Origin of the sequence: Lacihabitans sp. CS3-21, assembly GCF_024343675.1 — a bacterium.
GTDB lineage: Bacteria > Bacteroidota > Bacteroidia > Cytophagales > Spirosomataceae > Leadbetterella.
The window spans coordinates 115,343-230,685 of record NZ_RJUD01000003.1; the positions used below are offsets into that span (position 1 = coordinate 115,343).

Annotated in this window: 98 protein-coding genes and 1 tRNA gene (2 of these 99 running past the window's edge); 72 read left to right on the plus strand and 27 right to left on the minus strand. The window is 36.8% G+C overall.

Annotation, left to right across the window (positions count from 1 at the left end; translation table 11 throughout):
* Positions 1-35, plus strand: partial view of a hypothetical protein gene (locus EGI24_RS03055; protein ID WP_255046808.1) — the final stretch only. The gene continues 865 nt to the left of window position 1, outside the view; 35 of the gene's 900 nt are visible here — the last part of the coding sequence; its start codon lies beyond the left edge, outside the window; its stop codon occupies positions 33-35.
* 66 nt (positions 36-101) lie between these two features.
* Positions 102-1,760 (plus strand): FAD-dependent oxidoreductase, encoded by a 1,659-nt coding sequence (locus tag EGI24_RS03060; protein WP_255046809.1) that lies wholly within the window; start codon positions 102-104, stop codon positions 1,758-1,760.
* 81 nt (positions 1,761-1,841) lie between these two features.
* Here the strand turns inward: EGI24_RS03060 and EGI24_RS03065 are convergent, their stop codons facing one another.
* The 4 genes from EGI24_RS03065 to EGI24_RS03080 form a co-directional block, all read right to left on the minus strand.
* Positions 1,842-2,996, minus strand: a complete 1,155-nt coding sequence (locus tag EGI24_RS03065) for a VCBS repeat-containing protein (RefSeq protein WP_255046810.1) — start codon at positions 2,994-2,996, stop codon at positions 1,842-1,844.
* Between the two features lie 58 nt (positions 2,997-3,054).
* On the minus strand, positions 3,055-5,922 hold the full coding sequence (locus EGI24_RS03070) for a PVC-type heme-binding CxxCH protein (protein ID WP_255046811.1): 2,868 nt from the start codon (positions 5,920-5,922) through the stop codon (positions 3,055-3,057).
* Positions 5,923-6,016: 94 nt separating this feature from the next.
* Positions 6,017-6,646 (minus strand): DUF1080 domain-containing protein, encoded by a 630-nt coding sequence (locus tag EGI24_RS03075; RefSeq protein ID WP_255046813.1) that lies wholly within the window; start codon positions 6,644-6,646, stop codon positions 6,017-6,019.
* A 128-nt stretch (positions 6,647-6,774) separates the two neighbouring features.
* Positions 6,775-8,514 carry a hypothetical protein gene (locus tag EGI24_RS03080; protein WP_310586069.1) on the minus strand — a complete coding sequence of 580 codons (1,740 nt, stop codon included), beginning with the start codon at positions 8,512-8,514 and terminating at the stop codon, positions 6,775-6,777.
* A 181-nt stretch (positions 8,515-8,695) separates the two neighbouring features.
* Here EGI24_RS03080 and EGI24_RS03085 point away from each other — a divergent pair, with 181 nt between their 5' ends.
* From EGI24_RS03085 to can, 6 genes are all read left to right on the plus strand, one after another.
* The gene (locus EGI24_RS03085) at positions 8,696-9,463 is read left to right on the plus strand and encodes a hypothetical protein (RefSeq protein WP_255046814.1); all 768 of its coding nucleotides are present in this window, start codon (positions 8,696-8,698) and stop codon (positions 9,461-9,463) included.
* A 207-nt stretch (positions 9,464-9,670) separates the two neighbouring features.
* The gene (locus EGI24_RS03090; RefSeq protein ID WP_255046815.1) at positions 9,671-10,936 is read left to right on the plus strand and encodes an Hsp70 family protein; all 1,266 of its coding nucleotides are present in this window, start codon (positions 9,671-9,673) and stop codon (positions 10,934-10,936) included.
* 176 nt (positions 10,937-11,112) lie between these two features.
* A complete protein-coding gene (locus tag EGI24_RS03095; protein ID WP_255046820.1) occupies positions 11,113-11,793 on the plus strand; it encodes a response regulator transcription factor in 681 nt (226 codons plus the stop codon).
* A gap of 21 nt (positions 11,794-11,814) precedes the next feature.
* On the plus strand, positions 11,815-13,182 hold the full coding sequence (locus EGI24_RS03100) for a HAMP domain-containing sensor histidine kinase (RefSeq protein ID WP_255046821.1): 1,368 nt from the start codon (positions 11,815-11,817) through the stop codon (positions 13,180-13,182).
* A gap of 139 nt (positions 13,183-13,321) precedes the next feature.
* Positions 13,322-14,890: a SulP family inorganic anion transporter gene (locus EGI24_RS03105; protein ID WP_255046822.1), complete on the plus strand. Its 1,569-nt coding sequence runs from the start codon at positions 13,322-13,324 to the stop codon at positions 14,888-14,890.
* Positions 14,891-14,905: 15 nt separating this feature from the next.
* Entirely contained in the window at positions 14,906-15,553 is a 648-nt protein-coding gene (can, locus tag EGI24_RS03110) for a carbonate dehydratase (protein WP_262926167.1), read from the plus strand.
* A 40-nt stretch (positions 15,554-15,593) separates the two neighbouring features.
* On the opposite strand, the gene EGI24_RS03115 is transcribed toward can, so the two are convergent.
* From EGI24_RS03115 to EGI24_RS03125, 3 genes are all read right to left on the minus strand, one after another.
* The gene (locus EGI24_RS03115) at positions 15,594-17,132 is read right to left on the minus strand and encodes a peptidase (RefSeq protein ID WP_255046823.1); all 1,539 of its coding nucleotides are present in this window, start codon (positions 17,130-17,132) and stop codon (positions 15,594-15,596) included.
* Positions 17,133-17,216: 84 nt separating this feature from the next.
* The gene (locus EGI24_RS03120) at positions 17,217-18,320 is read right to left on the minus strand and encodes a C1 family peptidase (protein ID WP_255046824.1); all 1,104 of its coding nucleotides are present in this window, start codon (positions 18,318-18,320) and stop codon (positions 17,217-17,219) included.
* A gap of 12 nt (positions 18,321-18,332) precedes the next feature.
* Positions 18,333-18,596 carry a hypothetical protein gene (locus EGI24_RS03125; RefSeq protein WP_255046825.1) on the minus strand — a complete coding sequence of 88 codons (264 nt, stop codon included), beginning with the start codon at positions 18,594-18,596 and terminating at the stop codon, positions 18,333-18,335.
* 130 nt (positions 18,597-18,726) lie between these two features.
* Here EGI24_RS03125 and EGI24_RS03130 point away from each other — a divergent pair, with 130 nt between their 5' ends.
* Complete coding sequence (locus EGI24_RS03130; RefSeq protein WP_255046826.1) at positions 18,727-18,951, plus strand: PLD nuclease N-terminal domain-containing protein; 225 nt, start codon at positions 18,727-18,729, stop codon at positions 18,949-18,951.
* A gap of 18 nt (positions 18,952-18,969) precedes the next feature.
* On the opposite strand, the gene EGI24_RS03135 is transcribed toward EGI24_RS03130, so the two are convergent.
* The 3 genes from EGI24_RS03135 to EGI24_RS03145 form a co-directional block, all read right to left on the minus strand.
* Complete coding sequence (locus EGI24_RS03135; protein WP_255046828.1) at positions 18,970-19,755, minus strand: 5'-methylthioadenosine/adenosylhomocysteine nucleosidase; 786 nt, start codon at positions 19,753-19,755, stop codon at positions 18,970-18,972.
* Complete coding sequence (locus EGI24_RS03140; protein ID WP_255046829.1) at positions 19,746-21,038, minus strand: NCS2 family permease; 1,293 nt, start codon at positions 21,036-21,038, stop codon at positions 19,746-19,748. The genes EGI24_RS03135 and EGI24_RS03140 overlap by 10 nt, the downstream gene beginning before the upstream one ends.
* A 208-nt stretch (positions 21,039-21,246) precedes the next feature.
* A complete protein-coding gene (locus tag EGI24_RS03145; protein WP_255046830.1) occupies positions 21,247-22,086 on the minus strand; it encodes a RimK family alpha-L-glutamate ligase in 840 nt (279 codons plus the stop codon).
* 201 nt (positions 22,087-22,287) lie between these two features.
* On the opposite strand from EGI24_RS03145, the gene EGI24_RS03150 reads away from it, so the two are divergent.
* The 11 genes from EGI24_RS03150 to EGI24_RS03200 all read left to right on the plus strand — a co-directional run bounded on the left by EGI24_RS03150 (position 22,288) and on the right by EGI24_RS03200 (position 36,865).
* A complete protein-coding gene (locus tag EGI24_RS03150) occupies positions 22,288-24,300 on the plus strand; it encodes a glycoside hydrolase family 127 protein (RefSeq protein WP_255046831.1) in 2,013 nt (670 codons plus the stop codon).
* 59 nt (positions 24,301-24,359) lie between these two features.
* Positions 24,360-25,052, plus strand: a complete 693-nt coding sequence (locus EGI24_RS03155) for an NUDIX hydrolase (protein WP_255046832.1) — start codon at positions 24,360-24,362, stop codon at positions 25,050-25,052.
* Between the two features lie 49 nt (positions 25,053-25,101).
* Positions 25,102-26,130: an LLM class flavin-dependent oxidoreductase gene (locus EGI24_RS03160; protein ID WP_255046833.1), complete on the plus strand. Its 1,029-nt coding sequence runs from the start codon at positions 25,102-25,104 to the stop codon at positions 26,128-26,130.
* A gap of 122 nt (positions 26,131-26,252) precedes the next feature.
* Positions 26,253-27,602, plus strand: coding sequence for a CotH kinase family protein (locus tag EGI24_RS03165; protein ID WP_255046834.1), 1,350 nt, complete (start codon positions 26,253-26,255; stop codon positions 27,600-27,602).
* A gap of 205 nt (positions 27,603-27,807) precedes the next feature.
* Positions 27,808-29,346, plus strand: a complete 1,539-nt coding sequence (locus tag EGI24_RS03170) for an alpha-N-arabinofuranosidase (RefSeq protein WP_255046835.1) — start codon at positions 27,808-27,810, stop codon at positions 29,344-29,346.
* A 73-nt stretch (positions 29,347-29,419) separates the two neighbouring features.
* Positions 29,420-31,057 (plus strand): ribulokinase, encoded by a 1,638-nt coding sequence (locus EGI24_RS03175; protein ID WP_255046836.1) that lies wholly within the window; start codon positions 29,420-29,422, stop codon positions 31,055-31,057.
* Positions 31,058-31,204: 147 nt separating this feature from the next.
* A complete protein-coding gene (araA, locus tag EGI24_RS03180) occupies positions 31,205-32,677 on the plus strand; it encodes an L-arabinose isomerase (protein WP_255046837.1) in 1,473 nt (490 codons plus the stop codon).
* A gap of 101 nt (positions 32,678-32,778) precedes the next feature.
* Positions 32,779-33,153: a four helix bundle protein gene (locus tag EGI24_RS03185; RefSeq protein ID WP_255046838.1), complete on the plus strand. Its 375-nt coding sequence runs from the start codon at positions 32,779-32,781 to the stop codon at positions 33,151-33,153.
* A gap of 43 nt (positions 33,154-33,196) precedes the next feature.
* A complete protein-coding gene (locus EGI24_RS03190; protein WP_255046839.1) occupies positions 33,197-33,895 on the plus strand; it encodes an L-ribulose-5-phosphate 4-epimerase in 699 nt (232 codons plus the stop codon).
* A 127-nt stretch (positions 33,896-34,022) separates the two neighbouring features.
* The gene (locus EGI24_RS03195) at positions 34,023-35,678 is read left to right on the plus strand and encodes a sodium/sugar symporter (protein ID WP_255046840.1); all 1,656 of its coding nucleotides are present in this window, start codon (positions 34,023-34,025) and stop codon (positions 35,676-35,678) included.
* Positions 35,679-35,722: 44 nt separating this feature from the next.
* On the plus strand, positions 35,723-36,865 hold the full coding sequence (locus tag EGI24_RS03200; RefSeq protein WP_262926168.1) for an aldose epimerase family protein: 1,143 nt from the start codon (positions 35,723-35,725) through the stop codon (positions 36,863-36,865).
* Between the two features lie 376 nt (positions 36,866-37,241).
* Here EGI24_RS03200 and EGI24_RS03205 read toward each other — a convergent pair whose 3' ends face one another.
* Positions 37,242-38,672, minus strand: a complete 1,431-nt coding sequence (locus tag EGI24_RS03205) for an MFS transporter (protein ID WP_255046841.1) — start codon at positions 38,670-38,672, stop codon at positions 37,242-37,244.
* A 24-nt stretch (positions 38,673-38,696) separates the two neighbouring features.
* Positions 38,697-39,944 (minus strand): GTPase HflX, encoded by a 1,248-nt coding sequence (hflX, locus tag EGI24_RS03210; RefSeq protein ID WP_255046842.1) that lies wholly within the window; start codon positions 39,942-39,944, stop codon positions 38,697-38,699.
* 658 nt (positions 39,945-40,602) lie between these two features.
* On the opposite strand from hflX, the gene smpB reads away from it, so the two are divergent.
* From smpB to EGI24_RS03335, 25 genes are all read left to right on the plus strand, one after another.
* Entirely contained in the window at positions 40,603-41,052 is a 450-nt protein-coding gene (smpB, locus tag EGI24_RS03215) for an SsrA-binding protein SmpB (RefSeq protein WP_255046845.1), read from the plus strand.
* 153 nt (positions 41,053-41,205) lie between these two features.
* Positions 41,206-41,709 carry an HNH endonuclease gene (locus tag EGI24_RS03220; protein WP_255046846.1) on the plus strand — a complete coding sequence of 168 codons (504 nt, stop codon included), beginning with the start codon at positions 41,206-41,208 and terminating at the stop codon, positions 41,707-41,709.
* 524 nt (positions 41,710-42,233) lie between these two features.
* Positions 42,234-44,057, plus strand: coding sequence for a 30S ribosomal protein S1 (gene rpsA / locus EGI24_RS03225; RefSeq protein WP_255046848.1), 1,824 nt, complete (start codon positions 42,234-42,236; stop codon positions 44,055-44,057).
* 148 nt (positions 44,058-44,205) lie between these two features.
* Positions 44,206-44,276: transfer RNA gene (locus EGI24_RS03230), tRNA-Cys, on the plus strand.
* A gap of 232 nt (positions 44,277-44,508) precedes the next feature.
* Positions 44,509-45,708 carry a c-type cytochrome gene (locus tag EGI24_RS03235; protein WP_255046849.1) on the plus strand — a complete coding sequence of 400 codons (1,200 nt, stop codon included), beginning with the start codon at positions 44,509-44,511 and terminating at the stop codon, positions 45,706-45,708.
* Positions 45,709-45,749: 41 nt separating this feature from the next.
* Complete coding sequence (locus EGI24_RS03240) at positions 45,750-48,809, plus strand: TAT-variant-translocated molybdopterin oxidoreductase (protein WP_255046851.1); 3,060 nt, start codon at positions 45,750-45,752, stop codon at positions 48,807-48,809.
* Between the two features lie 65 nt (positions 48,810-48,874).
* Entirely contained in the window at positions 48,875-50,239 is a 1,365-nt protein-coding gene (gene nrfD, locus EGI24_RS03245; RefSeq protein WP_255046852.1) for an NrfD/PsrC family molybdoenzyme membrane anchor subunit, read from the plus strand.
* 31 nt (positions 50,240-50,270) lie between these two features.
* Complete coding sequence (locus EGI24_RS03250) at positions 50,271-50,792, plus strand: DUF3341 domain-containing protein (protein ID WP_255046853.1); 522 nt, start codon at positions 50,271-50,273, stop codon at positions 50,790-50,792.
* A gap of 12 nt (positions 50,793-50,804) precedes the next feature.
* Positions 50,805-51,410, plus strand: a complete 606-nt coding sequence (locus EGI24_RS03255; RefSeq protein WP_255046855.1) for a cytochrome c — start codon at positions 50,805-50,807, stop codon at positions 51,408-51,410.
* 36 nt (positions 51,411-51,446) lie between these two features.
* Complete coding sequence (locus tag EGI24_RS03260; protein ID WP_255046857.1) at positions 51,447-52,769, plus strand: quinol:cytochrome C oxidoreductase; 1,323 nt, start codon at positions 51,447-51,449, stop codon at positions 52,767-52,769.
* 28 nt (positions 52,770-52,797) lie between these two features.
* Positions 52,798-53,931: a cytochrome c oxidase subunit II gene (locus EGI24_RS03265; protein WP_255046858.1), complete on the plus strand. Its 1,134-nt coding sequence runs from the start codon at positions 52,798-52,800 to the stop codon at positions 53,929-53,931.
* 7 nt (positions 53,932-53,938) lie between these two features.
* Positions 53,939-55,825: a cbb3-type cytochrome c oxidase subunit I gene (locus EGI24_RS03270; protein ID WP_255046862.1), complete on the plus strand. Its 1,887-nt coding sequence runs from the start codon at positions 53,939-53,941 to the stop codon at positions 55,823-55,825.
* Positions 55,826-55,888: 63 nt separating this feature from the next.
* Positions 55,889-56,836 (plus strand): heme A synthase, encoded by a 948-nt coding sequence (locus EGI24_RS03275; protein ID WP_255046951.1) that lies wholly within the window; start codon positions 55,889-55,891, stop codon positions 56,834-56,836.
* A 2-nt stretch (positions 56,837-56,838) separates the two neighbouring features.
* Positions 56,839-57,717, plus strand: coding sequence for a heme o synthase (gene cyoE, locus EGI24_RS03280; RefSeq protein WP_255046865.1), 879 nt, complete (start codon positions 56,839-56,841; stop codon positions 57,715-57,717).
* Positions 57,717-58,289 (plus strand): cytochrome c oxidase subunit 3, encoded by a 573-nt coding sequence (locus tag EGI24_RS03285; RefSeq protein WP_255046866.1) that lies wholly within the window; start codon positions 57,717-57,719, stop codon positions 58,287-58,289. The genes cyoE and EGI24_RS03285 overlap by 1 nt, the downstream gene beginning before the upstream one ends.
* A gap of 84 nt (positions 58,290-58,373) precedes the next feature.
* Complete coding sequence (locus EGI24_RS03290) at positions 58,374-59,135, plus strand: cytochrome c oxidase subunit 3 (RefSeq protein ID WP_255046869.1); 762 nt, start codon at positions 58,374-58,376, stop codon at positions 59,133-59,135.
* A 20-nt stretch (positions 59,136-59,155) separates the two neighbouring features.
* On the plus strand, positions 59,156-59,488 hold the full coding sequence (locus tag EGI24_RS03295) for a cytochrome C oxidase subunit IV family protein (protein ID WP_255046871.1): 333 nt from the start codon (positions 59,156-59,158) through the stop codon (positions 59,486-59,488).
* A complete protein-coding gene (locus EGI24_RS03300) occupies positions 59,489-60,166 on the plus strand; it encodes an SCO family protein (RefSeq protein ID WP_255046873.1) in 678 nt (225 codons plus the stop codon).
* Between the two features lie 2 nt (positions 60,167-60,168).
* Positions 60,169-60,693, plus strand: a complete 525-nt coding sequence (locus EGI24_RS03305) for a DUF420 domain-containing protein (protein ID WP_255046874.1) — start codon at positions 60,169-60,171, stop codon at positions 60,691-60,693.
* Between the two features lies 1 nt (position 60,694).
* On the plus strand, positions 60,695-60,970 hold the full coding sequence (locus EGI24_RS03310; RefSeq protein WP_255046875.1) for a hypothetical protein: 276 nt from the start codon (positions 60,695-60,697) through the stop codon (positions 60,968-60,970).
* A gap of 313 nt (positions 60,971-61,283) precedes the next feature.
* Positions 61,284-61,976, plus strand: coding sequence for an orotidine 5'-phosphate decarboxylase / HUMPS family protein (locus EGI24_RS03315; RefSeq protein WP_255046876.1), 693 nt, complete (start codon positions 61,284-61,286; stop codon positions 61,974-61,976).
* Between the two features lie 13 nt (positions 61,977-61,989).
* A complete protein-coding gene (locus tag EGI24_RS03320; RefSeq protein ID WP_255046877.1) occupies positions 61,990-63,015 on the plus strand; it encodes a zinc-binding dehydrogenase in 1,026 nt (341 codons plus the stop codon).
* A gap of 1 nt (position 63,016) precedes the next feature.
* A complete protein-coding gene (locus tag EGI24_RS03325; protein WP_255046878.1) occupies positions 63,017-63,808 on the plus strand; it encodes an SDR family NAD(P)-dependent oxidoreductase in 792 nt (263 codons plus the stop codon).
* 14 nt (positions 63,809-63,822) lie between these two features.
* Positions 63,823-64,713, plus strand: a complete 891-nt coding sequence (locus tag EGI24_RS03330) for a sugar phosphate isomerase/epimerase (protein ID WP_255046879.1) — start codon at positions 63,823-63,825, stop codon at positions 64,711-64,713.
* Positions 64,714-64,829: 116 nt separating this feature from the next.
* Positions 64,830-66,287: a Gfo/Idh/MocA family protein gene (locus EGI24_RS03335; RefSeq protein ID WP_255046880.1), complete on the plus strand. Its 1,458-nt coding sequence runs from the start codon at positions 64,830-64,832 to the stop codon at positions 66,285-66,287.
* A gap of 146 nt (positions 66,288-66,433) precedes the next feature.
* Here the strand turns inward: EGI24_RS03335 and EGI24_RS03340 are convergent, their stop codons facing one another.
* Complete coding sequence (locus EGI24_RS03340; RefSeq protein ID WP_255046881.1) at positions 66,434-68,155, minus strand: DUF6089 family protein; 1,722 nt, start codon at positions 68,153-68,155, stop codon at positions 66,434-66,436.
* 141 nt (positions 68,156-68,296) lie between these two features.
* Complete coding sequence (locus EGI24_RS03345) at positions 68,297-70,366, minus strand: S9 family peptidase (protein WP_255046882.1); 2,070 nt, start codon at positions 70,364-70,366, stop codon at positions 68,297-68,299.
* A gap of 182 nt (positions 70,367-70,548) precedes the next feature.
* Here EGI24_RS03345 and EGI24_RS03350 point away from each other — a divergent pair, with 182 nt between their 5' ends.
* From EGI24_RS03350 to EGI24_RS03360, 3 genes are all read left to right on the plus strand, one after another.
* Positions 70,549-72,024, plus strand: a complete 1,476-nt coding sequence (locus EGI24_RS03350) for a M28 family peptidase (protein WP_255046883.1) — start codon at positions 70,549-70,551, stop codon at positions 72,022-72,024.
* Positions 72,025-72,031: 7 nt separating this feature from the next.
* Entirely contained in the window at positions 72,032-73,585 is a 1,554-nt protein-coding gene (locus tag EGI24_RS03355; protein WP_409035465.1) for a YifB family Mg chelatase-like AAA ATPase, read from the plus strand.
* Positions 73,586-73,668: 83 nt separating this feature from the next.
* A complete protein-coding gene (locus EGI24_RS03360; RefSeq protein ID WP_255046885.1) occupies positions 73,669-74,898 on the plus strand; it encodes an MFS transporter in 1,230 nt (409 codons plus the stop codon).
* A gap of 36 nt (positions 74,899-74,934) precedes the next feature.
* Here the strand turns inward: EGI24_RS03360 and EGI24_RS03365 are convergent, their stop codons facing one another.
* The gene (locus EGI24_RS03365) at positions 74,935-76,902 is read right to left on the minus strand and encodes a thioredoxin family protein (protein WP_255046886.1); all 1,968 of its coding nucleotides are present in this window, start codon (positions 76,900-76,902) and stop codon (positions 74,935-74,937) included.
* Between the two features lie 118 nt (positions 76,903-77,020).
* Entirely contained in the window at positions 77,021-78,082 is a 1,062-nt protein-coding gene (locus EGI24_RS03370) for a type IX secretion system membrane protein PorP/SprF (RefSeq protein WP_255046888.1), read from the minus strand.
* A 304-nt stretch (positions 78,083-78,386) separates the two neighbouring features.
* On the opposite strand from EGI24_RS03370, the gene EGI24_RS03375 reads away from it, so the two are divergent.
* The 4 genes from EGI24_RS03375 to plsY all read left to right on the plus strand — a co-directional run bounded on the left by EGI24_RS03375 (position 78,387) and on the right by plsY (position 84,807).
* Entirely contained in the window at positions 78,387-80,999 is a 2,613-nt protein-coding gene (locus EGI24_RS03375; RefSeq protein WP_255046890.1) for a PKD domain-containing protein, read from the plus strand.
* An 81-nt stretch (positions 81,000-81,080) separates the two neighbouring features.
* On the plus strand, positions 81,081-82,106 hold the full coding sequence (gene ruvB, locus EGI24_RS03380; protein WP_255046891.1) for a Holliday junction branch migration DNA helicase RuvB: 1,026 nt from the start codon (positions 81,081-81,083) through the stop codon (positions 82,104-82,106).
* 132 nt (positions 82,107-82,238) lie between these two features.
* Positions 82,239-84,098 (plus strand): glycogen synthase, encoded by a 1,860-nt coding sequence (locus EGI24_RS03385; RefSeq protein WP_255046892.1) that lies wholly within the window; start codon positions 82,239-82,241, stop codon positions 84,096-84,098.
* Positions 84,099-84,210: 112 nt separating this feature from the next.
* Positions 84,211-84,807 carry a glycerol-3-phosphate 1-O-acyltransferase PlsY gene (gene plsY / locus EGI24_RS03390; RefSeq protein ID WP_255046893.1) on the plus strand — a complete coding sequence of 199 codons (597 nt, stop codon included), beginning with the start codon at positions 84,211-84,213 and terminating at the stop codon, positions 84,805-84,807.
* A 1-nt stretch (position 84,808) separates the two neighbouring features.
* Here the strand turns inward: plsY and recO are convergent, their stop codons facing one another.
* Both recO and EGI24_RS03400 read right to left on the minus strand, forming a co-directional pair.
* On the minus strand, positions 84,809-85,492 hold the full coding sequence (gene recO, locus EGI24_RS03395; protein ID WP_255046896.1) for a DNA repair protein RecO: 684 nt from the start codon (positions 85,490-85,492) through the stop codon (positions 84,809-84,811).
* A complete protein-coding gene (locus EGI24_RS03400) occupies positions 85,482-86,072 on the minus strand; it encodes a cytochrome c oxidase subunit 3 (RefSeq protein ID WP_255046897.1) in 591 nt (196 codons plus the stop codon). Before EGI24_RS03400 ends, recO begins: the two co-directional genes overlap by 11 nt.
* 225 nt (positions 86,073-86,297) lie before the next feature.
* On the opposite strand from EGI24_RS03400, the gene rimO reads away from it, so the two are divergent.
* Positions 86,298-87,608: a 30S ribosomal protein S12 methylthiotransferase RimO gene (rimO, locus tag EGI24_RS03405; protein WP_255046898.1), complete on the plus strand. Its 1,311-nt coding sequence runs from the start codon at positions 86,298-86,300 to the stop codon at positions 87,606-87,608.
* 24 nt (positions 87,609-87,632) lie between these two features.
* Here the strand turns inward: rimO and EGI24_RS03410 are convergent, their stop codons facing one another.
* Positions 87,633-88,889 carry a hypothetical protein gene (locus EGI24_RS03410; RefSeq protein ID WP_255046899.1) on the minus strand — a complete coding sequence of 419 codons (1,257 nt, stop codon included), beginning with the start codon at positions 88,887-88,889 and terminating at the stop codon, positions 87,633-87,635.
* 431 nt (positions 88,890-89,320) lie between these two features.
* On the opposite strand from EGI24_RS03410, the gene EGI24_RS03415 reads away from it, so the two are divergent.
* Together EGI24_RS03415 and EGI24_RS03420 are read left to right on the plus strand one after the other, a co-directional pair.
* On the plus strand, positions 89,321-89,926 hold the full coding sequence (locus EGI24_RS03415; protein WP_255046900.1) for an RNA polymerase sigma factor: 606 nt from the start codon (positions 89,321-89,323) through the stop codon (positions 89,924-89,926).
* Positions 89,895-90,131 (plus strand): hypothetical protein, encoded by a 237-nt coding sequence (locus EGI24_RS03420; protein ID WP_255035665.1) that lies wholly within the window; start codon positions 89,895-89,897, stop codon positions 90,129-90,131. Before EGI24_RS03415 ends, EGI24_RS03420 begins: the two co-directional genes overlap by 32 nt.
* A 15-nt stretch (positions 90,132-90,146) precedes the next feature.
* Here the strand turns inward: EGI24_RS03420 and EGI24_RS03425 are convergent, their stop codons facing one another.
* Positions 90,147-91,841: a capsule assembly Wzi family protein gene (locus EGI24_RS03425; RefSeq protein WP_255046901.1), complete on the minus strand. Its 1,695-nt coding sequence runs from the start codon at positions 91,839-91,841 to the stop codon at positions 90,147-90,149.
* 127 nt (positions 91,842-91,968) lie between these two features.
* Between EGI24_RS03425 and EGI24_RS03430 the strand changes: the two genes are divergently transcribed.
* Both EGI24_RS03430 and EGI24_RS03435 read left to right on the plus strand, forming a co-directional pair.
* The gene (locus EGI24_RS03430) at positions 91,969-93,192 is read left to right on the plus strand and encodes a 4-hydroxy-3-methylbut-2-enyl diphosphate reductase (RefSeq protein WP_255046903.1); all 1,224 of its coding nucleotides are present in this window, start codon (positions 91,969-91,971) and stop codon (positions 93,190-93,192) included.
* Between the two features lie 93 nt (positions 93,193-93,285).
* Positions 93,286-93,486 (plus strand): hypothetical protein, encoded by a 201-nt coding sequence (locus EGI24_RS03435; RefSeq protein WP_310586070.1) that lies wholly within the window; start codon positions 93,286-93,288, stop codon positions 93,484-93,486.
* Positions 93,487-93,525: 39 nt separating this feature from the next.
* Here the strand turns inward: EGI24_RS03435 and EGI24_RS03440 are convergent, their stop codons facing one another.
* The 3 genes from EGI24_RS03440 to EGI24_RS03450 all read right to left on the minus strand — a co-directional run bounded on the left by EGI24_RS03440 (position 93,526) and on the right by EGI24_RS03450 (position 96,692).
* On the minus strand, positions 93,526-94,863 hold the full coding sequence (locus tag EGI24_RS03440) for a dihydroorotase (RefSeq protein WP_255046904.1): 1,338 nt from the start codon (positions 94,861-94,863) through the stop codon (positions 93,526-93,528).
* 10 nt (positions 94,864-94,873) lie between these two features.
* Positions 94,874-95,992 (minus strand): ABC transporter substrate-binding protein, encoded by a 1,119-nt coding sequence (locus EGI24_RS03445; protein ID WP_255046906.1) that lies wholly within the window; start codon positions 95,990-95,992, stop codon positions 94,874-94,876.
* Positions 95,993-96,053: 61 nt separating this feature from the next.
* Entirely contained in the window at positions 96,054-96,692 is a 639-nt protein-coding gene (locus tag EGI24_RS03450) for a hypothetical protein (RefSeq protein WP_255046907.1), read from the minus strand.
* Positions 96,693-96,827: 135 nt separating this feature from the next.
* Between EGI24_RS03450 and EGI24_RS03455 the strand changes: the two genes are divergently transcribed.
* The 4 genes from EGI24_RS03455 to EGI24_RS03470 all read left to right on the plus strand — a co-directional run bounded on the left by EGI24_RS03455 (position 96,828) and on the right by EGI24_RS03470 (position 99,679).
* Positions 96,828-97,295 carry a nucleoside triphosphate pyrophosphohydrolase family protein gene (locus tag EGI24_RS03455; RefSeq protein ID WP_255046908.1) on the plus strand — a complete coding sequence of 156 codons (468 nt, stop codon included), beginning with the start codon at positions 96,828-96,830 and terminating at the stop codon, positions 97,293-97,295.
* Complete coding sequence (gene pepT / locus EGI24_RS03460; RefSeq protein ID WP_255046954.1) at positions 97,295-98,542, plus strand: peptidase T; 1,248 nt, start codon at positions 97,295-97,297, stop codon at positions 98,540-98,542. Before EGI24_RS03455 ends, pepT begins: the two co-directional genes overlap by 1 nt.
* Positions 98,539-99,204 carry a YggS family pyridoxal phosphate-dependent enzyme gene (locus tag EGI24_RS03465; RefSeq protein WP_255046910.1) on the plus strand — a complete coding sequence of 222 codons (666 nt, stop codon included), beginning with the start codon at positions 98,539-98,541 and terminating at the stop codon, positions 99,202-99,204. Before pepT ends, EGI24_RS03465 begins: the two co-directional genes overlap by 4 nt.
* Before the next feature lie 103 nt (positions 99,205-99,307).
* Positions 99,308-99,679, plus strand: a complete 372-nt coding sequence (locus EGI24_RS03470; RefSeq protein ID WP_255046911.1) for a DUF423 domain-containing protein — start codon at positions 99,308-99,310, stop codon at positions 99,677-99,679.
* Between the two features lie 2 nt (positions 99,680-99,681).
* Here EGI24_RS03470 and EGI24_RS03475 read toward each other — a convergent pair whose 3' ends face one another.
* A complete protein-coding gene (locus EGI24_RS03475; protein ID WP_255046912.1) occupies positions 99,682-101,508 on the minus strand; it encodes an ABC transporter ATP-binding protein in 1,827 nt (608 codons plus the stop codon).
* Between the two features lie 291 nt (positions 101,509-101,799).
* Between EGI24_RS03475 and EGI24_RS03480 the strand changes: the two genes are divergently transcribed.
* The 6 genes from EGI24_RS03480 (at position 101,800) to purU (ending at position 108,771) form a co-directional block, all read left to right on the plus strand.
* Positions 101,800-102,639, plus strand: a complete 840-nt coding sequence (locus EGI24_RS03480) for a hypothetical protein (protein WP_255046913.1) — start codon at positions 101,800-101,802, stop codon at positions 102,637-102,639.
* On the plus strand, positions 102,578-104,956 hold the full coding sequence (locus EGI24_RS03485; protein WP_255046914.1) for a hypothetical protein: 2,379 nt from the start codon (positions 102,578-102,580) through the stop codon (positions 104,954-104,956). Before EGI24_RS03480 ends, EGI24_RS03485 begins: the two co-directional genes overlap by 62 nt.
* Positions 104,957-104,959: 3 nt before the next feature.
* Positions 104,960-105,856 (plus strand): DMT family transporter, encoded by an 897-nt coding sequence (locus EGI24_RS03490; RefSeq protein ID WP_255046915.1) that lies wholly within the window; start codon positions 104,960-104,962, stop codon positions 105,854-105,856.
* 173 nt (positions 105,857-106,029) lie between these two features.
* Positions 106,030-107,343 (plus strand): ribosome biogenesis GTPase Der, encoded by a 1,314-nt coding sequence (gene der, locus EGI24_RS03495; protein ID WP_255046918.1) that lies wholly within the window; start codon positions 106,030-106,032, stop codon positions 107,341-107,343.
* A gap of 100 nt (positions 107,344-107,443) precedes the next feature.
* Positions 107,444-107,806, plus strand: coding sequence for a four helix bundle protein (locus EGI24_RS03500; protein ID WP_255046919.1), 363 nt, complete (start codon positions 107,444-107,446; stop codon positions 107,804-107,806).
* A gap of 125 nt (positions 107,807-107,931) precedes the next feature.
* Positions 107,932-108,771, plus strand: a complete 840-nt coding sequence (gene purU, locus EGI24_RS03505) for a formyltetrahydrofolate deformylase (RefSeq protein ID WP_255046923.1) — start codon at positions 107,932-107,934, stop codon at positions 108,769-108,771.
* Here the strand turns inward: purU and EGI24_RS03510 are convergent.
* Both EGI24_RS03510 and EGI24_RS03515 read right to left on the minus strand, forming a co-directional pair.
* Positions 108,768-109,397 carry a hypothetical protein gene (locus tag EGI24_RS03510; RefSeq protein ID WP_255046924.1) on the minus strand — a complete coding sequence of 210 codons (630 nt, stop codon included), beginning with the start codon at positions 109,395-109,397 and terminating at the stop codon, positions 108,768-108,770. The genes purU and EGI24_RS03510 overlap by 4 nt on opposite strands.
* Positions 109,390-109,860, minus strand: a complete 471-nt coding sequence (locus EGI24_RS03515; RefSeq protein ID WP_255046926.1) for a hypothetical protein — start codon at positions 109,858-109,860, stop codon at positions 109,390-109,392. The genes EGI24_RS03510 and EGI24_RS03515 overlap by 8 nt, the downstream gene beginning before the upstream one ends.
* A 119-nt stretch (positions 109,861-109,979) precedes the next feature.
* Between EGI24_RS03515 and EGI24_RS03520 the strand changes: the two genes are divergently transcribed.
* The 5 genes from EGI24_RS03520 to EGI24_RS03540 all read left to right on the plus strand — a co-directional run bounded on the left by EGI24_RS03520 (position 109,980) and on the right by EGI24_RS03540 (position 113,984).
* Positions 109,980-110,540, plus strand: a complete 561-nt coding sequence (locus tag EGI24_RS03520; protein ID WP_255046927.1) for a fasciclin domain-containing protein — start codon at positions 109,980-109,982, stop codon at positions 110,538-110,540.
* Between the two features lie 177 nt (positions 110,541-110,717).
* Positions 110,718-111,251, plus strand: a complete 534-nt coding sequence (locus tag EGI24_RS03525; protein WP_255046928.1) for an RNA polymerase sigma factor — start codon at positions 110,718-110,720, stop codon at positions 111,249-111,251.
* Positions 111,248-112,048 carry an anti-sigma factor domain-containing protein gene (locus EGI24_RS03530; protein ID WP_255046929.1) on the plus strand — a complete coding sequence of 267 codons (801 nt, stop codon included), beginning with the start codon at positions 111,248-111,250 and terminating at the stop codon, positions 112,046-112,048. The genes EGI24_RS03525 and EGI24_RS03530 overlap by 4 nt, the downstream gene beginning before the upstream one ends.
* Positions 112,049-112,208: 160 nt before the next feature.
* The gene (locus tag EGI24_RS03535) at positions 112,209-112,907 is read left to right on the plus strand and encodes a hypothetical protein (RefSeq protein ID WP_255046931.1); all 699 of its coding nucleotides are present in this window, start codon (positions 112,209-112,211) and stop codon (positions 112,905-112,907) included.
* Between the two features lie 81 nt (positions 112,908-112,988).
* A complete protein-coding gene (locus EGI24_RS03540; protein ID WP_255046933.1) occupies positions 112,989-113,984 on the plus strand; it encodes an alcohol dehydrogenase catalytic domain-containing protein in 996 nt (331 codons plus the stop codon).
* A gap of 126 nt (positions 113,985-114,110) precedes the next feature.
* Here the strand turns inward: EGI24_RS03540 and EGI24_RS03545 are convergent, their stop codons facing one another.
* Positions 114,111-115,343: the 3' portion of a hypothetical protein gene (locus EGI24_RS03545; protein WP_255046934.1), read on the minus strand. Its footprint extends 147 nt past the window's final position; only the last 1,233 of its 1,380 coding nucleotides appear in the window; its start codon lies beyond the right edge, outside the window; the stop codon is at positions 114,111-114,113.

Sequence of the window (115,343 nt, forward strand, 5' to 3'; positions counted from 1 at the left end):
TTTTCACTTATTCTGAAGCAGTTTTGGCTCGTTGAAAGTTAAGCATTGTTGAATATGTTCAAAAACCGCGTATCTTAGGACACAATTTATTCAATTCCTATATGAAAAAAATGCTTGTGCTTATCTTATGCACGATTTCTTTGTCTTTTCCCAGTTTTAAAACCTCCAGTTCAATAAAAGCCAATGTTCGTACTGCTGATGTAATCATTTATGGCGGCACATCGGCAGCAATTACTGCGGCTGTTCAAGTTAAAAAAATGGGGAAATCTGTCATAATTGTTTCACCAGATTCACATTTAGGCGGGCTTTCCTCTGGCGGGCTGGGTTTTACTGATACTGGTAATAAGGAAGTAATTGGAGGACTTTCTCGTGAGTTTTATCAAAGGCTGTATGCTCATTACCAAGATCCAGAGGCTTGGAATTGGCAGAAAAAAGAAGAATATGGCAACAAAGGACAAGGTACTCCGGCAATTGATGGGGCTAACCGTACGATGTGGATATTTGAGCCACATGCTGCCGAAAAGGTGTTTGAAGACTTTGTTAAAGAATATAAATTGGTGGTTTTTCGTAATGAATGGTTGGATAGATCAAGTAACGGAATAGTCAAAACCAATGGAAGTATTGGTTCAATAAAGACTTTATCCGGTAATGTTTATAAAGGTAAAATGTTTATAGATGCCACATATGAAGGCGATTTGATGGCTCTTGCTGGTGTAAGTTATCATGTTGGGCGTGAAGCAAATAGTGTTTATAATGAAAAATGGAACGGAATACAAGCAGGAATTTTTCATCATGGCCATCATTTCAAATCCAAAATTAGCCCTTACAAAATAGTTGGTAATACCTCTAGTGGTTTGTTACCTGAAATATCATCAGAGAAACTGAGATCAAACGGAACGGGAGATAATAAAATTCAAGCTTATTGTTTCAGAATGTGCTTGAGCAATCATCCTGAAAATCGAATTTCTTTTCCAAAACCCGTTGGTTATGATGCTGCAAGATATGAATTGGTGGCTAGGGTTTTTGATGCTGGTTGGAGAGAACTTTTTGACAAATACGATGCAATTCCAAACCGGAAAACAGACACAAACAATCATGGGCCATTTAGTACAGATTACATTGGCAAAAATTATGATTATCCAGAAGCCAGCTATGAGCGACGTCAACAAATCATAAAAGACCATGAATTGTATCAGAAAGGTTTACTTTATTTCTTGCAAAACGACCCAAGTGTGCCAGCGGATGTTCACGAACAAATGCAAAAATGGGGTCTTCCCAAGGACGAATTTAAAGACAACGGCAACTGGCCTCATCAATTATACATTCGGGAGGCTCGCCGTATGATTGGAGATTTTGTGATGACAGAGGCTGATGCTCTTGGTAAGACGGTTGTTCCGAAACCTATCGGAATGGGTTCTTATACACTAGATTCTCACAATATTCAACGCTATGTGACCGAAGATGGTTATGTGCAAAACGAAGGAGATATTGGAGTGCATCCTGACAAACCCTATTCGATAGCCTATGGATCGATATTGCCGAAAGAATCAGAATGTAACAATTTGCTTGTGCCCGTTTGCGTATCAAGCTCGCACATTGCTTATGGTTCTATCAGAATGGAGCCCGTTTTTATGATACTTGGTCAATCGGCTGCCACGGCGGCGGTTTTGTCTATTGAGAAAAAAATTGCCCCACAAAGACTTTCATATACTGATTTGGAGGCTACTTTGATAAAGTTTGGACAAAAATTGACCCTCTAAAGGTGGGGATTAAATTTGTCTTTTTTAACCACCTCGACCGGTCGAGGTGGTTAATATATCTTTAATTCATTTCTTACAAAATCATTTCCCACCATTCTCTAGCAAAAACACTCCATTTTTATTAGCAATGATGATATCGAGTTTTTTGTCTTTGTTCATGTCTTTTACAGATATGTTGAGGCCCGCACCAGAGTCGGAGTCTATTATGTGTTCGGTGTAGTAAGGAGCTTTTTTGGGATGAAGGTCAAACCACATCAGTATAGGTGTATCGCCATCACCAGCATCGTTTCCGTTATGGGCTAGGAATCTTTTACCTGTGATATAATCTTTCCTGCCGTCGCCGTTGATATCTGCCATTATAGAAGAGTGAGTTTGGGCGGTAGTACGACTAATTTCATGCATTTTGAAGTTGATTTGTCCATTTTCATTTATTTGTTCATACCACCAAACGCCTAACTTATGGGCAGAAGCCGTCAGAACATCGTTTTTGCCATCACCGTTCATATCCAAAACTTGCATGTGAGAGCATGCGTCGCCCAGATTAGCTGCATGAAATGTCCAATCTCCCGAACTTTGGTTTTTTTTGCCTTCAAACCAGCCTTCTTTAATTACAACATCCTTTATACCGTCCATATTTATATCGCCAAAGCCTATACCGTGCGAAAATCTCTCCGTTCCGTTCACATTTTCTTTACTGATATTATGTCTTTTCCATTCGGTTTCACCTTTTTTTGTAGGTGCCTGTAGCCAAACTATCTGTTTTTTCTTTACATCGCCACACAAGAGGTCTAAACGTCCGTCACCATCAATATCTATAAATCCAGGAGATTCGTTGGCAATGCCCATGGAGTCGGCCATAATGTGTTTTTGCCATTGGCCGGGTTTGTTTTTCGGATTTTCGAACCAAAATGCAGGTTTACCTGGGTAATCAATGATAATTACATCTTCCCAGCCATCAAGGTTTACGTCCATAGCGTGGTTCAGGAACGACTCGCAGTATTCTTTTCTTGGGTCGAATGTCCTTGAAGGTGCCATTTCGTGGCGTATCCATTTGGGTGCTTCGAACCAATAATAACCTGCAATGATGTCTGTTTTGCCATCTTTGTTGAGGTCAGCTACGGCTACTCCTTCAGAAACGAAGTCTCTTGTTAAGACCGTTTTTTTGAATGTTGGGACTTGACCAATCGCAATTGATACAATTAGGCAGAAAATGGATAGAATTGTTATTTTTTTCATTGGGTTGAATTTTTGACACCTAGTGAACGGAGTTTTATAAAAAGTTAATAGACAATTTTTAGTGGTTCGTTTCTAATATTTTCTCTATCAACATCATGTTTTCGTGATTCTCGTGAGAATGTCCAAGACGCAAGTTTAGAGCTTTCAGGGCTTTTTTTGACTCTTCGTTTTGAATTGCTCCAATTCGTTGAATCATATAATTTAGCATTTTAGGCATTTTAGATTTTTCGGCTAAAATAATTGCTCTATTGGGGTCAAGTTCGGCTAATGGTTCAGAGGCATACCATAGCATCAAAGGCATGTTTTGATCTGATGCATCCATTTCATTTTTTGTCAATATTTCCAACACATTCCAGCGGTTTGAAGCTTCCAAGCGTAACATTCCTGAAGTTAAATATAATCGAACCAAAGGCGATTTTTCTGACCTTGCCAATGTTTCAAAACTTGTTAAAGTTTCTTCAGAAACAGTTTTTTTCTCGGTTAAAAATTGTATCGCCCAACTTCTGATGTTTTCATCAGCATGTGTTAGTAAATCTCTCAATTCTTTCTCTGAAATACCTTTAACTACTTGCAAAGTCCACAATGCACGCAATTTTCGTGTTACATCTGGATTTTTGTTTAGTATATCTTTCAAAGCTGCGTTAACTGCATTATTTCCACCTCTTTCTTGCAAAATGGTCCTAGCTTGACGCACAAAATATTCGTTTCTATGTAATTGATAATTGACCAATTCCATGTCTGTGGCTTTCCACAAATCCACTTTTGTAAACTTGTCATTTTCGTGGGTGATTTTGAAAATCCTCCCCATGGTTTTATCATGAACGTCAGGATTTGAACTATGGCATTGGTTTTTATCGTACCAGTCAATGGCGTAAACTGAGCCGTTTTGGTCGTATTTCATGTTGAGCCACTGACTCCAAGAGTCATTCATGGCTAAGAAATCTTTTCGGTGTGATGCTACATATCCAGAGCCTTTTCGGGCGAGTAGGTCGTTGTTGAGTTTTGCACCATTTATGTTGTTCATAAATATGGTGTTTCGATATTCTTTTGGCCAAGTGTCGCCTCCCAAATATATCATTGCTCCTGCGTGTGCATGCCCACCACCAGCAGAACCAGATCTAAAATTTCCAGCGTGTGGGCCTCTTTCGCCTACATAGTGTTTATGGTCGGCTATTGTCTTGATTTCATCGAAGGTATAAGGGTTGAAACTTTTGCCTGCCTGTCGCTGATAACGAGCACCTTGAATAACGTGATACATGTGCGGAATCACACATACCGTAATAAATGGATGGCCATAATCATTAAAATCTATACCCCAAGGATTGCTAGTTCCTTCCGCAAAAACCTCAAATTTGTGTTCTATTGGATGAAATCGCCACACCCCTGCATTAATTTTGGTACGCTCGCTATCCGGTGCACCTGGTTTTCCGACGTTGGAATGCGTAAAAACACCATGTACACCATAAAGCCAACCGTCAGGGCCCCAACGAAGATTGTTGAGTACTTCATGTGTGTCTTGTGTTCCCCAACCGTCGAGGAGTTTTTGTGGTGGACCAAGTGGTTTGTCATTTTGGAGGTCAGCCGGAATAAACAGAAGGTATGGAGCAGCACCAAGCCAAACCCCGCCCATCCCAACTTCTATACCACTGACCAAATTAAGATTTTCCATAAAAACCTTTCTAGAGTCAAGCGTGCCATCGCCATTGGTGTCTTCGAAAATTAAAATTCTATCTTTGCCTTCGCCTTCTTTTGCAGGAGTTGGATAGGTGTGTCCCTCCACTACCCAAAGTCTTCCACGGGCATCAATAGTAAAGCTTATGGGTCTTACGATATCTGGCTCCGCTGCAGCCAAAGTTATTTTAAATCCCTTGGGCAATGTCATGACTTTGGCGGCCTCTGTACCTGAAAGACCGGCATTCAAAACTCTGTCAAGTGGTGGTAAAATGATGATGTCTTTTTGAAATAATTCATTTTCAAATTCTGGCCGTTCAGAATAAAAAAGGAAATTGTCGAAGTTTATGTGAGCCCATTTGTCGTTTGATATATAAGGAATTTGTGAAATGCCAGTTTCGTTGTCTATGATTCTAATGAAAATGTTTTTGCCCAAATAAGGCTTCAAATTAGCCACAACGGGCTGCAATGTAGCTCTTCCTTGTCCTGTGGATTGAAAAATAACTTTGTTGGTTTCGGCTAGAACCAATTCTACTCTTGTATCTACTAAAGCTCCACCAGAAACCAAGAAACTGGCAAAAGGATGTGTAATTTTAAAGGTAGTAGATTTCAAAGTTCCTGTCAGTTTATAATTGATATTACCGCCACTGCTGAGGAAATTTTTCCCCTCAGCTCCAATCTTCATTTCTTTTTCATGGAGCGGCGAAGTGTTTTCGCCAACAATTGGATTTTTGAAAGCATCGCCAGTGGCTGTCCAATCTTGAATATTTCCGTACTCGAAATTGAGATTAAGCGGTTTCCCATTTTTTATTGGGACTTTCCCAATCACAACTTTTGGGGCTAAAGAACCTTCAACTACTTCAAATTTCCCCACCATCCCAGCTGCTCGGTGTCCTGGAACAGTGCAAAAATAGGTGTCGCTATTTTCTGCTATAAAAGTGATGCTGGTAGTAGCTCCTTTTTCAAAAATAGTTTTGCTTTTTACGCCCAGTTTTTCCATCGAAATATCGTGTGTCATAACTTCGCCATTGGTAATAGTGATGCGAACTCTCATGCCTTTATTGGCTTTTAAAACAGGATTGCGAGTGCCGTTTTTCGCAAAATAGCCTAACATAGTGGCTTCTAGGAAGTATTCTTTGTCGATTTTAGTGGTATCTTCTAAAATAGATTTTTGCTGAAAAGAAGATGCTGTTTTGCTAAATATCCAAAAACTTGTAAAACAAATTAGTGCAATAGAGATACGTAGTAAAGTCATTTTTTATATGATGATTGAATATTGTCTTTTTGTAAATGATATGAAATTAAACACAGAAGTATGAAAAAATCAAAGTCATTCCATAATCAAAAAATTATAGCTCGGTTATGTAAATATCTTTGAAAGCTACTTGAGCCTTTCCACCACCATGAATTTGTAAACCTATAAGACCAGTTTGGGGAATGTTGGCATCTAACTCGGTGTAATCTACTGTTTGGTGACCATTGATGTACAATCTGATTCTACTTCCTTCCGCTTTTACTTCGTAGTCGTTCCAGTCGTTAATTTTTATCCATTTCAGTACTTGTGCAGAATCTGGCTTGGCAATGGTTTTGTTTCGTCTGGATTCGTCATAAAGGCTTGCCCAATAATTTTTGCCCCAATCTGCCTGATAACCAATCATTTCGTTTGCTGGATCGCTGGATCTTATGCTACGAAATTGTATACCTGAGTTAATAAATCCATCTGAGCCCGTTAATTTTACTTTAAGTTTTAGTATAAAATTATCGTAGGTTCTAGCCGTACAAAGGAAGTCGTTTTGCGGAACAGTTTTTTCCAAAGAACCACCTACAATGGCTGCATTTTCTATTTTCCACGTATTTTTGATATCTCCTTGCCAGCCATTGAAGGTTTTTCCATCGAAAAGTGGAGTAGATTTTTGAGAAGTATGTACCACAAAACCGCACAGCCCAAAGACTATTGCCGCCAGAATAAGTTTTTTCATTTATGGTTGAATTTTAAAAGGTGATTGTAAATCACTTTTGTCTTGCTAAATTAATAAAAATTCTTAGAAAAACAAAGATTTTTATCTTGCAGAATGTGATGTTTTAGCCATAATGAATCAAAATATTTTTAATAAATGTTTATCACATGATTAAATGGCGTAAATCCCGTAATATAAATTGTTGGAGCATCCATGGCGGGTAATGCCCCTCGTAATTGGAGGCCTTTATGCTCAATTTTTCCGGGTCCAAAACTGATTTTATCTTCGCCCACTACGTATTCTCCCTGTTGACTAGAAAATAGGTAAGAATTTGATATTTGCTCAACACCCTTAAAAATACCGCCTGGTCTGAAAATTAGTTCTAATGAAACTGGCACATTGTCGGTGCCTTTCATTTCGATTTCTACTTCTATGCCTTGCTGTTTTTCTACAATTTTGACTGTAGTTTCTAATTTCTGAATTTCGCTTTGTTTTCTCAGATTCCTTGGCATTTTCTCAAAATCTCCATCAGGCGAAATTTGGTCTTTTTCAAATGGCTGATAATATGGTCCTTCCAAAGTTTTATTAAGTATCCAAGTGTCGCCCAATAGTTCTATTTTTTCTGAATCAAACTGACCTTTACCAAAAAACGAACAAGCCACTCGCATGGCTTGCAATACTGCATTTCCTTTGTGAAATGTGAGCCAACTGGTATTTTTCGATAATATAGTACAATCCCAATTTTCTCGTCTGATACGAACTAAGCCTGAATAAGGAAATGCTTTTAAATAGTTTGTTGGCAGAGCTTGACTGGCTGGTAATTCTCGCCAAAGTTGTGGGTTTTCAAGAAAATAAGCCAAATATCCTGAAAGTGCCTGGGGTGAATTGGTCTTTTCAATCAATCGGCATGCGGCGGCCATTTGTCCATTATTATCCATCAAGCCCATATAGCGGTAGTTCCCGTAATAAACAGACATTTTACCTATTACTCCACGGTCTTGTCTGCTCGAAGCTTCTGTCACCACTTCACCATTTGGATGTATATAATAGAGCGTCATTAAAAGGTTTTTACGGACATGCTCGAGCAATTCAGGTTTATTTAGCCCCTTTGCAATGTCTATTAATGCCCTGTTTACGATGGGTGAATAAACATGTGTGCTTTTTTCGGTGTATTGTCCATCTGTATCGATGTCGATATGTTCTGCCAACCACTGTTCTGCTCTATTTACCAGTCTTTTGTCTGGGAAAACCTCATTTATTTTTACCAAAGCCGCAGAAACTACCCAACGGTGGTTTGGGGTGTGAATTCCGCCAACTATCAGTGCTTCTGCGGCATTTTTTATAAATTTTTCTAGAAAAGCCAATGTTTTTCCCGAACCAGTAATTTTGGTTTCTTTCAGAAATTTATAAGCTGGAATGATGTTTTCTAGGACAAATGCAGTGTCAGGTGTAGAGTGGAAATTCGTAGATAGCAAATCTATAGTTCCGTCTGAATATTGAAATCTCAACAACGCCTCGGCAGCCTGTTCGACAGTTATTAATGTTTCATTTGATTGATAAAAATGCGATTCTGCACAAAACATTAACATACAAGCTCTGCCAATATATCCTGCTGTAGAATGTGGATTCGGCATTTCGGTGGCATCCATAAACGCCCCATAATGTTTTTTCGACGTGTCACTCACTCTTGATTTTTTAAAACTAGGCATCTGTTCATCAAGGATTTTTATCCATTCTAATAGCCAAACAGGTTTTGATTCGTACGTATTTGACAAAGCGGTAAATCCTAAAAAAGGCACTGCACAGAGTGTTCCTATGCTTGATTGAATGAATGAGCGTCTTTGCATTGCATTGTAGGTTGAATAGGTATCTTCAAAAATAATAGCCACACAATTTTACTGAATTATTGCTTTAAATTATTAATTGTCAAGAAGTTTTAAGGATAATTTATGTTGATTTTTGGACATTAAAATAAATCAGTGAATTGTTTAAACTTTTCAATACCTATTACTTTTAGTAGTTTCTGGTTTTAAGGTATTGGTCTACCTTTGTCTCAAACTTAATTAATAGATGAAAACAGCTCTTTCTATAATTTTATTTTTGATTTCTATGAATTCATATTCCCAAGAATTTCAAGGAAAATGGACTGGGACGGTGAGCGGAAACAATGGTACTTTGGACTCAGAGATGAATCTAAAATATAATACTACAAAAACTCAAATTTTGGGAGAAATGATAGTGACCAATTCTGGAGTAAAAGACTTTTATACCATAAATACCGACGTCTCTCAAAGTTCGGCAAAAGGCACATTGAAATACAAAGACGGCACAATTTTCAATATTGAAATGACGCTTTCGGGTGGAGGTTTATCACAGAAAATAGCCTATAACAATCAGGTGATTTTACAGGGAACTTATCAAAAAGGAGCCCCAAAACCAAGCATTGAAGCTGTAAAAAATGACGGATTGTATAGAGATCCTGCTCTCGTGGGGCATTGGACGCATCATGAAAATTATTCTAGCAGTGGAGGCTTTTATGGTGGATCAAGTAGCAGCATTGTGCTTTTTGCTGATGGAAGGATTGGGGATGGAGGTTCAAAAAGTTATGTAAGTGGCCCAAATAGTTCAGGGAGTTCTAGCGGTGGTGGAAATTCAACTATAGACAAAGTTAGTGCCTCAGGTGCAAGGTGGTTTACCAAAGGAAATATATTCTACTGGCGAGTAAATCTAAATGGACAAACTAAGGATATTCCTAACTCAAAGTATTTTATAAAAGACGGAGCATTGTTGTTGACTGATATTCAGACTGGGAAAAAGATGTTGTATTATAGGAAGTGATGGGTAGAAATGTTTAATCATAAGAAAGTTTGTTACAATTCTAAACATCCAATAATGGTAGTGGTGGTTATTTTTAATTATTTACCACAATAAACTTTCCCACAAACCCAATAAACACAAACTATTCCCCCTATTTTCTCCCTATATTTGCAGCCCTTTTGTGTGATTTACTCGGCAGGATGGGTTCTTTTACTTCAATAGTTTTACATGCAAAAATACATCTACGGTATAGATTTCGGCACTTCCAATTCAGCTTTGGCCATTTTAGATATTGAGACTAGACAGGCTGTTAAGCTTTTTACAGTACCCTCGCTTTTATTTTTCCAGGAACCTAAGGAGCGTGGAGAGTTTACCAGAGTGGCGGTGGGTCAAGATGCCATTGACCAGTACGTTCAAAATCGCATGAATGGCCGTTTTATGAAGTCTATCAAAAAGGTATTGCCTAACAAAAGTTTTGTAGATACCCGAATTGGTAACCGCATGTACAAGGCTGAAGACTTGGTGGCGTTTATTTTGAGCCATCTAAAATCCATGGCGGACGAGTTTCTTGGCGAGGATATAAAAACGGCGGTTATTGGCCGGCCAGTAGTGTTCGACGAAGACTCCGAAAAAGATGCATTGGCTCAAACGAGGTTAGAAAAAGCCGCTAAAATCGCAGGTTTTGAAAAGATCTATTTTCAGTTAGAACCGATAGGGGCGGCATATACTTATGAAAGACAAATAGAGAAATCAGAACTCGTACTTGTGGCAGATTTTGGCGGCGGTACTTCTGATTTTTCCTTGATGCGACTAGACCCTGAAGCAAAAAATTTGGCGAATCGCAAGAGCGACATCATAGGTCAGGGTGGTATTTATATTGGAGGTGACAATTTCGATTCCGATATCATGTGGCACAAAGGCACCCCGCATTTTGGTAGGGGAGTGAAGGAGGAATTTACGCCTGGTAAACCGCTCGATTTACCGCTTTCTTATTTTCAAAATATCTGTTCTTGGGAAAAAATGAACTTTTTGGATACGCTTCGAATGAAGCTGAGCATTGAGAAATCATACCAATATTCAGGTAAAGACCATAGGGTAAAAAACCTTCAAATTTTGATTTCCGAAAACTTGGGTTATTCTTTTTTTAAGGAAATTGAAAAAGCCAAAATCACGCTGACCCATGAAGAAAAGGCCGAGTTGAGCTTTCAGAATCATGGAATAGAAATAGAGGAAGAAGTAAGTTTGACTGAATTTAAAGACGAAATTATAGCTCAAAATTTATCAAAGATCGAAGAATACTTGGACCGGTTCTTAGAAGAAAAAGGCATTGCCAAAGAATCAATAGATGTGGTGTTTATGACTGGGGGCACTTCACTTATAAAGCCTTTGAATCAGATATTTAAAGACAAATTTGGAGAAGATAAACTCAAATCGGGCGACAATTTCAATAGTGTAGCCATGGGCTTGGCCTATAGTTATTTAAACATAAATTGAGGTTTTCTGCTATTTTTTTGGCAACTAAAGGGTTTAAAATGCTTGAGAAAATGCTCTAAATGCATTATATGGGTCTTTTGGTCATATTCAAATAATTTCCGAATTAACCGCATTGCTTTGCTTTTTTTTGAATTCCTGCCACATATTTTACTATTTTTACAAGAAACATTAGCGGCTTGAAAAAAATATTGCTCGTAGAAGACGACCTCCAGGTTTGTGCCATTGTCAAGAAAGGTTTGGAAGAGGAGAACTTTCAAGTTGACGAAGCCAATGATGGCGAAAAAGGATACTTTTTGTCCAATTCTAATGCCTATGACCTGGTGATTTTAGATATAATGTTGCCCAAAATGAATGGTTTGGAGCTCTGTCAAAAGATAAGAACAAATAGCAATGTGCCGATTTTGCTTCTAACAGCACTGGGTACAGCCGAGAATGTGGCCATGGGACTCAACCAAGGTGCGGATGATTATCTGGTGAAGCCATTTAAGTTTATTGAACTCATTGCCCGCATAAACTCATTATTGCGAAGATCTACTTTGGCGGTTGCTGAACCAGCAAAACTCATTTTTAGGTTTTCGGCTATAGAAATAAATGATACTTCGAAACTCGTAGCCGTAAATGGTAAAGAAGTACAGCTTACAAGTACCGAATATAAGCTTTTGCTCCTTTTGTTGAAAAGTCCCAATAAGGTTTTTTCAAGACAGGAGATTTTAGAGGAAGTTTGGGGAATCAATTTTGATTTGGGTACAAACGTGGTGGACGTTTATGTAAATTATCTACGCAAAAAACTGGATAAGCAAAACTGCCCAAAAATCATTCAAACCGTTGTTGGAATGGGCTATGTGATGCGAGATTGAGGATTTGAAAACTACTGACTTATGAAAACTCAAAACAAGATAATACTTTTACTGTCAAGCATATTGCTGAGCTTTATTTTGGTATTTGGAGGTTTCATTTATTATACTTTTACTCAATATTCGTATCAGGATTTTCACGAAAGGCTACATATACGAGCCGTTACAACTGCTAAAATTCAACTAGAATATCATAGAGAAGGTAGTTATTTGAAGTCTTTTAAGGCTGAGTATCTCGAAAAACTGGCTAATGAAAAGGATTATATATTTGCATTGGATACCCTAAAGGATTTTTCAGCATTATCTAAAAGTCTCAATGTAAGTAGTACTTTTTTAAATGATGCAATCAAGCTGAAGGAGTCTTATTTTAACAAGAATGGTGTTTTTTTTACTGGAATAAGTTACACAGTTGAAGGCAAAAATTATTTGGTGATTGTATCTGCTGAAAATTATTATAATACCCACCATGTGGTTTTTTTAAGGCAGCTCCTTTTTGGGGCATTTATTATATCGCTGCTTTTAATATTTTTTGTTTCTTATTGGTTCTCGCTCAAAATCACCAAGCCACTTAAAGAAATAATGGGTGATATCAATAAAATCGGAACTGATAATTTGTATTTGAGACTTGAAGGCAATAATCAAAATCATGAATTAGGGAGTTTAATTCTTACCTTCAATCAAATGTTAGATAGACTCGAGACATCATTTGAGGCTCAGAATAATTTTGTGTCAAATGCCTCTCACGAATTACGAACTCCTCTCACTACAATTATAGCCGAGGCAGACTTGTCTTTGAGTAGAAAGCGAGACACAAAACACTATGAAGATTCGTTAAAGGTAATTCTGACAGAAGCTGAAAAGCTAAATACAAAAACCCAAGCTTTGTTGTTCTTGGCTCAAACGGGTTTCAAAGGTAAAGAGCTCCACTTCGAGACTGTAAGAATTGACGAACTTTTGTTGGAATGTAAATCAACAATCGATAAAATTCATCCAAATAACTATGTGGCCCTTAATTTCTCTTCCCTACCTGAGAATCCAGAAAGTTTATTGATAACAGCTAATCCACAACTCTTGCTTTTAGCCATTTCGAATATCATTAGCAATGGCATAAAGTACTCTAACAATCAGCCCGTTACGGTTAAGGTTGAGTCTGTAGATGAGACTATCAAGCTCACGGTCAGCGATTTGGGTATCGGTATCCCTAACAAAGAGCTTCCTTATATTTATGATCCCTTTTTCAGAGCATCTAACACTTCAAATTTCGAAGGTTATGGCATTGGTTTACCTTTAGCTCGAAACATCATCCGAATTCATAAAGGTGAATTACATGTTTTTTCTAATATTCCTATGGGCGTTATTGTGGAAATTAGAATCCCGTTAAAACAAGATTAGAATCCGATTAAAATCCTACATTGGGCTTTTTCGCTACAACCTTTCTCCAATTATTGGCGTTATTTTTACAATTCTTGAAGTAGAAAATATCAAAAAATTGTGAATATTAGTTCGATAACTGTAAAAAAGGAAGATATTAATGGATAAAGTTTTTCAAAACTTAAAGTATGATTTGCCCTCTGGCTTGGTGGTATTTTTAGTTGCACTTCCGCTCTGTTTGGGTATTTCATTGGCTTCTGGAGCACCGTTTTTTAGTGGAATAATTGCTGGAATTATTGGGGGGATGGTAATAGGAGCAATCAGTAACAGCCAGCTCAGTGTAAGTGGACCCGCCGCTGGACTTGTGGCTGTGGTTTTAGAAGCAATAAGTAGTCTCGGTTCTTTTGAGGCTTTTTTAGTGGCAGTTGTTCTTTCTGGAATGATGCAAATTGCCTTGGGTTTTTTGAAAGCAGGTGTAATAGCCAACTATTTCCCAAGCAATGTGATTAAAGGGATGCTTTCTGGTATTGGTATTATTATCATTTTAAAGCAAATTCCTCATGCATTGGGCTATGATAGAGACAATGAAGGCGATTTTGCGTTTTTGCAACTGGATGGCGAAAACTCCATCACCAGTTTATTTTCAGCTATTCATCATGTTGATATTGGTGCTACGCTCATTGCTATTATTGGAATGGCTGTCATATTGTTGTTCGAAACTTCAGCCTTAAAAAAGGTTTCTAAAATTGTACCTGGTGGCTTGGCAGCGGTTATCGTTTGTGTTTTGGTAAGTGAACTTATTTTCAAAAACTTCCCATTATTGGCAATATCTTCAGCTCACTTGGTGAATATTCCTGTTCCTACCACCACTGAAGAGTTTAAGGCTCTCATTACGTTTCCTGATTTCTCCAACATCTCAAGCACTCCAGTATGGATTGTGGCCTTAACTATCACTGCTGTGGCCTCGATAGAAACGCTGTTGTGTATAGAGGCAGTGGACAAATTAGACCCAGAAAAGAGAATTACCAGCACCAATAGGGAGCTCATAGCACAAGGTATCGGAAATACATTATCGGGCTTGATTGGCGGCTTGCCTATTACAAGCGTGATTGTGCGTAGCAGTGCAAACCTAAATGCCAATGCCAAAACAAAGCTTTCAACTATCTTTCATGGCTTTTTGTTGCTTGCCAGTGTATTACTAATTCCAGGTTTACTTAACAAGATTCCATTGGCCGCTTTGGCTGCCATTTTGTTGTTTACCGGATATAAATTGGCGAAGCCAGGCATTTTTGTGGCCATGTTCAAGAACGGAAAATACCAATGGATTCCTTTTGTGGTGACAGTTTTGGCGGTAGTCTTTCTTGATTTGCTCAAAGGCGTAGGTATAGGTCTTATGGTCAGCATCGTGTATATTTTGTTAGGAAACCTTAAAAACTCTTACTACTTCCACAAAGAAGGGTACGAAAAGGGAGAAACCATAAAAATCAGACTCCCGGAGGAAGTTTCTTTTTTAAACAAAGCCGCTTTACGTGAAACCCTAGACCATTTACCTGCAGAAAGCAAAGTAATTATAGACGCTACTAACACCACTTATATTGATTTTGATGTCATAGAGCTCATCAAGGAATTTAAGGAAATAAAAGCCCCGCTCAAAGACATTGATTGTGAGCTGGTAAACTTTAAAGACATTTATCAAATCAATAGCAATTTTGTTTCTTCAACACATTAATATATTTTAAATTGTATGAAAATCCCAAAAATAAAGCCTATCGATAAACTTATCGAAAACAATAGAAAATGGGCTGCAGACGTAGTTAAAGATGATCCTGAGTTTTTTTCTAGATTGTCTAATACGCAGAAGCCTGACTTTTTATGGATAGGATGCAGCGACAGTAGGGTTCCTGCCGATAGAATTACTGGTACTCAACCAGGTGAAATTTTTGTACATAGGAATATTGCCAATATGGTAATTCATACTGACATGAATTTACTGGCAGTTTTAGAATATGCCGTAGATCACCTCAACGTTAGTCATATTATAGTTTGTGGCCATTATGGATGTGGTGGTGTGAAGGCAGCTATGACCAGGCATAATTATGATTTAATCAACAAATGGATTCGAAATATCAAGGATGTCTACAGAATGCACCGCGACAAAATTGATTATCAAACCAAACCTGAGGAAAGGCTAAACAAATTGATAGAATTAAATGTGGAGGAGCAAGTGATGAATCTAGCGAAGACTAGCATTGTTCAGAGAGCTTGGAAAGCAAAGAAGGCACCTGAAATACATGGATGGGTATATAGCCTAGAAGATGGACTTATAAAGGAGTTATGTACTGTTACCCACAAGGATCACCTAGATCCGCTTTACGAATTTGATGATTTATAAGAAAAATCTCGCAACCAAAAATTGCGAGATTTTTTAGCTTTTAGTCAACTTTCATATTTACACTCCAAGCTTCAAATAGCTTCTTTTGGGCTTCGCTTGGATTTTCAATTTTGTTTATTTCTACCTTTTGTTTTGCTAGTCTTTTGTAACTTAATCCAATTTTTGACAAATACTCTTCGTGAGGAAAAGGCTCGTTGTTTACAATATATTTGTTCGTAAAATCTTTGATTTCAGGAAAAGTCATGGCCGCCAAATCGTCAAAGAATGTTTTTTCGTTAAAAGGATTTCCTTTTCCATATTTCTTGATAAGGTTAAGTAACACTTCTCTTAGGCCAAATTTTCCCTTCGAAAGCTCCAAAATTCTAATGTCTAAATAACTGGCCGTTAATGCTCCTTTGTAATAAATATTACCATACTGCTGGGCACCATCGCCGCCATTAAATGATTCATCAGCGATTTTCTTCAAACTCCAGTCTGGCTTAAAGTAGTTTTCACTCACAATGATTTTTTGTTTCAAACCATTTGTAAGGTATTCTTCTAAAGTGGTTACTCCGCCTCTAAATAGTTGCACATGAGATGCCCACTCAGTAACGCCTTCATATAACCAAAGATGCTGCGAGGGAGTGGGTTTTTCAAAATTGAAAGACTCGATAATTTCTGAGTGAATATTAAGCGGGGTAATCACATGAAAAAACTCATGAGAAGCGATATCAACTACAGATTTTAAAAATGCTGGTGATGGCTCTTCCTCTGCTATAACGTACTCTGAGCTATAAGAATGCTCCCAAGCACCCGTAACACCACTTGGATTTTGCAAGAAATAAAATAGAAAAGTATAATTGTCAACAGGCAATTTCACCAAGAATTTCTCAGCAGCTTTAAGCATTTGTGTCATTTCTTTCAACAACATTTCTGAATTCACCTTCCCATTTTCCGAAAAGGTATAGATTCTGATAGGTGTATCTGCTATTTTGGTTTCTGCAAATGAAAGCTTTCCCGACATAATGGGCGAATCCACCAAATGGTCAAAATCATCCGCCATAAAATATCCATTTTGTTCTTTGAGGGCTGTTCCGGTTTTCCAGCCTTCTCTTCCATTTATTCTGATGCCTAAAGGGTGGTTCTGCATGCCCTTAAAATACCCACTCAATGTATGGGCATTAACAAGCACATTCTCTTTTTCAATAGAACTACCCGCCATCATATAAATTGGCATTTCCTTTAGATCGGTATCGAAAGTTTCCGCCACCTTATAGTGCAAACTTTTGACTTTTTCTGGTTTGGTTATTATATATTGGTTAGGGGCTTTAAACTCAGTTTTTAAAAGCTTGCCTTTTTTATCATAGGCTTCAAAGTCGCTCACCAATCTACCAATGTTCATGGTTTGGTAAGTACCTGGTGCCGTAGCCGGAAACTGGAAAACATTATTGCTTTTTGAAAGCTTTTGTGGAACTTGAAGTTTCACAAAAAAAGTGTCGGCATTCAGTTTTACATCCACATCGATAAGTATGGGCTGTTGTGCAAAAGCCGCTACACTGAGTATGGAAAGTATTGTAGTACATTTAAGTTTGTTGAGCATTGATTTTGATTTTTAAAATGAAAAACATCCACAAAACTAAAAAAAATATAGTTTAATGGATGTTAATTGTGTTTTTTAAGCTATTTATTCTTCTTCCTCTCTATCTGCTCTGTTTACAGTGTAGTCATAGCCGTCTTCTCCTCCATATACTATGCAGAGTTCGTCAAGGGCATTCCAAAAACCCAATTCTTCTTCCGTCAATAGATAAAATTCTTTGAGCGAAATATACACACCACCGTCGTCTTCTAAGGTTTCCCAGTCGAAAAAGAAGTCTTGTTCGCTTTCTACATATTCAAGAATCAGTTCTTCCAACTCGTCCGCAAAATCTTCGGACTGTTCAGTGTAAACATAGAAATCTTTGAAAATCAGGTAGTCGCTATCATAAAACATCGATTCCTCATCGTCCACCTGCACGCCTTCGCTATAGTCAAGGTTTTCTACTGCTTTTATAATCCAGCTATCGTGCGAGTTGTAGTCTGGGTGAATCATATAATCATAAGGAATGTAACAATAACCTTTGTCACCCCATTCTTCGCTCCACGAGTTTCTAACAATAAAAACCCTGTCAATATCAGAATATCCCACACACAGCATGGCATGCCAGCCGTGTGTTTCACGGGTGTTATCTGTGGCTTTTGGCATAGGAACTCGGCCTTTGTTGTTGCAGGCCTCGTCGAAGGAGTCGAAAGTATTTATGGCAAAAGCTATCGGATATCCTTCTGCTAAAGTTTCTCTCCAGAGATCCAAATCGGTATCGATATATTCTTTTTCAACTACTTTGAAAGATGCTCCCTGTTCGTAAGCTTCTGCAGCAGGTTCTTCATTTATTTTATCCTCTTCGTTGGGCCAAAGTTCCTCTGAGCAGGCACCGTATTCTATCAGACCATCAATGGCACATTGCATATATGAGCCTGAGTCTTCATCTTGGCTACCATCCACATACCTGGCATTGTAATAAATATATAACCTACTCACATCAGAGGCTTCTCCAAGTTCTCTTTTAGCCAAATATTCATATGCACCAGCCATTGCGTTGGCTACACAACTATTGCCCACTTGGTACTCTACTGAGGTTAGAAATTTGCGTAAATCTACTTTTTGAGGAAGGCTTTCAGTGTTTTTCAGAGCTTTCATGGCTGCTCCGGCGGGTTTGCGGCCAATTTTATAGCCACCAATTCGGTTGTTCATTTTTTGAAGAAATCAGATGTTGATTAAAATAAGACCAATAATAAAAAGTACTGAAGGCCCTGCTGCCCAATAAAGCGATTGTTGTGACCAAGTTTTAAAAATACAGAGAATCACAAAAATGGGATAAAGAATCATAGCTCCGATAATCAAATACGGCCAAATAGATTTTGTAGAATCAGGAGCGTCAAAGGCCATTATAGACATCGGTGCCGAAATCGCCCACGGAATAAGCGTGCCTGCATTCAGAATAGTTAAGAGTATCAATAATATTTTCATGGTTGAAAATATAACAATGGTTAGGTTTCTGGGAGCAATATTAACGAAAATATTTATGACCAAGTTCTTGAAAGTAAATTTTTTGGAAATGCGGAAGAGAATTTAGTAATTGCCGTAAAAACAAGCTAATATGTCACTGTTATTTTTGGGAAATCTCGGAGCAACTGAAATTGTTGTCATTCTTCTATTTTTTTTATTGCCTGTAGTATTATGGATTTTTGCCATTGTTGATTTGATTCAAAGACAATTTCAAGACCAAACCAATAAAATAGTTTGGGCATTGGTTATATTATTAGTGCCATTCTTTGGCTCAATTTTGTATTTTTTAGTGGGGAGAAAAGGTGGGGTTATTTAAATTTCAAGAAACATTAATTCATTCCTTTAAAATAGCCAGAACCAATCGAATAGCATTTTCGGCTGCGGGCTTCATGAATATTTGAAAATCTAAGTGAGCATCGTTATTAGCATTGTCTGAGCAGCTCCGGATAATTATAAAAGGCACTTTTTGTTGAAAGGCTATTTGAGCTACGGCTGCACCTTCCATTTCGGTAGCCAAAGCACCAAAAGAGTTGTAGAGCCATTTTGCTTTTATAGAATTGCTCAAGAATACATCGCCTGTAGCTATTTTACCTATAAATATTTTGGGATTATGCTCCCCAACTTTTATGGTTTTCAGATTCGGGATTACTTTTTTGGCTTTTTCAAGAAGTGTTTTGTCAGAGACAAAATACAGAGGGTTCTTCTGATTATTTTCAATGTGCTGTGTAGGTCGTACTATGTATTCATCGTTGGCTAAATGTCTGGCATAATCATGGTGAAATATTGAATCGCCTACAACAATATCTCCGGGTAAAGCCTCTGGATGCAGTCCTCCAGCTACCCCAGTAAATATTATTTCACTGATTTGATATTTTTCCAATAGCAATGTGGTCGAGTAAGCAGCATTTACTTTGCCGATTCCTGCTTTCATTATTACCACATTTTTGTTTTCCAATCGACCTTCATAAAAAGTCAAGTCTTTATATTTTACTATCTTTTTGTCTTCCAAATTTTCAGTCAATATCCTTATTTCCTCGGGCATAGCACCAATTATACCAATTCTTTGGCCAAAAAGTGATACGGATGAAATCCAAAAAAAGAAGATAAAGCTTAAACGCATAAGGCTAAAATGGATAATATATTTATGATAATTAAAGTCAATGAAATGTCTTCTTTTTTCCCTACAAAAAACTTTAAAATTGTCCATGTCAAAAGGCCAAAGACAATGCCTTGCGTAATACTGTAGGAAAAAGGAATTAAAGTTAAAGCTAAAAATGCTGGGATACCTTCATCCATTTGGTTCCATTTAATTAGTTTGATAGGTTCTAACATAAAGGCCCCAACCAATACCAATGCAACAGAACTAGCCACGGCAGGCACCATAGAAACCAAAGGAGAAAGGAACATCAATGGCAAAAACAAAAAAGCAGCTACTATGGCAGTTTGTCCTGTTCTTCCACCCTGCGAAATTCCAACTGCAGACTCTATGAAAGCTGTACCAGGGCTACTACCAGAGACACCAGCCACCAAAGTTGACATGGCATCCGTTAGAAGTGATTTCCTCATATTTTTAGGTTCACCGTTTTCTTCTTTTAATCCAGAGGCTTCAGATAAGCCAACCAAAGTCGAAATGCCATCAAACAAGTCGGTAAACGCAAAAACAAAAATAACAGGTAAGAATGCGAATTTGAAGCTTCCTAAAATATCTAAAGAAAATAAAAGGCTGAAGTCTGGTGCTGAAAACAAACCTGAGTAATTTACAACGGTTGATACACCAAAATTATAAGCCGAGGCATCGCCCCACCATCTTCCTATGGGAATGGCCAAAATTGTTGTTACAATAATTCCGTAAATAATAGCACCCGAAGTTTTTTTAATCAGGAGTATTGATGTAAAAAATAATCCAGCGAAAAACGTAATCGTATTAGGGTCTTTTAAAGAATTTAAACCAACCAAAGTAGCAGGATTGTCTATTATTATATGGGCGTTTTGCAATCCAACAAAACAAATAAACAAGCCAATACCCGCCGAAACTGCATGTCTGATGGCTTTTGGAATAGCCCTCAAAACATTTTCTCTTACATTGAAAAATGAAATCAACATAAAAAAAACGCCAGCCCAAAATACCGCACCAAGTGCTTGAGGATAGGTTAAGCCCAGATGTTTAACAGCTGTGAAAGTAAAAAATGCATTCATTCCCATGCCTGGAGCAACAATAATGGGGTTTTTAGCATACCAGCCCATCATTAAACTCCCAAAAAATGCCACTAATATTGTAGAAGTAACGACTGCATTAAAAGGCATCCCAGCTTGTGATAAAATAGCAGGGTTAACAATTACGATATAGACAGTGGCTAAAAACGAAGAAATACCAGCAAATACCTCTGTTTTATTTAATTTCATTTTTTAGGGTTTTGGATAGTCAAAACTACAATTTCCTTTCAGAATTTGTGTATGACTTCTGAAGTTTGTTAAAAGTAGATTAGTAAAGAAACTACTTCAATTGGTATTTTTTAAAATACATCTGAGCAAAATCTTGCCTTAAGTTTTATTCGGGTATATTTTTTTGGATTATTGTTTTGGAAAAAGAATAGATTTTGTAGTATTCAAATTAAAGTTCCTTCAACACCGCCTCCACAAATCTATTCGGTCCATCAAGAGTATGTTCAAAAAACAAGTCAGGCTCTATCATTTCTACTTCCATAAGTAGAAAGCCATTTTGTGTTATTACGCCATCTATTCGGGCGTAAACGGATTCTTTTCCGGCAATTTCCACAATATTTTTTGCTATTGAAAGTAGCGTGGTTGATGGCTCAAATTTGAGATATTGGGCTCCAAATTGTTTCTGAACTCTGAAGTCGCCAGACTTCGGGACTTTCTGTATTGCATGCGAAAAATTGCCTCCGAAAAACAACATGGATATTTCGCCTGCATCTTTTATTTCCTCAAGAAAAGGTTGGACGAGCCAATCTCCAGTCCTTGTTTTATTATCAAGAACTTCTTGTGTAAGCATGTTTACTTCAAATATTTCCGTCTCATGTGAGCCTGCGGATACTGCGGGTTTTATCACTATCTTTTCCCACATTTTGAGCTTTTCTAATTCTATTTTTTCTGAAGAAAATATAGTTGGGATAATGCTAACACCTTTGTTTGCAAGTTCTTTTAAATAGAATTTATGTGAATTCTTTAAAACCATCTCAGCAGAATTTATGAGCCTGGTTTTTGAATTTATGAATTGAGAAATCCAATTTTTAAATTCCACAGGTTTTAAGTAATAATCCCAGGTACTTCTAATTAAAACAATATCGAAGCTACTCCAATCAACTTCTGAATCATCCCATATTTCTGGACTTACGGTGTAACCATTCTCTCTAAATATCGGAATAAGTAATTGGTCGTTGAAGGTTAAATCGGGTAGTTTGTCGTAGGTAGCAATAGCGATTTTGGGCATTTTTAGGTTTTTTGAGCCACAAAGATATTGTTTTTATTATAGATGAAATTTGTTTTCACAATAGATTTTTGGTCGTTTTTAGGTAGTAGGGTTCTAATTCGGCGATTTCCCATTTCCCACTTTTATTTGTTAAAAGCACCTCAATTATTCAGTTTTTATTAAAATATAGCTAAGTTTATGACATCTATTTTACCCCAAACCATGAGAAAAGTACTTACACTTGGTCTTTTATTTTATTCTAGTCTTTTATTTGCACAAAGTTATTACCCTTATCAAGGTATTACTTTTAACAAAGTGCATCTTAATGATAATTTTTGGTTACCTAAAATCGAGATTAACCGTACCGAAACCATTCCTTGGTCGTTTCATCAATCCAAAATTACGGGTCGTATTAAAAACTTCGAGCAAGCCGCAGCTAGGTCTGGGAAACTCTGCGGAGTGTATGTATTCGACGATTCTGATGTGTACAAAATCATCGAAGGAGCTTCTTACTCACTCCAAATTAAGTATGATAAAAAGCTCGATGACTATGTGGACTCGCTCATAACAGTTATTGGTGCGGCACAAGAACCCGATGGATATTTGTACACTACCCGAACTATGGGCGATCAACACGAATGGATGGGAACCGAACGCTACGAAAAAGAACATGAGCTGAGCCATGAATTATACAACATGGGACATTTTTATGAGTCGGCAACGGCACATTTTTTGGCTACCGGCAAAAGAAACATGTTAGATTTGGCCATTAAAAACGCTAATCATCTTTTAACCGTTTTTGGGCCAGGAAAAAAGTCGGTAGCACCTGGTCATCAAGTTATAGAGATAGGCTTGGTTAAAATGTATTTGGTCACAGGCGATAAACGTTATCTGGATTTGTCGCAGTTTTTTATAGAATGTCGTGGAAAAAGAATTTATGCCAAAACCGCTGGAGACAAAGAGGCCACGGTTTGGGAGACGGGTGAATATTGGCAAGACCACAAACCTGCAATTGAACAAACTGAGGCGATTGGTCACGCCGTAAGAGCGACTTATTTGTACTCAGGGATGGCCGATGTGGCAGCTTTAACCCAAAACCAGGCCTATATAAATGCCATCAATAAAATTTGGGAAAACGCTGCAGGAAAGAAAACTTATATCACGGGTGGAATCGGCTCCTCTGGTGGTTGGGAAGGTTTTGGACCAGATTATCAATTGCCAAACGAATCGGCTTATTGCGAAACTTGTGCAGGGATAGGCAATGTATATTGGAACCACCGTATGTTTATGCTTACCGGGGAATCGAAATATATGGATATGGTAGAGAGAACCCTCTATAATGGTATTTTGGGTGGAATTGGCCTTGACGGAAAGACCTTTTATTATGCCAATCCTATGGAATACACGACCATCAACGGCAAACTAAGTGGAGAAAACAAACGCTCGCCTTGGTTTAAATGCTCATGCTGTCCATCAAATATTTGTCGATTTATGCCTTCTATTCCGGGTTATATATATGCACAAAAAGGAACTGATGTGTTTGTAAATCTTTATATCGGAAGTGAAACAACCTACGCCATAGACTCAAAAAATAATGTTACCATCAAACAAACTTCCAATATGCCTTGGGAAGGAAATGTGAAGATTCAAGTGGGCACAAACAATAAAAAAGGTATAAACTTTACTTTAAATTTGAGAGTTCCAGGTTGGATTGAAGGACAAGTTTTCCCGACGGATTTATACACTGCAAAGGAGAAGTCTCAAATTGGAGAAATACTTAAAGTTAATGGGCTTGTTGTGGCCGCGTCAAAAACCAAAAATGGATATTTCACCATAAATAGGTTATGGAAAAACGGCGATGTTGTTGAACTGAATTTGCCCATGAACACGCAAGAAATTCTTTCTCATGAAAAAATAGAAACCAACCGTAACCTCGTAGCTGTGCAACGTGGGCCGCTCATGTATTGTGCGGAATTTGCTGATAATGATGGAAAAACCTCCAATATAATTTTTAACAAGAGCAATAATTTTTCAAGTAATTTTGAGCCAAATTTGCTAAATGGAGTAATTACTTTGTCAACAAATGCAAAAACATTCAATTTTACAGATCAAGAGATTAATACAAGTCTTAAAACCATAAAATTGATACCTTACTATGCCAGATCAAATAGAGGAATCGGAGAAATGAGGCTCTGGTTTCCAACTAAGATTCTGGGCGTGAGGATTGAGAATTGAGTGCTGTTATTTTTTAATTATAAATTTGTTAATCTCTAAAATTGTTTAAACCTGTATAAATGCTCAATCAATACCTTCAAGCCGATAAGATAAACCTAGCCATTGACTGCTGTATATTTGGTTTTGACGGCGAAAACCTTAAGCTTTTACTTATCAAACGTAATTTTGAACCTGAACTTGGCAGGTGGTCTTTGATGGGAGGTTTTTTGAAAAGAGACGAAGATTTAGAAAACGGTGCTAAGCGAATTCTGAACGAACTTACTGGTCTTGACAATGTTTACCTTGAGCAACTTCAGAGTTATGGAAAAGTTAACCGTGATCCCGTGGAACGCACGGTTTCGGTTTGTTTTTATGCTTTAATCAATATCAATAATCACGATTCAGAGCTCGCAAAATCTAAAAACGGTTCATGGTTTTCTTTGGAAAATAAACCAGATTTAATTTTTGATCACAACGAAATGGTGGAGAAGGCTATTGCCGAAGTTAGGTATAAAGCAGCTTTGCATCCAATCGGATTTGAGTTATTGCCCGATAAATTCACCATTCCGCAATTACAAAGACTTTATGAGGCCATTTATGGTTATCAATTAGACAGAAGAAACTTTAGTCGCAAAATTTTGTCTACAAAACTCTTGATTGATACTGGCGAGAAGGACAATAATTCTACCACAAAAAAAGCTTCCTTGTTTAGGTTAGATATTGAGAAATACACCTCTCAGTTCAATGCATTTCATTATTTTATGAATTTATAACTGAACCATCTGGAGAATATTTGTGTAGAAATGGTATAAATCATAAAATATGGAAATAGGAATAGATAGTTTTGCCGCAAAAGATAGCTCTAAAGAAGATACCAAACAAAATAGCCAAATTGCGATAAGCGAATTGATCGAAAGAATAGCATTTGCTGATAAATGCGGCTTAGATTTTTTTGGAATTGGCGAACACCACCGCAAAGAATTTTTGGATTCAGCCCCAACCATGATTTTGGCAGCCGCAGCTGCAAAAACTAATAAAATAAAGCTCGGAAGTGCAGTAACAGTACTCAGTGCCACTGACCCAGTGAGGGTTTTTCAAAATTTTGCTACGCTCGATCTAATCTCAAATGGTAGAGCTGAAATGGTAGTAGGCCGTGGTTCTTTTACTGAAGCCTACCCTCTTTTTGGATTAAATCTTCACCATTACGATGAGCTTTTTGCCGAAAAACTCGATTTATTGTTGAAAATCAAAAACTCAGAAACCATAACTTGGTCGGGAAAATTCCGCCCCGCTCTTAACAATCAAGCCATTTATCCACGACCAATCCAAGAGGATATTCCAATTTGGCTCGGTGTGGGCGGTACGCCTCAATCGTTTGTTCGTGCTGGAGTTTTAGGTTTGCCTTTGATGGTGGCCATTATTGGTGGTGACACACATAGATTCAGACCTCTGATAGATTTGTATAGAGAAGCTGGCCGGAAAGCGGGGCATGCACCCGAAAAATTGAAAGTGGGCTTACATTCCTTAGGTTATGTTGCTAAAGATTTGGATACTGCAATCGAAGAATATTATCCAGGCTATGCCGAAATGTTTACCAGAATCGGTAAAGAAAGAGGTTGGCCACCAGTAACTAAATATCATTTTATGTCTCAAATTGGACCATTAGGAGCATTTTTAGTGGGAAGCCCAGAAGAAGTTGCTGCCAAAATACTGCGACACAGCGAAGCATTAGGCGGTATATCAAGGGTAACTTTTCAAATGGATAATGCTGGGCTTTCTCATGAAAAGTTATTGAATGCCATCGAATTGATTGGAACTAAAGTGTCGCCTTTGGTGAATGCTAGTTCGTAATTTACTAGATTAAATTCTGATTTAATTTCTAAAGAATTTATCATTGTATTTTCTTTTGTTATATTTTCTAGGTTTAGGTTTTAATTTAAATTTTGAATAAATATTAATTTTTATTAACCATAATGCGTTTTTCTCTTGTTCTTGGAATTTCTTTATTGTTTATTTTTTCGTGTGAAAAAAACATAGACCCAAAATTTCAAAGGGCTTTTGGAAGCATACCTGACTATTCTTGGGTATTTCCTGAAGAGGAAATCAGAATTATAAGAATAAAAATAGGAATAGAAAATTGGGAGAAAATTCAACGCGATATGGAAATGCGTATTGCTCGAAAATTCGGTAGTCAAACAGCTATACCTGGTGTCACACCGCTAAAAGCATCTGTTTTGGATGCTGTTCCTGGAGATCCTATTTATGTAAAGGCAGAAGTAACCCAAGGTGATTTTACTTGGAAAAATGTTGGATTTCGTCTAAAAGGCAATGCTTCACTAAATTCAAGTTGGCGAAGTGGTATTTATAAATTGCCATTTAAAATTCAGTTTGATGAGTTCGAAGACCAACATAAAGAAATTAAGAATCAGCGTTTTTTTGGTTTCCGAGAATTATCATTTTCACCAAGTTTTGGAGATAATACTTTTATGAAAGAAAAACTTTTGACTAGTCTTTTTAGGAAAAATGGAGTATTAGCATGTAAAGTTGCCAATTACAAGGTTTATATAGACTTTGGTCAAGGTTCAAAATATTGTGGCGTATATCAGGTAATTGAGTCAGTGGTCGAACATTTAGTTAATAATCAAATTGGTAAAGAAGTTGGAAATGTTTACAAACCTGAATCAAGTTTTCAATCTTTTAATTTAGCTGAATTTGAAAAACAAAATAATAAAACCTTAGCTGATTATGAAGATGTTAAACAATTTGTGTCGGTGTTAAATAGTAACCTAAGGCTCTCAAATAAAGCTCAATGGAAAAAAGATTTAGAATTGATATTTGATGTTAAAAGTTTTTTGAGGTACTTGGCCGTAAACAATACTGTGGGCAATTGGGACGGGTATGGACAAATAACGCATAATTATTTTTTATTAAATGTTGATCAAAAGCTTAATTACCTACCTTATGACATGAATTTGTCGTTTCAAATGAAAGGGGGAAATAACCGAACGGCCCTAACTTTTGAAATGAAGGAGGTAGCAAATCAATGGCCGCTAATTAGATATTTAATTGATGATCCTGAATATTATTCATTTTATAAGGCAGCTGTCAAAGACTTTATTGATAGAGATTTTAATCCTTCAAATTTGAGTGAATATCTTCGAAAGCAAAAAGCTATTTTACAACCTAATTTTGAAGGTTCAGAAGCAGAAAAACCACCGTATAGCCATTTATCAGCAGTATCGAATTTTTCTAAGTCAATTGTTGATTTGGAAAAATATATAAATGAAAGATATGTCGCTACATTAGATTTTGTAAAACAGTGATAAATCACAAAATACTAAATTCGAAATAAATATATTTTTTAGTAAAGTTTATTTGGGTGCTTTATAGTTATTCCATTTTTTAGTAGTTATTTGATTTTTTCATTATTATTATGTTTAATTTATATAATAATTTCAATAATTATTTGTTCAAAAACTCATATTGTGTTAATTTCACACAATTTATATTTCAATCAAAATATATTGCATGAAAAAGTTTTATTTATTATCCTTAATTCTATTATCATTAACTGGGTTTTCTCAGACTAAAATCACTTTAAATTCAGACTTAGCTAAAACCAAAATTAACAAACATATATATGGGCACTTTGCTGAACACTTGGGAAGGTGCATATATGAAGGTATTTATGTGGGAGAAGGAAATACCAAAATCCCCAATACTTCGGGGGTAAGAAATGATATCATAACTGCCTTGAAAGACCTCAAAGTGCCCAATCTTCGTTGGCCTGGAGGTTGCTTTGCAGATGCTTACCAATGGAAAGACGGTATAGGTCCTAAAGCCAATCGCCCGAAAATGGTGAATGTTTGGTGGGGTGGAGTTACAGAAGACAATAGTTTTGGAACACATGATTTCCTCGATTTGTGCGAGAAAATTGGAGCAGAACCTTATTTAGCTGGTAATGTGGGTAGTGGAACCGTTAAAGATTTGGCCGACTGGGTAAGCTATGTAAATCAGCCAACGGGAAGTCCAATGTCTGATCTTCGAATTCAGAATGGACGTAAAGAGCCTTGGAACGTAAAAATATGGGGGGTTGGCAACGAAGCATGGGGATGCGGAGGCAATATGACTGCGGATTATTATGCCAATATTTACCGTCAGTATGCTACTTTCATGAAAGACATTACGCCAGAATCTAAACTTTACAAAGTGGCTTCAGGTGCAAGTAGCGATGATTTTAACTGGACCGAAACCTTGATGAAAAACATTCCTCACAATATGATGTCAGCATTGGCATTGCACCATTATTCGGTATTGAGTTGGGTAGAAACCAAAGGTCCTTCAATGGGTTTTTCTGAGGCAACTTATTTCAAAACTATGCAAGAAGCTTGGAAAATGGAAGAGTTCGTAACCAAGCACAGCACTATCATGGACAAATATGACCCAGAAAAGAAAATCGACTTGATAGTGGACGAATGGGGCGGTTGGTACGATACCGATGCAGAAGGCAAAGGTGCCTTGTACCAACAAAATACCATGCGTGATGCCATGATAGCCGGTTTAACACTTAATATTTTCAACAATCACGCAGATAGAGTTCGTGGAGCAAACTTAGCTCAAATTGTAAACGTGCTTCAAGCCGTTATTTTGACCAAAGAAGAAAAAATGATCCTTACGCCAACTTACCATGTTATGAAAATGTACAATGTACATCAAGATGCCACACTGGTGCCATTGCACATTGAGTCTCCTAATTACCAGTTTGGCGATAAAAAACTTACCGCTGTGTCAGCATCTGCTTCAAAAGATGCTTCAGGTGCGTTGAATATTTCCTTGACAAATATTGATTTCAAGAAATCACATGAAGTAATTATAAATTTAAGAGGAGAAGATTTTTCTAAACTTTCAGGCCAAATTCTTGCCTCTTCAAACATCAGTGACCACAATTCTTTTGAGGAACCCAACAAGGTTACTAGTAAAGATTTTTCGGGTGCTAAACTAGACAAAGGTGTTCTAAAATTGACCATTCCAGCATATTCTGTTTTAGTTTTGAATTTGAAGAAATAATTTCTGCATTCTTAAATGGAGAGATTTCCTGCAAATTATTCAGGTTGACTTTTGAAATAAATATTATTTTTAAATGAGCATAAAATATACAATTGGCCTAGACTACGGTACAGACTCAGTGAGGGCACTTTTGGTAGATACTGATGGAAACGAAATTTCATCTCACGTACATTATTACGAGCGTTGGAAAAAAGGGATGTATTGTGATCCTTCCAATTCGCAGTTTCGTCAGCATCCAATGGATTATCTGGAGGGTTTAGAGAATGCCATTAAAGGTGCTTTGCAAAATCAAAGTCAAGAGCTCATACAAAATATTGTTGGTATTTCGGTTGACACAACTGGCTCAACACCAGTGGCTGTAGATATAAATGGAACGCCTTTGGCAATGTTGCCGGAATTTTCCGAAAATCCGAATGGGATGTTTATTCTTTGGAAAGACCACACAGGAAACGACGAAGCTGAGCAAATAAATACGCTTGCACATAGCTGGAAAGTAGACTACACAAAATACGTTGGCGGTATTTATTCATCAGAATGGTTTTGGGCAAAAATCTTGAGAACACTTAGAGTCGATGCAAGTATTCGTCAAAAAGCCTTTTCATGGGTAGAACATTGTGATTGGATTTCTGCAGTATTGACCGGAAATACCAATCCGTTAACTTTGAAAAGAAGCAGATGTGCAGCTGGACACAAAGCCATGTGGCATCCTGAATTTGATGGTTTGCCTTCTGAAGAGTTTTTAACTACCCTCGACCCACTTCTGGCAGGATTAAGAGATAGGATGTTTTCAGAAACTTACACTTCTGACCAAGCCATGGGAGCCATCTCAGCCGAATGGGCGGCAAAACTAGGATTACCTGAAAGCGTAATCATAGGCGTAGGTGCTTTTGATGCTCACATGGGTGGTGTAGGTGCTGAGATTGAGCCATACTCGCTTGTCAGAGTAATGGGAACTTCTACTTGTGATATGCTGATAGCTCCTAACGAGGAGGTTGGTCATTTGTTGATAAAAGGAATATGTGGGCAAGTTGACGGTTCAATCGTGCCTGGTATGTTGGGCATGGAGGCAGGACAGTCTGCCTTTGGAGATGTATATGCTTGGTTTCAAAAAATGCTATTAGGCCCAGTTTTTGATTTGATAGATAGTCAGGATGAAAAAGATAAATTATCAGAAAAGCTGATTCCTCATTTATCAGAAAAAGCGGCTCAAATAATGCTTACCGAAAATGACCCAATCGCCTTGGATTGGTTTAATGGACGACGCACTCCAGATGCAAATCATACTTTGAAGGGAGCTATATATGGTCTGAATTTAGGTTCAGATGCTGCTCAGATTTTTAAAGCTTTGGTGGAAGCTACTGCCTATGGGTCAAAAGCCATTGTCGATAGATTTATCAATGAAGGTGTACCTATCAAGCAAGTTATTTCGATTGGTGGTGTTGCCAAAAAGTCAGCTTTTGTGATGCAAACATTGGCTAATGTGTTGGACGTGCCCATAAAAGTTGCAAGTTCTGACCAAGCATGTGCCTTAGGTGCTGCCATGAATGCAGCTACGGCTGCAGGAGTTTTCACAAACATCAACGAAGCCCAAAAAGCCATGGGTTCTGGTTTCGACACGACCTATTTTCCTGAAAAAGATAAGGTGGAAGTTTATAAGAAATTGTATGCGAAGTATTTGTCTTTTGGAGCGTTTATTGAAAGTAAGGCTTGATTTTTTTTTAAATATATAAGAAAATAACAAATATAGATTTTAAATGAATCTATAATCCGAAATAATTATTTTAACTAAAATAAATTGACATAAAAGAAGATGGTAGTCTATGTAAACTATGATTCTATGTGTTGATCAAAACAAAAAATGATAGATTTAAAACAATACGAAGTTTGGTTTGTGACGGGTAGCCAACACCTTTATGGGGAAGAGACGCTTCGTCAAGTCGATGAGCATTCAAAGATTATTGCGGAGGCATTAAATGCTTCAGTTGAGATACCGGTAAAAGTGGTATTTAAGCCAGTGGTTAAAACTCCAGAAGAGATTTTGACGATTTGCAATGAGGCCAATTATGCCAAGAACTGCATCGGTATCATTACTTGGATGCACACTTTTTCTCCCTCAAAAATGTGGATAAAAGGCTTGACGGCTCTGCAAAAACCATTGCTGCACTTGCATACACAATTTAACCGTGAAATTCCATATGCGGAGATAGACATGGATTTTATGAATCTCAATCAGTCGGCACATGGAGATAGAGAGCATGGATTTATATTGACAAAAATGAAAATCAACCGCAAAACAGTGGTAGGTCATTGGGATTCGGCAAGTGTAAAAGCAAAAATTGGCGTTTGGGCCAGAGTATGTTTGGGTAGAAACGAAATGAAAAACCTGAAAGTGGCTCGTTTTGGTGATAATATGCGTCAAGTTGCAGTAACCGATGGCAACAAAGTATCGGCAGAAGAGAAATTTGGAATGGCCGTAAATACGTATGCGGTTGGAGATTTGGTACAGGTAATTAATCAAATTTCGGATGCTGAAATCCAGAAATTGATTAAGGAATATGAGGCTAGCTATCATATAATGTCCTCTTTGAAATCAGAAGGAGCTATGCGTTCTTCTTTGATAGAAGCTGCAAGAATTGAGTTAGGGATCAAGGCATTTATGGAAGATGGCGGATTTGGAGCCTATACCAATACTTTTGAAGATTTGCACGGCATGCGACAATTGTCGGGTATAGGCTCTCAGCGTATGATGGCAGCTGGCTATGGTTTCGGTGGCGAAGGCGACTGGAAAACCTCTGCTATGGTGCGTGTTATGAAAGTGATGGCAACTGGATTGAAAGGCGGCACATCGTTTATGGAGGATTATACTTATCATTTTGATCCGGCCAATCCTATGGTTTTGGGTTCGCACATGTTGGAGATTTGCCCAAGCATTGCCGATGGTACTGTAAACTGTGAAGTGCATCCATTGGGAATTGGTGGAAAAGAAGATCCAGTAAGATTGGTTTTTAATGCCTGTGCTGGACCGTCGATTAATGTAAGTTTAATAGATTTGGGTAGTAAATTTAGATTGTTAGTAAATGAAGTGGAGGCAGTAGAAGTTACAGAGAAATTCCCGAAATTGCCAACGGCTCGTGCTTTGTGGAAACCACTTCCAAATATGGAAATTGGCTTACAAGCATGGCTGATGGCAGGTGGTGCACACCACACAGTTTTCAGCCAAAGCTTAACAACTGAATACCTAGAAGATTTTGCAGAAATGTTTAATTTGGATTTGGTGGTGATAGATGCTGATACTAGGATTAGGGAATTGAAGAATCAGTTGAGGTTTTAAGTTGGAAAGGTGGTAAGTTGGTAAGTTGGAAAGTTTGGAGTTATGCTTATTTTTTGGGAATTTGGTTTTTAAAATTTTCAAAACTTAAAACACAAAAAATTATGGAGACTTCTAAAATTAAATCCTACAGAGAACTTATTATTTGGCAAAAATCTATTCAACTTGTTACTAATATTTATAGACTAACAAGGGATTTTCCAAAGGAAGAGCTATTTGGATTAACTTCTCAAATGCGAAGGTGTGCCATTTCTATTCCTTCGAACATTGCAGAGGGATTTGGTAGGAATTCCCAAGGAGACTTTAAAAGGTTTTTGAATATTGCCTTAGGTTCAACTTATGAATTGCAAACTCAAATAGAAATATCCTTAAACTTGGAATATCTAAATATTGAAAATTATAAAAATCTTATGGAGAGCTGTGTAGAGTTAGAAATAATGACGAATTCTTTGGTAAGTAAAATAAAAGCGAAAAGCTGAATACTTTCCAACTTTCTAACTTTCCACCTTACCAACTAAATATATGTATAAAGAACTTAGACAAGAATGCTTTGAAGCGAATATGCAATTGCCCAAGTTGGGTTTGGTGCTTTTTACTTTTGGTAATGTAAGTGCAGTAGATAGAGCCAATGGCGTGTTTGCTATAAAACCCAGTGGAGTGCCTTATGAAGAATTGAAATGGGAAGATATCGTAATTATGGATTATGATGCCAAGGTGGTGAATGGAAAAATGAGACCCTCTTCCGATACCAAAACCCATGCTTTGTTGTATAAAACTTGGGATGATATTGGTGGCATTACGCACACGCACAGCACACATGCTGTGGCTTGGGCACAGGCAGGTATGGATATTCCGATATTTGGAACTACCCATGCTGACCACACACACCAAGACATTCCGTGTGCACCAGCATTATCAGATGAAATGATTAAAGGTGACTATGAACACGAGACTGGCAACCAAATTTTTGGTATATTTGAGCAAAAAGGCTTGAGCCATAAAGAAGTGGAAATGGTCCTTTTGCAAAACCACGGACCTTTTACCTGGGGAAAAGACGCTGCAAAGTCGGTTTACAATGCGGCAGTACTCGAAGAGGTAGCGAAAATGGCGATGTTGACACTTCAAATTAATCCAAATACACTTAAACTAAAGGATTCTTTGAGAATAAAACATTATGAACGCAAACACGGGAAGGATGCTTATTATGGACAAGGATGCTAATGAATTTGCAAAGTTTGAGTAATTAGTTTTAAAAACAACTCTATACTTAATTTCAAAGGTTTTCACTCGCAACTTATTACGCACAACTCACAACTAAAAAACAAATCAACCCTTAATAAAAAACGATATGAAACTCGGATTGGAGACGCTCGATTATTTAATTTTTCTGGTATACTTTGTTATAGTTGCCACTTATGGTTATTGGGTTTATAAAAATAAAGGTAAACAAACTGCCGACTCAAAAGACTTCTTTTTGGCCGAGGGTTCACTAACTTGGTGGGCAATTGGAGCGTCGCTGATTGCTTCGAATATCTCTGCCGAGCAGTTTATCGGTATGTCAGGACAAGCTTTTCAGCTAGGTTTGGCTATTTCGGTTTATGAACTCCTGGGCGGTGTTTCGTTGATAATTGTGGCCGTATATTTTTTGCCCATGTATCTAAACAATAAGATTTTTACTATGCCTCAATTCTTAGCAAAACGCTATGATACCCGTTTGGCTACAATTATGGCCGTATTTTGGTTGTTTTTATACATCACAGTTAACCTTACATCTATCATTTATTTAGGTGCATTGAGTTTAGAAAAAATGACGGGTTTTGGTTTTATGCCGTGTGCGTTTTTCTTAACTATTTTTGCTATTGTCATTACACTTGGAGGTATGAAGGTAATTGGCTATACCGACGTGATTCAAGTTGTTTGTTTAGTTATTGGTGGTTTGGCCACAACGTATTTAGCTTTAGATTTACTATCAAATAGAGTTGGATCGGGTTCGGGTGTATTAGAAGGATTGAGTTTAATAAAAGAAAAAGCCGATAGTCATCTACACATGATGTTTAGTCCTGGGCAATACTCGGTACATGACGGTAAGGGAGGTTTTATAGATGCATACCAACAGCTACCCGGGATAATGATGTTTGTTATTGGCGGCCAGTGGGTAAATAACCTAAATTACTTTGGTTGCAATCAATATATTACACAGAGAGCATTGGGTGCCGATTTGAAAACGGCTCGAAACGGTTTATTATTCGCCTCAGGATTAAAGATGTTGATGCCTTTCATAGTGGTTTTACCAGGTTTGGCAGCTTATGTTTTGTTTCAAGAAAATGCCGACCCTGCAATAGTTAATGGAATAACTCAGAATGGTATCGTAAAACCTGATAATGCATATCCAGTTTTGTTAAATATCTTACCAACTGGTTTAAAAGGGCTTGCATTTGCTGCACTTACAGCGGCCATTGTGGCCAGTTTGGCGGGTAAGGCAAACAGTATTTCTACCATTTATGTGTTGGATATTCATCAAAAGTTTTTCAACAAAAACATGAGCGAAAAACAAACGGTCCGCACTGGAAGAATCGCCATATTAGTTTCTTTTGCTTTAGCACTTTTGATAAGCCCACTTTTGGCCAACTTCGGACAAGCATTTGAATATATTCAGGTATACACGGGTTACATCTCCCCTGGTATATTGTCAATTTTCTTATTAGGGTTTTTCTGGAAAAAAACTACGGCCAACTCAGCTTTGGTTTCAGCCATATTGAGTATAGTTTTAAGTAGTTTGATAGCTTATGTTTGGCCAGAGTTTCCTTTTATGAATCGTATGGGTGTAGTTTTCTGGATTTGTGCCTTGGTTATGATTGCTATAAGTTTGATTGAATCAAAGGGCAAAGAAAGCAGCAATGCATTTGTGGTAAACAAAGATTGGTTCAAAGTCACACCTGAATTTCGTTACGGAACTATCGCCATTATCGCAGTCTTTTGTATTATTTATTATATATTTTGGTAAGAAACTTTTAAAATTTTCAATCAATTTCAACCTCAATTAAAACAATGAAAAAATTATTAATCGCAATAACTGCTCTAGCAGCATTTGCATGTAACAACAATAAAACAAACGACAAAACAATGGCAGAAAGTAATATTTCAGAGGCACCATTCGGTGTTTTAGCATCAGGAGATAGTGTAAAACTTTACACTTTAAAAAATGCCAACGGCATGGAAGTTGCCATCTCTGACTTAGGGGGGACAATCATAAAATGGACTGCTCCTGATAAAGACGGCAAATTTGAAGACATCACTTTGGGTTCTAACAATCCAGAAGATTATCTTTCAAATACAAAATATCTCGGGGCTTTAATTGGCAGATTTGGAAACAGAATTGCAAAGGGAAAATTTTCATTGGATGGTAAAGAATACACTTTGGCAATAAACAACGGCCCAAATTCACTACATGGAGGTTTAAATGGCTTCAATGCAGCTATTTGGACAGCCACCCCGCTTGAAGGTGCTGAACCAGGATTAAAGCTTACCTATCTTTCAAAAGACGGAGAGGAAGGATATCCAGGGAATTTGAATGTGGAGGTGGTTTATACTTTGAAAAATGACAATTCCCTAACTATAGATTATAAAGCCACAACAGACAAAAGTACAGTGGTTAATTTAACCAACCATGCTTATTTTAATCTAAAAGGTGAAGGTAATGGAGACATCACTGACCATGAAATCACCATCAATGCCGATAAGTTTTTGCCTACCGATGCGGGTTTAATACCTACTGGTGAACTTAAACCTGTTAAAGGAACGCCATTTGATTTTACAACAGCTCATTTGATTGGGGAAAGAATAAACGATACTACAGACAATGACATTAAGTTGGGAGGGGGCTATGATCATTGCTGGGTGTTTACAGACCAAAGCAATAAGTTAAAATCTATTGCGAAAGTGTTAGAACCAGTTTCGGGCCGTACGATGGAAGTGTTTACCACAGAGCCTGCTGTACAGTTTTATACAGGAAATTTCTTGAACGGTAAAGCAACAGGCAAATCTGGGAAAAAGTATGAATTCAGATATGGATTTTGTCTCGAAACCCAGCATTTTCCAGATGCACCAAACCAGTCGGCATTTCCAACCACAGTTTTAAAACCAGGAGAAACGTACACATCTACAACAGTTTACAAGTTTGGATTAAAATAATAGTGCGGTCAGATGTAAATCGGACCTGAAATTTCAAAAGCAATTATTCGCCACGAATTCACCAATTCAATTTGTGCATTCGTGGCATTTAGTTAATATATGAGCCATAGTCAGACCTGCAAACATAAGCACAAGAAATATTGAATAGGTTTGGTGTACAGAATAAATTGGTACAGTCAGACACCAATCGGTTATTAAAGTAGGTATGACAGGTTACACTGTCTTTTGCAGGAAGCGTTCAGACACAAGTCAGACTTGAAAATAAGTTTTTCAATCAGATTAAACCCAAACCCAAAGCTTTCCAACTAATTTTTCATACAAAAAAGCAGCAGAAATAAAAATCTCTGCTGCTTTCAAATAAACTATATCCAATAAATTAATGGCCGCCTTTCACATTGGCAACTTCTTTGTCAAAATCAATATTTTGTTTTCTAAGCACTTGCTGAACTCTGATTCCAAACCAGAAAAGGTATGCAAAACAAGCCACCGCCAATAAATATGAGGTTTGAATACCTACGGTATCAGCAATAACCCCTTGCAATACTGGAATAATCGCTCCTCCCAAAATCATCATAATCATAAATGCCGAGCCTTGATTCGTGTATTTTCCTAACCCCGCAGTTCCCAATGAAAATATACTTGGCCACAAAATAGAACAGAAAAGGCCACCACTTATTAAACTAAACAAAGCGATTTTACCAGTTGTAAAAACACCTATTAGAGTCATGATCGCACCTACTCCTGTATAAATCAACAAAGTCCTTACTGGTTTTTCTTTTGCCATAAAAAATGACACTATCATTACAATTACGCAGAATCCGTAAGGGTATAAATCGCTCACGTCACCACTCATAATAGAATTTACATATAATACTATACCAAAAGCAACAAAAGGAACTACCACCCAAAGGATTTTTTTCAAACTATCTGACAGTCCAAAGTTACCTACAGAAGCCGTCCAACGACCCACCATCATACTTCCCCAGAAAAGTGATACATATTTCGAAACTTGAGATGAAACCAAGCCTTGTGTCTCTTTCAAATATTCTGGCAAGTTACTACCAATTGTTACCTCTACGCCTACATATACAAATATGGCTGTCATTCCCAATATCAATTGTGGATATTTCAAAGCCCCTAATCCAGCTTCTACGTGTTCGTCGTTTGTAATCCTTGGTAATTTTGAGATCCAAAAGAACACCGCCACCAAAACAAACAATCCCCCAAGTAGGAGATACGGCACCTTTACAGATTCAATAGTTGCACTCAATGCCGCTTCAGGAGAAATGGATCCAAAAATTGCATAAGAAACAATCAATGGCCCAATAGTACCACCGAAGTTGTTTACAGCACCGCCAAGGTTAATTCTTGTTGCTCCTGTTTCTGGTGGTCCCAAGGCTATCATAAAAGGTTGAGTGGCGGTTTGTTGTAATGAAAAACCTAGCCCAACCACAAATAAGGCAGTTAAGAGTAAAAAGTAAGATTTAGTCTCAGCCGCTGGATAAAAAATTAGTGAACCGACAGCAGAAATTATCAAACCATAAATAATACCATTTTTATAACCGATTTTGTTCAAAATATCAGTTTTCATAATGCTAGAAAGCAACAAATACAGCACTGAACCAACAAAATATGCGGCATAAAATGCAAAATCTACTAATTGTGCTTGCCATTGTTGTAATTCAAATTTTTCTTTAAAAAGCGGAATCAATATTCCGTTTGATGCTGCAACAAAACTCCAAAAAAACCAGACGGTCATTAAGGTATAAAGTGCAGGTAAATTTGTAGAGGTGTTTTTGTTTTCCATTATTTAGGGTTATTTGTTTTAAATCTAGTTTACTTCGGTTTCATCTTGCCATTCGTAGAATACATTCTTGGCGGCGTCCCAATTGGGATATATTAAGAAATGTTTCTCTTTAACGAGTTTAAAAATTACATCTCTCAATTCTGTAATGTTTTCATTTTTTGTTGCAGAAATAAAGACCACATTTTCTGCATTTTTTTGTAAATAGCCAGTTTTCAGTCTTTCTAAGTTTATTTTCAGATCCTCCTCTGTGGCCAAATGTCTATCCAGGCCTTCCACTGAAAGGGGTCTGTATTGATCCAATTTATTGAAAATTATAACAGTAGGTTTGTCTTTGGCGTTTATGTCAGCTAGCGTAGCATTCACTACATCTATTTGTTCTTCAAAAGAATCGTGTGAAATATCTACCACATGTAACAAGATGTCTGCATCTCTTATCTCGTCCAAAGTAGATTTGAAAGATTCAATAAGCGTAGTTGGGAGCTTTCTAATAAATCCAACCGTATCGGTTATCAGAAAAGGAATATTGCCAAGAACCATTTTTCTGACTGTAGAATCTATGGTAGCAAACAATTTATTTTCAGCAAAAACCTCTGTTTTGGCAAGTTTTTGCATTAACGTTGATTTACCCACATTGGTATATCCCACCAAAGCTACCCTCACCAACTGGTTTCTTTCTTTACGACGGGTGGCCGATTGTTTGTCTATTTTCTCTAATTTCTCTTTTAGCAAAGCTATTCTGTCCTGCACAATTCGTTTGTCGGTTTCAAGTTCTTTTTCTCCAGGACCTCTCATGCCAATTCCACCCTTTTGCTTACTCAAGTGCGACCACATTCTTGTCAGTCTAGGTAGTAAATATTTGTACTGTGCCAATTCTACTTGCCTTTTGGCTTGGTCAGATTGAGCTCTTTGAGAGAATATATTTAAAATCAGTAAACTTCTATCCAGTACTTTGATATTTTCAAAAGCTTTTTCCAAGTTTCTTACTTGAGATGGACTAAGTTCATCGTCAAAAATGATGGTATCAACTGGATTTATCGTTATCCAAGTCTGTATTTCTTCCAATTTTCCCTTGCCTACAAAAGTCTTTTGGTCGGCATAGTTAAGTCTTTGTACAAACACCTTCATGGTTTTTACACCAGAAGTTTCAGCTAAAAATGCCAACTCGTCGAGATACTCCTTGGTTTTTTCGGCGTTTTGTTTTTGTGATATCAAGCCCACTAAGATAGCTGTTTCTTGGGGTTTGGTAGTAGACAAAAGAGGTTTATTCTGCAATTCTTGAGTTTTAATGTTTCTTAAATGCTATCTAATTAAATAGCCTTCGATGCAATTTCGTCATTCCATTTTCCAAACTATACATGGATAAATGACAAGGTTTTTTATCAAAATTAGCCAATGCTAAATGAACTTTGGTTTTATTTTAAATACAAAGTAAAACAATATTAACGATTTTTTCTGTTGGTTATGCAATACTTCGTTTTCAAAGATTTGATTTTCAAGGCCAAAAAATCTTAGAAATTTATGAGGTTATTTAAAAAAATGAGACAAAATACTTAATATCAATACTTTATTTATTTTAAAAAAAATTATTTTGTTTTTTTTAACTAGTGTTCCAAAAATTGGCACAGTATTGGTAAAGCATTATAGCATAACACAAAGTTATTAAGCGGATAGAAAATTCCTTACTAAATACCCGAAATGTTAAAAATCATGGATTTGATTGGAATTTTATTTTTCGCTTTTTACATTTGCTATCTAGAATCAAACACGATCAAAAATATTAGAGCTTAGCTCTTAAAGATTTAATCCCTCGTAAAGGCCTATGGCCAGCACATGGATTATTAGGAAAGCACGTAAGTCGGAATCCCTGTCACTATCATTGAGGCAGGGATTTTTTTTGTTACTTTTGTGTCCCAATTATATTCCTTGTAACATGAAATTTGTCAAAACTACTGATATATCCAATAAAAAGGCCAGATTCGAATTTTTCTTTCTTGAAGAATATTCTGCTGGAATGGTACTTACAGGCACCGAGATAAAGTCTATCAGAGAAGGCAAAGTGAGTATGTCAGATGCTTATTGTTTTTTTCAAAAGAATGAATTGTATGTTAAAAATCTAAATATCTCTAAATACGATAACGGCACTTATAATAACCACGAGCCACTCCGCGAGCGTAAACTATTGCTTAACCGAAAAGAGATAAAGAAACTGATTAATAAACTAACTGACAAAGGCCTGACCATCATACCCACCCGAATCTATATAAACGAAGGCGGGCTTGCCAAACTCGACATTGCCTTAGCCAAAGGTAAAAAACTCTATGACAAACGAGAAAGTATCAAAGAAAAAGACGTTTCAAGAGACAGAAGTAGAGATGAATAGGTTTTTAGTATGTATCTACCTAACCGCCTAATATTTAAAGATTTGACCACTCAATATTATTTTCTGATTAATTTCATTTTATAGGTTTATATTTCAGAAAGAATTCATTAAATTGCCTGACAATTAGTCTATTGTTCAAAAATCTAATTGTTTATGGGGCGGAAAGTGTTAATCCTAAATGCCGACTACAGAGCCATCAGTATTTGTACTGTTCCAAAGGCTTTTTTATTGGTCTATCTCAATAAGGCCGAACTCGTTGCTGAAAATCCCAAAGATAAAATCAGAACCATTAACAGAAACTATCCCCTTCCTTCTATTATTCGTCTAAACTCTTATGTTTCTGTGCCATTTCGAAATGTGGTGATGACTCGCCAAAATATTTTTAAGCGAGACAACAATACCTGTGCATATTGCGGTAAACAAAGCGATTTGACATTGGATCACGTAATGCCAAAATCTCGAGGTGGCAAAACCCACTGGGAAAACTTGGTAACGGCTTGCAAACGTTGTAACTCAGAAAAAGGGAGCTACACCCCCGAAGAAGCAAAAATGAATCTTAAAGTGAAGCCATTCAAACCAACCTTTCTAATGTTTGTTAGGGATTGCTCGGGTAACCTTGAAGAAAACTGGCTGCCATTTTTGAGTAAGAGCAGGTAGGGTTTCAATTGTTATTCCTATTCAGTATATTTAACAAATTTATATTTCCTGTTGATAATCAGGCAGTTCGCTGGGTAAATCTTTGTGTCTTTTGTTAAATACCTTTTTCAATTCATGCTAATCTTACGTATTTTCACGATTACCGAGCTCAAGGACTTCGGTTACTTAGCGGAGCCATAGGCGGCCGAGCGGAGTCGAATGTGGCTGAGCGGAGTCGAATGTGGCAGAGCGGAGTCGAATGTGGCTGAGCGGAGTCGAATGTGGCTGAGCGGAGTCGAATGTGGCTAAGCGGAGTCTAAGGTGGCTGAGCGGAGCCAAAGGTGGCTTAGCGGAGCCAAAGGTGGCTTAGCGGAGCCGAAGCCTGATTTTTAACCATTTACCTAAAAAATCTCTACACTTTTCTTGCATATTTTCTCAAATTCCCTACCTTTGCACTCCTTTTTAACGAGGAATTATCAATTTTTAATCAATTTCAGTAGAAAAGCTCGGTCTATTGATGTAATAATGAGCAGTTTAATTCATATATGACAAATCAAACATTTCCTGATTTCGATTGGGAGAAAGTAACAAAAAAAGGCATTGGTGGAGGATACACCGCTGCCGAGAAAGCAGATTTAGAAGCAGTTTACGGTGAAACTTTCGCCGCAATCGAAGAAAAAGACGTAGTAGATGCCCTTGTGGTAGGTATTACAGACAGAGAAGTTTTATTAAACATCGGATTCAAATCAGATGGAATAGTTTCTCGTTCAGAATTCCGCGACTTGCCAGACCTTAAAGTGGGTGACAAAGTTGAGGTTTTCATCGAAAAACAAGAAGATGCTTTAGGACAATTGGTTATTTCTCGTAAAAAAGCCAGAATCCTTACAGCTTGGTCTAAAATTGAAGGTGCTCTTGAGACTGACATTATTGTTGATGCTCTAATTAAGCGTCGCACAAAAGGTGGTCTTATTGTAGATATTTTTGGTATTGAGGCTTTCTTGCCAGGTTCACAAATCGACGTTAAACCTATCAGAGACTTTGATGTGTTTGTAGGAAAACGTATGGAAGTGAAAGTGGTTAAGATCAACCATACCAACGACAACGTAGTAGTATCGCACAAGGTATTGATCGAGAAAGACCTTGAGTCGCAACGTCAGCAAATCCTTACTAACCTTGAGAAAGGACAAGTATTGGAAGGTGTGGTTAAAAACATTACCAACTTCGGTGTATTCATCGACCTTGGTGGCGTAGATGGATTACTACACATCACGGATATCTCGTGGGGTAGAGTAAACCACCCTAACGAAGTATTGAATCTTGACGATAAAATCAAAGTTGTGGTTCTTGACTTTGATGATGACAAGAAGCGTATCTCATTGGGTATGAAACAATTGGAGGCTCATCCTTGGGATTCATTAGCTGAAGGCCTAGAAGTAGGTTCTAAAGTGAGCGGAAAAATCGTAAACATTGCAGATTACGGTGCATTCCTTGAATTGAAGCCAGGTGTGGAGGGTCTTATCCACGTTTCAGAAATGTCTTGGTCACAACACTTGAGAAACCCGTCTGATTTCTTGCAAATCGGTGACGATATCTCAGCTGTTGTATTGACTATGGATAAAGACGAAAGAAAAATGTCATTGGGTATCAAGCAAATGACAGAAGATCCATGGACAAAACAAGATCTTTTGGCTAAATACGCTATTGGCACTAAACATAAAGGAACAGTTCGTAACCTTACCAACTTCGGTTTATTCTTAGAGCTAGAAGAAGGTATAGACGGTCTGGTTCACGTTTCTGACCTTTCTTGGACTAAGAAAATCAAGCACCCATCTGATTTCGTTAAAATCGGAGAGGAGCTTGAAGTAATCGTACTTGAATTGGACGTTGACAACAGAAGATTGGCTCTTAGCCACAAGCACTTGGAAGAAAATCCTTGGGATACTTTCGAAACAGTATTCGAAGTAGGAACGGTACACGAGTGTAACATCGTTGGTAAAAACGAAAAACAAGTTACATTAGAACTTCCTTACGGTATCGAAGGACAAGCTGGTCTAAAAGCTATCGCTAAAGAAGACGGAACAATGGGCGAAATGGGCGAGAAACTTTCTTTTGAAGTAATTGAGTTTAATAAAGAAGAAAAGAAAATCGTTCTTTCTCATTCAAAAACTTGGGAAGTTCAAAAAGAAGAGCCTAAAGTAGAGAAGAAAAAAGCTCCAGTAAAAGCAACTGATAAAGTAAAAATGCCTGAAATGGAGAAATCTACATTGGGTGACTTGTCAGCTCTTTCGGCTTTGAGAGATCAACTTGAAAGCGAAGAAGCTTCTCCAAAAAAGAAAGTAGTTAAAAAGAAAACATCTGATGAGGCTTAATCTCAGTTTTTCTTAAAAATAATTTTTCTTCAGAAATGGCTGTCTATAAGGCAGCCATTTCATTTTTTAAGAAAAATTTAAGAATATTCTAAAATAATTTTGGCAAAACAGCTATTTGGTCATAAATTTGCATTCCTTTAAATAAGAGGGTCCTGTGGCCGAGCGGCTAGGCAGAGCTCTGCAAAAGCTTCTACAGCGGTTCGAATCCGCTCGGGACCTCAAAAATTTTGATAAAAGTCAAAATCTAAAATTAATACCATTTGATAGGTTAGTTAAAACTACTTTTCAAATGGTATTTTTTGTTTCAAATAATTCATTTTCAATTAGTTGCATTATTATTTAAAATGATTCTAAATTTATTTTATTCAAAAAAAATCACATTACATATTTTGATAAAAAGCATTCCTACCTTAGCTTTGTACTCTCAAAAATTGCAATATTATAATTTAAAATGATAAATAATATTTCGAAAAAATTACTAACTCTTGTAGCCCTCGTTTTTGTACTAACATTAAACACATTCGCCCAAGATGGTGATGCTGCTGCCGGAGAAACTCTTTTCAAAAATAACTGTGCTCAATGTCACGCGGTTGACGCTTCTGTGGTTGTAGGTCCAGGTTTAGCTGGTATCGAAGACAGAAGAGATTACGCTTGGCTAAAAAAATGGATTAATAATCCAGCCGCTGTTATTTCAAGTGGAGATAAATATGCAGTTGAATTGTATGAAAAATTCAACAAAACACAAATGACGGCTTTTCCCGCTTATGGAGACGCCGAAATTAAAAACATCCTTGCTTATGTTAAAACAGCAAACGCTGCTCCTGCAGCCGCCGCTCCTGGTGCTGCAACAGCCGCTCCAGCCCAAGAAACATCTGGAGGTAAGTTCTTCAACATAGTTTTAGTGGCTTTGTTGGTGATTATGGGTCTGGTACTTGTTGCACTGCTCGCTGTTCTTAAGTTGTTGTCTACATTAGCTAAAGGGGAGTCTCTTGAAGGTATGCCATCAGCAATGGACAATTTGAAATCTACTTTTAAAGGCTTGTCCGCCAACAAAACTATAGTAACTGCGGTTATTTGGATGTTTGTATTGTTAGGCACCAAGGCTACTTTAGATGGATTATTTAAAATTGGTGTTCACCAAGGATACGCTCCTACACAACCAATCAATTTCTCTCACAAGCTTCATGCTGGAGATATGGAAATCAATTGTGCTTATTGTCATACTGGAGTTTATAAAGGAAAACAATCGGGTATCCCTTCTTCTAGTATTTGTATGAATTGCCACAATACCATTAAGAGAGAATCTCCTGAAATTCAGAAAATATATACTGCGATAGAGAAAAATCAGCCAATTGAGTGGGTAAGAGTACACAACCTTCCTGATTTGGCATATTTTAATCATGCTCAGCACACCAACGTGGCTGGCTTAGATTGTGAAAACTGTCATGGCGATATCAAAAACATGGAGGTAGTACAGCAACGCCACACGCTTACTATGGGCTGGTGTATTGATTGTCATAGAAAAACGGATGTGAACTCAAAAGGAAATGCATATTATGATGCTTTGCTTACAGCTCACAATAGCACCTCTAAAGAGGCCATGAAAGTGGAAGACATAGGCGGTTTGGAGTGTGCCAAATGCCACTATTAATTTTTTTCAAGTAATAAAGAGAATTTTATATATACATACTCATGGAGAATACTAATAAAAGGTATTGGAAAGGTATTGAAGAGTTGAAAAACGATATCAGCGTTGTCAAAAATGCCGATAAAGAATTTAATTTAGAGGGATTAGAGGGCGGCACTTACCGACGCGATTTCTTGAAAATGTTGGGATTTGGAGTTGCTGCTGTTTCTTTGGCGGCTTGTAATGCACCAGTTAGACATACAATTCCATATTTAAATAAACCTGAAGACATCGAGCCTGGTATTCCTAACTATTATGCTTCAACTTTTGCTCAAGCAGGCAGCTATTGTAGTATTTTAGTAAAAACCAGAGAAGGAAGACCTGTTAAAATAGAAGGAAATAAGCTTTCAGGGGTAACCAAAGGCGGTGTAGCTGCTCATGTACACGCTTCGTTATTGTCTTTATATGATAACGAAAGATCAAAAGAGCCTACAAAAGGGGGTAAGAAAACAACTTGGGCTGAATTAGACAAGGAAGTTTCGGCAGCTTTGGCTTCTTCTACAAATATTAGAGTGGTTTCTAATACCATTCTTTCACCAAGTACCAAATCAGTATTAGCAGATTTTGCCTCAAAGTATCCTTCTGCAAAACATGTGACATACGATTCTAACTCAGCTTCAGCTTTGATTGAAGCCAATGGAACGAGTTTTGGTAAGGCTGTTATCCCTTCATATTTGTTTAATAAAGCTAATGTAATTGTAGGTATCAACTGCGATTTCCTTGGAACTTGGCTTTCACCAATCGAGCATTCAGCTCAATGGGCAGAAACAAGAAGATTGAGCAGTGCGAAAGGAGGCAAAAAAACCATGTCGAGACATTACCAGTTTGAAACTGGCATGAGCATGACTGGAGCAAATGCTGACTACAGAGGTATGTTCAAGCCTTCGCAAGAAGGAGCATTTGTAGCAAATCTTTATAACAGAATTGCAGCTATCATGGGAGTTGGTTCTCAACTTTCTGTAGCTAAGGCTGATTTCGAAAACATTGATAAATGTGCCAAAGACTTAGTTGCCGCTAAAGGAGCTAGTTTAGTGGTATCTGGTTCAAATAATGTAGCAGTTCAGACCATTGTAAATGGTATCAACAGTCTTTTAGGAAACCTTGGAAACACAATAGATTTCGGAACAACTGTTAATTACAAACAAGGCAACGATGCTGCCATGAATCAATTCGTTGCTGAATTGAAATCAGGAGCTGTAGATGCAGTTATATTTTTAGATTCAAATCCTGTTTATGACCACCTATTAGGTGCTGATATTGCAGAAGGTTTGAAAAAGTCAAAATTAAGTGTAGCCATTGCTGATAGAGCTAATGAGACTGCTTCATTGTGTACATATTTGGCTCTTAATACACATTACTTAGAGTCGTGGGGTGATGCTTCACCAAAGGCAGGATATTATTCACTTACTCAGCCAGTAATTTCTAATATTTTTAATTCTCGTCAGGGTGAGTCAAGCTTATTAGCGTGGGCTGGTAAGTCTTCTGACTATCAGGCTTATGTTAAAAATGTTTGGACTTCAAGTATATTAAATGGTAAAACTTGGATTCAGGCTCTTCACGATGGTGTTTATGAGTCCCCAAATGCTACTGTTTTAGGTGCTTCCTTTTCAGGAAATTTGGCCGAGGCAGCTGCAAAAGTATCTTCAGTTAAATCTTCAGGAATTGAATTACTTGTTTTCGAAAATGTAACAATTGGTACAGGTATTCAAGCAAACAACCCTTGGTTGCAAGAAACGCCAGATCCAGTTTCAAAAGTTACTTGGGAAAATACAGCTGCGTTTTCACAAAAAACTGCTGCTGACCTTGGTTTAGAAGTTGGAGATTGGGTAAATCTTACTATTGGAGCCAACACCGTTGAGCTACCAATATTAATACAACCGGGCCAGGCAAACGACACGGTAACAGTAGCTATGGGTTACGGTCGTACAGCTGCTGGAAAGGCAGGTAATGTAGGAGTTGCTATGTTGCCATTGCTAAAAGGTTCTGCCACAGCAAGTAATCTATGGGTGGGAGGAGCAAAAATTGAAAAAACAAAGAGTGGTTATACTTTAGCACAGACACAAACACACGAGACTTACATGGGCCGTGAGGCAGTGGTTCAAGAGTCAGTGTTGAGTGAATATGTTAAAAATTCAAAGGCTGGAAGATTCGAGCCAATGATTGCAACTTCTGATGGTCTGAAAAAACCTTATTCAATCACATTGTGGAACGGACACGAGAAGAAAAACCACAGCTGGGGAATGGTAATCGACCTTAACACTTGTACAGGTTGTGCAGCGTGTGTGGTTAGTTGTCAAGCAGAAAACAACGTTTCGGTTGTTGGTAAAGCTGAGGTTGCTCGTGCAAGAGAAATGCATTGGATTAGAATAGATAGATATTATAGTTCAGACGCTCCAGAAGAAGAAGGTTACAGTGTTGCTGGTTACAAAGCTATGGAAACCGCTTCGGCCAATCCTGAGGTTGTATTTCAGCCATTGATGTGTCAGCACTGTTCAAATGCTCCATGTGAGACTGTTTGTCCAGTTTTGGCTACAACACATAGTTCTGAAGGATTGAATCAAATGACTTATAACAGATGTGTAGGTACAAGATATTGTGCAAATAACTGTCCTTATAAAGTAAGAAGATTCAACTGGTTTAAATATTTTGAGAACGATAACTTTGATTTCCATTTCAACAATGAGTTGGGACGTATGGTAATCAACCCTGATGTAACTGTAAGGTCAAGAGGTGTTATTGAGAAATGCTCAATGTGTGTTCAGAGAATTCAGGCTGGTAAACTTACAGCCAAAAAAGAAAAGCGTCGTCCGGTGGATGGAGAGATAGAAACAGCATGTTCTCAATCTTGTCCTACAAATGCCATAACTTTTGGCGATATGTTGGATCCGGAATCAAGAGTTTCAAAACTTTTGGTGCAAGAAGAAGAAGGAAGAAGATTCCAATTGTTAGAAGAAATCAACGTAATACCTCAAGTAAACTATCTTGTTAAAATTAGAAACAAAGATGGTGTTAAGAAAGCAGAGGCTGTAGCACATACAGATCATTCTGAGCATGCAGGTCATTGATTTTTGTATTTTTTGTAATTAATTTTTAAATAAATAAAGTTCCTAAATATTTCTAGGATATAATTATGTCAGTAGTTTCACCAATAAGAGAACATCTAGTAACCGGAGGCAAAACCTACCACGATGTTACTGAGGATATTTGCAGACATGTAGAAGCCAAGCCTACTAAAGAATGGAAAATAGCGTTTGCTATTTCTGTCCTGGTATTATTATACGGTGGTGGTTGGGTTTTGTGGACATGGTGGGAAGGCCTCGGTGTATGGGGTTTGAACAAAACAGTAGGTTGGGCATGGGACATCACTAACTTCGTATGGTGGGTGGGTATCGGTCACGCTGGTACACTTATTTCTGCCATTCTTTTGTTGTTCCGCCAAAAATGGAGAACATCAATCAACCGTGCTGCTGAAGCAATGACCATCTTTGCGGTTCTTTGTGCGGCTTCATTCATTTTAATGCACATGGGTCGTCCTTGGTTAGCTTATTGGGCATTGCCGCTTCCAAACACTTTTGGTTCTTTGTGGGTAAACTTTAATTCTCCTTTAGTTTGGGACGTTTTTGCCATATCTACATATTTCTCTGTTTCTTGTTTGTTCTGGTTCATTGGTTTAATTCCTGATTTGGCCACAATAAGAGATAGAGCTACTGGTGTTCGTAAAACTATTTATGGGGCACTTTCATTAGGCTGGACAGGTGGTGCAAGAACTTGGGCTCGTTATGAAGATGTATCTTTAATTCTTGCAGGTTTATCTACACCACTTGTACTCTCAGTACACACTATTGTATCCTTTGACTTTGCTACTTCGGTTATTCCAGGATGGCACACCACCATCTTTCCTCCATATTTCGTTGCAGGGGCTATTTTCTCTGGCTTTGCAATGGTTCAAAACCTGATGTTGGTTACCAGAGTAGTTTACAAACTAGAGGACTACATTACTTTGGAACACATTTCTTTGATGAATAAAATCATCACCTTGACGGGTTCGATTGTAGGTGTTGCCTATATAACTGAGTTTTTCATTGCTGCCTATTCAGGTGTTGAGTACGAAAAATATGCTTTTATCAATAGAGCAACTGGTCCATTATGGTGGTCATATTTTGGTATGATGTTTTGTAATGTAATGTCACCACAAGTTTTTTGGTTTAAAAAATTAAGAGAGAATATAGTAGTTTCATTTGTAATTGCTGTTGTAGTAAACATAGGTATGTGGTTTGAGCGTTTTGTAATTATTGTAACTTCATTACATAGAGATTACTTGCCTTCTAGTTGGACATACTTCACTCCTAGAATGGGTGATATTGGAGACTATTTGTTCTCATTTGGATTCTTCTTTACCTGTTTCTTCTTATTCTCTAAGTTTTTACCGGTAATAAATATGGCAGAGGTGAAATCAGTTTTAAAATCATCATCTGAAAAGAAATCCAACCATTAATTAATTCCGAATAAGATTAATTGTTCTTAAAATGACAGATAAAAAATATATAGTAGGCATTTTTAACGACGAAGACGTGGTTATGGATGCGGTTCAGAAAATCAGAAGCAAAGGAATTAAAATCCATGAGGTTTTTTGTCCTTATCCTGTCCATGGTCTTGATCATGCTTTAGGTTACGAAAGACCAAGAATGGGTATCCCTGCCTTTTTATTTGGAATAACAGGAACTTGCTTAGCATTTTTGCTTACTTTTTGGACTTTGGGTGTAGATTGGCCAATGAATATTGGTGGTAAGAATTTCTTCCCTTTCCCTACCAATATTCCAATTGTATTTGAATTAACGGTTTTATTAGCAGCATTTGGTATGTCATTTACCTTCTTTTTTATGGAAGGATTAGGGCCAAGTGTAAAGCCAATTATATTCGATATCAGAAGCACAGATGATAAATTTGCAATGGCTATTGATTTGAACAAAAACACTGTTTCTGATTCGGAAATTACAGCGTTTTTAAGCGAAATTGGTGCTGAGGAAGTAAATGTTAAGGAAGTTTAATAAAATCTTAAAATGAAAAACAGTAAATTATATTTTAAACTTGTTTTAAGCGGAATTTTAGGTCTTTCCTTGGTTTCATGCGATTCTAAAAATGATACAGGCTGGGAATTTGCTCCCAATATGTACAACTCTTTGGGTTATGAGGCTCAAACACAGATTGAACCAAACGCTATCAATCCAAACGGAATGAATATGCGTTATCCAGTGGCTGGAACTATTTCACGAAGAAATTACAAGACTTCTTTTGTTCAGGATGATAGTACGGTAGTAAACGATCTTATGATTTATGGTTTAGGTAAGGATGATTTGGCATTGGCTGAAACTCTGAAGAACCCTATACCTTGGTCAGAAGCCGTTGAGGAAGAAGGTAAGGTATTGTATGAAAAAAATTGTCAGCATTGCCATGGTGCTGGTGGAGCAGGTGATGGAAAAGTTGCTGCTAAATATAAGGGTGTTCCAAATTATGCTGCGGATGCCTATAAAAATATGACAATGGGTCATGTATTCCATGTTATTACACATGGAAAAGGAAGAATGTGGGCTCATGGTGCTCAAGTTTTACCTGAAGAAAGATGGAAAATAGCCCATTATGTACAGAGATTACAAATTGGTGGTTAATTTAGATAAGTTTTAATTGTAAATAATAATAATATAATGGCTCACAAGCACGAAACACCTTCACTAGACGAATCATTTGATTTTAGTCCTGAATTGAGGAAAAAGCTTATTATTTCAGCAATCATTGGTATAGCTATGGTTGCTTTGGGTGCCTTTTTGATACAAAATCATTGGAGTATAGGAGTTTGGGATTCAGGTCATGGTGCTGAACATGCCGGCGGTGCTGAGCATGGTGGCGGTGATCATCATGGAACAACGCTTTTCTCAAGAATTGTTGCAAATGTTTGGATGAATAGCGTTTATTTCTTAGGTATTTCTGTTGTTGGGGTTTTCTTTTTGTCTTATAATTATGTTGCAAAGGCAGGTTGGTATACTTCATTCAAAAGAGTTCCTGAAGCTTTCCCATCATTCATCATAGTGCCTGCTATTATAATGTTGGCCTTGTTCTTGTATCCTGATACAAGGCATATTATATTCCACTGGACGCATCATGGCATTATGGAAGTGGGTAGTGAGAACTACGATAAGATTATTGCGGGTAAGTCGTGGTATCTTAATTTTCCTTTCTTTTTGGTTAGAATGATCGCTTATTTTGCTATATGGTATTATCTATGGACCCAAATAAGAAAATATTCATTGTTAGAGGACGAAACCAACGATTTGGCTTACTATTACAAAAGCAGAAATTTTGCAAAAATGTTCTTAATATTCTTTGCTGTTACTTCTTCTACTGCTGCTTGGGATTTTTCTATGTCTATTGATACACACTGGTTTTCTACTATGTTTGGTTGGTATCATCTGGCTTCATGGCATGTGGCTGGTTTAGCAGCTATGATGTTGGCAATTCTTTTGTTGAAAGATAAAGGTTACTTAAAAGCAGTTACCTTTAGTTCGATACACGATTTGGGCAAATTGATGTTCGGTTTTTCTGTATTTTGGACATATGTTTGGTTCAGCCAATTCCTTTTAATTTTCTATGCCAATCTTCCTGAAGAAACAATTTACTTCCGTGAGAGGTTTACTGGACATGGAGGCAGATATTTTGCTCCATTTATTATAAACCTTTTGTTGAATTTTGTGTTTCCATTTTTGATACTAATGGCTCGTGATTCAAAAAGAAATAGGATGTTTTTAAAGTTGGCTTGTGGTTCTATATTGATTGGTCATTGGTTTGATTTTTATCAAATTCAAATGCCAGGTATAGCCAAAGATCAGGGCGGAATTGGTATAATTGAATGGGGTACTACTTTAACTTTTGCTTCGCTGTTTATTTACTTTGTAGCAAATCAGCTTTCTAAGGCCAATTTGATTGCCAAGAATCATCCATTCATCGAGGAAAGTTTACATCACGACATTTAATTTTTTTTAAAAGATAATTATTTAAAAAATGACTTTATTAATAGCTATTCTTTCGATACTGTTTATTGTTTTAACCTTCATGGTTGTTTCAAAAACACAGGCTATATTAAAAGGATTAACCAAATCGGAGGTAGAAGAATCTGAGTACTTGGGAGCTCCTGACAAATTTAATTCCGCTAATGGAGTTGGATTGTTTGCTTTTTGGATTATCAGTATCGTAGGCATTATTTGGTCTTTTATTGTTTACAAAAAAGATTTTTTGCCAGAGGCCTCTTCTGTTCATGGAAAAGAAACTGATTACTGGTTTTGGGTATCTATGATTGTTATAATGATAGGTTTCTTCATTGTTAATACATTTTTGTTTTTGTTTAGTTACTTATATCGTCACAACAAAAATAGAAAGGTTACATTCTATACGCACAATAACAATTTAGAGATTATCTGGACGACAGTTCCAGCTATTGTAATGGCTGGTTTGGTGTTCTCAGGATTAAGAGTTTGGACTAAAATTACATCTGAGGCTCCCGCAAATGCAGAGCAAATTGATATAATGGGTAAGCAATTTGGATGGACAGTAAGATATGCTGGTGTAGATGATAATCAATTTGGTAAGTATAATTACAAACTAATGGATGACGCTGGTGGAAATCCGATGGGAGTAGATTTCTCTGATCCAAATTCGTTTGATGATTTTTCTAATGCAAGTGAGATGCACATTCCAAAAGGTAAACCAGTTTTATTAAAAATAAGAGCTCGTGATGTATTGCACAGTGTGTTTATTCCTCATATGAGGGTGAAAATGGATGCCGTACCTGGAATGCCTACCAAGTTTTGGTTTGTTGCTGATAAATCTACTGCTGATATGCGAGCAGAACTTGGTAAACCTGAGTTCAATTATGAAATAGCATGTACCGAGATATGTGGAAGATCGCATTTTGGTATGAAACTGCTTTTGGTAGTTGATGAGCCTGCTGATTATGAAAAGTGGAAGAAAAGCCAGAAGCCTTTGTTGACTGAGAATCCTGATTTGCTAAATAAGGTTCCTGACAATTTAAAAGCCAAAGCTCAGAAATACGTTGCTTCAGATGAACCTGCTGTGGAGGTTGTTCCTGAAGTTGTTGCAAGTAGAGTATTAGGAAATTCAAGTAAAGTTTTAAAATAAATAAAATATGTCAGCTGTTTCTCAAGTAGAAGTACACGAACATAGTGAGCATGCTCACGAAGAACATCATGAATTGGGATTTATCAGAAAGTATATTTTTTCTGAAGATCACAAGGTTATCGCTAAGCAATATTTGATATCTGGTATTGTTTGGGCTCTTCTTGGAGCTTTCATGTCGTTGGTTTTTCGTTTACAGTTAGGTTTTCCAGATATGGATATGGCTTGGATGAAACCTTTTCTAGGTGACTGGATTAGTCTTGATGACAAAGGCTTAGGCAAGTTAGACCCAAATTTTTATCTGGCTTTAGTTACTATGCACGGTACTATTATGGTATTTTTTGTACTTACAGCTGGTCTTAGTGGAACATTCTCTAATTTTCTTATTCCTCTTCAGATTGGTGCCCGTGATATGGCTTCAGGATTTATGAATATGCTCTCTTATTGGATATTCTTTATCTCGAGTGTAATCATGTTTGTTTCATTGTTTATAAAAACTGGTCCTGCAGGTGGTAGTTGGGTTATTTACCCACCATTGAGTGCTTTGAAAGAGGCAAATCCAGGGTCAGGAGATGGCATGACGCTTTGGCTTGTTTCAATGGCACTATTTATTGTTTCAAGTTTATTAGGTGGTATTAACTACGTAACAACGGTTATTAACCTTAGAACTAAAGGTATGTCAATGGACAAGCTGCCATTGACCATTTGGGCGTTCACATTCACAGCTGTATTGGGTATTTTATCGTTCCCGGTATTATTATCAGCGGCTTTATTGTTGATTTTTGATAGAAGTTTTGGTACAAGTTTTTATTTGTCTGATATCTACATTAATGGTCAAGCTCTTCCTAATCAGGGTGGTAGTCCTATTTTGTTCCAACATTTATTTTGGTTCTTAGGTCATCCAGAGGTTTATATTGTAATCCTACCTGCGTTGGGTTTAACTTCAGAAATCATTGCAACAAACTCTAGAAAGCCGATATTTGGATACAAAGCCATGATATTCTCTATGGCTGGTATAATGTTTCTAGCATTTATTGTTTGGGCTCACCACATGTTTGTAACAGGTATGAATCCTTTCTTAGGATCAGTATTTATGTTATTGACCTTGATTATTGCAGTTCCATCTGCAGTTAAGGGCTTCAACTATATTACAACATTGTGGAAAGGTAACATCATATTTACACCTGCTATGTTGTTTGCAATTGGCTTGGTATCATTCTTTATATCTGGTGGATTAACGGGTATCATTCTTGGAAATTCAGCCTTGGATATTCAATTGCATGATACTTATTTTGTAGTGGCTCACTTTCACTTAGTTATGGGTTCTGCTGCGATATTCGGTATGTTAGCTGGTGTTTATCATTGGTTTCCTAAAATGTTTGGAAGGATGATGAACAATGCGATGGGTTATGTTCACTTTTGGATAACATTCATTGGCGTTTACTTGGTGTTTTTCCCAATGCATTACATCGGTATTGCTGGTTTTCCTAGAAGATATTACCAATGGTCAGGTTTTGAAACATTTAATACCTACATGGATTTGAATGCTTTTATTACCATTGCTGCAATCATAACTGTTTTTGCTCAGATAGTATTTATTTTCAATTTTGTGTATTCAATTTTCTGGGGCAAGAAAGCAACTGCCAACCCATGGAAATCTAATACTTTAGAGTGGACTACACCTATTAATCCAGGACATGGAAACTGGCCTGGTGAGATTCCAACTGTTTACAGATGGCCTTATGATTATTCTAAGCCTGGTGCACCTGATGATTTCATTCCTCAAAATGTTCCTTTTTCTGCAACTCCTGAATCTAATTTGCCAGAGGAGAATGAATTGATAGAGAAAGAAAAGGAAATCAACAGCATAAAGTTCGATACTTCTATACACGATTAATATTAAATTTTTTTAATGAAGTACAATGAGGAAGGTTTCCCCATTGTACTTTTTTTGCATAAAGTGGTTCAATTATTTAGAAAATTTGGTGTATTGACAATATTATCCGTTATTGGTTTAATATTTGTTGGTGGCTTTGTAAGAGCTTCAGGTGCAGGAATGGGTTGCCCTGATTGGCCAAAGTGTTTTGGAATGTGGATTCCACCTACTTCTATCAACCAATTGCCAGTTAATTATCAAGAGATTTTTGGAGCTAAGCTTAAAGGGGAAGTAGAATTTAATGTTGTCAAGACGTGGATTGAATATGTGAATCGTCTTTTAGGTGTTCTTGTAGGGTTCTTTATTTTTTTAACCTTAATTTTTTCATACAAGGCTTATTATAAATTACAACGTTCTATCTTTTTTCTCAGTTTAGCGGCTTTTGTATTAGTACTTTTTGAGGGTTGGTTAGGAGCTAAAGTGGTTTCTTCTGAATTAAAGCCTGGTATGATAACAGTACACATGTTTGGTGCTATAGCAATTTTGGGAGTTTTGGTTTTGGCAATTTTGAAAACCTATTTTATTGAAGGCTTTATAAGTACTTTAAACAATACGCAGGATATACGCTTTTTGATAATTATTGCCATATTACTAAGTATTGGCCAAATTGTATTCGGCACCCAAATTAGAGAAGGAATTGATTTGGCACAGCAATCCTTGGGTTATGGTAGTCGACATTTATGGATTGATTCTGTTATCGGTAAGGTGAATTTTCATGCATTGCTGGGCCTAATAATTCTATTTTTACATGTCTTTATTAATTTAAAAATAAGATCTCGGTTTTTAGGTAAACCAATTTTATCTTTTGCCAATTTTACATCATTTTTCATTGTTTTGAGTATTCTAACTGGGGTTATTTTGAGATATTTTGGTTTTCCAGCTTTCGCACAACCTTTGCATTTAACTTTAGGTGTTATTATTTTGACGTTTCAGTTTGTGATTTTATTTTTAACTAAACCTCAAATTGCGTAGATATGGACAGTATTTTTAAAATATCATTTGGTAAAAAATCCAGAGCTTACTTTGACTTGACTAAGTTTAGGTTATCCATAACTGTGGTTTTTTCAAGCTGTTTTGGTTATAGTTTGTATGCTAATGATTTGAATTTTGTTGAATTATTGATTTTTGGATTTGCAGCTTTTTGCATCACTGCTTCTGCCAATATTATCAATCAAATCAAGGAAATTGAATTGGACAAGCTCATGTCTAGAACTGTTAATAGACCATTGCCATCTGGTAGACTCAGTATAGCAGAAGCTAGTGTTTTTGGTTTCATTATGGGCATCTTGGGACTTTCTATTTTGGTTTTTAAATATAATGTTTCTGCTGCCTCATTGGCTTTATTGTCTTTGATTCTTTATGGCTTTGTTTATACACCTTTGAAGAGAGTTGGGCCAATTGCTGTTGCAGTTGGTGCTCTGCCTGGGGCGTTTCCACCTATGATTGGTTGGGTAGCAGCTTCGGGACATTTTGGATTGGAACCTGGAATATTATTTGCTATACAATTTTTTTGGCAATTTCCTCATTTTTGGGCTATTGCCTGGGTTTTGGACGATGATTATAAAAAGGCGGGATTTAAATTATTACCATCAAAGGGCGGAAAAGACTTAAATTCAGCCATACAGATTGTAATTTATACCTTGTTTTTGTTGCCTTTGTGTTGGGTGCCTTATTACTTACAGATGACTAAAATTGATTCTGCGGTTATTGCACTACTTTGTGGGATATTGTTTTTAGCTCAAACGCTTTATTTGATGAAAGAAAGAAGTAAAAAGGCTGCCATGGGATTAATGTTCGGCTCTTTTTTGTACCTTCCGATTGTTCAAATTGCATATTTAATGAATAAATTCTAATGGGTAAAAGTATAGAAATTTCTAAGCCAATATTAACAGTAAATAAATGGAAGTTTATTGTTTGGCTATTTATTATTACTATAATTATGTTTTTTGCCGCTTTTACCAGTGCATATTTGGTAAGAAGAGCTGAGGGAAATTGGACAGAATTTGAAATCCCATCAATATTTTATTACAGTACCGCTGTTTTGTTGATCAGTAGCATATTTATGCACTTAGGTTTCAAAGCTGCTCAAAAAGATAACTTTGGAAAATTGAAATTATACATTTCTTTTACCTTTGTGGCGGGCTTAATATTTTTGGTTATGCAATATATCGGTTGGACTATTTTACAGAAGGAAGGTGTCTTTCTAAAGGGTAATCCCGCTGAATCTTTTTATTACATACTTACTGGTTTGCATGGTTTTCACTTAATAACTGGTTTGGTTGTGCTATTTTTCTCTTTTCTTTCTGCTTTTAAAATGAGTATTCATTCTAAGAACTTAATCAGAATAGAGGTTTGTGCAACGTACTGGCATTTTTTGGATGTTCTCTGGGTCTATTTGTTATTGTTTCTAATCTTTTTTAGATAAAAATTTCAAGCAGATTCAATTTTTATAAGACTTTTACGAAATCATTTTTTAAATTTGTTCGATAATTTAAACTAATTTGTTTTTATGGCTGTTGCGAAGGCTCCTCTGAATCCTGATCATCTTACATGGCAAGGTGGTACTCAACCAATGAAAGTTGGCTATGGAAAATTAATGATGTGGATATTCTTATTATCCGACACGTTTACTTTTTCGGCATTACTTATCTCTTATGGCTTAGTTAGGTTCAGTTTTCCTACTTTTAAAGATGTCATTCCCGACATGACCTACAAAACTTTTGAATTGTCTCAGCAATACTGGCCAATTCCAGAAAAGGTTTTTGAAGCTGTACCATTTTTACATGGTATTTCTCTTCCGCTGGTATTCGTTGGTTTGATGACTTTTATTTTGATATTTAGTTCTGTTACAATGGTATTGGCTGTAGAAGCTGGCCATAGAAGAGACAAAGCTGACGTTGAGAAGTGGATGCTATGGACAATATTAGGTGGATTTACATTTCTTGGTTCTCAGGCTTGGGAGTGGGCTCACTTTATACATGGATCTGAAGAGGGATCTATTTTAGCAAATGGTGCAAAGGTTTTCGGGGCAAATTTGGTGCAAAATGAATATGGACCAGCTGCTTTTGCAGACTTTTTCTTCTTCATTACTGGTTTCCATGGAACACACGTACTTTCGGGTGTAGTTTTGAATATAATAATTTTCTATAATGCTTCTAATGGCGTCTATGAGAAACGAGGACATTATGAAATGGTAGAGAAGGTAGGTTTATATTGGCACTTTGTAGACTTGGTTTGGGTGTTTGTATTTACGTTTTTTTATTTGGTTTAAATTTTTAAAAGATATTTAAGATGGGACATTCAGTAGAAAACTCAACAGAAAAACAAAAACCACAAACAAAGGAGTTGTGGAAAGTATTCTGGATTCTTTTAGCGATAACAGCAGTAGAATTTATCATTGCATTTCAAATTAGTTCAGACAACAATTTTGGTAAATGGCTTAAGATTACTTTATTTATTCTTTTGACTTTTGTTAAATCATTCTATATAGTAGGAAACTTTATGCACCTACGTCATGAAGTGAAGTCTATGATTTGGACAATAGTCATACCAGTGGTATTTGTTGTATGGCTTTTAGCAGCTTTGGTATATTTTGAAGGTGGATACATTGGTAGTGTAAGATAAATGTTAAAAAAATATATTAAGACCGGAATACTCCTTATTGTTTTGGGTGTTCCGGTTTTTGTTTTTCTTTTTTTGAAGTTTTTCGGAGAAAACAAATTCGATTTGCCGCATTATTTTCCAGAACTGGATGCTTCTGGCGAAGTAAAGGTTGTTAAAGGTGACACAGTATTCATTAAGGCACCTGATTTTCAATTAAAGGACAAAAATGGTGAAGTTTACTCCTATAAAAAAGGCGAGATATCTGTAGTGAGCTTCTTTTTTAGTAGATGTGGCACTATATGCCCCATCACCAACAAAAACCTACTAAGAGTAGCTGAAAACTTCAAATCTGACAGTTTAATTAGAATTCTTTCTTTGACAGTTGACCCCTTATTCGATACTCCCCAAGTATTGAATAAATACGCACTTGAATTGGGAGCTAATTATGAGAACTGGGTATTTTTGACTGGTGATAAAAAGTATATTTATGATTTGGCAATTAAAGGATTTAAGCTTCCAGTTTCAGATGCATCAGACTATGACAAAAATATTGTAGATATTGACCAAACTTTTATTCACTCCGACAAGTTATTATTGATAGATAAATTTGGGCATATTCGAGGTATATACGAAGGCACAAACAAATCTGAAATTGAAAGATTAGTAGTGGAAATTAAAGTTTTATTAAAAGATAAGTAGAGGTGAAAAAGAAAAGTTTATTCAGTACGATTAATATAATTTCAGTAGTTATTCCTGTTGTTGTTGCTGTTTTGTTAGGTTTAAGAACAAAGTTGGATTTAGGGTCATGGACGCAAAATTTGCCGTTTATTAATGCAATTATTAATTCTACTACAGCGGTTTTCTTGGTTCTAGGTCTTGTTTTTATAAAAAGTAAAAGAATCGGTGCTCATAAAACCATGATGTCCTTGGCATTTGGACTGGGGGGTTTGTTTCTGGTTTTTTACGTGTTATATCATATTAGCAATACATCTACACCTTTTGGCGGACAAGGAACCATAAGGTATTTTTATTATTTCAACTTAATTACGCATATAGGTGCTTCACTGATTGTTTTACCTTTTGTGCTAAGGGCATATTATTTTGGTTGGAATAGAATGGATTTGGAGCATAGGAAAGTTGTAAAAATTGCTTTTCCGATTTGGCTTTATGTTTCTATTACTGGAGTTATAGCTTATATTATGATTTCACCCTATTATACCTTCTAAAATGAAAAAAGCATTTTTATTAACCGTAATTATTCTTTCTTTTCTATCAATAGATGGTTTCTCCCAGTGTGCAATGTGTAGGGCTACTGTAGAAAGCAACCTTAGTGAGGGAAGAGGCACTATCGGTACGGGATTGAATTTCGGTATATTGTATTTGCTCTCGGCTCCCTACTTACTAGTCGGGGCTATAATTTTTCTTTGGTTTAAAGTTGGAAAAAAGGAATTGAAAGAGCGTCAAGAGCTCGATAAACGTTTGTCAGAGATTTACAAAAATTAAGGACAATTTTAGCTCTTTTAAGTTTTCTGCAGTATGCTTGTTTTCTAAATTCATCAAATTTTAGTTTGGTTTTATTTTTTATACACAGAACCTAAATGTAGGTTTTCTAATTTTCCCCTTTTATTTTGTTCTATTTAAATATTTTTCAATAATTATTAAAAAATATTATTAATTTTAGAGGTCTTTTTTTTGTATTTATTAAAGAAGAAATTGTACGGTTCGATTTCTTAATTAATTGCCACAATAATTAATGGTACGTTTAATTATTGGGATTTTACAGAAAAGATATTTATTCAACCTTTAAAATTTTTCTGTGAAACCAATAGTTCAAATTTCACTTGACCTTACCAATATTGACGAGGCACTTGAGACTGCAGAAATGGCTATAAGAGCTGGTGTTGATTGGCTAGAAGCTGGAACACCTCTTATCTTAGCTGAAGGATTGCATGGTGTTAGAAAACTCCGTGAAGCTTTCCCCAAAATTCCAATTGTTGCAGATTTAAAAACCATGGATGGAGGCTATCTAGAAGCCGAAATGATGGCTAAAGCTGGTGCTACACACGTAGTTGTAATGGCTCGTGCTCATGAAGAAACCATTAAGGTTGTCGTTCAAGCAGGAAAAGATTATGGGATTAAGGTTATGGGAGATAATTTAGGCTGTCCAGACATGGTTGCAGGTGCGAAATGGCTGGAAGATTTAGGCTGTGATTTCGTAATCCACCACATTGGATATGATGAAAGGAGGGGAATTGCTGCTCAAGGACACAGAATGCCCAGCCCAATGGATCAACTTAGGGAAGTTGTGAATGCAGTAAAAGTGCCTGTTCAGGCCGTTGGCGGACTAAGTTTAGAACAGGCCATTCAGTGTCCATCTTACGGTGCCCCTTTGGTGGTTTTGGGAGCCCCACTTACCATAGATGCTGATTCTTTCAAAACTGCAGGCGGAGATTTAGAAAGTTCGCTGAGACTTATTTGTGAGAAAATTCATGCCTACGGAGATATTTAAAATAAAATCTAATATGAAAAATGCTGCAGTAGTTAATTTTTCTAAAGAAAAGGGAAGTGTTGAAATACGTGAAATAGAAAAGCCAGTCATTGGAGACGACGATATTTTGTTAGAAGTAGTCAATGTAGGTGTTTGTGGCAGCGATTTACATCAGTGGACTTCTGACCACAGTTGGCCTGTAAATTATCCTGTTGTTTTAGGACACGAATTTGGTGGTAACATTGTAGAGCTTGGTAAAAACGTGAAGTCTTGGCAAGAGGGAGACCGCGTTGTTAGTGAAACTGCAGCAATTATAAATCCGTTTAGTCCGATGTCAAGACAAGGGCTTTATAATCTTGATCCCAGTCGTAAAGGTTTTGGATATGGAGTTGACGGTGCAATGACCCGTTATGTCAAAGTTCCTTCAAGGTGTTTGCACAAAGTGCCAAACAATTTATCCTTTGAGCAAGCTTGCCTAACAGAACCATGTTCGGTTGCTTATAATGCAGTAGTTGTGAATTCAAATATTCGACCAGGAGATAGGGTAATCGTTTTGGGACCCGGAACAATAGGGATTTTGTGTGCTGCAATGGCTCGTTTATGTGGGGCTCAAGTGGCCGTTGTTGGCTTAGAAAACGATAGGTCAAGACTTGAAATTGCGAAAATATATGGTTGTGAAGGAATCATTGGAGACGCTTCAGAGTGGGCGTTTAGACAAGATGGACTGGGAGCCGATACCATTATTGATGCCGCTGGGGCAAGTATTACACTAAAAATGGCCTTAGATTTAGTGAGACCAAATGGACAAATAACAAAAGTAGGTTGGGGTCCTCAACCGCTAGGATTCTCTTTGGATCAATTGGTGCAAAAAAATGTAAGGCTACAGGGTAGTTTTAGCCATAATTGGCCAATATGGGAAAAGGTTATTGCATTAATGACAAGCAATCAATTAGATGTCAAACCTATTATTGGTGGTGTTTGGGCCATAACAGATTGGAAAGAGGCCTTTGAACAAATGCATTCAGGTAAAGTAGTAAAGAGCGTTTTAAAACCAGTTTAAAATGCAATTAAAAGATAAAGTTATAATTATAACAGGAGCTTGTACTGGAATAGGCAAATCTATTGCCACAAGATGCGTTGAAGAGGGTGCCAAAGTGGTTATCAACGGTTTGGAGGAAAATATAGGACTTGAATTAATAGAAAAATTAGGTCCAAAAAATGCCACATTGTTTATAGCGGACATTACTTTAGAAGAAACCCCAAAAAAGTTGGTTGATTTTTCTATTAAGTCATTTGGAAAATTGGATGCAGTAGTAAATAATGCAGCATTTATTGCCACCTCAAATATTGATGATACAGATAGGACATTCTTTCAAAAAATGCTAAGCGTAAACACCATTGCTCCCTTTTCAATAATTCAAGCCGCTACCGATGAACTTTCAAAAACTAAAGGTAATGTGCTCAATATTGGCTCCATTAACGCTTGGGGAGGAGAACCACATTTATTGGCTTATAGTGTTTCCAAAGGAGCTTTAATGACTTTAACTAGGAATCTCGGGGACTCACTTTTTCGCCAAAAAGGTATTAGAGTGAATCAGATAAACCCAGGCTGGGTGTTAACAGAGAAAGAAAAACTGAATAAAAAAGAACAAGGTATGAAGCCAAATTGGTATGAAGATATTTCAGATTATTTTGCTCCAGCCGGCCGAATATTTAAACCTGAGGAGATTGCAAACATGGCAGCATTCCTTTTGAGTGATCAGTGTGGCCCCATTAGTAGTCAGGTCTATGATATGGAGCAGTTTCCTATAATTGGTCGAAATATGCCAAAAGATATAATTATCACTAAGTAAATACGATTTAAATAATGCCCAAGTTAGCCGCATTTCCTAAAGCTTTTATGCAAGAATTATGTAAAACTGGTACGATGAAGGTGTCAGAGTGGATAGATCTTGCTTCAAAGTTGGATATTGAAGGTTTGGAGTGGTATGCTGGCTTTATAGAAATGCAGGATGTCAATAATTGGCAAAAGTTTAAGGATGAGGTGGCCGAAAAAGGTAAACAAATCCCTATGCTCTGTTGTTCGCCTGATTTTACTCATCCAGACCTTGCATTCAGGCAAAAAGAAGTAGAGAAACAAAAAAACTGGATAAGGATGTGCCAGATACTTGGTGGAAAGTACTGCAGGGTGTTATCAGGGCAGCGAAGGCCAGAACTTAGTATTGAGGAAGGTATTCAATACGCAGTAGACTGTATAGAAGAATGTTTGCCTTTGGCATTCGATTGTGGCATCACACTAATAATTGAAAATCACTACAAAGACGATTTTTGGGAATTTCCTGAATTTGCCCAAAAAATGGATGTTTTTTGTGAATTGGTAGGTAGAATTAATCATCCAAATTTCGGAGTAAATTATGACCCAAGCAATACTTTTTTGGCAGGGGAGGATCCACTTGAGCTTTTGTACAGGGTTTCGCACAGAGTAGTAACCATGCATGCCAGTGACCGTTATCTCATTGAAGGCACCATCGAGGATTTACGCAAGGAGGAAGGTGGATCGCTCGGGTATGCCAAAAGGCTTCGCCATGGTGAAATAGGTAAAGGCCTAAACGATTACGATGCTATTTTTAGTGAACTGAAAAGAGTTGGTTTCGATGGCTGGATTAGTATAGAAGATGGGGTAGAAGGAATGGAGCAGCTTGAAAGAAGTGTTACTTTTCTAAAAAACAAGATGGCTATTCATTGGCCCAAAAATTGAATTTTTAGTCTAGTATATTTCAGGTATTAGTCAGCTGTAAGCTTTATTTCTCACTAATCTTTGTAAATTGTATTCAAAAAACAGAACATTTAATATTTATTCAATCTTAAAATAAAATGAGCAAAAAAGAAAAAGAAAATTCTAGAAGGTCATTTATAAAAAACGGAGCTATAGCTTCTTCGTTTTTTATAGTTCCCCGAAATGTACTTGGAGGGATAGGGTTTATTTCTCCAAGTGACCAGCTAAATCTCGCAGCTATTGGTGCTGGAGGAAAAGGTAGGAGCGATATCAAGAATGCCTCAGTAAATGGTCGTGAAAGAGTAACTGCACTTTGTGATGTTGACTTTTCGGGATCGGCAGCAGATAGTGTAAAGTTGTTTCCAAATGCAAAACGTTTTGCAGACTATCGAGAGATGTTGGATACCATGAAAGACATTGATGCAGTTACCATTTCTACGCCAGACCATGTTCATGGGCCAGCTGCAAAATATGCGATGGAAAGAGGTAAACATGTATATGTTCAAAAACCAATGACGCATAACATCAGAGAAGCGAGATTACTTACCGAAATGGCTAGAACCAATAAAATTGTCAGCCAAATGGGTAATCAAGGAGCTTCTAATCCACTTTTGAAAACAGTTCAAAAATGGGTTGATTCTGGAAAACTTGGCAAGATTAGCAAAGTTCAGATTTGGACAAACCGTCCTGTATGGCCTCAAGGCAATGCTATGCCAAGCCCAGATGATAGTTTAAAACCAAAAGATTTAGATTGGAATTTGTGGTTGGGCCCAGCTAGTTTTAAACCATATACGCCTAATATGCATCCATTCAATTGGAGAGGGTGGTGGGATTATGGCACAGGAGCTTTAGGTGATGTAGGCTGCCATTTAATTGATATTCCATTTAGAACACTTGGATTGAAATATCCAACAGATGCAGAATGTAGTGTGGCATCGGTATATTCTAAAATGTGGACGGCTGACTATAATCCTGAGGGTTGTCCAGCCTCATCATTTATCACACTTCACTTTGGCGAAACAGTCAAAAGTAAGTCTAAAATAGAAATGACTTGGAGTGATGGCGGTATTCGACCATCTCATCCAGATATTATTCCAGCAAATGAGGATATTGGTGGCACTAATAGTGCGAATGGTGTGATGATAATTGGAGAAAAAGGTATAATTACTACAAACATCAACGATAGCTCACCTATGATGCCGAAGCTGTTCTTGAATGATGGAACAAGAGAATTAGGGCCAGATTTACCTAAAGATATGGAGTCAGAATATGGTCACCAAAGATTATGGGTAGATGCTTGTAAAGCGGGTTTTAAAAGCAAAGAACATTTGGCATTAACATCTTCATTTGATTATGCTGGGCCAATGACAGAAACAGTACTCATGGGTAATTTGGCCATCAGAAGTTATATGCTTAGGAAAGAAGATAGTAAAGGGAAATTGGAGTTTTTTGCTCGTAAAAAATTATTATGGGATGGTGAAAATACAAGAATAACCAATCTTGAAGAAGCGAACCAATTTGTTGGAAGAACTTACCGCAAAGGTTGGGAAGTATAGTTTCAGCACCATTTTTCAAAATCAAAAGCGTCTCGAAGAAATTTAAGACGCTTTTTTTGTTAGCTTGATTTTATTTTTCGAGGGGATATTTGGGCATAAAAAAAGCGACTCAAAAGTCGCTTTTTTTTATATGTTTCAAGAGAAAATTATTTCAATAAGAATTCAGTTCTTGAACCTGATTTTGCTCCAGTAGCATTGGTATAAGAAGCATTAGGATCTTCATCACCAAAACCTTCATAAGACATTCTAGCTTTAGATACACATTTCTTCTTCATAAAGTAAGTGTATATCGCACAAGCTCTCAATTTTGCAAGTCTTACATTCTGTGAGCTACTTCCACCATCGTTATAAGTATTGATTGTTAGGTTGGCATCTTTACATCTTCCTAATACATCACAAACTCTTTGAAGGGATTTGTATGAAGAAGGCTTCAATTTGTTTGTTCCAGGATAGAATTCTATTCCTTGTGCAGCAAAACTCAATTGCTCCAATTCGTTAGAAGTAATTATACAGCCACTAGCTGATTTGTAACCCAACATTGGGGCAACACCATTTACATATCCTTCTGGACAACCTTGATTACTCATCAAACCAGGGATAGAAGGACATAAATCTTTATTGTCAGGCACACCGTCACCATCACTATCTGGACAGCCATTAGCAGAAGCCAAGCCTTTTACATTAATACAATCATCATTTGTGTCAGCTATACCATCACCATCGCTGTCTGGACAGCCATTAAGGGCAGCTGGGCCAGCAGCATTAGGACATGCATCATCTTTATCTGCAATACCATCGCCGTCGGTGTCTGGGCAACCTTTAAGTTCTTTTACACCAGCTACATCAGGACAAGCATCATCTTTATCTGCCACGCCATCAAAATCTTTATCAGGACATCCTTTAAGATAGGCTGGACCTACAACTGTAGGACAAGCATCATCTTTGTCAGCAATCCCATCTCCATCGCTATCTGGACAACCTTTAAGACCTATTGGGCCAGCAACAGTTGGACACTCATCGTCTTTGTCAGGAACACCGTCGCCGTCAGTATCGGGACAACCTTGGAATTTCGGAAGACCTGGTTCGTTTACACAAACATCGCATTTATCCACAACTCCGTCTTTGTCTGTATCTTTGTCACCGAATCTATAAGATCCCAAAACATTTGCCAAGAAATAACCGTCTTTTCTATCGGCGTTTCCTGCTAAACTTAAACCATCTAAGTAGTCAGAAGTTGAAAAACGGTAGCCTGCTTCAGCTCCTATTGTGAATCTTCTAGCAATATTATATTTCAAACCCAAACCTACAGGAATAACTGCGGCTATGCGATTGCCAAAAGTAGAAGTATGTGCTCTGTCAGCATCCAGATCTCTTTGAAGAACTGGGAATTGAGCACCCGGCTCTTGGTAAATAGTCGGATTACTGTAAGTTGCACCTATTCCAGCAAAGATGTAAGGCGAAAGATTTTTCTTCATAAAACCATCGCAAGTAAATTTCCTTTCCTTGAGTGGATAGAACTCACCTAAAACAGCGGCTTCAATAAATGGCGTAGAAGAAAACTTTAATCTTCTGTAATCCCAAAGTTTATCTGGATTGTCTAGATCTCTACCTGCGAGTTTACCTACTAATACTTGGGGTCTAATTGCGAAATAATCGCTGATGTGCCTTCTGACAAATAATCCACCCATCAGATTGTTTTGTGAGGCATAAGGTTTACTGCAGTGCATATCACCGAAGTATTGATTTATACCTAAAGGGATTCCTATTTCCCATGGATAAGGCTTACAGACAGTACAAGAATCTTGTGCCTTTGTTGTAATGGAGCCAAAAGCAAAGAGGGCTAAAATTAAAAATGTTACCTTCTTCATTTGATTTAAGTAATATTATAAAAAAAATTTGAATGAATTTACTACAAAAAATATTGTTACACAATCATTCAATGCATATTGTTACACAAAAATATGATAAAATACATTTAAATAAAACATTTTGTGGGTTTATTAAAAGTATTAATTCAATTTCTGAGATAAGTCCAAGAGAAAGGTATACATCAACGCTGTATTTTTAAGTGCCGAAAACCTTCCTGAGGCACCTCCATGGCCAGAGGTCATGTCGGTATGAAGGAGCAAAATATTGTTATCAGTTTTATAATCTCTTAACTTTGAAACCCATTTTGCAGGTTCCCAATACTGTACCTGACTGTCATGTAATCCTGTTGTTACCAGCATGTTAGGGTATTTTTTTTTTGAAACATTGTCATAGGGGGAATATGACAGCATATAGTCATAAGATTTCTGGTTTTTTGGATTGCCCCATTCTTCAAACTCTCCAGTTGTAAGTGGAATAGATTCATCGAGCATCGTGGTTACTACATCCACAAACGGCACGGCGGCTATTACGCCTTTATAAAGTTCAGGGGCTTGATTAATGATAGCCCCCATCAGAAGGCCACCAGCACTACCGCCCATGGCAAATAGATTATCCTTGGATGTGTATTTTTTCTCAATTAATATTTTAGAGCAATCAACAAAGTCATTGAAAGTGTTAATTTTTTTAAACATTTTACCTTCTTCATACCATTGTCTACCCATTTCTTGTCCACCTCTTATATGACAGATTGCATAAACAAACCCTCTATCCAATAAGCTCAATCTTGTAGAACTAAAAGAGGCATCCATGGAGGCACCGTATGATCCATAAGCATATTGTAAGAGCGGAGAAGTGCCATCCAACTTGGTATTTCTGTGATAAACTATAGATATGGGTACTTTTACGCCATCTCTCGAAATCGCATATATTCTTTCCGTTTTGTAATTTGTTTTATCAAATCCACCTAATACTTCCTGTTCTTTTTTTAGAATTTTAGTTTTATTAGCCATGTCATAGTCGTAGGTGGAGTTTGGAGTTGTCATGGAATTGTATCCAAATCTGAGTATTTCCGTGTCAAATTCCGAATTTGTGCCTATGTAGGCATCATAAGTAGGTTCGCCAAAATCTAAAAAATGCTCCTCATTTGTTTTTTGATGGATGATTCTTAATTGAATAAGGCCTTCTTTTCTTTCTTGAAGTACCAAATGATTTTTGAAAATTTCCAATCCTTCCAAATAAACATCTGGTCTGTGTGGGATTTTGGTCTTCCAGTTTTTTGGATTTCCGCCCATGCTTTCTTCTACTTCCATTAACTGATAGTTGTAGGAGTTAGCGAGGTTTGTTCTTATAAAAAATTTGTTTTCAAAATGTTCTATATAATATTCAAGTCCATTTTTTCTTTTCAAAAAAGTCTTGGGGTTTTCGTTAGGTTGAGAGGCTTTAATGAGTTGATATTCAGTTGCTATACCGTTTTGTTCGGAGAATATGGCAATGTATTTTTTCGATTTCATACGGCCAATTCCCATGTAATATTGATTGTTTTTTTCTTCGAAAACCAAAACATCTGATTTTGGGTCGGTGCCTAAAATATGCCTATAAACTTTATTGCCTAAAAGTGTTTGTTGATCACGGATTACATAAAAAAATGTCTTATTGTCATCAGCCCACGCATAGCTTCCTCCTTCAGTGTTCTCTATGCTCTCGGGGTATATTTGGCCAGTTTTCAGATTTTTAAATTTTAAAACATAATTTCTTCTGCTGATGGTATCCTCTCCATAAGCTAAAATATCTTCGTTATCTGAAACTTCAAAGCCGCCGATTTGAAAATAAGTTTTACCTTTCGCCATTTCGTTTCCGTCGAGCATTATTTCTTCGGGAGCGTCAAGTGTTTTGTGCTTTCTGCAATAAACTGGGTATTCTCCACCTTCTACATATTTAGAATAATAAAAGTAGGAGCCGTCTTTATACGGTACCGATTCGTCTTTTTCTTTTATTCGGGCTTTCATTTCTTCAAAAAGACTCTCCTTTTGACTAGCAATAGGAGCCATCACTTTTTCTGTGTAGGTGTTTTCTGCGTTTAAATAATCAATTACTTCCGGGTTTTCTCTGTTGTTTAACCAATAATAATCATCTATCCGCGTGTGATTGTGAATAGTCATGGGGAAAGGTTTCTTTTTTGCAAGGGGTGCTACCAATCCGTTAGTTGTCATTTTTTGTGCCATTACTGCTTTTATTGCAATTAAATTTAGAAAGAGTAAAATTGTTTTTTTCATCCTATTGAAGATTTAAAAACCGAAATAAAAAAAAATATTTATATTTATGGTTTGATTTATTAAACACTTAGCAAATCTAAGCTTCAAACCATTATACTTCCTATAAACAGGCAATCATTATGAAAAATTATTTTCTAGTATTTCTATTTTTAACAATAGGAATCACAGCTTTTACTATCAAAGACAGCGAGTTGAAAACTATCTTTTCGAAAATAAACCAAGACGTTCTAAATAATGGTAAAGTTTATGAAACCCTAGGAGATGCAACTTCTACCATTGGCCATAGACTTACTGGTAGCCCCAACGGTAAAAAAGCGGAAGAATATGCATTTAATCTGTTCAAAAAATATGGATTTTCAAATACCAAGTACCAGCCGTTTGTGGTGGAGTCATGGTCAAGAGATACAGTTAGTCTGACTTTAGTGCCAGAAAAAAGCGACAACTATGTTGATTATGAAGTAGTTGCATTGGCTCATTCACCAGTGTCGTCTCACATAACTGGTAAAATTGTAGATTGTGGAGATGGTTTGGAAGAAGATTTTGAGAAAGTCAAAGAAGAAGTTAAAGGGAAGATAGCCTTATTTAACATTAACCTTCAATCAGAGGCTAACAAAGGCAAAAAGAATCTTCATCGCTCTGAGAAAACAGCATTGGCTATTCAGTTCGGGGCAAGTGGGGTAATAATTGCTAACGCTGTTGAAGGTGGTGTTTTGTTGACAGGCACTGCATCTGTCACAGGTGAACTTATTCCAATTCCAGCGGTTTGCGTATCAGTGGAATCGGGCAAAAGTATGAGGAGATGGATAAGAGATGAAAAAAACATTTTGGCAGTAATAGATATGCGAAATTTTAGCCGTCCAATAAATGCCAGAAACGTTATTGCTACTTTGCCTGGCACTTCAAAAAAATATAAAAATGAGAAAATAGTTATCGGAGGTCACCTTGATTCTTGGGATTTGGCAACTGGTGCTATGGATAATGGTATTGGTTCTTTTACTATTTTAGACGTTGCGAGAGTTTTCAAAAGTCTTAATTTAAAGACCAAACGTACCATTGAATTTACCATGTTTATGGGCGAAGAACAAGGCTTGTTAGGCTCAAGGTACATGGTGAAAAAATATATGGAAACCAATCAGCTCAAAAATGTAAAACTCATGATGAACCTCGATATGGTGAACAACACCATGGGCTTTAATGCTGGCGGAAATGATGCTTTGAAAACCAAAATGGATGAAATTGGCGAAATTATAAAGCAAATTGACCCAGAATATAAAAACACAAATAGGAATTCAGCTGGGTTGCACAGTGATAACCAGCCGTTTATGCTTAGAGGTGTTTCTACTTGTTCTCCATCTGGCAATTTTCCAGTTAAAGCTTACAATTGCTACCATGCCAACTGCGATAGGTTTGACTTGATTAATAAGGACCAAATTAACAACAATGTGCGGTTTACGGCTATGATGCTTTACGCACTCGCAAACTTAGATGACCTGCCCGCCAAAAATAAAACTGATGAGGAAACTAAAGAATTTTTAACAAAACAAAATCTAAAAAAAGAGCTAATTATAGGAAAGGATTGGCGTTGGGAACAATAAATGCAATATAAATAATATGTTATCCACAACATTTGGTGCTGCTGTTTACGGTGTAAGTGCAGCCTTAATAACAGTAGAAGTCAGTGTTTTGAAAGGAGGGTTTGGAGTGAGTGTAGTTGGTTTGCCCGACAACGCAGTAAGAGAGAGCCTTCAAAGAATCGATGCCGCATTAAAGAACGGTGGCTTCGAACTTTCAAGATATAAAACCATTATCAATTTGGCACCTGCCGATATAAGAAAGGAGGGCTCAGCATACGATTTACCCATTGCAGTGTGTATGCTTACTTCTGGAGGAAAACTAGAATATGAAAAAGACCTCAAAGAATATGTGATTCTTGGTGAATTGTCTTTGGATGGTAAACTGAGGCCAATAAAAGGAGTTTTGCCCATTGCCATAGAAGCTCGAACAAACAAACTCAAGGGTTTTATTTTGCCTAAAGAAAATGCTCTTGAGGCTTCTATTGTAAATAATCTGGACGTAATTCCAGTCGAAACCTTGCAAGAAGCAGTAGGTTTTTTGACAGGTGAAATAGACATAAAACCACTCATTACTGATACCAGAGATATTTTCTACCATACGATTAATGAGTATGAAGCTGATTTTTCTCATGTTCAAGGGCAAGAAAACATCAAAAGAGCTTTAGAAATAGCAGCAGCGGGTGGTCATAATGCCATCATGATAGGCCCTCCAGGTGCTGGTAAAACCATGTTAGCCAAGCGGCTGCCCTCCATTCTGCCACCTCTTACTTTGATGGAGGCTTTGGAAACTACCAAAATTCATTCTGTTGCGGGTAAATTAGATTCTTCCTCCTCTTTAATTTCAAGGAGGCCATTTAGGAATCCACACCATACCATTTCAGACGCGGCTTTGGTCGGTGGAGGGAGTTTTCCTCAGCCAGGAGAAATATCTTTGGCCCATAACGGTGTTTTGTTTTTGGACGAATTACCAGAATTCAAACGAACCGTACTGGAAGTAATGCGTCAACCATTGGAAGAACGTAAGGTCGTAATTTCAAGGACCCGTTTGGCCGTAGAATTTCCGTCTAGTTTTATGCTTATTGCCAGCATGAATCCTTGCCCATGTGGATATTATAATCATCCAGAAAAGGATTGTACTTGTCCGCCAGGAGCCGTGGAAAAGTATTTGAACAAGATATCAGGTCCGCTTTTGGATAGAATTGATCTGCACGTAGAGGTTACGCCAGTAAGTTTTGATGAAATATCTTCAACCCGTAAAAATGAGACCTCGTCAGAAATTAGGGAGCGAGTGGTAAAAGCCAGAGAAATCCAGATCGAGCGATTTAAATCGTTTGAGGAAATTCACTCCAACGCCATGATGCCTGCCGAAATGGTGAAAAAAATATGTGAAATTAGCGACCCGGGAAAAGCTCTTTTAAAAAAAGCCATGGAACGTTTAGGTCTTTCAGCAAGGGCTTACGACCGAATATTGAAAGTGTCCAGAACTATTGCCGATTTAGCAGGAACTGAAGAAATACGAATAGAACACCTCGCCGAAGCCATCCAATATAGGAGTTTGGATAGAGAAAATTGGGCTGGGTGAGGGAAAATGATTTAGTTCTGAACCATTTATATGAATATTTCCTTAAAAACTAAGGCTTACATTAAAAGCTGATTAAAAAATACATGGAAATCAAACCGCTCAGTTCTTACCAAAAATTTGTAATGGCCTTATTGGCTATCACGCAGTTTACAGTTGTTTTAGATTTTATGGTAATGTCTCCACTTGGTGATATTCTCATGAAGTCACTGGTTATCAGTCCAAAACAATTTGGGATTGCGGTATCGAGCTATGCATTCAGTGCGGGTATTTCTGGATTATTGGCTGCGGGTTTTGCAGATAAATATGATAGGAAAAAGCTTTTGGTGTTTTTCTATTTAGGTTTTATAGTGGGTACTTTTCTATGTGGAATAGCCCAAACATACGAAACTCTAGTAGCCGCCAGAATATTTACTGGAATTTTCGGCGGTGTAATGGGTTCCATAAGTATGGCTATCATTACTGATATATTTGAGCTTAATCAGCGTGGTAGGGTGATGGGCATAGTGCAAATGGGATTTGCCGCCAGTCAGGTATTGGGAATTCCAGTAGGCTTATATTTTGCTAATCTCTGGGGTTGGCACGCACCGTTTATGATGATTGTAATTTTGGCCATTATTATCATAGTGGTTCTAATTGCTAAGCTTAAGCCTGTAGATGAACATCTTAAAATAAAGTCTGAAAGAAATGTTCTCGCCCATTTTAGGCACGTTTTATTATTGAAAAACTATAGAATTGCGTTTCTTTCTACTGCATTGCTTTCTATTGGAGGTTATCTAATGATGCCCTTTGGAAGTGCTTTTGCGGTAAATAATTTGGGCGTTTTGCAGTCTCAACTACCCATAATTTTTATGTTTACTGGTGTTTCCTCTTTGATAGTTATGCCTTTGGTGGGGAAGTTGAGCGATAAGTACAATAAATTCAAAATTTTTGTTTACGGTTCTATTTGGGCTTTAGTTTTTATATTGATTTATACTAACTTAGGAGTTACACCGCTCTGGATAATTTGCATTTTGAACATATTACTTTTTATGGGCATCATGTCAAGAATGATACCAGCTACTACTTTAACATCAGCAATACCCAACATGCAAGACCGTGGAGCTTTTATGAGTATCAATGCCTCTTTACAACAAATGGCGGGTGGCTTAGCCACGCTTTTGGCTGGATTAATCATTGTACAAAAAGACGCTCACAGTCCACTAGAAAATTACCCCATTTTGGGAATAATCGGTGCTGTGGTGATGATCATCGCGGTTTGGTTTATTTATAGGGTATATAGAATAGTGAAAAATAAGGAAGCACAACCGAAATAATCCGATTGTGCTTCATTTTCATTAAACCTAAATTTCTTACTTAAACCCAGCCTTGCCTTTATCTAAGAATTTGATAAAATCAGCTTCGCTGGAGTAACCGAGTGGTTCCAATAACTTCTCACCGTTTGGATGTACAATGATGTAGTATGGCTGAGCATTGTTGTTGTATTTGGTTATTTCCAAGTCCATGTTTTTGTCGCCAACGGTTGTTTTGAGCTCGTTATCATAGGATGAAGTATATTGTTTTTCTTTTGGAAGCTCTTTTTTGTCATCCACATAAAGTGACGCAATGACAAAGTCCTCTTTTAGTCTTTTCAAAACTTCTGGTTTTGACCATACGTTTTCCTCCATTTTGCGGCAATTGGCACAAGCATAACCTGTGAAGTCTATCAAAATCGGCTTGTTTATTTCTTTGGCATAAACTTGAGCGTCGTCAAAATCATAGAAACCAAATAGTTCGTGGGGCAGAGCTCTCATTTTGTCGGTGGGTAATTCTGAGGTTGTGGTACTCTGAGTAGAGATGGGCATTGGAGGTAAAATTCCAGAGAGTAAGCTCAATGATTTTCCAGTTACTCCAGGCAACATATAGGCAGCTAAGCCAAGGAAAATTACCGAGAAAAATATCCTCAAAGCACCTCGTTTCTCAATTTTATCGTCTTTTGAAAGCCGGATAAATCCTAATATATATATGCCGATAATGACCGCAATCACTATCCAAATCACTAAGAATACGTTTCTATGAATGAGATTCCAATGGTAGGCTAAATCTATATTACTTAAAAATTTTAAAGCGAGAGCAAATTCCAAGAACCCAAACACTGCTTTCAGTTCATTTAACCAACCGCCAGATTTTGGAAGGTTTTTTAACATTTGCGGAAACATAGCTAATCCAGAAAACACCAATGCAAAGGGTAGCCCAAATGCCAGCATTCCATATATTGGCCTTTTAACCTCTCCTTGTGCAGCCGCTATTAAAAGCGACCCCACAAAAGGAACAGTACAACTAAACGAAACCACAACCAGTGTCAAAGCCATAAAGAATATTCCAATGAGGCCTCCCTTGTCTGAAAGTCTATCAATTTTATTGACCGTTTCGTGAGGCAATACAATTTCAAAAGCTCCCAAAAGTGAAACCCCGAAAAGGATAAATATCACAAAAAAGATTAAATTTGGCAGCCAATGTGTACTTAGAAAGTTAAGAAATGGAGCTCCAAAAGCCATGGTAATCAATCCCATCACGCCAAAAATAGCCATGATAGAAATTCCGTAAAATATGGCTTTTGATTTTCCATTGGCTTGCTTAGTGAAAAAACTAACGGTCATGGGCATGATTGGGTAGATGCATGGCATAAAAATAGACGCCAAACCAGCTCCAAATGCAATCAGCAAAAACTGCCAAAGACTTTGTGCTTCTTTCATGGGTTCTTTCGTTATGGTTTTAGTTGGTTCTTTTTCATTTAATTCTATCGCACTTTCTTCCTTCTGATTCGTTAAAGTATCCGAATTTAAAGTATCTGAACTTTGTTCAATTTTATTGGCTAAAACAGTGGAAGTTTTTATGTTAAAAACCTCATTTCCAGGCACACATTTGCCGTCGATATCTGTACAAGTTTGGTAAATGATTTTTCCAGAGATTGTAGGGTTTTCCTCAAGAATCATCACTTTTTGAACAAATTTTCCAGTTTCTTTGAAATAAGTGACATCACCACCCCACACCTCATCAAACTTCTTTTTTGGATGAATTGGTTTTATTTTTCCGATTGCTCGAAATCCTTTCGACTTGTTGAATACAAATTCAGTCACTGTTGGGCCTAATTCTGGACTAAAGTCTGAAGAATATAAATACCAATCTTTTTGTATGGTAGCCGTAAATTCCACGTCGACAAGATCGCCAACAACTACTTTGTCTTGTAAAACCTTGTATTTCCAAGTGGTGGGTTTTTCTAGTTGGGCAAATGCCGAAATTGATATAAAAAGTAGAATTAGGATCTTCTTAAAATGCATAAATGGTTTGTTCGTTTGAATATGAATACGTGTATTTATCAGGATTTGTTACCTTCCTAACAAAAAGCCCCTCAAATTTATTTCAATTTGAGAGGCTTTTTTTAGTTTTTATCAATAATTAGAATTTTGGACAAGCCAATTCTTTTTTTCTTTGTTTCAAATAAGGGCTTTTATCATTGTCAAATTTATCTAATTGATAGGAGATAGAAAACTCATGCGAGCCGCCAGTTCCTCTCCCCGCCGCTAAGCCTGAAATCGTAAAATCATAACTATAACCCACAGAAAAGTTGTCAAACCTAAAACCTACCAAGGCCGCTATAGCATCTTGATTTGGGAAATTGTCAAACACTTTTTTCAAAGGAATACCTCTATATTGTAGTCCCAAAGTAAGAGGAGTATAGGTAGCATAAGCCCCCAAATCTAGTTGTGAAAACTGTCCTTGTTTTTTGTACAAAAACGTAGGGGTTATCGTAAATTCTTTGTCCATGTTTCCCGAACCTGTTATCATGTGGCTTAGATTAATATTATAACCGCCATTTACTACAAACTTTCTTGGTATACAATCGCCTGTAGCACAGCCATCAGCAGTAGAAACTCCACTGTAAGAAACCGTGGGCTGTGTAATGTGGGTTACAGCCAATCCCATAAATACCTTTGGATTATAAAATAAAACACCTGAACCAACATCGAAATTTTTAACTGTTCTGTAATTAGTAAGGCTAGCAAAAGGGTCTGATGATGGGTTGCCAGTGTAGCCACTGTTTGACAACTGATCACCGAAAATAAGGCCATTTGGGTCAAAGCCTCTATTTGAATAACTGCCCTGAAGACCCATTCTTAAAAAATTCTTATCACCCAGCCTAAGCTGGTATGCATAGAGTGCGGTTATTTCTGAATTTTTAATTCTATTTCCTTGGGCATCACTCATCATGGTTATACCTATGCCGCTGTTGGCTTTTTCTATAAAATGATCAACACTGACCACTGATGTTATAAAGTTGGCGTTTAGTGAAGGCCACTGGTTTCTGTAATTAAAAATCAACCTTGGGGCATATCCAGAACCCGTAAAAGCGGGGTTGTGATACAAAGGGGCAGCATAAAACTGAGTAAATTGTGGATCTTGAGCAAGAGCCACACTCACTAAATTAGCCAATATCAATATTTGAAAAAGTCTTTTCATACAGTTTTTTATGGAACAGTTATTTAGACTTACAAATTTCGTTCCAAATTAATTTCTACTAAAACGTGGTTGCTTTTTAAAAGTTGTTTTGTTCTTTTTGAAATAATAAAAAAGTAAATTTCAACTAAATATAACGAAAATGAATCTCATATAGAAACAAAATATGAAAGGAAAGTGTTTTTTAGATTCTTTATCAGGGAATTAGGATAGAAATCAAAAATAAAAAGTATATTTAGTACGTTTTTTGCGTATGTAATTTTAGTAAAATTAGCCTTATTTGAAAACTTGGGAAAAAATATGTCAAATGCTTCTTTGCATACTTCTTTTGGGAGTATCAGAATCTTTGCATGCCCAATTTTACATAAGTCCCAAAGTTTGTGTAGCTGATATCTCAACTGACCCAGCCACTGGTCAACTCATAGGTTGTGAAAAACGCACTTCATTTTTTGATACAGTAGCTGCGGCTGATGCTTGGTTTTGGGACTTTGGCGATGGCGGACAATCCAATTCAAGAAATCCTCAGTATGTTTATCAAGCTCCAGGACCTTACACTGTCAGATTGACTAGAACTATGAACAATGGCAGTGTTTTGCAAAGTACCACTAGGCAAATTACTGTCGGCACATATCCAACTCAGCCAAAGTTTAATGATAAATTATCTGCTGACACTACTGTTTGTGAATCAAGTAGTTTAGAGTTAAATCCCTTTAAGTTGCAAATAGCTGGTAATGTGAAATATCGATGGTTTCCGACAGGAGACACCACAAAAACCATAACAGTGGACACTACTGGATGTTATTCTGTGGAAGTGTATGATGCTGTGTCGGGTTGTTCTAGGAGTGCCAAAATAAATGTGAAGTTTTGTTTACAAGAAAGCAGTTCTGGTGGGGGCATCGAAAAATGGTACTTTGGGAAAGGCGGAAGTTTAGAATTTGGCATGGAGGGCGATAGTACAGAAAGAGACTCTTTGGCTGTTGAGGGCGACTTAAATCCAGATTTGCCACTAGAAAACCCAGCCTTTAAACCTAGCAATTCAAATGAAGTCAGCAAAGTGAATACCAGTGGAGCGGTGGCCATGGTTTATGACAAAAATACCAACTTGGTCTTTTACACAGACGGAAACAAGCTATTTGCTGGAAGCGATGATACCGAAATACAAACCGCTGGTGGGGGGAATTTTATTATTGGAAATACAAGCAGTTCGCAGGGACTAATGATTGTGCCCAAATCGAATTGCAATGCTTGCAATTATACAGAGTATTATGTCCTTTCACAAGACCCTGCGACCAAACTTTTGTCGTATTCAGTTGTGGACATGCGATATAATAACAGAAAAGGTGCAGTGGTAGAGCAGAATATCCCACTTTTGTTTACTGCTTCAGAGAAAATGGCTGGCGTAAGGTCTAGCAACGATTCGGCTTTTGTACTGTATTCATTTGATTATAAAAAAGGAGCATTTAATATTCTTACAATAGATTCTACTGGCATAAACACCACAGAACAAATTGTAGGAAGTAATACGTTAGATAGTTTATCAGGAACAGGATACATTGCTATTTCACCAAATGGACGAAAATTAGCTCATGGGGTGGTAATAAACGGAAAAAATTATGTGGAGGTTTTTGATAGAAATTTAAATACCAATAGGCTTTCGAATCCTATATTGATAGACTTAAATGTGCCTGCACCGCCCACCGTTTATGGAGTAGCTTTTGGTTCAAATAGTGATATTCTTTATACCACTATTAAAGGAAATCCAGCATTGGGACAAGATTCTCAATTAATTCAATTGGCACTTTTTCTTGGTGATGCGGCCAGTATTTCTGCTGGAAAAGAAATTATTTTACGACGACAAGAAGAGTTTGGAGCTTTGATGCTTGGGCCAGTTTATGGTATAGGCGAGAAATACCTCTACATGAGTGTAAACAATAAAGATTTTTTGCCCTATCTACAAAATCCCGATGTTAAAGGGAACGCTGCAGTCGTAGGGCTTTCTTATGTTGCAGGATCTGCAAGTTTTGGTGCTCCATTAGATGGTTTGGCCACTTTGGGTTTACCTAATATTCTTGCTCCCGTGGCAGAGCAAGAGGGAGAAGGTATTTCGGCAAATTATAGCGGCAATTGCCAAAATTCGCCAACAGTATTTACCACACAAGGGATTTGCAGCCCTATGCGAAATAAAGTGACTTGGTATTTTGACGATGGAACCAAAAAAGAAGGTACACAAACGTCCTACACCTACACAAAGCCTGGTTGGCATACTATAAAAATGGTAGTAGAGGTTTTTCAGAAAAGCAAAATCAGCAGTGTGGTCAACAATCAGGTTGTAGATAAACTTACTGAAACAGAATGCACAGAGGAAGAATACACTGGGACTATTTATATAAAACCATCACCAACTACGCAAGTGCCAAGGAATTTATACATTTGTTTTGAGGAGTTTGAGAAAAAAGCTTTTGGCCCAAGCCCTAAAGGAGGTAATAGTTTCGTTTATACTTGGATGACTTCTTTGGGTACGACTCTAAGCAGAGATTCTGCCTACATATTTGACATTCCTGCAACCTATTTACTCGATGTAGAAAATAATTTTGGATGTCTGACTAAAGACACGGTTACAGTAAAAGAAGGCTGTGAACCCGCCCTCTTTTTACCAGATGTATTTACACCTAACGAAGATAACCTCAATAATGATTTTGCAATCATTCCAGCATATATAACTGACTTTGATTTTAAGGTTTTTAACCGTTGGGGGGAGTTGGTGTTTAACTCTAAAAACCCTGAAATTAAATGGGATGGAAAGTTTAAAGGCAAGATTTATGGCAACCAATTGTACCCTTACACCATCAATTATCGGTCTAAATATTTTCCTGAAAGAGGTCAATTACAGACAAGAGGGTCAATATTGATTTTAAAATAATAGCAAATCTGAAAAGCATTTAGCTCAATCCCCTTTATATTTGAACTTAGGTTAGTTTTTCCTGAAAATAATATTCGAAACATGCGTCAAGATTTTTTAACTGGAAATGATGAGGGAATGAGCCCAGGAGAAAAAGACTTCGAAAGGGCACTAAGGCCTATTTCGTTTGACGATTTTGCAGGGCAAGATAAAATTTTAGAAAATCTCAAGGTTTTTGTGAAAGCAGCAAAAATGCGAAACGAGGCTTTAGATCATGTGCTGCTGCATGGACCGCCTGGTTTGGGCAAAACAACACTTTCACACATAGTAGCCAACGAATTAGGAGCCAGTCTTAAAATCACCTCAGGGCCAGTGTTGGACAAACCAAGTGATTTGGCTGGCTTACTAACTTCATTAGATACCAATGATGTCCTTTTTATAGACGAAATACATCGGTTGAATCCTATTGTGGAAGAATATTTGTATTCGGCCATGGAAGATTACAAGATAGACATCATGTTAGACTCTGGCCCAAATGCCCGAAGCGTTCAGATTGGTCTAAATCCCTTCACTTTGGTTGGAGCCACTACACGTTCAGGTTTGCTTACTTCACCTTTAAGGGCAAGGTTTGGAATAAATGCCAGATTGGAATATTACGACGCCGAACTTTTAAGTAAAATATTGGTACGGTCCGCTCAAATACTCAATACACCCATTGATGAAAAAGGGGCGTTTGAAATTGCTCGAAGAAGTAGAGGAACACCCAGGATTGCCAATAATCTATTGCGTAGAACCCGTGATTTTGCTCAGGTAAAAGGCAATGGATTCATAACCATAGAAATAGCCGAAATGGCACTTTCAGCTTTAGAAGTTGATCAAGATGGCCTTGATGAGATGGACAACAGGATTTTGTTGACCATTGTAGAGAAATTCAAAGGAGGCCCAGTAGGATTATCTACTATAGCAACTGCGGTAGGAGAGGAGGCCGAAACCATTGAGGAAGTCTATGAGCCGTTTTTGATACAAGAAGGTTTTCTAAAAAGAACTGCTAGAGGTCGTGAAGCTACAGAAAAAGCGTACCGACATTTGAATCTCGTACCCAAATACAAATTAGGAGAGTTATTTTAGACTGAAAAGGTTTTATTTAGCATTTTTATTTTTATTTTTATCACTGTATTTAGATTTTATTGTCTAAAAACAGTGATTTTCTTTTTAAATATCTATTAAACAGACCATTAATTATTATAAAATCGAATCTATATGTCCATAGGAAAATTGAAAAGAGAGCAAGAAGAAACCGTAAAAATTGAGAGAAAGACCTCAGCAAAGCCGATTCTTTTTGAAATAGCCTGGGAGGTTTGTAATCAAGTGGGAGGTATTTACACCGTTATTCGCTCCAAAGTGCCAGCCATGGTAGAAGAATGGGGCGATAATTACTGCCTTATTGGGCCATATTTTGCACAAACTGCGGGTATAGAATTTGAAAGATTAGACAACGACGACTCCATATTTTCTAAAGCTGCACAAGGGTTAAGAGATAAAGGCATGGAGGTGTACTATGGTCGTTGGTTAGTAACTGGTAAGCCAAGAATTATCCTGATAGATTTCAATGCTAATTTGGCCAAAGTGGATATGCTCAAGTTTGAGCTTTGGGAAAGACATAAAATATCAACCATCAACTGTGAAGATTTGGTAAACCGAGTGATTGCTTTCGGTGACTTGGTGAAGCAATACCTTCAATCTTTTGTCGAAGATCACAGCAAAAAACAAGAGGTAATTGCTCATTTCCATGAATGGATGGCCTCTACTGCATTAATAGATTTAAGAAAAGACAAGGTCAATATTGGCACGGTGTTTACTACCCACGCCACCATGTTGGGAAGATACATAGCGGGTAATGTTAACGACTTTTATGAAAAACTACACAGATATGATTGGGAAAAAGAAGCCAAAAACTATGGCATTGAAGCCCAGGCTGGTATAGAGAGACAGTCGGCTCAGCTTTGTCATGTATTGACAACGGTTAGCGATGTTACAGCAAAAGAATGCGAAGTGTTTTTTGGAAGAATTTGTGATTTAATTCTTCCTAATGGTCTGAACATTACCCGATTTGCAGCTACTCACGAGTTTCAGAATTTGCACCTCAAATACAAGCAGAAAATCAATCAGTTTGTGATGGGGCATTTCTTTCAGAGCTACTCATGGGATCTTGACAATACCCTATATTTCTTTACATCGGGTCGATATGAGTTCAAAAATAAAGGCTATGACCTTACGTTAGAAGCCCTTAAAAGATTGAATTTTAAGATTGTACAGTCAGGATTAGACATGACTGTAGTGATGTTTATGATTACCAAAAACCCTGTACATTCTATTGATCCTCAGGTGCTCCAGTCACGTGCAGTGATGGAAGAAATCCGCCAGACATGTGAGTCGATGGAGAAGGAAATTGGAGAGCATCTCTTTCATGCATCGGCATCCAACGAAGACGCAAACTTGCCAGATCTTAATGAATTTGTAAGTGAATATTGGAGACTTAGACTAAGAAGAACTATACAAACTTGGAGAACCAAAACGCTTCCTCGTACTGTCACCCACTTACTTAAAGAGCCAGACGACATCACGGATTTCTTTGAGAAAACTAACCTCATGAATCACCAGCAAGACAGAGTTAAGTTTGTATATCACCCTGATTTTATTTCGCCTACCAATCCACTTTTTGGTTTAGAGTATAGCCAATTTGTGAGAGGTTGTCACTTGGGTGTTTTTCCAAGTTATTATGAGCCATGGGGTTATACACCGCTAGAGTGCGTTGTGCGAGGAATTCCTACGGTTACCAGTGACCTTTCGGGTTTTGGAGATTTTATGATGCAGCTTATGGATGATTATGAAAATGTGGGTGTTTATGTAGTAAATCGGAAAGACCAAAACTTCGATAAAGCAGCAGATCAATTGGCCAATATCATGTTTAAGTTTGTAACCATGACTCGCCGTGATAGAATTATGCAAAGAAATAGAGTAGAAAACATATCTGATGTGTTTGACTGGACCAATCTCAGGGCTTATTATGACACCGCTCATGACTTGGCCTTGAAGAAAAAAGGTTTGGGGAAAAGTTAAAATCCTGAATTTTGTAAATGATTGTAAATTAAGTATTTACAATCATTTTTTGTTTTTTGGTATTAAAATCGTGCAATTTTGTATTTTTGCAGAATAATACTCAAAAGACCGAATGTATTTGAAAATTGGCGTTTTCTTTTTGGCATATTTGATGGGTTCTATCCCGACAGCGTTTTGGTATGCAAAATATTTTCATGGAATAGATATCAGGCAGCACGGAAGTGGTAATGTTGGGGCTACAAATTCATTAAGGGTTTTAGGAAAAAAAGCGGGAATTATCGTTTTGATATTTGATTTGCTAAAAGGACTTTTGCCAGTATTACTGAGTAGATATTTAGGTTTTTCAGAAGAAGAAACTTTCTTGGTGGGGATAGTCAGTATTTTAGGGCATATTTGGTCAGTCTTTGCCAATTTTAAAGGTGGAAAGGGTATTGCAACCTCCTTGGGTGTAATTCTGGCGGTATCGCCTGCTGGTGCAGTTGTGAGCGTGTTGGTATTTGTTGCTGTGGTTTTTTTTACAAAATACGTTTCCCTAGGTTCTTTATTGGCAGGATTAACATTTGTTCTATATTATCTACTTTTCAATTCCAGCCAAACATTAATGTCTTTAATTGCCTTTTTATTATTTGTATTATTGGTGTATACCCATCGAGAAAATATTAAAAAACTGCTAAAAGGAACAGAGAATAAGCTTTCATCAAAAAAATAAGCTACTCTAAAACTTCCTTCAAAACACCCATTGAACGAAGATTGCCGAAACCTTCCACATGAATTTTATAGTATTGGAGTATCAGCTCCAAGATCTTTATTCTAAGAGCCTTACTGATTTGTAAACTTGTACCAAAGTCCTGTTGAATCAGCTCTTTAATAAGTTTTTTCTCTTCAGAATTTACCGGTAGGGCGTGTTCGTTAAGTTGATTCACCACGTCATCTTCACTCTCTGGACCAAAACCCAGATAAAAACAATAATTAATCAAAAAATAAAGATGGAAATTCTCTATTTGTTCCTCATTTTGGTCTAAATATTTCAGGGAGTCCTCTAAGAAATTAAAAAGTGGGGTATTTTCAGAATGTTCTTTGAGACTGTTATTCAGGACTTCGTTTATGAAAATTGCCAAGCTTGATTTCTTGATGTCTACCGTTATAGTGTGATAGGGATACAAGCATTTTATTTCAGATATTCGATGGATTTCCTTTTTTGTGTCATGATAGACCACTAAGTCGAGCAATGTAAGTGGTTGGAATAAAGCAATTTTGTTTTTTCCTTTGGCACTTCTTACTCCATTTTCAATGTAGGTTTGAATTCCAAACGCTTCAGTATAGATTTTTACAATGATGGAAGTTTCTTTGTATTTAACAAAACTGATGACAATTCCCTTAGTTTTATGTAGCATGATACAACAAAAATAAGAAAATTAAAAGCCAAAGTGCATCCAGAAAGTGCCAATAAATATAAATGAGTTTGAAATTAAGCTGATTTGGGGGGTTAACACTGTACACAAATGAATCAACATAAGATTTGTTTCTAAAAACCTTAGCTACAGTGATGGAAAGAGCTACAATCCCGCCAAATGCATGCAAAATATGCAAACCGGAAAGTATGAATAAAAAAGAAGCTCCTGTATGATTGGCCATTGTAAAGCCTTTATTGGATAATTCCATCCACCCCGTAATTTGTAAAACTAAGAAGAGTAGCCCAAATAAGTAAGTAAACCCCAAATATCTTTTGAAAGCAACAAATTGCTGCTCAATTAACTCCTTTTTAGCTAAAAATATGGTTAAACTACTCAAAATAATTACTAATGAACTGGCCCAAAAAACTTTAGGTATGACCAAAGGAATATTTTGGTTAATCAATTCTTTTTTCAGAAAAATTAGGAAAACAGCTAAGAACAAAAGTGCACTACCAAAAATGGCCAAATATAGCATGAATGCAAATGGCTCTCTTCTTTTACTAAATTTGTTTTCGCTCATTTTTTGATTCTCGGCTTCCTTAGATATTCAATTTATTATCGACTTCTATAACAAAACAAAGGTTTTACATAAAAGTTTGATTCATTTGTATTTTAAAATTCTAGCAGAGGATAAGTCCATAAATCTTTATTTTCAAGCTTATTTCTTTCAATTTTATAAATACCTGCCATTCAAATACTGTTTTGTAATGTTTTTCTTCGACCTTTGCACCGAGAAAAATACAAGATGAAAACAAAAGGAAATCGTAAGTCGAAAATAAATATAGTTACACTAGGTTGTTCAAAAAACTTAGTGGATTCAGAGATATTATATACACAACTTAAAGGAAATGGCTTAACTGTAACCCACGAAGCAGAAAAGGACGATGCTCAAATAGTAGTTATCAATACTTGTGGATTTATAGACAATGCTAAGCAAGAAAGCATCGACACCATACTAAGATATGTAGAAGCCAAAGAGGCAGGTCATATTGAAAAAGTTATCGTTACGGGTTGTTTATCACACCGTTATAAAGACGAATTAGAAAAAGAAATTCCTTTGGTGGACTCTTGGTTTGGTACTAATGAACTTCCTCGCCTGCTAAAAACACTTAAGGCTGACTACAAGAAAGAACTAGTTGGTGAGAGGCTTTTAACTACGCCTGCTCATTATGCTTATCTTAAGATTGCAGAAGGCTGCGACAGACCCTGTAGCTTTTGTGCTATTCCGCTTATGCGAGGCAAACACGAGTCTCGCCCGATGGAAGAGCTATTGCTATCTGCCAAAAACTTGGCCGCAAAAGGTACAAAAGAAATCATCCTTATAGCTCAAGACCTCACTTATTATGGTTTAGATATTTATAAAAAACGAAATCTTGCCGAGTTTTTAGATAGATTGTCAGATGTTGAAGGTATCGATTGGATTCGTTTGCAATACGCCTATCCTTCAGGTTTTCCGATGGATATTTTGGATGTTATGGCCAGCAAGCCTAATATTTGTAAATATCTTGATATGCCTTTACAGCATGGTTCTTCAGAAATGTTGAAAATTATGCGAAGAGGTATTGATAGGCCTAAAACAGAGCAACTTTTGGCGGACATTAGAAGCAAAGTGCCCGATATAGCCATTCGGACAACGCTCATTGCTGGGCATCCGGGCGAAACAGAGGAAATGTTTGAAGAAATGCATGATTTCGTGAAATCTCAGCGATTTGATAGGCTTGGCGTTTTTCAATATTCACATGAAGACGATACCCATTCATATCAAATGAACGATGATATTCCAGCAGAAGAAAAGCAAGAAAGGGTAGATATAATCATGGAATTACAGCAAGGAATTTCTGAGGAACTCAATCAAAAGAAAGTAGGAAATACGTATAAAGTACTTTTTGATAGAAAAGAAAGCGGTTATTTCATAGGAAGAACCCAGTTTGATTCTCCTGAAGTTGACAACGAGGTTTTGGTTTCTGCTGACGAATATGTTCGACTTGGAGATTTTGCTGATGTTAAAATAACCAGTGCTGCCGAATTTGATTTATACGGAACACTCGTGAAATAGTAAATAAGGATTTTTCGCCTTAGTTTATCTCAAATACATTGGAAATCTGGTAAATCGAAGACCAATTGTGAAGTCCAATCTATTGAGATTAATCGGCGTTGCGAGTTTAATTTTTTCTACTTTGTTGTCAATGGTACTTATTTCTCCGTAATTATACCCTCCTTCAAGGCTTAGAACTATATCTCTACCAAATATGTCGTTACCCAAAAGGAAATCCAAACCTAGCGTGGCTGCAGCTCCATACGCTTGGCCCTTAAAATGAAATGCTGAGTTGTTGGTAAGGCCTTTATCTGAATATAAATGCATACCTGGACTCAAAGTTAATATTGCAAAAGTCTTATAGTCTATACTTTTTCTATACAAAAAAGTTGGTCCAACAAACTTATGTGAGATTTTGTTAGAAAGTTGCCCGCCCTTGATGGCTTCTTGAGAAAACAGGTCGGGATAATCCAAACTCGTACTTGAATTCCTCGCTTGATAATTGGTATAGGTAGCACCAATTCCAACATGATCTCCAAAGAAGTAGGCAGCATCTACGCCAAACATCCAACCTCTCAAAAGTTTTTCTTTGTATAGGCCATATGGTGAGGTGTCAGAGTTGGGGGCAATAATATTCCCCAAACCACCTTTAGCACCTATTCTATATTTTAGATAGTTTTTAAACTCAGAAACTGGTTCTGCATCTGCCAGAGGCGATACCTCAACTTTTTCTTTTTTTGACTCGGCTTTTTCTAGAGTCTTTTCAGTTTTTGAGTTTGCAATTGGCTTTTCGTCCGTTAGCGGTTCATTGGTTATATCTGTTTTCTTTTCAGTAGAAACGGCTGTTTTGGATTTGTCCAAACTGCTTTTTGTAGGCTCGGTTTCTGTTTTTTCAGAATTCTTTTTACTATCTGATTTGACTACTTCACTTTTCTTAGACTCAACTTTTTTTGTGTTTGAACTGTTGGGTTGTTTTTCTTCTGGAGTAGATGGTTTAAGTGGAACAGCTCTGTTTGACTGACCAGATTTGCTTTTTTCAATAAGTTTGTCGTTTTGCAAAACATCCGTTGGATAGTAGGCATATTTAAATGAAGATACCAAATTTTTAAATATCTCATTTCTAAGAACCTTATTTTTAGGGCCCAAATACGCATATACAAATCTAGTAGGAGTTTCATCTAGAATTTTACATCTAATTTCTTCCCCCGCTTGAGTAACAATCAAATCTTTTTGTGCGAAGGTTTTGGTACCTAAAAGTGTAAAGCACAAAACAGCAATAACCTTAAATAAAAGTTTGGTCATTTTAATGTATAATAAATTTAATAATACTAAACTCTTGAGCATCGAAATGCAAAAATAATCAAAAACTATCTAATACTTTGAGAAAGTACATAACTGTACCTCTAAATACGTTTCTTGAAATTTATAAATTACAATAATCGTACCGAAATCTTTCGTGAACAATAAACGTTAAAAAACTCACATAATTTTGAATAAACACTTTGTTTTATATATCAATTCCTAAAGTTTGAGCTTGATTATTTTAAAAAATCTTGAGAATTTATTGTGTACCTATAGATTATTAACTTACCGTTAACTAATTTTTTTTATTCAAAATTTGACTTTTAAAAATTTAATGTTTTATATTTCGGAAAAATAATTCTTCAATTTAAAAAAACACCTATTGTACAATATGATATAAAACTCTACGTTAACTAATCTGAAAATACATAATGGAAAAAATCCTAGTTAACGAAAGTGAGCTTATATCAGCGTACATACGTGGAGATGAAAAGGCATTCGCCACGCTTGTTAATCGATACAAGTCCAAAGTTTATACTACTATTTACCTTGTTGTGAAAGACAGTTATGTCGCTGAAGACCTAACGCAAGATACCTTTATTAAGGCCATAAGGACCTTAAAAGAAGGCAGGTACAACGAAGAAGGCAAGTTTCTGCCATGGATTCTTCGCATAGCCCACAATTTGGCCATTGACTATTTTCGTAGGGCAAAACGTTATCCTAACGTAGTTTTTGAGGATGGAAGTAGTGTGTTCAACTCTCTCAATTTCGCTGAAGATTCTATTGAGTCAGCTCAAATCAAGAAAGAATCTCACGAACATCTGAGAAGTATGATCAAGAAGTTGCCGGAGCAACAACGCGAAGTTTTGGTTATGAGGCATTACGAAGACCTCAGTTTCCAAGAAATAGCCGAAGCTACGGGCGTGAGTATCAATACTGCATTGGGCCGTATGCGTTATGCTCTTATCAATCTGAGAAAATTGATGAGTAAAACAAAATATGCCTATGACACAAACCTGTACATCAACGCAGAATGAGATTGTTCGTTACATTTATAACGAAACCTCGAGTTCTGAAAATGTTATCATTGAGACCTCTTTAATTTATGACAATGATTTGTTGGAGTTCTACCTCGACTGTATCGAGATAAAAGAAGAAATGAACCAGATAAATCTAAGTCCGAGAGAATCGACGATACAAAACATCTTGAATTTTTCTAAAAGCTTTAGACCTGCGATTTAATCGCAGGTTTTTTTTTTAGAAAAGTAGTTGTTTTCTCGCCATATTCCATCTAAGTCCAAAGGAAAAAATACTTTCGGTTTCGTCTTTAAAGTAAGAATCTTTGCGTCTTTGGTACATAAGGTCAATAAACAAATTATGTTTAATCATCAAAGAGGCTACCATTTCGGTGTTTTTGATACGGTTTTCGAAGCCTTGCCCTATGTAATTGTTATAATCAGATATTCTTCCAATGCGATTATTGAGTTTAATATTACCTCCGTAATTGCTGCTGTCTTTGTCTTCGCCTTTTAATGCATTCATGGCTACAAATGACAATAATACCTTGGGGTGTGGTTGATATTTTACAGAAACGATATTTTCCTTAAAATTTGCTCCCAAAGGATGAGCCATTGGGAGGTTATAATTTACATAATTGGTGTAATCCGTAAAATGTGAGTACATAAATGGCCTGGCTCTATTCAGTTCGTATTGCAGATCAAGATTTTTGATTTTAAATACATCAAAATACTTAACTCCAAGCTGCCAAGCGTATTTTTTTGACCACCAACCTTCTTTTTTAAACTCTTTTGTATTGTATTCGTCTAGGAAATATTGGCCATAAGCGGTAAATGTTTTGAGAATATTTAGCTTAAAATCTGCTCCGACCATGGCATTGTCAGAACTTCCTAAATATCCTTCCACAAATCTGTAAAAAATAACAGGATTGAGGTAATTCAATTCAAAACCTGTTTTGCGGCTTCCATACATTACGCTCTCAAACAATCCTACGTTTAGGGTTTTGGTGAGGTTGATATTTAAGTGATGAAACGCCATGTATTTTGGGGCGTTGGTGATTTGACTAAAAGGCGGATTTACTACTTGCATATTGGTCATTTGACCTAGAATAGACAAATATTGTAATCTCCCAATTCTCAAGTCTGTTTTAAGTTGTAAATAGGGGGCACTAAAATCACTCAATACCATTGATCTGATACCTGAGCCAATAAAGTTTTTATCATGCCCAAATGTCATTGTAAGACTTTTTATTGGCTTAAATGCAAAATAGCCTAAAGCAGAGAAATAGTCGCCTTGAAGTAAATCATAATTATCATTTTTTATTTTTACCAATGATTGGTATGGATATCCTTGATAGGTTTTGTAAAAATTCACCAAAAAATTGCTACTAGAACTTTGATTATCGGTTAGCATGGTGTAAAAGCCCAGCTTTTTGTTAATATTTCCTCTAATTTCTACTCCACGCGTATTGGTAAATGTAGATTTTGATTTCAAATTGCCATGTGCGGAGTTATTTCCAAGGAGCACATTTAAAATAGGCGAAACATGAATGTCAAAATCATCAGTTTGGACAAAATAAAAGTCAGATTTGTTTTTATATATATGCTTTAAAATCGGCTTTTTGCTTATGTTATTGATTATTTGGTTTTTATGAATAAACTCCCAGTTGTCTATTTGTAAATATTCAATATTACGTTTGTCTGTCTTAGAGAGTTTTAAGAATGTCGAAGAATCAATAGTTGCTAGAAAATCTCCGATTTGTTCTCTACTAAAAGGCTTAATATTTGTATGAAATGAATTGGAAAGCGTCCCTGACTTTACTTCAAGCCTTTCTAAAAACCCATCAGGCATTTGAGAAATAGGACTATTGGCACTTTGAGAAAAGCCGAAATTTAGCTTTGTTAGAAAAAACAGGAAAAATAATTTTCGACGCATGTGCTATTAAATAAAAGGAAGAAAGCTGCGAAAATAATTAATAATTAGCACTAATAAGCAGATTAATTGATAATTTTGGAACAAAGCAATGATGCATTAAGTTTTCAAAATAACGAAAACCAATTGAATGAAGACATTTGAGATTCCGCAAATCTATAGAAGTACCATAATATCTGGCATAAAAGAAAAACGCAGGGTAAAAGACAAGTTAAAAAAGGATTTTAGTCCTACCATATTAGATTTTGAGCATGTTAAGATTTTATTAGCTAGGCATTTTGGTTTTTGTTACGGAGTAGAAAATGCAGTGGAGATTGCCTACAGTGTTTTAAACGAAAACGAAGGCAAACGGATATTTTTGTTGAGTGAAATGATCCATAATCCAGAGGTTAATGCCGATTTATTGTCTCGTGGTGTAAAATTTCTGATGGATACCAAAGGCAACAAACTGGATGCGTTTTATGATTTAAAACCGAGTGATATCGTTATTGTGCCAGCTTTTGGAACTACTTTAGAACTGCAAAATGAATTATCTGCTTTGGGTATTGATTCTTATAAATATGACACCACTTGTCCGTTTGTTGAGAAGGTTTGGAACCGTGCCCAGCAAATTGGTGAGCGGGGTTTTAGTGTTATTGTTCATGGAAAGCCCAATCATGAAGAAACAAGAGCAACATTTTCACACAGTCAAGAGAACTCTCCTACCATAGTTATAAAAGACATGTTGGAAGCCATTCTTTTGGCTGCTTATATCAGAAAAGAGAAATCTTCAGAAGAGTTCTATCAGGAGTTTTCCGGCAGATTTTCGAAGGGATTTGATCCTGAGAAGGATTTAGAAAGATTTGGAGTGGTGAATCAAACCACCATGTTGGCCACAGAAACACAAGATATAGCAAATTTTCTAAAGGACGAGTTGATAAAGTCCAAGAATCTTTCTGAATTAGAAATACCAGCATATTTTGCTAGCACTAGAGATACGCTTTGTTATGCCACCAACGATAACCAGGATGCCACATATGCTTTAATGAATGAAAAGGCCGATATGGCCATCGTTGTCGGTGGGTATAATAGCTCTAATACCACACACCTCGTTGAATTATTAGAAACTGCTATGCCGACATTTTTTATTCAGACAGAATTAAACCTAATTTCAGCTAATCGGGTATCTCATTTTGATATTCATTCTCATGTGGAGAAAGAGACCTTTGGAATTTTTGACTTCAACAGAAAGCCTACTATTGTACTTACTTGTGGAGCATCTTGCCCAGATGCTGTTGTGGAGTCAGTACTAAAAAAAATTGTTGGATTTTTTGAAGAAGAGGTGGATTTTGAAAATTTAGTTAATCGGGTTTAGGATTTATAAAATCCTAAAATTGATATTATTTATTCCTTTTTTTAAAAGAATTGAAATAATCCGACGTTACAGTAAGGTAAAAACACATTACCCATGAAGATGCTTGAGTATATAAAAATGATCTTAGATAAAGTTAGTTTTGATTCAAAGTTATTCGAAAAAGAGTTAAAGAAAGGCTTAAAAGAATTGCAGCCGGTAGATATGAAAGAATTGAGAAACTGGTGTTATGAAAAATTCGGAAAGATTTATCAAACCTTACTGAATAAGGTATTTAGGAGAGTAAAGCTTGCATAAAAAACAAAAAATGTCGTTTCACTGTGAAACGACATTTTTTTATCTATTGAATAAAAGCCTTTTACCAGATTTATTGTCATTGAACTTGCCTTCATCATAAAGTAATTCACCAGATACAAAAGTCTTATTAATGCTTGCACCAAAAGTTTTACCTTCAAATGGCGACCAGCCAACTTTATATAAAATATTGTCCTTAGAAACTGTGTAGGGTTTATTCAAATCGACCAAAACCAAATCTGCCCAATAACCTTCTCTAATGTATCCTCTACGGTCTATTCTGAAACATTCTGCTGGAGCATGACACATTTTTTCAATGATTTTTTCAAGACTAATTTTACCTTTCTCATAGAAATCGAGCATAACTTGAAGACTATTTTGAATCAAAGGCAATCCAGATGGAGCGTTCCAATAGTTGCTGTCTTTTTCTTCTAAGGTATGAGGAGCATGATCAGTTGCTATAATGTCAAGTTTATCACTCAAAAGCCCTTCCATTAGTTTGTCCCTGTGATTGTGCTTAATAGCTGGGTTACATTTTATTTTTGTTCCAAGCGTTTTGTAGTCTTCAGCGTCAAAATACAAATGATGAACGCAAACTTCCGAGGTAATTTTCTTTTCTGAGAGTGGAATAGTATTGTCGAATAATTCAAGTTCTTCGCCTGTTGAGATATGCAAAATGTGAAGTCTTGTGCCATGTTTCTTGGCCAAACCAGCGGCCATAGAGCTAGAAATATAACAAGCCTTTTCGTTTCGAATAATTGCATGAATATCATAAGGAATCTCGCTATTGGCATACTTTTCTTTATAAAATTCAAGATTTGCTCTTACTGTACCTTCATCTTCACAATGGGTGGCTATAAGCCCAGAGAAATTGCTGAAGATATTCTCCAGCGTTTTTTCATTGTCCACCAACATATTACCAGTAGAACTACCCATAAAGAGTTTAAGACCGCAAATTTTGCTTAAATCGGTTTTCATAGCTTCGTCGTAGTTATCGTTGGATCCACCCATAAAAAATGAGTAATTTGTCCAGCTAGATTTCGCTGCTATTTTATATTTATCTTCTAGAAGTTCTTGTGTCAAGGCATTAGGTACTGTGTTAGGCATTTCCATAAAACTGGTTGTACCTCCTGCTAAAGCAGCTTTAGATTCGGTTTCGATATTTGCCTTATGTGTAAGTCCAGGCTCACGAAAATGCACTTGGTCGTCTATGACTCCTGGCATAAGGTACAAACCTTGAGCATCAAAGATATATTGAGCGGTTAAATGACTAAGATTTTTATCAATTCTGTATATTTTTCCATCTTTTATGAGGATATCTAGCTCTTGTATCTTTCCTTCATTTATTACCTTAGCGTTCAATATTAGCGAAGTAGACATATTTTAATAATTATGATATTTTTTTTAATTCAGTTTTTGCTGCATTTATAACCCATTCGTATTCGGCTATTTTTAAACATTCTTTATAAAATGCAATAGCCTTGGTTATTTCTTTTTGTTTTACAAATATACGAGCCATTCCTAAATATGCCATTCCATGATATTCTTTCGTGTACCTATCATCATGTGGAATTTTTAATGCTTTGGCATAATTTATAAATGCACTTTGAAGATTTTTCCCAGTGTGTTCTTCTGCGTAGGCCTCAAATACTAAGTTGGACAATTGGCTTACTTTATCTTTACGTGATTTTAGTTGATCATTGAGTTTTAAAGCTTCTTCATATTCATTATTTAGTAATAGACTCTCAATGTGTTTTATTTTAAATATGTAATTGTTGGGATATTTGGAATTTAAAATATTGGAATAAGCCAAAGATTTCTTAAAATTGGATTCGTATTTGATATTGATATTAACCAAATATAATGCAGCTTCAGTTCTACTAAAGATGGATTTTTTGAATGAGTTTTCTAATTCCTGCAGTCCAAGTTTTTTGTTTCCATCCTCAAAAAACATCATAATTGGTTTCACCATTGGGTGTGATTCAGGATATTGAACTCTATAAAAATTATAAAGACCAGAGGCAAAAAGAAATTCTGGGTTCTCATTTTTGTATTTTTTCCCTTCATTAAAGAAATTGTGAGCTTTTTTTGCCTCGCTTGCCGCTTCAAAGTATTCTTTTTGATAATTTTTTGACAGAGCTATAAATCCGTGTGCTGCAAGGAGAAAAAAAGTAGCTTCTTTTTTATATTTGGGGATATTATAGATACTTTTTGAGGCTAATATACATTTATTAAGTTCAGAGATGTATTTTTTTAGTACTTCTGGATTTTTATCTATTGGTACATTCTCCCATTGAAGTTCAATGGCATTTAACAAGAATTTTACTGGATGTTGTGGATAGGCAATTTTTACTGAATTTAAAACCTCGTTTGCTTGATCAAACTGTTGATTGTAAAGAAAGTCTAATCCTTTGATAGTGATATCTTTGTTTTTTTCGTCTTCTAAAAACTGGGCATTAGTTTGAAGTTGAAAGACGGTAATAATAAAAAGTATGATTTTGGATTTCATAAAAATAAAAAACCCTTTCACTGGTTGCAGAGAAAGGGTTTAAAATGGTAGTAATATAATATTATAAGCTAGTGCTTAGGAAGTTCATAACTTCTTTATAGTTTTTCATGTCAACACCACTTTTCTCAAGAGCAGCACCTACAGTTTTAGAAGTACAAACGATATCAAATGTAAGGTCACCATTTGGCTTATATGAAGTTGAACCGTTTGTGCCAAATAGTTGAGATTGCATTCTGTAGAATAATTCTACTTGACCAGTTTTGTACCCATAATCAAGACGCTCAACAGAATTGTCAAAATCTTTGGTATAAAGAATTGGAAGAGCTTTAAGCGTTTCTCCATTTTTAACAAATACCATGACAAATTTGTCAGTTGATACCAAAGCATTCGCTATTGCTACACCACCCCATTTGCTAGATACCCCATTGCCAACACCTGTAACGTCAACTTCTTTCCAATCAGTAGCTTTCACGGTAGCTTGGAAACTCTGAACGTTGGCATTTCCGTTAGTTCCGTTTGTACCATTTACACCATCTTTACCATTGGTTCCATTGGTTCCATTTGTACCATTAGTTCCCGCAACGCCTTGAGGTCCAGCTGGTCCGATTGGTCCTTGAATACCTTGATCACCTTTACAAGACCAGAATGAAACAGTTGTAGCTAGTGCAAAAATTGATAGTAGCTTTACTAATTTGTTCATAATTTTAAGAATTAAGATTTATTTGACTTCGAGATTTTTAGCAATATTATTGAAAATTGAACAACTTTGCAAGACAATTCAAATGAATATTTATTTTACGGTAATATTTTTTCAAATAACATAATTAAAAACAAAATGGATAAACTGGATTGCCTAAATCAAGTGGCTGATTTTCATACAACATTTCATCATCCTATAGAAAAAGCCCCTGTAATTCCTGCTCAGAAACGTTGCGAGCTAAGGGTTGAGTTGATTTCAGAAGAGCTTAAGGAACTGGCTGAAGCTATTCAAAATAATGATATTGTAGAAGTTGCAGATGCTCTTTGCGATATCCAATATGTCTTGTCTGGGGCAGTATTAGAGTTTGGGCTTGGGGATAAATTCAAAGAATTGTTTGATGAAGTTCAAAGATCCAACATGAGTAAAGCTTGTGCAAATTTAGAGGAGGCTGAGGCAACGGTTGAACATTATTCAAAAAAAGGATTTGAATGTTATTACAAACAAGATGGGCTCAGGTATTTAGTTTACAGAACTGCAGATAATAAGACACTAAAAAATATAAACTATTCACCAGCAGACCTAAAATCTATTCTAGGGAAATGATGAATCAGCTAAAAGAAAATCTCATTTCTCGTTTTTTTAGGTATGTAAAAATTGACACACAATCTAATCCAGAAAGTTCGTTGTCGCCATCAACTGAAAAACAGAAGAATTTGGGGAAGAAATTAGTTCAAGAGTTGAAAAGTTTGGGTATTGAGAATGCCGAAATGGACGAGTTTTGTGTTGTTTATGCCGCTTTAGCTGGTAATTCTGAGAAAGCGGATATTCCAAAAATCATGTTTTGCTCACACATAGATACCTCACCGGATTGTTCCGGTGCGTTTGTAATGCCAATAATCCATAAAAATTATCAAGGTCAAGATTTGGTTCTGCCAGATGATAATTCCCAGATTATCAGAATGTCTGAACATCCCGATTTAAAGCATCAGTTAGGAAATGATATCATTACAGCGTCGGGAACCACACTTTTGGGTGCAGATAACAAAGCTGGCTTGGCGGCAATTATGACGGCCCTTGAATATTTGACAAAAAAACCTGAAATCAAACATGGAGATATTAAAATCCTTTTTACACCAGATGAAGAAGTAGGAAGAGGAACTGAAAATGTAGATTTAAAACGCCTAAACGCTGATTTTGGATATACTATAGATGGTGAAACTTTAGGGTCTATTGAAAATGAAACATTTTCAGCTGATGGTGTCGAGATAAAAATATATGGTGTGAGTGCTCACCCTGGTTTTGCGAAAGGTAAAATGGAGAATGCATTGAAGATAGGTGCCGATATCATTGCAGCTTTGCCTAAAGAAATACTTTCTCCAGAAACTACGGAAGGTAGAAATGGCTTCATTCATCCGACTGATATACAAGGTAATGTGGAGTTTTGTAAGTTGAGCTTTATCATAAGAGATTTTGATGAATCTGGACTTGTTGAGAAAGAAAAAGTACTCAAAGAAACAGTTGGGAATGTGCTCAAGGCATATAAAAATTCGAGCTTTGAATTTGTTTTAAAAGAGCAATATCGAAATATGAAATCAGTGCTTGATAATTTCCCACAAGTGACTGGAAATGCTATTGAGGCGATAAAACGAGCGGGAATTGAGCCTAAATTGCAGAGCATAAGAGGAGGAACAGACGGTTCTAGGCTGTCGTTTATGGGTTTACCTTGTCCGAATATATTTGCCGGAGAGCATGCATTTCATTCAAAATTAGAGTGGGTTTCAGTGCAAGACATGCTCAAAGCGGCCGAAGTTATTGTAAATTTGGCCATAATTTATGAAGAAAAGGCATGACGGAGATTCAAAAAAACATTACTAAGCTTCACGAATGTATTCCAGCTGGTGTTAAACTGGTGGCGGTTTCGAAGTTTAAACCCAAAGAGTTACTATTGGAAGCCTATGAAATCGGTTTTCGGGCATTTGGAGAAAACTATGTGCAAGAGTTGGTAGACAAATATGAAGCTCTACCAAAGGATATTGAGTGGCATTTTATTGGTCATTTACAAACCAATAAAGTAAAATATATTGCACCTTTTGTAAGTTTAATTCACTCAGTAGATAGTTTTAAGCTTTTGAAAGAAATAGACAAGCAATCGTCTAAAAATGGGCGGGTAATTGATTGTTTATTACAGATTTACATTGCCAAAGAAGATTCCAAATCAGGAATGGACAAAACAGAATATTTGCAAATGATAGACTCAGAGGAGTTTAAATTGCTCAAAAATATCAAAGTAAAAGGATTGATGGGGATGAGTACTTTTACCGATAATATGGATTTGGTTAGAGAAGAATTTCGAAGTTTGAAGGAGCTTTTTGAACAAACTCGAAGCTTTCATGCTTCTAATTTTTCATTAGAAGAAATTTCGATGGGGATGAGTGGTGACTGGCCATTGGCTGTGGAAGAAGGCAGCACGATGATAAGAGTTGGCAGTTCTATTTTTGGCAGTCGAAGCTAATTAATTTGGTAATGTGATAATTTGACAATGTGATAAATTGAAAATTACGTCATTGGGTTTAATTTAAAGATTCTATCAAAATATTAAAAAAAAAAATTAATTTATGAATAAGTTTTTTCTTCTTTCGGGTTCGGTTTTGGGTCTTTTAGGTGTTGCCATTGGTGCTTTTGGTGCTCATGCTTTGAAAGGAATGTTAGAAGCGGCCGGCCGAGCTGATACTTTTGAAACTGGGGTACGTTATATGTTTTATCATGCCATAGCCTTGGTACTTGTAGGGATTTTGAGCAAAGAATTTCCTGGGAATACTATCTACTGGAGCGGAAATGCTTTCATTTTGGGTACATTTATTTTTTCAGGAAGTTTGTTTTTAATTTGTTTCACAGGAATTAATGTATTCGGAGCGGTAGCTCCAATTGGTGGCACCATGCTAATCATAGGTTGGGCTTTGTTGTTTTGGAGTGTTTTCAAAGGTTGAGATTACAATCCCTGCATGGTCACCAATTTGCGATAATACCCATTTTCTTCCTCAAAAAGACTTTGATGGGTGCCTTCCTCTACCACTTTTCCGTTTTGGATAACATAGATTTTATCAGCATTTTGAATGGTGCTGAGCCTATGAGCGATGACTAGTGAAGTACGATTTTTCATTAAGTTTGCCAAAGCATCTTGTACAAGTTTTTCTGATTCTGAATCAAGAGCCGAGGTAGCTTCATCCAAAATTAGAATCGGTGGATTTTGCAAAATGGCTCTGGCTATAGAAAGTCGTTGTTTCTGTCCTCCGGAAAGCTTTGTACCTCGGTCACCAATGTTGGTTTCGTATCCTTCGGGTTGATTTACAATAAATTCGTGTGCGTTTGCAATTTTTGCAGCGTTCTGTATTTCCTCCAAACTCGCAATTCTCCCAAAAGCTATGTTATTTAAAATAGAATCATTGTAAAGCATAGGTTCTTGTGTAACCACCCCAATATGTTCTCTAAGACTTTTTTGACTAATATTTTTGATATTTTGGGTGTCGATCAAAATCTCACCTTTTTGCACATCATAAAACCTAATTAGTAAGTCGGCTATGGTAGATTTTCCTCCACCTGAAGCCCCAACCAGTGCTATTGTTTCCCCTTTTTTGATTTCCAGACTAATATTTTTCAGAATTTCTTTGTCTTCAATGTATGAAAATCCAACATTTCGGAATTCTATTTTTGAGTCAAAATTTTTCAAAGTAATGGCATTTTCGTCATCCACTATATCTGCCTTTTGGTCAATCAATTCCATTACCCTTTGGCCTGAAGCCAAGCCTCTTTGAGCGGTGCTTATGGCTTGGGAAATTTCTTTGGCAGGTCTAATGACTTGAGAAAATATGGCAATGTAGGATATAAAAGTAGAGGCAGTGAGAGATCCAGTACCCTCCAAAATCAGGCTTCCACCAAAATAAAGTAAAGAAGCCACCATACTGATACCAATGAATTCTGAGAAAGGATTGGCCATTTCTCTTTTAGATGCATAAGCAAACATGGACTTTCGGTAGGCTGTGTTTTGGTCAAAAAACCGTTTAGAAATAAATCCTTCGGCCAGAAAAGCCTTCACTACCCTCATGCTACCAAATCCTTCATCCATTATACTGATGAGATTGCTCAGGCGTTGTTGACTATCGCCAGCATTGTGTCTCATTCTTTTTAGAACTATTCCGAGAAAAGCCCCAGTAACTGGAATTACTATTAAAGAAAACAGCGTAAGTTTCCAAGAAATGTAGAAAAGTGCCACCAAATAGGCCGCCAGTAAAATAAATTCTTTTATGGCCGCGGAAAACGAATTGGCTATAGAATTCTCAACTTCCTGTACATCAGTAGTTATTCTTGAGATGAGTTCACCTTTTTTTTCATTGGAATAAAAACTCAAATGCAAGTGTAAAGTATGCTCAAAAACCGCCTGACGAAGATTAGCAACCATGTTGGTTTTAAACCTTTCTAGCAATCTCAAACTAAAATATCTTGAAACATTGGCCACAAAACTAACTCCTAGAATGGTAAAACAGACAAATTTTAAACCGCCGAGTTTGCCATCAGAAAGTATAGCTTCAGCAAAATATTTCTGATACCAGTCTAATATTTGATAGGTTTCTGGGTTTTTATTGGCCATTTCCACAATGAGGCCATCTGCCACCTGGCCAAATAGTACATCCAGCAAGGGTTTTAGTAAAACCAAGTTTAAAACACCGAAAACTCCCGCGATTAGAGAAGTAAATACAAAAGGAACCACGAAACTTCTAAGGCTACCTGCGTATTTTAATATTTTGAAATATATTTTCATTGTTGGCAAAATTAGAAAAGGAATTTTGGATAAACCTTATTTTTTTGATTTAGGTTTGTATGAAACACGGATTCAATGAATTTCGTGCTTCGAATGGAATTATGTTAGAACACAGATATTATGGATTGGATACGGATTTGTTTTTTATTTATAATCTTATTTTTAAGTGGATGTAAATCTGAAAATACGCCTAAATATTTAGGTCGAGCAGTATATTATTGGAAAACAACTTTTGAGTTAAGTCAAAATGAAAAGTCTTTTTTGCTTGAAAACAAAATCGAAAAAATTTATTTGAGATTTTTCGATGTCGATATGCTTCAAAATGAGGCCATTCCGAAAGGAATAGTGTCTGTAAAATCAGAGGTAAATCAAGAAATCGTACCTACGGTTTTTATAACCAATCGTGTTTTTGAGAGGTTGAATTATGACCAAATAGAAGTTTTATCAGTTAAAGTCTTGGGCCAAATTAATAAAGTATTAAGCACGCACAAAGAAATTCAGTTCGATTGCGACTGGACCTTAACTACAAAAAACAAGTATTTTTTCTTTGTAGAAAAAATCAAGGAGAAATCGCCAAAAAATCTTAGGTTTTCTGCTACCATACGTTTACATCAAATCAAATTTTATGAAAAAACTGGTATTCCACCTGTTGATGAAGGCGTTTTGATGCTCTATAATACAGGAGATTGGCGAAAGTTGGCCAAGGAAAATTCACTTTTTAATGCTCAGACAACCATGAATTATTTAGATAACCTCTCAAAATATCCATTGGAATTGAATTTTGCTTTTCCGTTTTTTCAGCAAGTTTTGGCTTATCGAAATGGGATTTTCTATACTTTTATAAAAAATTGTACATCTGGTGATATTGAAGCCAATACGGCTTTCGAAAAAATAGAAACAAAAAATCAATTTTTGTGCAAAGATGACGTTCAGTTCAAAAATATTTCTTTTAGGAAAAATGACATTCTCAAATTTGAAAACTCAGATTTTGAGCAAATAAATAAAACCAAAAACAAAATTTTACAAAAGATAATAGCCCCAAAAACTACATTAATTCTTTACCATTTAGATGAAAAAAACCTTTTTAACTTCAGTCAAAGTCAGATTTCAACGTTTTTCTCCCAAAACTAAGACTTTTATAAAGCTATGTGCAGTGATGGCCATTGTGGCTTGTGGCCCTAGCCCGATGGATTATGCCGAGTATTACTCGCTTTTTTATCCAGAAAATGCCAACACGCCGCCTGCCACAAAACCCTATTATTTTTCAACGAGTTTCCTGAATGAGGAGCCATATTTTTATGAGGAAACTCCCACTCCCAAAGCTGAAACCGTTGAAGAGACTGAAAACATAAACGCTTGGGAAACTTATTTGAAATCAAAGGTGTCACGAGAAGTCATAAAATCATCGCTATATGGTGAGTCCAAATTGAGTCTGTTGGCGTCCAAAGTATCTACATTTGATAAAGCAGCCAGTTTATATCTTGTTTTTGCTCAAGAAGCCGAGAGAGCCGCACCACACAAAACCAATTATTGGGACGAAAATCCAGCGATTGATTCACTCAAAATTGAATCTTTAATAGAAATGGCTGACTTAGGTTTTCAAAATGCAAGCAATGATTTCTTGAAAGAGAGGTATCTTTTTCAAAAAATAAAATTGAGTGGAGAAATCGGTCAATATGATAAGTTAATAGATGATTTTGCTGCCAAATCGTCTCTAATAAAAAGGAAATCCTTCATTTCAAACTGGTCAAAAAGTCGTGCGGCTGGAGCTACAATGGCTCTTGGAGATACTACCAATGCAGTTTTTATGTTTTCACAGATTTTCAATGATTGTCCATCTAGACGTTCGCAGGCAGATTTGAGTGTGAGACGATTAGACTCAAAGTTTTTTGAGGAAGCCTTAGAATTAGCGACAAAAAACAATGAAAAGGCCAACGTTTTGGCTTTGCAGGGTATTCAGCCTTTGCAGGATGGGCTGGGCATTGTTGAAAAAATATATGACTTGAGTCCCAAACATCCACTTTTGGAGTTAGTTTTTGCGAGAGAAATCAATAAAAACGAAATGGCTTTTTTTGCAGATAAAAACAGTACGGTATACGGAAACTTCGACAATTATTATGATGAAAACTATAAGATTGACCAATCCAAAATTGATGATCAAAGAAAAAATGGAGAAACTTACCTTGAAAAGCTTTTGAGTTTTTCTGAGAAATTGAGTTCTGATGGAAAAGTTGAAAATCCGCAATTTTGGAACTTGTCTTCAGCCTATTTTTTGTACCTAAAAAATGAAAATGGAAGAGCAATGGAGCTTTTGAATGGTATAAAAGTTGATGGAAATCCGAAATTAAAAAAACAAGTAGAATTCTTGGCATTTGAGTTAATGGATAAAGCACCTTCAGATCAAACTGAGCAAAAAATGCTCAATACAGTTGCTTCTTTTGCAGATATTAAGGAGTTTCGAGACAACAATTTGCTTTTGAAAATGAGTGAAACATTGGCAAATTATTACCTAAACAAGAAGGAAGATAAGAAAAATGGTTGGTTTTGGTCATGTTCAGATGATTCAGATGACGTTCAAGGTAATTTTGTAAAGGCATTTTTGGCCCATAGTATTGCGGCGGGTTCTGATTATGGGACTGGTTATCAAATTGGTACAACCCACAATGCTTTGATAGATACTTGCTCTATTGATTTTTTGGAAAAATTGATTGCATTTTCGCAAAATAAAGATTTGAATATCAATGATAAAAAGCTTGTAGAACTTTCTAATCTTGAATTCGATTATATGAATTTGGCTTTGGCTAGAAGACAAGTTTTAGCGTCGGAATTTGAAGCTGCCTCCGAAACTCTTAAATTAATTCCAGTTCAGACATTGTCAGCAAATGGATTTGATGAAAATTTTGCAAGCGAGGCCAAAGATATTAATTTGGGTAAATCAGCAGTGAAAGAAACGCCATTGATTTTTGTGAAGAAACTTGCTGACTTAAAAGCAAAAACCAGCCAAAAAGATGCATCTGCTGCTGATTGGTATGCGTACGGAAAAGGTCTTTATAATCTTAGTTACTACGGACAGGCTTGGATATTGACGCAAAGAGGCAAAAGCACCTCGGATTTGGAGTATCAAGATGAAATAAAAACCGATTATTATCTAACCGAAAACGCTAGAAAGGCCTTTGAAATGGCACTTTCTCTAAAATCGGATAAGGAACTAGCCGCCAAAATCTGTTATGCTGGTGCTCTTTGTGAACGTAATCAATATTTGGTGAAATATTATTCAGAAAAACCAGATGATTATAATCAGATGGATGCTTATTTGGCCAAAATGAATAAGAATGAACTGCCGAAATACAGGACTTTCTTTACCAAACTTTGGAAGAATTACCAAGATACCCAATACCAAAAGATGGTCTTGAAAGAATGTGAAACGTACGCCAATTTTGTAAAATAAGCTATGCTCTATTTAGTTCTAAGTATTTTATTTTCAGTTCTTTTGTTGGTAAACTTTAGGATTTTCCCAAAGTTCAATATAAGTACTTTTCAGGCCATTGCTTTCAATTACCCGGTTTGTTTTATTACAGGATTGTTACTCATGCCTGATGGTCAAAGTTTCCGTTTAGATTTATCACAAAATTGGACTTGGTATAGCCTCGCATTAGGCGTTGGGTTTATTATAACGTTTATTTTGAGTGGCTTGGCTACTCAAAAAATCGGCATGACCATTACATCTATGGCCAATAATGTTTCTTTGGTTATTCCAGTTTTGTTCAGTTTATTGGTTTTTGGGAGTGGAGGCAAGGCTTTTGACTGGATAAATTACCTTGGACTATTGTTGGCAGTGGTTTCGGTTGCTATAGCTACTTTTAAATCGGAATCTAGTATAAAGGCCAAATTCTGGCTACAAGGGGGATTGGCTTTGGCGGTGTTTTTGATGTATGGCATTACCAACACGGCTATAAACTATCTGAATATCACCTACATAGCCGATGCAAGCAAGGTAGTTCCAGTAACTTTGGTTATGGTACTGGGAGCAGCGATTTCAGGAGTTATTTTATTGATTATCAAGATTTTAAATGGTTCAGAAAAGCTGGAGTTAAAGAATATTTTGGCTGCATTTACCTTAGGTGTTCCCAATTTTTTATCTTTTTACTTTTTGATTCTGACCCTCGGATATTTCGGTAATAGTGGAGCATTTGTGTATCCTATCTACAACATGGGCGTTATTTTGGTTTCTGCATTTATTGCCATTTTGTTTTTTAGGGAAAAAGTCTCAATTCTTAACAAACTAGGACTTTTCTTAGCCGTTATCGCCATTCTGATGATTTCTTGGCAAGAAATTTTTGGGAAATAGGGCAAATCTCACTTGGTTATTTTGTGAAACTTAGTATCTTTTTTGTGGCCTTTGAGTAATAGCTTTCTTCTATTTTCTTTCCAAATTCGTCTTTTTTTTCTATCTTTGCATCCTTTTTGATTTTTCGAAAAGACTGATAATAAAATATTTATATAAAAAGAGGGATAAGTTATATGTCGAATATAGTTGCAATAGTAGGTAGGCCAAATGTGGGTAAATCTACTTTATTTAACAGACTGATAGAGGAAAGGGTAGCTATTACTGACAACCAATCTGGTGTTACACGTGATAGACATTATGGGAATGCATTTTGGTTAAAAAAGAATTTTACGGTAATTGACACAGGAGGGTATGTAGTTGGATCGGACGATACTTTCGAAGAAGCCATCAGGAGTCAGGTGGAATTGGCTTTAGAAGAAGCTACTGTGATACTTTTTGTGGTAGATACCAAGCAAGGATTGACAGAATTGGACGAAGAATTCGCAAATGTTTTGCGTAGATCCAAAAAACCAATTTTTGTAGTAGCCAATAAGGCTGAAACATTTGAAAGAGCCAATTTGGTGGCTTCAGAGTTTTATGGAATGGGTCTTTCAAGCGAAGTTTACCCAATTTCAGCCGCTGACGGTTCGGGAACTGGAGAATTGCTGGATGAAGTTGTGAAGCACCTAGAATTTGACCAAGAAGAAAATCCAAACGAAGGAATACCAAGAATTTCGATTTTAGGTCGTCCGAATGTGGGGAAATCGTCGTTTTTGAATGCACTTTTAGGTAAAGAAAGAAGTATAGTTACAGACATTGCAGGTACAACAAGAGACGCGATAGATACGCACTACAAGATGTTTGGAAAGGACTTTATCTTGACGGACACAGCAGGAATAAGGAAAAAAGCCAAAGTCAACGAGGACATTGAGTTTTATTCGGTTTTGAGGTCTATCAAGGCTCTAGATAATTCTGATGTGTGTATTGTTCTTCTGGATGCCACACTCGGTCTGGAATCACAGGATGTAAGTATCATAGCACAAGCTCACAATGCCAAAAAAGGCATAGTAATCATGGTAAACAAGTGGGATGCCTTGGAGAAAGACTCCAAAACTGCCGATACCATGAAAAAGGATATTTTGGAAAGATTGGCTCCTATGAATTATATGCCTATCATTTTTGCATCGGCTTTGGAAAAACAACGAATTTTCCAAGTGATAGAAAAGGCCATGGAAGTGTATGATGTAAGAAAATCTCAAATTTCGACCTCGAAATTGAATGATGTTCTTCTACCGATTATAGAGAATTATCCGCCACCATCTATGAAAGGCAAAATGGTTAGAATCAAGTATATCGTTCAGGTGCCTACACCTTCTCCGACTTTTGTGTTCTTCTGTAATTTGCCCCAGTATGTGATGGAGTCTTACCAAAGATTTTTGCAGAACAAAATCAGAGAACACTTTGGTTTTGAAGGTGTGGTGATTACGACGTTTTTCCGGAAAAAATAAGTTGATTAAATCGATTTGCGATTGATTCGATTTACGATTTTTTTGATTTACTCGAGTTTCGATTGATTAAATATTGCTTATCGTTTATGATTGAAATAGTATGAATGCCGAAATATTTAAAGCTAGAACTAAAAAGCTTGCTCTCGAGTGTGGAAAGTTTGTGGATGATTTGCCACAAAAGCCGAGTATAAGGATTTATGGCAATCAACTAATTCGGTCTTCGTCTTCAGTAGGTGCAAATTATAGAGCAGCTTGTAGAGCTAAATCCACTGCGGATATGATAAACAAATTGAAAATAGTAGAAGAAGAGGGAGATGAAACAATCTATTGGTTGGAATTGATTGAGGAGTCTTTAAGTTTGAATTCTGAAAAGCTTACTTGGCTCAAGAAAGAAACCAATGAGATAGTATCAATGGTTGTTTCATCAATCAATACTCTAAGAAAGAAGCAAACACCTAAATAAAAGATTTATTAAATCGCACTAATCATAAACGTAAATCGGAGTAATCTAAAATCATGAATCAAAGTAATCGTAAATCTAAAATCGAATCAATCTAAAATCGTTAATCGAACCAATCGTTAATCAAAATGGCAAAACACACCTTACTTATGGAAGGTCCTGACGCGAAGGGGCTTATATTTCATGTGACAAGTGTTCTTTTTAACAACGAATGCAACATTCTCAGACAAGACGAATACGTAAGTCCGAATGGCTGGTTTTTTATGCGAACAGAGTTTGTGAGTGCCGACGATTTTGACACCCAGAAAGTATTGGTGGATTTGCGGGTTAAAGTGCCAAGTGAGGAAGTACAGTTCAGACTAAATACACAGAAGAAAAAAGATATTGTGTTGCTTTGTACCAAGGAACACCACTGTTTATCCGAGATTCTGATACGTTATGCTTTTGAAGAACTCAATGCCAATGTGTTGGCTGTTGTGAGCAATTATAACACTTTGCAGCCATTTGTAAGTAAGTTTGGTATTCCGTTTCATTACGTTTCGGCTGAAGATAAAACCCGTGAAGAACATGAAGCTGAGGTTTTAAAGACATTAGACATTTATGATCCAGAGCTTTTGGTATTAGCTAAATATATGCGGATTCTTTCTCCAGATTTTGTCTCCAAATATTCGAATAAGATTGTTAATATTCATCATTCTTTTTTGCCCGCATTTATAGGTGCCAATCCTTACAAACAAGCTTTTGAGCGGGGAGTAAAAATAATTGGAGCTACGGCACATTTTGTAAATAATCACTTAGACGAAGGTCCCATTATTGCCCAAGATACCCGTGAAGTGGATCACCGCTACTCTGCGGCTGACATGGCCCGTGATGGCCGGGATGTAGAAAAAATGGTGCTGATTAAAGCCCTTAAACTCGTTTTGGATGATCGAGTTTTCATTTTTGGCAATCGGACGGTGATTCTTTAAAAGAAATACCCAATCCGAATCACGAAAGGAGAGCCACTTCCTCCAAATGTTTGCATGCTTCTATAGCCAAAACTCGGTGCTCCCATGTTGTACATAACAGAGATAAAGCTTCCACGCTGTTCTGCTCCACGGCCTTGGTAGAAACCTATTCCAACAAGCGGTGAGCCGCCCCATTTCCTTGAAGGGCCATCTACTTCCCAATTGTAAAAGTTGGTTTCGGTATTTGGAGCATTCATAAGTTCATATTCAGCCTGGGCAAATATTGGCCGCCATACTTTCTGTCTTACAAATGCTCTTCCACCAACAGCTATGTTGTTATTTTTTTGACCATATACACTTGAACCTTGATAAATAAATGACGCCCCCAAACCCACTATTGTTCCTTTGTCAGTAACATCATAACCAGCCATCGGTGAAACATCGGCGTACAATGCACCCCAAAACTGCACCCAAACGTTCCCGCCATAATGCATTCTTTGTTTCCAAGCTGGTTTGGGCTCTTCAAAAAGAACAGGTTTTTCTTCTTGCTCCTCTTTAGGTTCTTCTTCTTCTATTGGTTCAGCAGGTGGTATTATCTGAGCGGCCAAATTTAGGCTCAAAAACAAAAACAAAAGGATTTTATACATACGTTTGGTTATAAAGTACTTCAAAAGTAGGTAGTTTTATGTTTTCAATCATCTGATTTTCCAACATTCTAGCCCATTCTTTCAAATAAACGACCACATCGTCTTTGCGATTGTGACTTAATCCATGTTTTTTATCGCCCAACCCATTCAAAACCTCTGGGTCCGACAGTTTTTCTAAATGTTTGAGGTCTTCTGTTGTAAAACCAAAAGTCAGCAATTCGAAAATGATTAAGTCTATCGGCATTTGTGTTTGACCGCAGTAATGATTAACCTGCTCGTTCCAGTCACCGTGGCCTTGCATGGCGTAGGCGTGTATTTCCGCTTTAGTTCTTTGCGTAACTACTTGAGCTAGATTTCCGCAATTACACGAACCCATGTGTCCCCACATGTAAGGAGAGCCATTTTCTATATTATTTGCTGTTGTTCTCAAAGCTTCTATTACTTCTATACTTGCCTTTGCCATGATTTTGAATGTTTTATTTCATTTAAAAACTAACAATAATAAAAAAAGTTTTGGGTATTTCAATCCAAATATTAAAGGAAGGCGTAATTAATTCAAACAAATTTAAAAAAGAACAAACAATGAAAAAATTACTTAAAACTTTGGGATTAGCAGTTGGCTTTGCATTAATCGGAACTTCAACTTTTGCACAGGACGGAACTGTTACAGTAGGTGGTGAAGCTATGTATCCGAAGAAAAACATCGTTGAAAACGCAGTGAATTCTAAAGATCACACTACACTTGTGGCGGCAGTAAAAGCAGCTGGATTGGTAGATGCTTTGATGGGAGCGGGTCCGTTTACAGTTTTTGCACCAGTTAATTCGGCTTTTGACAAGCTACCTGCAGGAACCGTAGAAACCCTGCTAAAGCCAGAAAACAAAAGTACTTTGGCAAAGGTTTTAACATATCACGTAGTGGCGGGTAAGTTTGATGCCAAAGAGCTGATGAAATTAATTGAAAAAGGAAAGGGAATGACCAAGTTGAAGACGCTTTCTGGCGGTACATTGATAGCCAAAATGAACGGAGACATGAACATTTCTATAACCGACGAAAAAGGTGGAGTAGCCAATATTGCTATCTATAACGTGTATCAGTCCAACGGCGTGATACATACTTTAGACACGGTATTGTTACCGATGTAATATTTGATTTTTTGCACAAATTATTGAAAATTAAAACTGAGCCCGTTAAAGTCCCTCTCTTTTGGAGAGGGATTTAGGGTAAGGCGAGAAATTCCCCGATATCAAAGTATTCCTCCAATATGTATTTTGGTATTGATTTTTGAATTATTTTTAAAAAACCTCTAAACAAATTTTATTTTGACAACGCAAATCTCAGAAGAAGAATTGGTGAGGTCGCTCAAACAAAATAGCCAGAAGGCCTTTGAATATTTGTATGATAATTACTCGGGAAGTTTAATGGGAGTTATCACTAAAATAATCAAAGACACAGAAAAATCAGAAGATATCCTGCAAGATGCATTCCTGAAAATCTGGCGGAAAATTGGCGACTACGACCCATCAAAAGGACGACTGTTTACCTGGATGGTAAACATAGCCCGCAACACAGCCATTGATCAGTTCCGGAAGGACAAAAACATTTGGCTTGAAGACATTGAGGAATCTATCGGAGCAGTAGACAGAAAGGCTAGTTTTCAGCCAGAAATGTCGCTTTTCGATATAAAAGGACTTACAGATAAACTAAAGACAGATAGGAAAGTGTTGATAGATATGGTTTATTTTCAAGGTTATACACAGGAAGAGGCGGCGGATATTTTACAGATACCGCTCGGAACGGCCAAATCTAGGATAAGGACAGCTCTTCAGGACCTAAAAACGATTTTTAAGATATGAATACCAGCGAATATATAGCATCCGGTATATTGGAAGCATACGTGCTTGGCTCGGTTACGCCCCAGGAGAAACAAGAAGTGGAGTGTTTATCGAAAATATACCCAGAGATAAAAACAGAACTAACGGCGATAGAGGAAACGATGGAAACTTATGCTAAAATGCATGAGGTAAAGCCATCTGCTCAGCTTAAATCCAAGATTTTTGCTCAAATGAACTTCGGAGAAGAAGTTAAAGTAAGTAATAGTCTTTTGGAAAGTAAAATAGAAGAGGAAGTATTAGAAAGAGAAGTTAAGGTAATACCGATGTGGTCTAAAATAGCTGTAGCAGCATCAGTTGTATTCGGATTATTATTAGGCTGGACTTACCAAAACTCTCAGAAAATGTCCTATGAATTGGCCGAGACAAAGGCTAAAATGGGCCAAGAGGTGTCTAAAAATGCTATGACAGAAAGTGTTTTGGCTTTGTATAAAGACAACAATAGCGTGCCTATGGAACTAAAAGGTGTTGAAAAATCGCCTGATAGTAAAGTAATGGTATTCTGGAACAAGGAAGCCGAGGAAATGAAACTCATGGTAGAAAATCTCCCAGCAGCACCAAAAGGTAAACAATACCAAGTATGGGGAATTGTAGATGGTAAACCGATGGATATGGGCGTGATAGATTTAGATTTTGAAAATAAAATATTGGCCATGAAAGTACCCAAAGGCAATATAGCAGCGTTTGCGATAACGCTCGAAAAACAAGGGGGAAGTCCTACACCTACATTAGAGGAAATGTATGTGATTGGGAACGTTTAGAGGAAAAGTGTGAGAGCCCTTAACACCATTGTCGGCGGACAGTGGTGTTTTTCTGCATATTCAGATTGCCTTTTAACGTTCCAATATCACTGTTTATATAATATTTTTTGGAGGTCGAGGAAATTTGTCATTGCTTTGTCAAAATTAAAATTTTGAATAAATGAAAAACCTAGTTTTGCCTTTACTTTTGGTGTTTTCGATAGCTACCAAAGCTCAAGAAACTACACCGAAAATGGTTATTGATAAATATTTACAATCTATCGGTGGAAAAGCTGCTATTGATGGAATCAAAGACTTTTCCATGGATTTGACAGCTGAAGTTCAAGGACAGGCCATGAGTATGGTGGTGAGAAAGAAAATGCCAAATAAGTTTTTGACAATTGTGAAAGTCGACGGAATGGGTGAAGTAAACAATACTGTTTTTGACGGCGTTAAGGGCAAAATGACACAAATGGGTCAAGATCAAATCATTGAGGGAGACGGAGCTAAGGCTTTGGAGGCACAATCCAATATTATAGGAGAAGTAGTTTACCTGACTGATTTGGGTAAATTGACTTATGTAGGGAAAGAGACTATAGATGGAATTGAATGTCATAAATTGAAAGTTTTGAATGCTGCTGGAGAAGCTGAGGAATTTTATGAAGTGATTTCTGGCTATAAAAAACGTCAAATAAATGAGGTGGAATCTCCTATGGGAAAAATGAAAATTACGATAGACTATGCTGATTATAAGCAAGTTGGAGCTGTTAAATTTCCGCATTCACTTAAACAAGACATGGGTATGATGGCATTTGAATTGAAAGCCACTGATATTAAAGTGAATTCTGGTTTGGAGGATGTTTTGTTTGAAGTAAAATAAATTATAAATAAGCAATTATAGAAAAGCAGTCGTTTATGGCTGCTTTTTTTGTTGTAAATTGCTCAACAAATCATCAAAAATATGAAAGCCATCTTATTAAAAGGTCCCAACGATTGGGAATTAGCCGAGTTACCTAAGCCAGTACCCGCTAAAGGTCAAGTATTGGTCAAAATGGCCTTTGCACCCATCAATCCATCTGATTTGGCATTTTTGACGGGCAATTATGGACTGAAAAAACCATTCCCAGTAGTGCCAGGCTTAGAAGGAAGCGGGGTCGTGGTGGAATCAGGAGGAGGATTTATGGCCAATAGACTTTTGAACAAAAACGTAGCTTGCACCGCTCCAAACGCAGGAAATGGCACTTGGGCAGAATATATGCTTACCGATGCCAACAAATGTATGGATTTGAGCAAAAAAGTCAGTTTGGAGCAGGGTTCCATGCTTTTTGTAAATCCGCTCACGGCACTATCTTTTTCTAAAAAGGCTAAGAAAATGAACGCAGACCTCATCGTGTTTTCCGCAGCTGGAAGTGCTTTGGGACAAATGGTTACGCATTTTGTAAATGAAATAGATATCCCAGTTTTTGGCTTAATAAGAAAAGAAAATCTCAAAGAAGAAACTTTGAAAAAGGGTTTTTCTAAGGTTTTTTGTACTGAAAATGCAGAATTTCTGAAAGAACTAAATGCGGCAGCGAAACCATTCAAAAAAGTAATATTTTTTGATGCCGTTGGTGGAGGCTCTGTTCCTTATCAAATATTAAATGCACTGCCAGACAATACCAGAATGGTGATTTACGGTAGACTTGATCAAAATCCTAGTGATTTTTCACCACAAAATATTTTGTTTAAGCAAAACACGGTTGAAGGCTACTGGCTGAGCAAAGAAGCCCAGAAAAAGTCCATCTTGGAGGTAATATTGGACGTCCGAAAAATTCAAAAAATGCTCTCTAAAGGCTTTGAAACTCAGATTCAGAAAAAAGTCAAATTGTCAGAATTAAATTCGGGCTTAGAAACTTACGTAAAAGGGATGTCAGCGGGGAAGGTTTTGATTGATTGTCACTTCGGCTTCGCTCAGTGACCTGAATTGTCTTCTGGAGCGTGCAGAAGTGTCTCCCTAAGCTTGTCGAAGGGACGTGGAGTATTATTGTAAATCCTGACCACCAATTGGAACGTAGCTTCGACAAGTTCACCTTGACATTAGAGGTCACTGAGCGGAGTCGAAGTGAGCCCACTTATTCATGGCCAAAACCATCAAAGCCGTAGTGTAAGCCTCTGATTTAAAGTGTAATACATTCCTCACGACTGTTCCTCCTGAAAAAAAGACGCCGCCATTCCATGACCCGTCTTCATTTTGGTGTTTTAACAAATAGCTCATCGTTAGGTCAATTCGGTCTTTTGGCACATTATAGCCAAGTTCTTTGAGGTTTAGTAGGCTCGTAAGACCATAAACGGTCGATTGCAGAATATCTTTTTTATTTACTTTTCTACGGCTCTCAAAGTGTCCATCTGGGAATTGTGTATTTATCAAATGTGACAGAATTACTTGTCCATTTGCAGTTAATTTATCTTTTCCGGCAAGCATACTTCTGCTCACGGCATAATGAAAATGGTATTTGTTGGGGTAATACATACCCGCTCGGCTCCACCGTCCACGATTTATTTGGTAATAGATTAGTTTTTCTGCTCCAGTTTTACCCTTTGATTTTTCTATTTGATTTGTAGAACCCAAGTATGTCAGAATATTTGCATTTACTACGGCGTCGATATCATTAGCTCCCCAAGGAATATAAGGAACGAATGGTCTAGGGTTAGCACAACTACTAGGTAAATAAAACACCAAATTGTGCATGGCAGCTTTGAAAAAACTCCAGCGTTTAAATTCTCGCTCTTTTCCCTGCCACGTCAAAAAAGCATTGGTTTCTCTGGGTATTTTTACCAAGAAATTGTGCCAATGGTAGGCTTTTCTGTTGCTATCCAAATATTTATCAAAAGCTGCATAACTCACATTTTGACCATTATTTTTTCCGAATATTTTTGAATAATAATATAGGGACAAATTACCCATAGAGGTGTCGTCATTGTCAAAAGCTACGTTGGCTGCGTTGTTTATAAACCTCGTGTTGAGTTTATAGTGCGTTGGTCTTCTTACCAAAAGGCCTTCAGGATTATTGGTTTTTCTGGATAAATCTCTGTTTGGGGGAAGTAATTTCCAGAAATTAAATAGCGAATCTTTTCTATAGCTAAGTAGCTCAGGATAAGCATTTTTTAGCATGCTTTTTATTTGTAGCTGTGCAGTATCCTGTAAATATGCCTCAGCCAAAGCATTGAATATGCCCGTCATATTAAAGCAGTTCGAATCTCGATATTTTTCTGATTTCCCGAGTAGCACGAAAGCATTGGTCATGTGCATGTAGGCGGGCCATTCGCCAGCAAATGT

Excerpts from the sequence above, each read along its gene's own strand:
- EGI24_RS03060 (WP_255046809.1), top strand. The coding sequence starts at position 102 with ATGAAAAAAATGCTTGTGCTTATCTTATGCACGATTTCTTTGTCTTTT.
- EGI24_RS03065 (WP_255046810.1), bottom strand. The coding sequence starts at position 2,996 with ATGAAAAAAATAACAATTCTATCCATTTTCTGCCTAATTGTATCAATT.
- EGI24_RS03070 (WP_255046811.1), bottom strand. The coding sequence starts at position 5,922 with ATGACTTTACTACGTATCTCTATTGCACTAATTTGTTTTACAAGTTTT.
- EGI24_RS03075 (WP_255046813.1), bottom strand. The coding sequence starts at position 6,646 with ATGAAAAAACTTATTCTGGCGGCAATAGTCTTTGGGCTGTGCGGTTTT.
- EGI24_RS03085 (WP_255046814.1), top strand. The coding sequence starts at position 8,696 with ATGAAAACAGCTCTTTCTATAATTTTATTTTTGATTTCTATGAATTCA.
- EGI24_RS03090 (WP_255046815.1), top strand. The coding sequence starts at position 9,671 with ATGCAAAAATACATCTACGGTATAGATTTCGGCACTTCCAATTCAGCT.
- EGI24_RS03100 (WP_255046821.1), top strand. The coding sequence starts at position 11,815 with ATGAAAACTCAAAACAAGATAATACTTTTACTGTCAAGCATATTGCTG.
- EGI24_RS03105 (WP_255046822.1), top strand. The coding sequence starts at position 13,322 with ATGGATAAAGTTTTTCAAAACTTAAAGTATGATTTGCCCTCTGGCTTG.
- can (WP_262926167.1), top strand. The coding sequence starts at position 14,906 with ATGAAAATCCCAAAAATAAAGCCTATCGATAAACTTATCGAAAACAAT.
- EGI24_RS03115 (WP_255046823.1), bottom strand. The coding sequence starts at position 17,132 with ATGCTCAACAAACTTAAATGTACTACAATACTTTCCATACTCAGTGTA.
- EGI24_RS03120 (WP_255046824.1), bottom strand. The coding sequence starts at position 18,320 with ATGAACAACCGAATTGGTGGCTATAAAATTGGCCGCAAACCCGCCGGA.
- EGI24_RS03125 (WP_255046825.1), bottom strand. The coding sequence starts at position 18,596 with ATGAAAATATTATTGATACTCTTAACTATTCTGAATGCAGGCACGCTT.
- EGI24_RS03130 (WP_255046826.1), top strand. The coding sequence starts at position 18,727 with ATGTCACTGTTATTTTTGGGAAATCTCGGAGCAACTGAAATTGTTGTC.
- EGI24_RS03135 (WP_255046828.1), bottom strand. The coding sequence starts at position 19,755 with ATGCGTTTAAGCTTTATCTTCTTTTTTTGGATTTCATCCGTATCACTT.
- EGI24_RS03140 (WP_255046829.1), bottom strand. The coding sequence starts at position 21,038 with ATGAAATTAAATAAAACAGAGGTATTTGCTGGTATTTCTTCGTTTTTA.
- EGI24_RS03145 (WP_255046830.1), bottom strand. The coding sequence starts at position 22,086 with ATGCCCAAAATCGCTATTGCTACCTACGACAAACTACCCGATTTAACC.
- EGI24_RS03150 (WP_255046831.1), top strand. The coding sequence starts at position 22,288 with ATGAGAAAAGTACTTACACTTGGTCTTTTATTTTATTCTAGTCTTTTA.
- EGI24_RS03155 (WP_255046832.1), top strand. The coding sequence starts at position 24,360 with ATGCTCAATCAATACCTTCAAGCCGATAAGATAAACCTAGCCATTGAC.
- EGI24_RS03160 (WP_255046833.1), top strand. The coding sequence starts at position 25,102 with ATGGAAATAGGAATAGATAGTTTTGCCGCAAAAGATAGCTCTAAAGAA.
- EGI24_RS03165 (WP_255046834.1), top strand. The coding sequence starts at position 26,253 with ATGCGTTTTTCTCTTGTTCTTGGAATTTCTTTATTGTTTATTTTTTCG.
- EGI24_RS03170 (WP_255046835.1), top strand. The coding sequence starts at position 27,808 with ATGAAAAAGTTTTATTTATTATCCTTAATTCTATTATCATTAACTGGG.
- EGI24_RS03175 (WP_255046836.1), top strand. The coding sequence starts at position 29,420 with ATGAGCATAAAATATACAATTGGCCTAGACTACGGTACAGACTCAGTG.
- araA (WP_255046837.1), top strand. The coding sequence starts at position 31,205 with ATGATAGATTTAAAACAATACGAAGTTTGGTTTGTGACGGGTAGCCAA.
- EGI24_RS03185 (WP_255046838.1), top strand. The coding sequence starts at position 32,779 with ATGGAGACTTCTAAAATTAAATCCTACAGAGAACTTATTATTTGGCAA.
- EGI24_RS03190 (WP_255046839.1), top strand. The coding sequence starts at position 33,197 with ATGTATAAAGAACTTAGACAAGAATGCTTTGAAGCGAATATGCAATTG.
- EGI24_RS03195 (WP_255046840.1), top strand. The coding sequence starts at position 34,023 with ATGAAACTCGGATTGGAGACGCTCGATTATTTAATTTTTCTGGTATAC.
- EGI24_RS03200 (WP_262926168.1), top strand. The coding sequence starts at position 35,723 with ATGAAAAAATTATTAATCGCAATAACTGCTCTAGCAGCATTTGCATGT.
- EGI24_RS03205 (WP_255046841.1), bottom strand. The coding sequence starts at position 38,672 with ATGGAAAACAAAAACACCTCTACAAATTTACCTGCACTTTATACCTTA.
- smpB (WP_255046845.1), top strand. The coding sequence starts at position 40,603 with ATGAAATTTGTCAAAACTACTGATATATCCAATAAAAAGGCCAGATTC.
- EGI24_RS03220 (WP_255046846.1), top strand. The coding sequence starts at position 41,206 with ATGGGGCGGAAAGTGTTAATCCTAAATGCCGACTACAGAGCCATCAGT.
- rpsA (WP_255046848.1), top strand. The coding sequence starts at position 42,234 with ATGACAAATCAAACATTTCCTGATTTCGATTGGGAGAAAGTAACAAAA.
- EGI24_RS03235 (WP_255046849.1), top strand. The coding sequence starts at position 44,509 with ATGATAAATAATATTTCGAAAAAATTACTAACTCTTGTAGCCCTCGTT.
- EGI24_RS03240 (WP_255046851.1), top strand. The coding sequence starts at position 45,750 with ATGGAGAATACTAATAAAAGGTATTGGAAAGGTATTGAAGAGTTGAAA.
- nrfD (WP_255046852.1), top strand. The coding sequence starts at position 48,875 with ATGTCAGTAGTTTCACCAATAAGAGAACATCTAGTAACCGGAGGCAAA.
- EGI24_RS03250 (WP_255046853.1), top strand. The coding sequence starts at position 50,271 with ATGACAGATAAAAAATATATAGTAGGCATTTTTAACGACGAAGACGTG.
- EGI24_RS03255 (WP_255046855.1), top strand. The coding sequence starts at position 50,805 with ATGAAAAACAGTAAATTATATTTTAAACTTGTTTTAAGCGGAATTTTA.
- EGI24_RS03260 (WP_255046857.1), top strand. The coding sequence starts at position 51,447 with ATGGCTCACAAGCACGAAACACCTTCACTAGACGAATCATTTGATTTT.
- EGI24_RS03265 (WP_255046858.1), top strand. The coding sequence starts at position 52,798 with ATGACTTTATTAATAGCTATTCTTTCGATACTGTTTATTGTTTTAACC.
- EGI24_RS03270 (WP_255046862.1), top strand. The coding sequence starts at position 53,939 with ATGTCAGCTGTTTCTCAAGTAGAAGTACACGAACATAGTGAGCATGCT.
- cyoE (WP_255046865.1), top strand. The coding sequence starts at position 56,839 with ATGGACAGTATTTTTAAAATATCATTTGGTAAAAAATCCAGAGCTTAC.
- EGI24_RS03285 (WP_255046866.1), top strand. The coding sequence starts at position 57,717 with ATGGGTAAAAGTATAGAAATTTCTAAGCCAATATTAACAGTAAATAAA.
- EGI24_RS03290 (WP_255046869.1), top strand. The coding sequence starts at position 58,374 with ATGGCTGTTGCGAAGGCTCCTCTGAATCCTGATCATCTTACATGGCAA.
- EGI24_RS03295 (WP_255046871.1), top strand. The coding sequence starts at position 59,156 with ATGGGACATTCAGTAGAAAACTCAACAGAAAAACAAAAACCACAAACA.
- EGI24_RS03300 (WP_255046873.1), top strand. The coding sequence starts at position 59,489 with ATGTTAAAAAAATATATTAAGACCGGAATACTCCTTATTGTTTTGGGT.
- EGI24_RS03310 (WP_255046875.1), top strand. The coding sequence starts at position 60,695 with ATGAAAAAAGCATTTTTATTAACCGTAATTATTCTTTCTTTTCTATCA.
- EGI24_RS03320 (WP_255046877.1), top strand. The coding sequence starts at position 61,990 with ATGAAAAATGCTGCAGTAGTTAATTTTTCTAAAGAAAAGGGAAGTGTT.
- EGI24_RS03325 (WP_255046878.1), top strand. The coding sequence starts at position 63,017 with ATGCAATTAAAAGATAAAGTTATAATTATAACAGGAGCTTGTACTGGA.
- EGI24_RS03330 (WP_255046879.1), top strand. The coding sequence starts at position 63,823 with ATGCCCAAGTTAGCCGCATTTCCTAAAGCTTTTATGCAAGAATTATGT.
- EGI24_RS03335 (WP_255046880.1), top strand. The coding sequence starts at position 64,830 with ATGAGCAAAAAAGAAAAAGAAAATTCTAGAAGGTCATTTATAAAAAAC.
- EGI24_RS03340 (WP_255046881.1), bottom strand. The coding sequence starts at position 68,155 with ATGAAGAAGGTAACATTTTTAATTTTAGCCCTCTTTGCTTTTGGCTCC.
- EGI24_RS03345 (WP_255046882.1), bottom strand. The coding sequence starts at position 70,366 with ATGACAACTAACGGATTGGTAGCACCCCTTGCAAAAAAGAAACCTTTC.
- EGI24_RS03350 (WP_255046883.1), top strand. The coding sequence starts at position 70,549 with ATGAAAAATTATTTTCTAGTATTTCTATTTTTAACAATAGGAATCACA.
- EGI24_RS03360 (WP_255046885.1), top strand. The coding sequence starts at position 73,669 with ATGGAAATCAAACCGCTCAGTTCTTACCAAAAATTTGTAATGGCCTTA.
- EGI24_RS03365 (WP_255046886.1), bottom strand. The coding sequence starts at position 76,902 with ATGCATTTTAAGAAGATCCTAATTCTACTTTTTATATCAATTTCGGCA.
- EGI24_RS03370 (WP_255046888.1), bottom strand. The coding sequence starts at position 78,082 with ATGAAAAGACTTTTTCAAATATTGATATTGGCTAATTTAGTGAGTGTG.
- EGI24_RS03375 (WP_255046890.1), top strand. The coding sequence starts at position 78,387 with ATGCTTCTTTGCATACTTCTTTTGGGAGTATCAGAATCTTTGCATGCC.
- ruvB (WP_255046891.1), top strand. The coding sequence starts at position 81,081 with ATGCGTCAAGATTTTTTAACTGGAAATGATGAGGGAATGAGCCCAGGA.
- EGI24_RS03385 (WP_255046892.1), top strand. The coding sequence starts at position 82,239 with ATGTCCATAGGAAAATTGAAAAGAGAGCAAGAAGAAACCGTAAAAATT.
- plsY (WP_255046893.1), top strand. The coding sequence starts at position 84,211 with ATGTATTTGAAAATTGGCGTTTTCTTTTTGGCATATTTGATGGGTTCT.
- recO (WP_255046896.1), bottom strand. The coding sequence starts at position 85,492 with ATGCTACATAAAACTAAGGGAATTGTCATCAGTTTTGTTAAATACAAA.
- EGI24_RS03400 (WP_255046897.1), bottom strand. The coding sequence starts at position 86,072 with ATGAGCGAAAACAAATTTAGTAAAAGAAGAGAGCCATTTGCATTCATG.
- rimO (WP_255046898.1), top strand. The coding sequence starts at position 86,298 with ATGAAAACAAAAGGAAATCGTAAGTCGAAAATAAATATAGTTACACTA.
- EGI24_RS03410 (WP_255046899.1), bottom strand. The coding sequence starts at position 88,889 with ATGACCAAACTTTTATTTAAGGTTATTGCTGTTTTGTGCTTTACACTT.
- EGI24_RS03415 (WP_255046900.1), top strand. The coding sequence starts at position 89,321 with ATGGAAAAAATCCTAGTTAACGAAAGTGAGCTTATATCAGCGTACATA.
- EGI24_RS03420 (WP_255035665.1), top strand. The coding sequence starts at position 89,895 with ATGACACAAACCTGTACATCAACGCAGAATGAGATTGTTCGTTACATT.
- EGI24_RS03425 (WP_255046901.1), bottom strand. The coding sequence starts at position 91,841 with ATGCGTCGAAAATTATTTTTCCTGTTTTTTCTAACAAAGCTAAATTTC.
- EGI24_RS03430 (WP_255046903.1), top strand. The coding sequence starts at position 91,969 with ATGAAGACATTTGAGATTCCGCAAATCTATAGAAGTACCATAATATCT.
- EGI24_RS03435 (WP_310586070.1), top strand. The coding sequence starts at position 93,286 with ATGAAGATGCTTGAGTATATAAAAATGATCTTAGATAAAGTTAGTTTT.
- EGI24_RS03440 (WP_255046904.1), bottom strand. The coding sequence starts at position 94,863 with ATGTCTACTTCGCTAATATTGAACGCTAAGGTAATAAATGAAGGAAAG.
- EGI24_RS03445 (WP_255046906.1), bottom strand. The coding sequence starts at position 95,992 with ATGAAATCCAAAATCATACTTTTTATTATTACCGTCTTTCAACTTCAA.
- EGI24_RS03450 (WP_255046907.1), bottom strand. The coding sequence starts at position 96,692 with ATGAACAAATTAGTAAAGCTACTATCAATTTTTGCACTAGCTACAACT.
- EGI24_RS03455 (WP_255046908.1), top strand. The coding sequence starts at position 96,828 with ATGGATAAACTGGATTGCCTAAATCAAGTGGCTGATTTTCATACAACA.
- pepT (WP_255046954.1), top strand. The coding sequence starts at position 97,295 with ATGAATCAGCTAAAAGAAAATCTCATTTCTCGTTTTTTTAGGTATGTA.
- EGI24_RS03465 (WP_255046910.1), top strand. The coding sequence starts at position 98,539 with ATGACGGAGATTCAAAAAAACATTACTAAGCTTCACGAATGTATTCCA.
- EGI24_RS03470 (WP_255046911.1), top strand. The coding sequence starts at position 99,308 with ATGAATAAGTTTTTTCTTCTTTCGGGTTCGGTTTTGGGTCTTTTAGGT.
- EGI24_RS03475 (WP_255046912.1), bottom strand. The coding sequence starts at position 101,508 with ATGAAAATATATTTCAAAATATTAAAATACGCAGGTAGCCTTAGAAGT.
- EGI24_RS03485 (WP_255046914.1), top strand. The coding sequence starts at position 102,578 with ATGAAAAAAACCTTTTTAACTTCAGTCAAAGTCAGATTTCAACGTTTT.
- EGI24_RS03490 (WP_255046915.1), top strand. The coding sequence starts at position 104,960 with ATGCTCTATTTAGTTCTAAGTATTTTATTTTCAGTTCTTTTGTTGGTA.
- der (WP_255046918.1), top strand. The coding sequence starts at position 106,030 with ATGTCGAATATAGTTGCAATAGTAGGTAGGCCAAATGTGGGTAAATCT.
- EGI24_RS03500 (WP_255046919.1), top strand. The coding sequence starts at position 107,444 with ATGAATGCCGAAATATTTAAAGCTAGAACTAAAAAGCTTGCTCTCGAG.
- purU (WP_255046923.1), top strand. The coding sequence starts at position 107,932 with ATGGCAAAACACACCTTACTTATGGAAGGTCCTGACGCGAAGGGGCTT.
- EGI24_RS03510 (WP_255046924.1), bottom strand. The coding sequence starts at position 109,397 with ATGTATAAAATCCTTTTGTTTTTGTTTTTGAGCCTAAATTTGGCCGCT.
- EGI24_RS03515 (WP_255046926.1), bottom strand. The coding sequence starts at position 109,860 with ATGGCAAAGGCAAGTATAGAAGTAATAGAAGCTTTGAGAACAACAGCA.
- EGI24_RS03520 (WP_255046927.1), top strand. The coding sequence starts at position 109,980 with ATGAAAAAATTACTTAAAACTTTGGGATTAGCAGTTGGCTTTGCATTA.
- EGI24_RS03530 (WP_255046929.1), top strand. The coding sequence starts at position 111,248 with ATGAATACCAGCGAATATATAGCATCCGGTATATTGGAAGCATACGTG.
- EGI24_RS03535 (WP_255046931.1), top strand. The coding sequence starts at position 112,209 with ATGAAAAACCTAGTTTTGCCTTTACTTTTGGTGTTTTCGATAGCTACC.
- EGI24_RS03540 (WP_255046933.1), top strand. The coding sequence starts at position 112,989 with ATGAAAGCCATCTTATTAAAAGGTCCCAACGATTGGGAATTAGCCGAG.